Below are 115,343 nucleotides of genomic sequence, written 5' to 3' on the forward strand. Positions count from 1 at the left end.
CATTACCTGATGGCAACTGAAGAGAGGGGTTGCGCTCGTTATGGCACTTAAGCCGACACCTCACGGCACGAGCTGACGACAACCATGCAGCACCTTCACAGAGACCCCGAAGGGCGTCATTATCTCTAAATCCTTCCTCTGCAATTCAAGCCCGGGTAAGGTTCCTCGCGTATCATCGAATTAAACCACATGTTCCTCCGCTTGTGCGGGCCCCCGTCAATTCCTTTGAGTTTCACCGTTGCCGGCGTACTCCCCAGGTGGGATGCTTAATGCTTTCGCTTAGCCGCTGATACCAGGTACCAACAGCGGGCATCCATCGTTTACTGTGCGGACTACCAGGGTATCTAATCCTGTTTGATACCCGCACCTTCGAGCTTAAGCGTCAGTTGCGCTCCCGTCAGCTGCCTTCGCAATCGGAGTTCTTCGTCATATCTAAGCATTTCACCGCTACACGACGAATTCCGCCAACGTTGTGCGTACTCAAGGAAACCAGTATGCGCTGCAAGTCAGACGTTGAGCGTCTACATTTCACAACACACTTAATATCCAGCCTACGCTCCCTTTAAACCCAATAAATCCGGATAACGCCTGGACCTTCCGTATTACCGCGGCTGCTGGCACGGAATTAGCCGGTCCTTATTCGTATGGTACCTGCAAATAGGGACACGTCCCTAACTTTATCCCCATACAAAAGCAGTTTACAACCCATAGGGCCGTCATCCTGCACGCTACTTGGCTGGTTCAGACTTCCGTCCATTGACCAATATTCCTCACTGCTGCCTCCCGTAGGAGTTTGGACCGTGTCTCAGTTCCAATGTGGGGGACCTTCCTCTCAGAACCCCTACTGATCGTCGCCTTGGTGGGCCGTTACCCCGCCAACAAGCTAATCAGACGCATCCCCATCCATTACCGATAAATCTTTACTTCAAATCTGATGCCGTCATCGAAGACTATGCGGTATTAGTCTGCCTTTCGGCAGGTTATCCCACAGTAATGGGAAGGTTGGATACGCGTTACTCACCCGTGCGCCGGTCGACGTCCAAAGAGTGCAAGCACTCAATGCCGTTTCCCCTCGACTTGCATGTGTTAAGCCTGTAGCTAGCGTTCATCCTGAGCCAGGATCAAACTCTCCATTGTAAAATATGTGTTGGTGATAAGTGATAGGTGATAAGTGATAATGAATACCACGTTAACCCAAGCACTCCACCGAGTAATCTCTGTTTCAGAACGCTTATCCTAAAAGTATCAAGTAAAAAGCACCTTTTCTTTTGTTCCTTTAGTTTTGAGGCGGTGCCTCAAAAGTAAGGACAACGAATTGATCGGTTCGTTTCTTTTACCCATCCATTTGATATAAAACCAAACAGACGCTTCTTGTACTACTTCTCTGTTTATGTAAATCTTTTCAAAGAACTCTTTCTTAAATGCTTTAAGTAACTTGCCAGGCGGCTTGTTTTGTAAAGCGAGTGCAAAGGTATACAGAAATTCCGTTCCCACCAAATGTTTTGAAGAATATTTTTCAAAAAACTTAAAAATCACCCAAAGCCTTGACACAAATCAACCAAAACAACACCCAAAACACATCTACCGCACCCCAGGAAGCCATAAAAACAAAAATAGCGCTTAAAAAGCCACAAAACAAGAAATAGCCCTTTAAACGCAAAATCGAAAACAAAGGAAATTTCAATTTTAGCAAAAAAAAACAAACACCTATAATAGAACAAAACTATATATTAATGCCACCAAAGCAGGCGCGCCCTGCTTTAAAATAATAGCTGGACTACTTGTAAAACCGCCATAAATAGCCACCAATGCTACATACGTCAAAAGACAACGCGCCCAAAACAAATCATTCGTTACCCAAACAGCTATTAAAATCAGCACTGCCAATAAAAGGTTATAGACACCTTGATTTTTAAATAACGTAGATACAGATGGGCGACTTAATTCCTCCACATCCATATTAAAAGTACGCGCAGTTGTTCTCGATTTAGTAAATATCGTTTCAAGACACATTATATATATGTGCTCGACAGCTACCAATGTAGCTAAAATCATAAAAGTAATATCCATACACAAAACATATATACTATAATAAAGGACAAAATCTGCACCTTGTCAATACAGTATAGACAAGATACAGATTTATATTTATCAACGTTTTCTATTCTATCAATGCAGCAAATACCACAATGCTTCTCCGAGACCCTTTCCACAGAAATAAATCATATATACGGAAAACACAGCCAAAATCCAACTATACCTCCGTGGACATCGCTGGAGAATCAAGGACAGAACGTCATTATTCATAATCAGATTACTTTGTAGCCTTAGCCTCTGGAGCCTCACCAATGAGATCCATGAACTGATCAAGCTTTGGAGTAATGATAATCTGTGTACGACGGTTACGCTGCTTACCCAACTCAGTATCGTTAGTAGCAAGTGGATTATACTCACCACGACCACCAGCTGTCAAACGCTTAGGATTTACACCAAAGCGATCCTGCAGATACTGCGCAACAGATGCTGCACGGAGACAAGAGAGATCCCAGTTATTACGGATATTCTTCATCTTGTCTGCAGATGTATTGATAGGCACGTTATCAGTGTTACCCTCAATCAACACATCATAATCCTTGTAATCAGTGATAATCTTAGCAATCTTGCTCAATGTCTGCTCAGCGCGATCATTCACCTCATAAGAACCACTCTTATAAAGCATGTTATCAGCCAAAGAGATATAAACAACACCCTTCAGAACCTGTACGTCAACCTCCTTCAATTCCTCACGGCTCAAAGAACGAGTAAGATTGTTTGTCAACACCATGTTCAATGAGTCACTCTTAGACTTCACCTCAACCAAGTGACGAATATACTGATTACTCTCGTTAATCTGGTCAACAAGTTTAGAGATATTGATATTGTTTGAGTTGGCATTTCTCAAACTATTATCAAGACTACCCTGCAATGCAGCAGCACTCTCTCTTGCCTGAGCCAACTGATCCTCCAAGCTCTTGATACGTGCGTTATTAGCAGCAATCGTTTCCTTAGCATTCTGATAATCTGCCGTCAACTGATTATTCTCTGTACGACAATTCTCCAAATCCTTCTTGCTGGCACAACTGCTAAATGCAAGTGTACCCAACGCTAAAGCTACGATAAAAAGACTCTTTTTCATATTTACTATTTTATTTTGGTTATTATTCTACTTGTAATAGATTCTTCCTAACATAACGTAAAAAGAAGTCAGTTCTACTGTTTTGAAACCCGCTCACATTATTATATAAAAACGACGCAAACAGGTACACAAAACTAACCTCATTTCACAGAATGCGGTATATCTATTGCAAAGATATTATAAAGACGTGTAAAACAAATAGTAGTATAACGAGTTTAGACATTTTTAACCTGAAACTTACAATTAATGGAACTTTTTGATGAAAATATACAGAATAAACAATTGGAAGATACAATAACCGAGAGACAGGTTCTTCGAGCAAGAAAGAACATAGGAACATAGGAAAAATGTTTGTATATACGGTGGATGCTCTCGCCCACAATGCGGAAGAGGCAAAGAGAAAGGATCAACTCCGAAGCGCAGACCCCATCCTGTTTTTCCAATGACAGGCGAGATAACAGGTGACCGATACCAAACTTGCCAAAAAGAAGAAAGAAATAAATCATCACTCTTTCGAGTTTTAACACTCAAAAGTTTGGATAACTCACTTATTTTCTCTATTTTTGCTTCCATAACAGTTTTGCTGTTTTGTCTTTAAAATCAGTTGTTTGGCGATTACTAATTTACAAAGAAAATTCGACAAATTGTTATGTTTCTATCTATATTTATTGGGGTGGAAAACTTTAGTTTATAAGATTACGTTTATTAGAGATGAAACTATTTGTAATAAGACTATTATATTCTCTATATTGTGTAGAAAGATGGAGTTATCGTATTCCGATACGAATACTTGGACCTTTTATCAACCGTGTGTGCAAACGGCTATATTTTTGGAATCCATTTGGCTATATTCAGAAAAATAATCCAACGTTAGAGCACTATATAAAAAATGTGTATAAAACAATGGAAGTCGTTTTTTATGATATAAATATAGGAATAGGTATTACGCGTGCAGAAGGAACATTAGCTTTTATGTTTGTTCCTTATGAAATGCTTATTCTATCAGTTTTCAAGAAATTTAGAATACTTCCTATTCAGAATTCCCATTTCCATATATCTCTTATAATCACTTGTGTTCTCTCCTTACTGTTTACCTACTTCTTGACCGAAAAAAATGAGGAATATATAGACTATTTCCAGAAATTTGAAAGTCATAAGAATAATGCAGTTTGGCATGCCATTTCTTCTATATTTTTCATTGGCGCAGTTTGCGCTGGTATAATCTTTATTATGTGGTGGAATGAAAACTAAAGCAGAATCTGAAAATATGAAGAAATTATATTTTATCTCAACAGCGGCTTTTGTTAGGTTCTTCCGTTAAATGCGTGGATGCTTTTCATATTGCTTTAGTGGAAGAACCGAAGTTACTTATTAAACAGAAATATAGCTAAGACCGTCAACTTTCTATTCTTTTATCATCCTCTGAAACTGAAAACCTTTTCATTTTAAGACTTCGAAAATCTGTAGACAAGAATTTGAAAAATCATTACACAATTCCGAATAAAACATCTATAAATAACGGCAAAAACGTATACACGGAGCAGGTTTGTAACCATAAGGAAATCAATTGGTTATAAAGTAGAAAAGTGAAAGGTGCTTAATTGGACTTCAAAAGGGCGTTAGTTAGCCTTCAAAAGAGCATCTTTCGCAAGTCAATTAGCCGTCTTTTAGAGCATAAAAGAGCATATATTGATTTTGATCTGATTAAAAATAGTTTACAAACATCGGTCAATAAGAGCATAAACTGCTTGTAGGCGGCGGATAGATATAGTATCAATTTGCATTTTATCTTGTAGCTTATCCCCAGTGAATAACCATCTAATTTGGGATAGTCATACTAAGCAGGTGTATAAGTCTTATACTATTTTCAATTTATACATTTAACGGAAGAACCAATTATTTTCATGAAAAGAAATTCAAGACAACAAATACAACTTCCGTAGGATAAGACTGACAAAACCGAGTCTGATTATTTATAATACCTAAGAAGACTAAAAAACACTGGACAAAAAGGCAGTATATCCAAAGAATATCGTATCTTTGCAAACAGAAGTAACACCAAATTTTATATAAAGACTATGATTCTTTTCTTCAGAACTCAGTCCAAAAGCGTGATTGCCACGGAAGTCAATCATGCATTATCCGACGCGGAAATCAACGAACTTTGTTGGCTCTATGGCGATGCCACCTACTTGCAGAACGAAGAAACGCTGCAGGGTTACTACGTGGGACCACGCCGTGAGATGATTACTCCTTGGAGTACGAATGCCGTCGAGATTACTCAAAACATGAGTCTTGACGGCATTTTGCGTATAGAGGAGTACTTCCCTGTAAGCAGTAAAGAGGCTGAACACGACCCGATGTTGCAACGTATGTATGACGGTCTGGACCAGACCATCTTCACCGTCAACCACGAGCCTGAGCCTATCAAACGTGTGGAGGACTTGGAGAAGTTCAATGAAGAGGAAGGCTTAGCACTCTCACCAGAGGAGATGGAATATCTACATAAGATAGAGAAACAGAATGGCCGACCACTCACCGACTCTGAAATCTTCGGTTTCGCACAGATTAACTCTGAGCATTGCCGCCATAAGATTTTCGGTGGAGAGTTCGTCATTGATGGTAAGGTGATGGAGAGCAGTCTTTTCAGCCTCATCAAGAAGACTACAAAAGAGAATCCAGGTAAGATTCTTTCAGCTTATAAAGATAACGTAGCTTTCGCACAAGGTCCAGAGATAGAGCAGTTTGCACCAGCAAACCAAAGCACATCCGACTATTTCCGAGTAAAGCCTATTGAGAGTGTTATCTCTCTGAAAGCCGAGACCCACAACTTCCCTACTACCGTTGAGCCATTCAATGGAGCAGCAACAGGTACGGGTGGTGAGATACGTGACCGTATGGGCGGTGGCGTTGGTTCATGGCCAATTGCAGGAACAGCAGTATATATGACCGCTTACCCTCGTCTGACAGAAGACGACGGTACAACTCCAGCCCTTCGCGATTGGGAAGACATCCTTCCTGTCCGTCAGTGGCTCTATCAGACTCCAGAGCAGATTCTTATCAAGGCATCTAACGGTGCAAGTGATTTCGGTAATAAGTTTGGTCAACCGCTGATTACTGGCTCACTGCTCACATTTGAGCATCAAGAGAATGGTGAGAAGTATGCTTACGACAAGGTGATTATGCTTGCTGGTGGTGTAGGTTATGGTGCTAAGCGTGACTGTCTGAAGGGTGAGCCACAAGCTGGCAACAAGGTAGTTGTTGTTGGTGGCGATAACTACCGCATCGGACTTGGTGGTGGTTCTGTCTCATCAGTTGATACGGGTCGTTATTCAAATGGTATTGAGTTGAATGCCATACAGCGTGCTAACCCAGAGATGCAGAAACGTGCCTATAATCTCGTACGTGCATTGGTAGAAGAGGACAACAACCCAGTTGTTTCCATTCACGACCACGGTTCTGCTGGACACCTAAATTGTTTGAGTGAGCTTGTTGAAGAATGTGGTGGTAAGATTGATATGACACAGTTACCAATCGGTGATAAGACACTGAGTGCCAAGGAAATCATTGCCAACGAGTCACAAGAGCGCATGGGCTTGCTCATCGACGAAAAGCACCTCGACCACGTGAAAAAGATTGCCGAGCGTGAGCGTGCACCAATGTATGTTGTTGGTGAGACCACTGGTGATGCCCACTTTTCATTTGTACAAGGCGATGGCGTGAAACCATTCGACTTAGACGTAGCACAAATGTTCGGTCATTCTCCAAAGACAATCATGAAAGATGAGACCGTTGAGCGCAAATATGAGAATGTTTCTTATAGTATAAATAAGGTGGAGGAATACCTCCAGCGTGTGCTTCAGTTAGAAGCTGTGGCATGTAAAGACTGGTTGACCAATAAGGTTGACCGCTCTGTTACAGGTAAGGTTGCCCGTCAGCAATGTCAGGGTGAGATTCAGTTGCCACTCTCTGACTGTGGTGTTGTAGCCTTAGACTATCGTGGTCATAAAGGTATCGCAACCGCACTCGGTCACGCTCCACAAGCAGGACTCGCATCACCAGAGGCAGGCTCTGTTCTTTCAGTAGCCGAGTCATTAACCAACATCGTGTGGGCACCATTGGCAGACGGCATGGATAGCTTAAGTCTTTCAGCCAACTGGATGTGGCCTTGTCGCTCACAGAAGGGTGAAGACGCACGTCTTTATAGTGCGGTTAAGGCACTATCAGACTTCTGCTGCGCTATCGGTGTGAACGTTCCAACTGGTAAGGATTCACTTTCTCTGACCCAGCAATATCCTAATGGAGATAAGATTATCTCTCCGGGAACCGTCATTGTTACCAGTGGGGGTGAAGTGAGCGATGTTCGTCAGGTGGTTTCTCCAGTACTTGTGAATGATAAGAACACACGCCTCTATCATATCGACTTCAGTTTTGACGAGCAGCGTTTAGGTGGTTCAGCCTTTGCACAGAGCCTCGGGAAGATTGGCAGTGACGTTCCAACCGTGAAAGAACCACAGTATTTCTGCGACTGTTTCGATGCTGTACAGGAGATGATTCGCCGTGGATGGATACTCGCTGGACACGACATTTCAGCAGGTGGTTTGATTACAACATTGCTTGAGATGACCTTTGCCAACGCTAAAGGTGGTCTTAACATCAACCTCCACGACATCAAGGGCGACGATGTTATCAAGAAGCTTTTTGCAGAGAATCCGGGTGTAGTTATTCAGGTTGCTGATGAACATAAGGAAGAAGTCAAAGAGTTCTTGACAGAGAACTGCATCGGCTTTGCCCGTATCGGTACACCAAGTCCAGATAAACGCACGCTCAGTATCGCTGATGGTGATTGGAAGGTAGCGTTCGATATTGATGCAATGCGCGAAACATGGTATAAGACATCTTACCTTCTCGACCGCAAGCAGAGTATGAACGGCATGGCAAAGAAGCGTGTTCAGAACTATAAGAAGCAGCCAATCGAGATGAAGTTTAATTCTGACTTCACTGGTACTCTCCAGCAGTACGGTCTCGATGCAGACCGTTGGAAGACTTCAACACCTAACACTCAGCATCCAACACCAAAGGCAGCTATTATCCGTGAGAAGGGTACCAATGGTGAGCGTGAGATGGCTTACGCACTCTATTTGGCAGGCTTCGAGGTGAAGGACGTTATGATGACCGACCTTATCACAGGTCGTGAGAGCTTGGAAGAGGTAAACATGATTGTCTTCTGCGGTGGTTTCTCTAACTCTGACGTACTCGGTTCTGCAAAGGGATGGGCTGGTGCTTTCCTCTATAATCCAAAGGCTAAGCAGGCACTCGACCGCTTCTATACACGCGAAGATACACTATCATTGGGTATCTGTAACGGTTGTCAGTTGATGGTTGAGTTGAACCTTATCAACCCAGAGCACAAGCATCGTGCTCACCTCTGCCACAATACCAGCAAGAAGTTTGAGAGTTCATTCTTGAACTTGACCATTCCACAGAACGATAGTGTAATGTTCGGTTCTTTGAGCGGTAACAAACTCGGTATCTGGGTAGCACACGGCGAAGGTCGTTTCTATCTGCCAGAGGCTGAAGATAAGTATAATATCATCGCTAAATACAACTACGCTGAATATCCTGGTAACCCTAACGGCTCTGACTACAATGTAGCAGGTATCTGCTCTGCAGACGGTCGTCACCTTGCAATGATGCCACACTTAGAGCGTGCTATCTTCCCATGGCAGCAGGCTTACTATCCACGTGAGCGTCGTCAGGAAGAGGTTACACCATGGATTGAGGCATTTGTAAATGCTCGCAAGTGGGTTGAAAGCAAATTGTAAAGTTTACCTCTCCCCTATTGAAGGTGTAATAGATTAGCACACCTTTATATATAGACTACACTGAGAAACGCCCTCATCTGAGTAATATTACCTAATAGGTATATGTGAACAGATGGGGGCGTCCGTAGCTCTCAAACATTGATTTCACTATAAATAACAAGACACAGTGGACAAAGATAACATTTCATCAACACCAAACACTCAACACCCATCACCCAAAGGCTTCTACTGGGAAGCTTTCAAAACCTTCTTTAAGATTGGAGCCTTCACACTTGGCGGTGGCTATGCTATGATTTCAATTATCCAAAATGAAGTCGTAGTGAAGAGAAAGTGGATTCCAGAAGACCAGTTTGTTGACCTGATAGCTGTTGCACAAAGCTGTCCTGGTGTCCTTGCTGCAAACATCAGTGTCTTTGTAGGATATAAGATGCGAAAGACACCGGGTGCACTCGTCACTTGTTTAGGTGCTATCCTCCCCTCATTCCTCATCATTCTTTGTATAGCTCTCTTCTTCCATCAGTTTATGGACATCCCATGGGTAGCAGCAATGTTCCGCGGAATACGCCCTGCAGTGGTTGCCTTGATAGCTGTACCAACCTTCACATTGGCTAAAAGTGCTAAAATATCATTGGCAAACTGTTGGATTCCTATTGTCACCGCCATTGCCATTTGGCTGTTAGGTGTCAATCCTGTTTACGCCATTCTTGCTGCAGGATTAGGTGGATTCCTTTATGGGAAGTTTATTAAACCAACGGAGTAAAACCTCCCCCAACCCCTCCAAAGGAGGGGAGAGCCTAACGGGATATACTTCGCAAAAGAAATATCGAATGGAATATCAAACGGAGCATCCGAAGGAGGGGAGAGCCTAATGGGATTATACTTTGCAAAAGAAATATCGAACGGAACTTGCGAAGAATTAAATAGCCTAATGGGATAATTTTGAAAAGAACAGCACACTAAAAACAGACTAATAACAGAAATAACAATATGATATTCTTAGAACTTTTCTACACATTCTTTATCATCGGACTCTTTGGATTCGGTGGAGGATATGGAATGTTATCACTGATACAAACAGAAACGGTTGTGAACCATCATTGGCTTAGCTCTGCAGAGTTTACCAACATTGTTGCTGTATCACAGATGACGCCCGGACCTATTGGTATCAACTCTGCTACCTATTGCGGTTATACAGCTGTACATAATGCAGGCTTTGGCGCAGGAATGGCAGTATTGGGTAGTCTCACCGCGACCATAGCCCTTGTACTCCCCTCGTTGATAATAATGATTCTTATCAGTAAAATGTTCCTCAAGTATATGAACACACCTGTTGTGCAGTCAGTCTTTGCAGGTCTACGCCCAGTAGTAGTGGGTCTATTAGCAGCTGCCACCTTATTATTATGTAATACTGAGAACTTTTCTGCACCAAGTATTAACCCTTGGCAGTTTTGGATTAGCTTGTTCCTCTTTGCTGCAACCTTTATTGGTACGATGTGGTTGAAGATAAACCCTATCCGCATGATATGTTATGCTGCCTTTGCAGGACTGATACTGCTTTATTAAGAAAGACCTCATTCACTGGTCTTCTCCCACAGAAAGGGGAGTGTTTACCCATCTTTCGCCATTGTGTTGTTGCCCAACACACATTGTGTTGTTACTGAGCACCAATCGTGCGGAGCCCTAACGAGGGTGTGTCAAAATGCAAATTAATAACTTGACAACTTTCAAACTATAAGTGTTTTTTTCTTAAAGCAAAGAAAAGACCATTTCTTTACTCAAAATAGAGTACAGAAATGGTCTTTTTAAAGAATTGTTTCAAACTGTAAGATTATCAAAATGGAATTTACATTTTGACACACCCTCAGTAGTTAGAGAGATACCACCAGCTCAACGGGAACTTACTAACCAAAGGGAGGGATAGTGTTATTTTTTCTTTATTTTCCTTGCCTATTCCATTTTATCTTCTTACCTTTGCCGCCGTGAAACAGTTAGCAATGACATATCAAGTGAACGAAGTACTGCAAAGAATTATTCGATTCTTTGCATCTTTTTGCACTTTATCTTTGGTCAATCCAAATAATTTGCTAACACACACACACACACACACACACACACACATTCGCACCTAGCGTCTAATAACACATTTTTTCTTCTCGCATACGCGCGCGCGAAGCGTGCCGTAACCCCTGTAAACAAAGGACTTTCAAGAGTTTCCTTTGTTCGCTTTTTTATGCCCTTTTGTGAACTCTGTTTAGAGCAAAATAAGAACGAAATGACAACTATTTTAATCAATGAAGTAATGAGAAAAAGGCAAGCACAGAAGAGTTACTCTGCACCAACGTGCATGATAATTCAAGTAAGCGAAACTAGTTATTTGATGGACACATCTATGCCTGGTCAGCACAAGAAAGCAAATCATGGTACTGGACCGTCCAGTGCAAAAGAAGCCCAAGCATGGCTAGACAGCGATGAAGAAACATCAGATAACTCCGCTTGGGAAGACTAACAGAAAGTTATAAACAAAAATCACAAACAAACAAAGTAATAATGAAAACAAGACAATACTTTAAAAGCCACCTATTCTCTCTTGCAGCACTTTTCAGTATGTCACTGGTAGCTATCTCATGTGTCAGCGAAGACCTCGTGCAGAATAGTAAGGATGGAGAGAACGATAAAGGTTTTGCGACTTTCGTTGCAGACGTACCAACGCAAACTCGTACCTCAATCGATTACGCAACCGGTAATTTCTATTGGGAAGAGGGCGACAAGATATACGTAAAAGATGACGACGGCACGATACAAGTTAGTAACTCCGTAGATGCAGCCCACGCACATTCCTCCTCATTTCGATTTAGAGTGCCTGGAAAATTTAAGAATAGTCCAACTTATAAAGTTTATTATCTAGGTAAAGATGGAAGTAATAATCAGGTAACTATTCCAACAGCACAGACTCAAACAACGCCGAACTCAACCAAACATCTTGGCGATTCAGGTGACTATGGTACAGCTACTGCAACAGGTACTTTAGGAGGTAGCATTTTTAGCTTCGAGTTAGAGCATCAAGCAACTTACCTTGTCTTCCAGCCTTACACAAGCAACGCAGTATTGAAGAACTGCTACTTGACTAAAATCGAAGTAAATGCTGATGACGATATTGCAGAAACCTACACTATCGATCCTAGTACCGGAAACTTGAATAGTTCAGTAGGTGCTAAACAGATTACGATTGAGACGAAAGACCCAGTGATAGGCAGTGCCAATGAGAACGGCTTTCCATTGACAAATAATGCCCCTAGCGTAACCACTAATGGTGCCTACATGCTCATCAAGCCAGGTGTACATACCCTTAAGGTCCGTTATTGGGTAAAAGATTATGTAACTAACGTAGAAGGGACAATTACCAAAACTCTGTCTTCTTTCAACTATGCAAAGAACACTTACTATGATATGACAGCTAATCTTAATGCAAAAGATTACGATGCTTATCATTATTATATGTGGGACGCACAAAACAATTTTTGGTCGGGACATGAATGGGATACGGCTACACCTTGGCAACCAACGCTTGAAGATGATAACAATCCTAATTTCCCCAAAAAAGGTGATACTTTAGGACGTTATTATAATAATAGTTTTCCTGGTTATGGCGTAAGTAATCCTGCAACGACGACTCTTTTTAAAAGCCTACCTAATATAAATGAGATGTCTTGGTACTGTATGTACGGTGACCCACGTTGGGATGGAGATGGAGTATGGACAACTATGGGGCATTTATATAAAAGTGGTATGTGGATAAAGAAGAAGTCTGTATTAAAGGCAGGAGGTCATTATAATACAGAATACAGTGCCGATGGGATAACTGATTTACGTATAAATTTTAAGAATTATGAGAATACTAGTTTAACCCCAGGACTACCATCTGCATCAGAAATTGGAGACTACTTCTTTCTTCCATCTCTGGGATACTATCACAATGGCTCGACAACTTTCCTTGGAAGTGGTGGAGGTTATTGGTCATCAACAGGAGATCCACGAGACAAAGACAGTGCCTATTGCCTAATATTCGGCGATGTTAGTATGTCGACGAAGGGTGGGTATTTAAGAAGTCTTGGCTATAGAGTGCAGGTATTTGAATAGAACCAGTATTATTGACAAATACAAGATTATATCTGTTAAATTGAAAATTCAAAATCTTTAAGTTAAAGTACAAAAGGACTTTAACTTAAAGTAGGATGATACTTTAAGTTAAAGTAGGAAAGGAGTTTAAGTTAAAGTATAAAAGTAACAGAATGATAGGAGGAAAATAGATAGAATATTGTGATTGATAACGGGGCGTAGCCCATAGGTTGCGCCCCATATTTAAAAACCTAAAATCTTAGAATTATGATTAGTTTTAAAGTAAAAGAGAGCATTCTCCGAGTTGGTCCTAGAAAGGGACAAAAAGCCTATAGTGCTGTTCCTAAGGCTGCTAACAGATTTTCGTCTTCATGGCTTGTTGATCGGATCGTTCGTGAGACGTCGCTGAGTGAAGGTGATGTTAGAAATGTGCTTATCACGTTGAAGAACATTACGCGTGAGGTGGTTACGCTGGGTGGTTCGCTTGATTTGGGCGATATCTTTTCTTTCCGCACGGTGATTTCTTCTAAGATGGAGGCTAACGAAAAGGATGTCTGTGCCGACTCCCTGAAGCATCCACACATTGTGGTTACGTGGAAAGAACCTGTCCGTAAGGCGCTGAAAGATATTCAGGTGGATGTGGATAATCCTGCGAGGAAGAAACCGAAGGACCCCAAAAGCCCTGGTCCTTCTCCAAAAGAAAAGGAGGGTGGTGGACCAGTAGCTGGGTAACAGCCTCACCACCAACCCCTCTCCCGCGGGAGAGGGGAGTAAAGTAAGGAGGAAAGTGGATAGAGTGTAGAAGAGGATGTGCCGATGGCACATCCTCTTTTTGCGTTTGAATAGCATGTATATTAGCTAATGCTTGCAAGTCCCTATCAGTGGGGACTGCCCAGCCAGAGAGAAAAGGAGGTATTTATTTTATCTTCCATACATGATACCAGTATCATTATCAGAGTTGGAAATACGTTTATTGATACTTGATTTGCCTTTCCCATAATTCAAATTGAATGTGAAGTTAAGCAGAAGTATTCGTCTCAAACTCTTTGAGAAAGCCAGTTGTCGGTTAGGAGCGAGGCGTGATAAATTATCCGTTTCATTTGAGTATTGCTTAGAGAAAGGTGATGCCATGATGAGATTTAACGCCCATTTGTCTTTGTTATAACCTACTGATATGGCGTGATTCGCCTCTCCTTTGGTAAGAGTTTCACCCCATAATTCATTGTATCTGGTCTGTACTTCGGCTGTGAATACCCATTGTTTGTACATTACAAGTAGATTTCCATTCAGTCCCCAGTTCGAGAGTGTATGTGCGTAAGTATGCCCGTTACTGATGTACCGATTGAAGAATGGCGTAAGTTGTAACGATAACCAATCGCCAAAGGGATGCAACTTTATGTCCATTTGGGTATGTAGTCTGTGGAAGTTCTTTTGGTTATCTATTGTCCTAACAAACTTTCCGTTGTCAATATAAGTCTCTTCCATGATAGGGTGGGAATCGTAACTATACCTTCCGAATAACGATAGATCGCACCATTTTGTGCCCCAGTTTAAGGACAACTCATTCGATACGAAGGTTACAGACTTTAGGTTAGGATTACCCTTTCTAAGCTGATATACGTCAATATCCTGTGACACATTGCTCATGTCGGATAGTGAAGGAGCATAAGCCGAAACGTATCCTTGATATTTTAAAGTTACATTGTTACAAGGTTGATAAGCGAGAGAGAGCTTCGGACGAAGGATGAATTTCGATAACTTCTTATCGTGCTGATGGTTGTAAATACGCATCCCTCCCAACCCGAGGGTATAGGTCAGCTTGCCCAGTTTTGACATCCATTCAGTGTAAGCGAAGGTCTCCGCTGTATTCATATTTACCTGACTTTGGATGTTTCCATCATACGTGTTATTAGTGTACATCTGCGTATGCTTCAAGCCAAACGACAGTTTGCTATCCTTGAACATGCGCTCATAAATGCCCTCACCTATTATGGAGTACTTGTTACCATCAGTAATGGAAGCAATCGTCTGAGTAGGTTGTGTGGTTGATGATAAGGTGTATGTACGCTGGCTATGGCTATTGATGTAAGTGCCAATTAGGTCGAAGTACAAGTGCTGGTTATGGGCAAGCTCGGTTTGAAAATACAAATCTAACGAGGGTGTGTTATCGTGTCCATGCCTAAAGTCGGTGATGTGGTAAACGTCAGTACCACGATAAAGCGTACTGATTCTATCCTCCATAGAGTTAGATTCTTTATTGTAGTAATCACGGAAGATAGCACTAATACTGCTCTTCTTAAATGAATAGTTGTACCACAGAGAGAAACTCATATTATCGAACTTAACCTTTGTTGGCTCACCAATCTCTCTATTCTCTATGGTCTGATGAGGGTAGTGGTACTCCTCGTAGTTCTCTCTTTTCCACTTCAAATCACGCCTATTCCAATAGAAAGAAGACTTTATCTCGGATCTACCTTTGTGATAGTTGGCAGACAAAAGGTTTTCTCCATAGCCTAACATCGATAGCCCATTGGTGAGGTCACCATTGATGTTTCCACCTTTATTCTTATACTTCACAATGAAGTCGAGGACGGCTGCTGCACCATTAAAACGTAGTCCGGGCATATCGTGGTATTCAACCTTTACAATGTCTTGAGGGCGTAGGGCTTTAACTTCTTCTATCTTTGCTATGACACCATTAATGCGTAATTGAACTGCATCTCCAGTCGTCGTCGTGATGGTATTATCAATTGTATTGACCCGAATACCAGCTAATTGCATGTTCTGTATGAGCATAACTCCGTTAGTAGAAGCCTTTAGCTGGAGTTTTGAAGGGGTGATAATACGCCGGTCAATCTTCTGTATTTCACGCTTCCCAACCACTTCTACGCCTTTTAACTCTTGTGTGGAAGGAGTCAGTTGAATCTTTCCAAGGTCGGTATTCCTTTGTGTGTTCTCCAGAGATACACGATAATCAGTATATCCCATATAGGTTATGATGAGTTCTTTGTGCCCATCGCTCTCCTCCATTGTAAGGTTAAATAAACCCTCATTGTTGGTTACTGTCTGTGTAATTAACGTTGTTTGGGTGACCAACTTGACTACGGCACCAATGATAGGGGATGTTGTTTCGTCAGTAACTTGCCCTATTATGACAACTTTTGCATGCAAGTTAACGTAAAAACTCAGTGCTGCTATGCACAGAAGAAATCTTTTCATTATGGTTATATCTTATAGGTTATTAGATGGATAGAGGCTTTGGTTCTGCCCTGAGTGATTGTTGTTTCCTCTTTAACCACTATCAATTAAAAACTAAAACTCTGCGAAGTTAAAAAAAAACAACGGCATGACAAAAACTCTTCGCATGTTTTTTACATAATTGTAGATACTTTCTTGGATGCTTGTTGTTCGATAAGCTCTTCTATATAAAAAGGTTAACTTGATACTCCCTAACCCGTAATTACTCCGCTTCTTTCGTATAAAAACAACTAATTAAAGCATCCGTGAGACCTCCTCGGATAAGAACATGATCTTTCCATCTTATACCTACTTTATTTTTTCGCTAAGCTCAAGGGAACTCCACCAACCATTCCGAATAGCTATGGGACTTTGATTTGTTATGCAATCTTATCCATGGTCATATGCCTTGTATGAAATTTCTGTTCGTTAGGTCAGATGTTTGCCATCAGCTTCCTTCAGATTTCACCTCACGATGAACACCCTCGCTTTTGACTATGTAACTCCCGCTATTAGGGCTTACTCGAGACTTCCACCCGTTAGATAATGCTCATGCCGAGCATACAAAAAGATAGCCTCACCTAAGAGGAAAAGGTGAGGCTATCCCTCCTACAAAGGAAGTAGGTGAGGGCTACTCTGGTACAGGCCCTGAGCTTCCCTCGCTGCCTCCAGCTTTAGGCGCAGGCTTAGCACCGAGGCTTTCTTCTTTCACCGTCTCATACGAGTTCTCGCGCAGCGCAGCTTTCAGTTCTACACCTGGCGTAAACGTTACGCGTGGTTTGATCGTCTCCGTCTTGAAAGCCTTTTCCGTTGCAGCTCCCTCGCTTGAAAGTGTCAAGCGCATCGTGCCAAATTCTCCCAACTGCACGCTAAAGCCATCGCGGAGGTAATGAGGCAGACAATCCATAAAGTTTGCCAGCACGTTTTCGATATCACCACGGGTCAGCGAAGAACGCCCTGCAATGTCATGCGCAATATCTCGCAGGTTCTTCTTCCCAAGATTTACAGGATTAGCATAATACTTTTCTTCTGTCCGCTTCTGCGGATTCTTTTTCTTTTGGAGTTTAATCTTCATAATTGTTTTGTTTTTAAAAGTAAATATTTAAGTTTTTACGGTATTTCCATTCCTCGGAAATTCTCACTCCCCTCATCTATTTCCACAGCCAAAGGGAAGCTTTAAAATTACCTACGGTCAGAAGAAAATTTTCCTTTGTGAAAAATTTCTTTCCAACCGTAGGTACGTAATTTTCTCACCGTAGAGAAATTTTCTTCCGACCCGTTAGAAATTTCTTGCTAACACGTTCCCTGTAAATTTCTAACAGGTTAGAAATTTTCTTCCAATGGGTTAGATTTTCTCTTGTCTCTCACCCTCCTTTATCCAGTTAGGCTCCTTCCCCTTTCGGGGAGGGTCGGGGTGGGGCTTTTAGGACTACTCAAAAGTGTCTACCCTCATCCCGTCGCTGCGATCGTTGTCGTAAATCCTGACGAAACCTCTGCCGAAATAGATGAACCACCCATAATCAGTTCTCCAGGAGACAGCACTAGACGACCAATACCAGCCGCGTCTGCCAATGTCGTCCAGATCACCAGTAGAGTAGTAGCGACCCCTAGCGGGTAGGTAAAAGTATTTGCCTGCGTCAGCTGCAGAAGGAAGAATCTCAGATGGGGTCCAAACTCGGCTGCTCCCAGATGTACGCCAATCTGTGCCGTCAACAGCAGTGTTACTGTTGTAACCGCTTATGTATGCCCTCTTCTTAAACCACATGCCACCTTTATATAAATGACCCATAGTGGTCCATAACTCGTCATTGTCCCAACGGGGATCGCCCTTGGCGGCGTACCACGTCATCTCGTTTACGTTAGGAAGATCTTTACATGAGTGGATGGCTGGATTGCTTACACCCCAACCTGGGTAACTCTCGTTGTAGTAACGAGGGTCGGTGTTGTTCTGGGCGTAGTTTGATGAACTGTTACCGTTAAGTGTTGGCTGGCCTACCCCTGCTGGCAAGTTCTTTGTCCATTCGAATCCTTTCCAGTATTGTTCCTGAGCGTCCCACATATAGTAATGGTCGCCGTCGTAATCCTTTACGTTAAGGTTTGCAGTGATATTATAATACTTGTTCTGGTCGTAGGTTGCTGATGCTAATGTCTTGGTTATTGTTCCCTCTGTACCTGTTGCAATATCCTTTACCCAATAACGTATCTTGAGTGTATGGGTGCCTGGCTTTATAACAACGTAAGAACCGTTGGTAGCGGCACTTGTGGAGTTGTTAGTTAAAGGAAAACCGTTAGCGTATGTTCCGCTACCCTTTGTTGTGAGGACAATCTGCTTGCCTGTACCAGTACCTGTGAGTTCGCCTGTTGTTGGGTTAAGGGTATATGTACTAGTGATGTCGTTGTCAGAGTTTATCTCTACCTTAGTCAAGTAACAGTCATGCAAGATTGTATTGCTGGTACGAGGCAAGAAGAGAAGATAAGCAGCCTTATGGTCTAAGGTGAAAGCAAACTGCTGTTTACCTGACACTTTAGTTGCCGTTGCCATTCCACAATCGCCTGCTGCACCGAAGTGAGTGGTTGTGTTTGGCTCTGATTGACTTTGGTTTGCAGAGATTGTTACTTGGTCTTGATTACCATTCTTACCAGGGTAATAAACCTCGTATGATGTGTGGGCGGTGTAAGTGCCAGGCACTCTGAACTTAAAGTTATCTGTCTTACCTGTTGGCGAGTTGCTACTTGCGTTCCATGTGCCGTTATCGTCCTTTACCCAAATCTTATCGCCTGCTTCCCAAAAGAACTTGCCATCGCTCTCCATTGAGGTGCGTGTCGTTGGGTCACCTGCTGAAAAGGTCGTCAGGTTCTTGTCGTTATCTGTGTTGTTTGGGGTCTGCGCTACGTCTTCATTGGCACAGGATGCAAACGCTAATGTGAGCCCGCAGAAAGCTGCGAATGAAAGCAGGCGGGTCTTGAATAATTTCTTTTTCATTGTCTGTTTCTTCTTTTTGTGTGATTTTGTTTTCTTTACTTGGTTAATAACTCTCTCTGTTAGTCTTCCCATGAAGAATCCTCTGTTGCTTCTTCGCTTTCAGTCATCCAGCTTGGAGCCTGCTTCGCATCACCAGAGGTGCCGCCTGATTGGGCTGGGTTGTGCTGACCGGGGTAAGACGTGTCCATTAAATAAGTGGTTTCGCTTACTTGAACTATCATGCAACGTGGTGCAGAATAATCCTTCTTTTCTTGTTTCTTTCTCATTGCTTTTTTGATTTGATTAAAAATAGTTGTTATCTACTCTCTATTATGTAGCTTCGTTGCTCACCTTTTATTATATACATCCTGATAAACTCATTATCTATTCCTCTTAACCGCTTGCCCTCTCCCTCTCTACAGGCAGACAGTGCGTTACCACTGCCTGCCCGAGAAATCAACGAGAGAAAACAAAATATTATGAGAGAATTACAATTATCTTTTGTGATAAAATCAGTGCTTAAAACGTTCTTATTTTGCTTTCTTGACAGCTCGCAAACGGACACAAAAAAGCGAACAAAGGAAACTTCGTAAAGTCCTTTGTTTACAAGGGATACGCCACGCTTCGCGCGCGCGTAGGATGAAAGAAAAAGTGTATGATTAAACGCTAGTAGCGCCTGTGTGTGTGTGTGTGTGTGTGTGTGTGTGTGTGTGTGTTAGCAAAATATCTGAAACTACCAAATATAAAGCACTAAAAAAGGCAAAGAAATCAAAGTTTCTTTGCTGTGCTAGATTCATCTGATATGTCATTGCTAATTTGTTCACGGGCGCAAAGGTAAAAAGAAAAGTTGGAATAAAAGAATAAAAGAAAAGAAAAGTAGTCCTACCTCCCCCCTCGCTCTCCTATAAAGGAGAGGAGGTGTGAAGAGTAGCAATTATAAAAGTGGGAGAAGGACTACTAATATTTTATGTTCTCATTACATAATATGCAACCAACGAAGAATATCGTTAAGGTTGGCAAATATCATAAGGAGGATTAGGATGGTTATACCTACATACTCCGCACGTACCATGAATTTCTCTGACGGTTTACGACGAGTAATCATCTCATAGAGAAGGAATACCACATGACCACCATCCAAAGCAGGGATAGGAAGAATGTTCATGAAGGCAAGCATGATACTCAAGAAGGCTGTCATAGACCAGAACATATACCAGTCCCAGAATGGAGGGAAAAGACTACCGATAGCTCCGAAGCCTCCAATACTCTTAGCACCATCTGCTGAAGCAAGATAACGGAAGTTACCAACATAGCCACGCAGCACGTTCCAACCATGCTTTATACCTGCAGGGAAACTCTCAAAGAAAGAGTATTCCTCCTGTACAGGCTTATAATAACTTGCCAATGTTGACTGTAAAACACCCAACTTCAAATCAGGTGTCAACATAAGTTTTAATGTATCGAGTTTTGCTGCGCCCTTATGCTGAACTGTCAGCACAACAGAACGAACTGCAAGAGAATCCTTATGGGTATTCTTCACTGCCAAGACATCACTCAAGACACCTGTCTGATAATTCATATCTGTCCATGTCTCAACTGGCTTTCCATTGATAGACTTAATGAGGTCGCCTGCCTTAATACCTGCTTTCGCTGCTGGTGTATCACCCAACACGCTATCCACCTGTGCAGGAATGAAAGGCTCTGCAAACAAAGGACGCGTCTTAATCATTGAGAGCATATCCAAATCACCAGGCAGAGTAATACTATGTTTCTTACCATTACGAAGAACATCCACACGCTTAGCCTGTGCTATCTGACGGAAGAAATCGCCATTCACATTGGCATACTCACGGAATGCGCCTTGATCTGTTCCCAACATTACATCGTGGTCTTTGAAACCTAAAGCCTTAGCCTCTGCATTGAAACGCATACCCATACTCATGTCAGACACCTTGAAATAGCTGTCTCCCCATACGAACATCACCATTGAATAAATGAAGAGAGCGAGGAGAAAGTTGACCAACACACCACCTATCATAATCAAAAGACGCTGCCAAGCTGGCTTTGTACGGAACTCCCATGGTTGTGGTTCCTGCTTCATCTGGTCGGTATCGAAGCTTTCATCTATCATACCAGAAATCTTGCAGTAGCCACCCAATGGCAGCCAACCCATACCATATTCCGTATCGTCTTTCTTAGGTTTCCAACTGAAGAGTTTACCTTTCCACTTACCGATGCCCACATCGAAGAATACGAAGAACTTTTCAACGCGAACGCCGAAAAGCTTCGCAAAGAACATGTGTCCGCCTTCATGCAGCAGGACAAGCAGAGAGATTGCCAGAACAAACTGGAGCAATCTGATCAGAAATGTTTCCATTATTTATCTATTCATTATTTATTATTCATAATCTCAAGTGCTACACGGCGTGCCTCAGCATCCGCCTGCACATATACATCATAATCTGGATTGCTATCAAAAGCAACCGTTTGCATTGCCTTCTCAATGATGTCGCCCATTGCCAAGAAACTACAAGCACCCTTACGGAAGCCTTCATTGACTATTTCGTTGGCTGCATTGACAATACAAGGCATATTGCCACCCTTATTGATAGCTTCGTATGCCATGGCTAAACACTTAAACTTCTCAACATCAGGTTCAAAGAATTCCAATGGTTGACGGAAGAAGTCTAACCTATCACCAGCTAACGGTAGACGTTGTGGAAAAGAAAAAGCATATTGGATAGGTAATCTCATATCTGGAACACCTAACTGTGCCTTTACACCACCATCACAGAACTGTACCGCACTGTGAACAATAGACTGAGGATGAACCAACACTTGTATCTTATCAGCAGGCACACCAAAGAGCCACTTAGCTTCTATCACTTCAAAACCCTTGTTCATCAAAGACGCGGAATCGATAGTAATCTTTGCACCCATATCCCATGTAGGATGCTTGAGAGCATCAGCTGCAGTGACATGCTTCAACTGTTCATGGGTAAAGGTACGGAATGGTCCACCAGAACAGGTGAGAAGAATCTTCTCAATCTCATTCGCATCTTCACCAACTAAGCTCTGGAAGATAGCGCTATGCTCACTGTCTACAGGCAAGATAGGCACGTGATACTGTTGAGCCAACTGAAGAATCAACTCGCCAGCTACGACAAGTGTCTCCTTATTCGCCAAACATATCTTCTTCTTTGCTTTGATAGCGTGGATTGTTGGAGCAAGACCCGAATAGCCAACCATCGCAGTGAGTACCATATCTATTGATGGTGACTCAACGATGTCTTCTAAGGCTTTACTACCAGCATACACCTTTATATCAGGCATATCAGCCAGTTCTTGCTTCAAAGGTTCGTAGTAAGCCTCATCAGCAATGACAACCGCAGCAGGATTAAAGCGACGAGCCTGCTCAGCAAGTTCCTTCCAACGATGATTAGCAGTGAGTGCATAAGCCTCATAGAGGTCTGAATGCTGACTGATAACATCAAGGGCTTGCGTACCAATGCTTCCTGTTGAACCTAATATACAGATTTGTTCTTTCATTAATTCTTTTAGTTTATGTTGCGAATCAGAGGTCAAGTAGTCCTGCTGGAATCCGCATCGTAATCGTCTGTGACGCTATGTCTGTCGCAACGATAAGTTCGTCAGTGGCAGGAATGAGTATTTCCTCGCCTTCAGGTGTACTCACCTCAAAGAGCGTATTGACTGTTGTTTCATCTACAGCAACAATCTTGCCAATCACATTATTCGTTGCTTCATCTAACAAGGAATAACTGACAATCTGCGCCCATGACACATCATCTGTCCCCTCCTCTGCCAACTTACGTGGGAAATAGACAATACATCCGGTCAGTTCGCGTGCTTGTGCATCGCTATTGATGTCACAAAACTTCATCAGGGCTATCTCATCAGAACGGAACCGATATTCCTCTATAAAGAAAGGAACAAGGATTCCGTCAATGTCCAATATTAGGTAATCGGCATCTACCACATCAAAAACGTCATCGGAGAACTGCAACTGCAACTCTCCGTGTACGCCATGCGGCTTCCCGATGCGCCCAATCTTATAGACTTCTTCCTTCTTAATCATCTTTTCATCTTATATCTGTAGTACTGATAAAACTACAACTTATTTCAATACAGAATTGTTTTTTTCTATAAAACGGTCGACCCTTTTGCCCAAAACCGTCTACCTTTTTGAGGAAAAAGGTCAACCTTTTTGCAAGAAAACGTCAACCCTTTTGCAAGAATAGGTCAACCCTTTTGCAAGAATAGGTCAACCCTATTTATCTAAAATCCACAACACACTCTCTCAAAGTGCGGTTTTAGATACGATGGGACTAACAAACCTCTGCTCGCTGAATCTTTGCACCAAGGGCATTGAGGCGTCCTTCGATGTTCTCATATCCTCGGTCGATTTGTACTATATTATCAATACGACTTGTTCCCTGTGCTGTCAGTGCTGCGATAAGCAGTGCAATACCCGCACGAATATCAGGACTTGACATACGACCCGCACGAAGTTTCTTGGCATTATCGTGACCAACAACTACAGCACGGTGAGGATCACAGAGGATTATCTGTGCACCCATATCAATGAGTTTATCCACGAAGAACAAGCGACTCTCAAACATCTTCTGGTGGAAAAGTACGCTACCCTGTGCCTGTGTAGCAACTACGAGCAGCACAGAGATAAGATCTGGTGTCAATCCTGGCCATGGCGCATCGCTAATGGTCATGATAGTTCCATCAATGAAAGAGTCTATCACATAGTGGTCCTGACGTGGAATGATGAGGTCGTCATTATCTACTATTATCTGTACACCGAGACGGTGGAAGGTGTCGAGTATCAATCCCAAGTTAGGAACGGACACATCCTTAATGCGAACACCATCACCAATCATTGCAGCAATACCAATGAAAGAGCCTACCTCAATCATATCAGGCAGGATTCTATGGTCAGCAGAATGCAATTCCTTCACGCCCTCGATAGTAATCAAGTTACTGGCAATACCGCTAATCTTTGCACCCATTGCATTAAGCATCTTACAGAGTTGCTGGATATAAGGCTCACAAGCTGCGTTGTAAATTGTTGTTGTTCCTTCTGCCAACACTGCTGCCATAATGATATTAGCAGTACCCGTAATAGACGCCTCGTCTAATAGCATATAAGTACCAACAAGCTTATCAGCCTGTATCTCATATACATCACGGTCTTCAACACGCCCAAAGTGTGCACCAAGATTCTTGAATCCAAGGAAGTGGGTATCCAAACGACGACGACCAATCTTGTCACCACCTGGCTTAGCTATCGTAGCCTTACCAAAACGACCCAACAATGGACCAATCATCAAGACACTTCCACGCAGAGAAGAGCACTTCTTCACAAAGTCGCTACTCTCTAAATAATCGAGGTTTACCTCGTCTGCTTGGAAAGAGAACTCATTAGGAGCAAGCTTCTTAACCTTTACACCAATATCCTGTAAAAGCTTGATAAGATTGTTCACATCGAGGATATCAGGAACATTACGTATGATAACCTCTTCTGATGTCAATAATGTTGCGCAAATCACCTCCAAGGCTTCATTCTTTGCACCTTGTGGAGCAATCGTGCCACTCAGCCGATGTCCACCTTCTATGATAAAGGATTCCATGTGTCGTTATTTTACTTTTTCTTCTTATTACGAGGCTGAGCAAACTCTCTCGCATTAATTTTCTCAAACTTGAATGTATCAAGGTCCAACTGAATCTTACCGTCTGTAAAGCGGGCAAGGTCAGATGCTATCTTCTCATCATCACAAGTACCATGTCCCCACTGCATCAGACTACGTTTCATCTGATTAGCAACCGAACGCACGAATGCATCACGACGTGCTCCAGGCTCCATTGTTTTCAATTCCTCAAAAGCCTCAAAGAGTAATCGCCCATAATGCCTTACTGGAATATTTGACATGGGATAGCTCATTGGTTCTGGCTTAGTAGCTATCTTCAAAGCCTCTGACACATCGCAAGGATAGTCAATATCCAACTCAAAGTTAGCCATCAATGCCAAATGATCCCAGAGCTTTTCCATGTGATCAAAGTTACCACGATTCTGGGCATTCATCCTATCCATAATGGAAATGATGGTTTCCGCACATCGCTGACGCTCTTCCTTTGTAGGAAGCCCAATGGCATAATCCACCATGTTTTGTATCTCTCGCCCATACTGTGGCAGTATGAGTCGTTCTCGCTGTGTGTTATAATCTAATCCTTCTATATTCATTGAATAGTGAATGTTACATTTTAAGTGATGACGTCAAGCCTTATTCTAAAGCCTAATCTACAGCAATGGCTTTGCCTGCTTAGCGACAAAGTCTTTAAGATAGAATGGAACGAAGTAAGCAACATCCTCAAACTTCTCTTGTGCAATACGCTTCTCTGCCAATGGGAACATATTCTTAGCCAAAGCATCAATACCCTTGATTAGGTGTGCATTAGGATGATTGATAATCTCCATACACTTCTCTGCACCATTACCAAAGAAGTAAACAGAACCACGATCAAGATATTCCTTGTAGGTATTCTCATCGACTACATCTGCCTGGATGCCACGTACTTCTTTCAAAGCACGATTATACACAGCAGAATAAACTTCCATACGGCGCGCATCAATCATTGGAATGAGAAGAGCATTTTCCTCAATCTCTTCATGATGAAGCAATACTGGTACAGCTAACAGTTCCAAGGTTGGCACTGCCAACAACTTTACTCCACGACCATAGCAGATTCCCTTTGCCATGGAAACACCGACACGCAGACCAGTATATGAACCCGGACCACTACTAACTGCCACTGCATCCAATGGCAAGTTATTATTATCAATGAAGGCAAGTGCCTCATCTACAAATGTTCCTAACTTTTCTCTATGCTTAGGATCGAGCGTATCTTGCTTATCGAAAATACAAGTTCCATCCTGACTTACTGCAACAGAGCACACATTTGTACTCGTATCAATATTTAATATACAAGACATAAAAATCAATTATGTTCTAAATAACTTGCAAATATACTCTTTTTATTCCACATTTTTTGTACATTTGCAAAAAATTAACGCGAAAAGCTCATGATACTATCAATGACAGGCTATGGCAAAGCTGTTGTAGCCTACAAGGAAAAGAAAATCAATGTTGAGGTGAAATCACTTAATAGTAAGTCACTCGACCTCTCAGCACGCATCGCACCCCTCTACAGAGAAAAGGAAATGGAAATCCGTCGTCTCCTTGCACAGAAGTTAGAACGCGGTAAAGTTGACTTCTCCTTATGGGTTGAAAAGGAGTCTACTGTTGACGCCACTCCTATCAACACTGCTCTTGTAGAAAACTATTATAAACAAATCAAAGCCATCTCTGCATCTACTGGTATCCCAGAGCCAGAGGATTGGTTTACAACGCTTCTTCGCCTACCTGACGTAACAGCAAAAACTGAAGTTGAGGTTTTAGATAACGAGGAATGGGAAGTAGCACAGCAGGCTATCAACGAGGCTATTGAAAAGCTCACCGAATTCCGCAAACAGGAAGGTGCGGCATTGCAGAAGAAGTTTACCGAGAAGATTGACAATATCGCTAATCTTTTGAAGAGCATCGAACCTTTTGAAAAGAGTCGTGTACCAAAGATTAGAGAAAAGATTATTGATGGTCTCAAACAGATTCCAGAGGTTGACTACGATAAGAATCGTCTTGAGCAGGAACTGATTTACTACATCGAGAAACTCGACATCAACGAGGAGAAGCAGCGACTGACAAACCACCTCAAATACTTCCATGAAACAATGAAAGAGAGTGGTCATGGTGTTGGCAAAAAACTCGGTTTCATCGCACAAGAAATGGGACGCGAAATCAATACCACTGGCTCTAAGAGCAATCAAGCAGAGATGCAAAACATCGTCGTTAAGATGAAGGACGAGCTGGAGCAGATTAAGGAACAGGTTTTGAATGCATTGTAAAGACCTCCCCCAGCCCCTCCGAAGGAGGGGAGTGCCTAACGGGATAAAGTTGGATAAAGGTAGTCACTACAATTGGAGATAATGAGGATATTGAAATAAGTGAGTAAACATACCTTCTTCTAAAATAAGGAATAGTATCGCAAATAAGAAACATCTCCTATGTCAAAATATTCATAGATTATCAAACAAACTAAGTCGTAGCTATGGAAAAGAAAGATAAAGGACACTATTATTTTGGAAACCTTCACTACTATACCAATGATGCTTCTACTTATCAGCTACTTTGTCAAAATGCAAAATATAATAGGAAACATCCTACTGAGGCAGAGGCACTTTTATGGGAATACCTTAGGGGAAAACAATTAGGTGTACGCTTTCGCCGACAACATCCTATCTATGACTATATCCCTGACTTCGTATGTCTTTCATTAAATCTTATAATAGAAGTTGACGGAGATTATCACCTCGCAGAAGAACAGAAATTAAGCGATGAAAAACGAGATGCTTACCTTATGGCTTTCGGTTTTCATATCATTAGATTCACCAACGAGGAAGTCCTGCACAATCTCAATAAAGTATTAAACAAAATAAAAACAGCTATGAACAAACTTTTATCTGAAAACAAATCAGCTAATATAACACCAGCAGCTAAAATACAGGAAAACACTTCCAACATCACATCGTCTTCTAACACGTCCCACGACTGTCCGTTAGGCACTCCCCTCCCTCGGAGGGGTGGGGGGAGGTTACTCATCCTCTCAGCTCCTTCTGGTGCAGGTAAGAGTACCATCGTTCAGTGGTTAATGAAAGAACATCCGGAACTAAAGTTGGCTTTTTCTATTAGTTGTACTACCCGTGCACCACGTGGTACGGAGCAGGATGGTGTAGAATATATCTTCCTTTCACCTGAACAGTTCAAAGAGAAAATTGCTAATGGAGAGTTCCTTGAGTATGAAGAGGTATACGAGGACCGCTTTTATGGCACGTTAAAATCACAGGTAGAGAGCCAGTCTGCAGCAGGCCAGAATGTTATCTTCGATGTTGATGTGAAGGGTGGCTGTAACATAAAGAAATTCTATGGCGACCGTGCTTTAAGTCTTTTCATCCAACCTCCATCAGTAGAAGAACTGCGTCGTCGCCTTGTTGGTAGACAAACTGATAGTGCAGAGGCTATTGAAAACCGCCTTGCTAAGGCTTCAGAGGAGCTTACCTTCGCTGAAAAATTCGATAAGATAATCGTAAATGACGATCTTGAGAAAGCAAAGCAAGAGACTTATGAGGTTGTTAAGGCGTTTTTAACATCTCCCCCAAAAACTAAATCATATAACGTCGCTATTCAAAAGAAGATAGGAATAACAGTAGTTCGAGATAATATAAGTCATACAGGAAAATACGAATCTATAGAATAGATAAAAAAACTCACCATGAAACCATCATCTCACTTCACTCCTATTAGCACTCCCCTCCCTTCGGAGGGGTTGGGGGAGGCTTCCATCGGCTTCTTTGGTGGTTCCTTCAATCCCATTCACAACGGACATATAGCTCTTGCCAAAGCCTTTCTTGAAAAAGAAAACTTAGATGAGGTGTGGTTTATGGTATCACCGCAAAACCCTTTCAAGGTGAACCAGCAGCTTTTAGCTGACCATCTCCGTTTGGAATTAGTGCGAAAGGCAATAGCCGATAACCCTCATTTTAAGGCTTCGGACTATGAGTTCCGACTTCCGAAACCTTCTTATACTTGGAACACCCTACAGCATCTCAGCCATGACTTCCCCACTCATCGCTTCACACTTCTCGTTGGTGGCGACAATTGGGAAGCCTTCGACCGATGGTATCATGCAGAGGATATCCTCACTCACTACCCTATCGTAGTCTATCCACGACACAACCAAAGAATCTCAGAAACGTCACTACCCCATGGCGTCACTATCCTTCAAACACCTTTTATTGATATCAGCAGTACAGATATACGCCAACGAGTAAGCCAAGGAAAAGCTATCGATGGTCTGGTACCTACGGCTATCATCTCTGATGTTCAATACTTATACTAAACTGTCTCACCAGAACGATTCACAATAGTAGTTTACCTAGTTGAATATGAAATAAACCTATACCTCTGTCTATACGCTTATCAACATCTCAAAACATACAAGCTATGACAACCACAAAAAAGTTCGCGAACAAATTCAAAAAAGTTCGCGAACTTTTTTGAATTTGTTCGCGAACTTTACATTGGATGTCTTAGACAAAAGAATTATATCTTTATTAATCTGCAGGAACTGGACCTGGATTTTCGTTCTTTTTCTCTGTCTTCTTTTCCTTCTTTGCTTTCTTTTCCCCTGGTGTTACCTGCTCAAAGGTAACATCGTTTAGCGTGAAATACTTACGAGAAGCAAGGAGTTTCACTACAGGCTTCTCAATGTGCTGTTGTGCACGAAACTGTTCGCCTTTCAAGACAGCCTTACTCTTAAACGAAGGAGTCAAAGTTCCAAGGTCGCCAAACTCTACGATGTCGCCATTGGCTACAATATCACGAGCGGTTTCACTTGCAAGATTTAGCACAGCAGCTACTTCTTGTGCGTCAAAGGTCGTTGACTTAGCAATACGTTCACAAAAGTTACGGAAATCTACGCGCTGCCTACCTGTCGGGCGAGCTACGATTACAGTCTTTCCAGCCTGCTTACCAATGTTTAACTTCTGCTCTTTTAAGATAAATTGAATAGGTTTGTTTGCCATATCATCTTTAAGGTGGTCTCTCTTTATGATAACTCCGTGGGCACGAGACCTTTTAGCCCACGGAGCATTTGTGAATGATATTATATCAGCTTGAACAGCCTTATAGAATGGTCTTAATTCCTTTTAGAATCTTCCGACTCATAACCCGAGAAATCGGAGTCGTTGTCTTCATCTTCAAAGAAGCCTGGCTTTGCCAATCCTTCACCCTCACCAACAGAGTGGGAACTGATAACAAATTGGGCGATGTTATCATCGGTTATCATTTCAATAGCCTTAGTGTTAGGGGCAATATACTGCTTTTTCATTGTCGTCTATGTTTTATTTGATTACTTTCTTTCCGTTAATGATATAGATGCCATGCGTTGGGTTAGTCACACGGCGACCTTGCAAGTCGTAAACAACATCCTCTTGAGGCTGTTTCGCATTGCTGATATTCTCTATACCTGTTGTCTGGCTGTTCTCGCGCGCTGCATCGAAATCAAAGAAAAGGGCTTCCTTAGAACGGGCGATTGATTCGTCTAAGCTCAAACCAGCACGATGAGCCGGCAATTTGATGGAAGCTCCACCGCGTGTACCTTGCTTGTAGAAGCCTATGCTTTGGTCACCATTCGCAAGTACATAGAATTTCTTTCCTGTGGCGGAGAACTCTTGTTCGGTAGCTGTTCCAACGAGCAGGTTACCTGTTACGTTCTCTTCTGTTCCTGTCACATTTGCTTGGTAAACAACCGTACTGTTAGCTGGACCTTGCAGAACGAAGCCCGTTTGCTTTGGGATAATCTTGCCTGCTCCAAAGGCTTTCACATCGGCTTGATCAGGAGTACTGATACTTCCGCTTGGCGTGCTACCTGTGATGATATATGCTGTACAGCCCGTAGGAACTTGGAAGTTCTCGTTCTCTAGATAATAGGTTGTGTAACCGGTTGCACCTATCTTGAGTTCCTCAACAATCTTATCCGTATAGCTTGACCAGTCTGATGCCGCCTTGAAAGCGAAGCTACGGTCCACTGGTACATGTATTTTTAATGTTGATTGTGTGCCGAATGGAGTTGTGCCAAGCGTAAACGGATTATCTCCCTTGATGTAGACGTCATGTGCTATATTGTAGACATAATCTCCAAGGCGTTCCAGAGAAGCAGGGATAACAACTTCGTCAAGGGGTAGTCCATCTGTCCAATTTGCATGAAAAGCATTATCACCAATTTCTCTGATTGTAGGAGGTAATACCGCTAAAGAATTGATATGGGCAGGAGATGATGTCATATAGTAACTTCCAAAGGCGTTTCTGTCTATATATTCTACTTGAGATTGCGCTAAACCATGTACTAAAGTATTAGTAACAAAAGCAATCTCACCAATCTTCTTTAATCCAGTGCTAGGCAACCATATATCACCTATACCAGAACTCCAAGTAAAAGCTGTTTGTTCTATTGAAGTAACTGTAGATGGGATATATACGTTTTGTATACTAACAGCTTGAAAACTTGTTCCATCGGGGGAGCCCAAATTATGGACCGTTGGTGGGAAAGTAAGTGATTTCATTTTAGAATAGCTAAAATCACCTATGGCAGTAACAACATAGGTTGTTCCTCCATAAATAACACTTGAAGGAATTATAACATCTATTGTCGGAGCATTTATCGTCCCCATGGCCTCAACTTCATTCTGCGATGCATCTAGATGCTTCTCACTTCCAGACAAGATTTTATAAGAAAAAGGAATTCCTTGTGAACTAGTTACCGTAAAGTCTGGCGTCACTTGTGCTTGTAATTTCAGAACAACCACAAGTAATAATAAAGTGGATAAAAGTTTTCTCATAATTTTGTTCATTATTTGATTAATATTATTGTCTTAAATCTGGTTTATCAACTAATTAAGTTGGGACACAAAAAAAGAACAAAGGAAACTCCTAAAAGTCCTTTGTTTACAAGGGTTATACACGGCGAGCCTCGCGCGCGTACGCAAGAAGAAAAAAGTGGGGAGATTAGTCCTGGCCTAAGAGAGAGAGAGAGAGAGAGAGAGAGAGTACAAAATTATTTGGAACTACCAAATAATTAGCTATATTTTTTTCAACTTTCTTACTCTCGTCCATCAATGAATTAGATACAACAATAGCGTGGCTAACACCTTCGTTGAATGAGGCGCTACGCTTATTAAAATTATTATTTATTGCTTGTATCATCGTGATTAATCTCTAATTCGGACGCAAAAGTAACAAAAAATATTAAATTACCAAAGTAAATCAAGAAAAAATAAAAAATAGACAAGATATTAGTCCCCAGCCCTAAGAGCTTACAAATAAAAGAATAACTATCGACAACAAGGAGGATTGAGTAAGAACAAAGCTCTCTAAACAATCCATCACCTTATATTATATCTCATTCTTGAGCTTCTGGAAACGTTTCTGACACCGTTTCTTATAATTGTATTTGAAGATATGCTTTTCTATTTTCCGCATATTATAAGTAAACGAGAAGCAAACCTTATCAAACCACTTTGTCTGCTCGTCCGTATAGATAGAACGAGGAATCCTTACGAAGTAGAGGTCGGCTATTGTGTCAAATGCCGAGAACTGTCGATGACTCCGCTCAAAAAGCCAAACTTCAGAATAGAAACGATTGGTAGAGATAACCGCTTTATCAAAAGTTGGTAGTGTCCTTATATAAGCCGACTTTGCCCACCAGAAACTGCCAGAATACATGGTATAGTTGCGTGGTGGCCATCGATAACAGCTATAAGTATCGTATCCTTCATTCAGAACATTCACGGCAACCTTCCACTTATCAAAGATGAAATATTCCAACATCTCTCTCCAAGCCTCTATCTTCTGCTTAAAAGAGCAGAAGAGACGATCGTTAGAAGTTAGCGACTGGTAAGAGATACCCTTCGTATGGAAGTAATAGAAAAGACAATCCTCCTTTTCAGACAGTTGCTTAATAAACTCTAAGGCAGGATACTCATACCGCTTAGGATCGGTGACATTAGATATTATCACGAGCTTATCACTATTGATAATACGCTTCAAACATTCCACATCTGCTTGATTGCCTGCTATACAACTCACAAAGAAAGTCGTTGTCGCATCCAGCAGACCGCTCTTACGCAGGTTATCAATCTGCCTTCTCACCAATGGCTCCCATCCAGTGTCTAACATGACATGATAAACACCATAGATAGGCAGCTCATTCTTCGGGTCGCCCTCCCATCTTCGCAAGTCTTTTCGGTCGTAGACATGGAAAAGGCTCTCTCTTATCCGTTGCAGAAAACTACTCATACCAGTTCTTCCTCCATTGAAAGGATGAGTCGACGGAACATCTCCTTTAACCCATAATGAGGTTTCCATCCTAACTCCTGAATACGCTGTGTGGCAAGTCTGAGCTTGGTTGTTGGCGAATATCCTAACCCCTCTTGTGGCTGTATCACCACCTTTACTCTCTGAGGATTAAACGTCGAAGCAACCAACTCTGCCATCTCACGGATAGAGATATAAGTGTCTTCGTTTGCTACATTATATGCTTCTCCATCCTTACCACGTAAGAGAATATACAGCATTGCCGTAACAGCATCTATCGTATAGCAATAGCAACGACTGAGCTCGCCTGTCGTATGTAGAATGATATCCTCATTCTTCATAACACTGCGTGCAAATTGCGCAAAGACACGATTGTCATTACCATTCACACCAGCACCGAAAGTCTGTGCCAAACGTGCCACTTTCACGTGGACTCCATACTCGTCTGCATAATTATGGCACAATGCCTCAGCAGCTCTCTTTGCTAACGGATAACTGCTACGAGTTGCCATTGGGTCAAGATACCCCTGCATGTCTTCCGTAAGTGGGCGTCGGTCGTCAGTAACTGTACCATAGACTTCTAACGTTGAGGCTAACACCATCGAACTTACTCCATTCTGATGGGCGTAAGACAATAGGTTTTGCATACCCCCATAGACCGTATTCATCGTCTCTACAGGGTGTTCAACGAAATCTTTTGAAGCTGTCGGAGCAGCGAAATGAAAGAGGTAGTCTATCTTTTTCGTAGGTATGAATGGTTCAACACAAGAGAAGTCATAGGAATAATAGCTGATTTCATCGCTTGCCTGACCAAACATTCTCTCTGCTTTCTGCACGTTCCTTACAACAGCCACCACGTGTAAGTTGATACCTTTTTCTGTGTGTAGAGCCAACAGGCAACGTACCATACACGCGCCCAACAAGCCTGTTGCTCCCGTTACAGCTATCGTCTTCCCTTCCAATGCTGCTGAGAAAGGAAACGTATCAGCAAAATAGCTTATATCTTCTTTTAGTATTCTTTCCTTCATTCTCACCCTATAAAGTTATAAAAATTCCCCGTTCCATCGACACATAACAACAACTTTACAATCCGAATATCTGCTGATCCTCATGCACCTTCACCATCGCACGCAGCACGAAAAAGTCTGTTGGGGTTGTAATCTTAATATTCTCCATCGGTCCGATAATCGTCCCTAACTTATAACCATAGTGGCTCATCATCGTACAAGAATCGATGAAATCGGCTTTTCCTTCCGCCAAGGAGCGTCTATGAGCAGTTATTATATCAATCAAACGGAAACTCTGTGGTGCACGAGCAATGAACGAATCGGCACGTGAAGGAATCTCCAAAGCATCGTCAGCCTGCTTCACGATAAGTGTTTCTGTTGCTGGGATACAAGTGATACAACTCCCGACCTCTTCAACTTTCTTGATGTTATCTGTTATCGTCTCTTCTGTTATCAGCGGACGAACACCATCGTGAATAAGAACGGTTGTCTCTTCATTGCTTACACCCTTGCTCTGCACATATTCCTCTGCAGCACACAGTCCCTTGTAGATAGACTCCTGTCCAGACTTTCCACCGGGTATAATCTTCACTACCTTATTAATCTCAAACTTACGGAGCTGTTTCTCAAGGAAAGGAATCCAACCTTCAATACATGCGACTACAATAGCATCTATGTTCGGATGGTTATCGAACAACTCTAATGTATAGATGATTATCGGCTTTCCGTTTAGGTCAAGAAACTGCTTAGGGCGCGACTTCGTGTGCATACGTAGTCCTGAACCTCCTGCAAAGATTACTGCTATGTTCATAACTATATTTGGCTTATTGTTATTATAAGATGGGGATATCACTGTCTACTGACACGCACATTGCCGTACCGCCTTACTACTTAAAGACGACATCTATCTTGTGTCTATCACGCTTGTCCCTTGGTGGTAAGTCCATGTAGTTCCCATAGGCGATACGACATAACTCATCAGCATCGGCTGGACCTTCAAAGGTATGACCTTCAAAAACGATATCTTTATGTGGTATCATGCAACGACGCGGGTTCTGCTCATAAAACCATGCACCGTAAGAGTGCATATAGAGGTCGGGATTACCAAACAGTTTCCCAACCAAGCGGAACACAGGAAAGACGATGATATGTAGAAACTTATAACTCATTTGTGCCAAGAGAGGATAACGACCGGCTAACTTTAAATTCACATTGACGGATAGTTTGGCTGCCAAACGCTGTAACCAAGGAATCATATTACCCTCATAGGGGAAGATGTCTACATGAAGTCCTCTGAACTTCTGCGCCTCATGCATTCTTCGGTCAGCACTCTGCTGATTATCATGACTTCTGTTCTCGCTTTTTAAATCACGCAGACAAGCCCATTCCTTATAGAAACCTGGGTCCGTATCGTTGTCTTGTAAGACGTATTGAGGGTGTGGATGTGCCTTCAAATAGTCACAGAGACGTTTGAAATCCTTGTAGTCTACAACCATGTCAATGTCGTCATCCCAAGGAATAAAGCCTCCATGACGCATTGCCCCTAACACATTTCCGCCATCAAGACGGCAGGGTATGCCTATCTTTTTAGCAGTCTCCTGCAGATAGATAGCCATATCGAGAAGTCGCAACTGTGCTTTTCTTAGCACAGAACCGTCTGGGTTATATTCCTGTCGGAGGCTTTCTTGTGTCTCTCCTGTGTTGAAAGTTTCAATCATTTTCCGTTAATATACTTGTTGCAAAGATAATAAAAGATTATGACTTCGCCTTCTGTCTCTTTAAAAACTTATGTTTTGATTTCATGATTCGAACTAATATACTTATATTTGCGGAGGTAATTAGGTGTCAACTTTATTGCTGTTTGTGTTGGTGTTTGCCCTCCGCACGAGTGGTGTTTACGCTTAGCACCAATGGTGTTTGCCCTCCGCACCATATGTGCGGAGTAATTACACGCCAATTAAAAATGATAAATGAGGTTATTACTGATAGTATAAAACATAGAAAGAGATTACATTTATATAGGAAATGTTGACTGGAAAGCATAAGATTTATGGGATGATCAGAAAACTCTTAGGTTACCTATTGTTGCTTGAGGTAGTTTGGCTGGTAATCAATTGCATATCACCTTGGAGATTATGGAGTAATGCGGACATCATAGTTGTCTGCACTTTACCTTGGATATTGCTATTCTTCATTATTCGCTATATCAAGCGGAGGTGGAAGGAAGATGGTAATGCTGCTATCGGTTGTTTGCATACTCTGTTATGGTTGAGCATTCCTCTCATCATTATCGCACAACTACTCTTTGGATGGTTATGGAACTTAAGGAATGATTCAACCAAGATAACGTTTGAAGACGATAAGTATCAGGTAACAATTATTAAGGCACTATTCGCAACACAGATGGATAAAATACAGATTATGGAACACTGTGGTACCTTCTATCATGAAGTTTATTTCAGTGAACTCCATGATGTTGATACAACCAAATTAAAAAGTACAGCAGCGATTGAAGACTTCCTTAAAAAGCAAAAGAGATAAATATAGCCGTAGGAAAGCGCCTTTACCATTCCAAAGTATGTAGGATTTGGCTTTTCCAAAGAAAAGCGTTATATTTGCATGCTAAATGGATTCTGCCAATCAAGGTGGGAAAGAAGAAATAATATCTTCCCTTTCTACACCTATGAAAAAAAGTACTTTCACGAAGGAAACTTTATATAGCAGAAGACAGCTAAGCTCTTTTTTAGATAGAACATACTCTGAGGAGGAGATAAGAAATAGCGTATCATAGAGATACAAAAGCTAATGGAAAAAGAAACACTCAAGGAGAAAACAGCCAAAGGACTCTTTTGGGGTGCATTGAACAATGGTACGATGCAACTGCTGAATATTGTAATTGGAATCTTTTTGGCACGTCTGCTCACACCAACCGACTATGGATTGGTGGGAATGTTGGCTGTTTTTACAGCGATTGCAGGGGCATTGCAGGAAAGTGGATTTACTACTGCACTTGCCAATATGGAGCGTCCAACGGATAATGATTATAATTCAGTCTTTTGGTTTAGTGCTATAATGGGTTGGATTTCATATATAGTCCTCTTCTTTTCAGCCCCTCTGATTGCAGCTTTCTTTCATCATTCAGAGCTTATCAGTCTATCCCGTTTCATCTTTGCATCACTGCTTTTTTCGTCTTTAGGTACTGCCCCATCGGCTTATCTTTTTAAAAACATGATGGTCAAAGAGACAGCTTTGCTGCGTATCACCAGCCTTATTGTTTCGGGTGTGGTAGGAATCATCTTAGCATTAAAGGGTTATGCTTATTGGAGTTTGGCTTGGCAGCAGGTGCTTTATATTAGTCTTACAAGTCTGTGGCGTTTCTTTATTATTCCTTGGCGCCCCTCTTTTCACATCGACTTTACCCCTGTAAAGAAGATGTTTTCCTTTAGTTATAAGATTCTTGTGACGACGATTGTCAATACAATTAGTCAGAATATTCTAACCTTTATCTTCGGTCGTTTATACTCAGCAAAGGTGGTGGGAAACTTCTCTCAAGCCTTCAAGTGGGACACAATGGCAAGCACATTTGTATCAGGAACAGTGTCACAAGTAGCGCAACCAGTATTGGTAGAGGTGAATAATGACGTCAAAAGGCAAGTAAATGTGTTTAGAAAAATGATGCGTTTTACTGCCTTTTTGGTCTTTCCCGCTATGTTCGGATTAGCGATGATATCGCACGAATTTATCATTCTTCTTATATCAGATAAATGGATAGAGAGTATTCCTTTGTTGCGTATTCTTTGTATTAGCGGTGCCTTCCTACCCTTTTATACAATGTATCAAAACCTCATCCTTAGCCGTGGTAAGTCTGCTGTTTACATGTGGTGTACGGTCTTATTAATCGTAGCACAGGTAGGACTCATTGTCCTTTGTTACCAACAAGGAATCGTCTTCATGGTGAGTGTCTATACAGCTATTACTGTCCTTTGGTTGGGTGTGTGGCAGTTCTTTGCACATAAAGAGATTGGCATACGCTTCATAGATATCCTTAAGGATATTTACCCTTATCTATTAACATCTGTTGCGGTAATGATTTCAACCTATCTCATTACCTTATGGATACAGAATCTTCTACTTCTATTATTGACGAGAGTCGTCTTGGCAGCCCTACTCTATTATATCGTTATGAAGTGGGGAGGTTCGCAAACACTAAAGGAGTGTCTCAATTACTTTCATCGTAAGAAAGGGTAATAGCCTTAATCTTAGTGGTACATGTACAACTGCATGATAGGATAAAGCATAGCACGAAGTAGCTTAATAGGTCCACCACCTGATGTATGAAAGAGCTTCTTATAGTTCTTCGTTAGTAGATATTGTAAACGTAAGAAAGCAAAGACACCCTGCTTGGTCTCCATTCGCATTGCTTCGCGGGCATCGATGAAATCGGCTATATTTGAATGTAAGCCCTCCATCAATATGAGCTTACCTTGAAAGATGGGGACAACCTTCTTGCGTATCTCTTTATAATGGTTCAGACCCCACGTTAGTTCAGTGAGAGCGTTCCTCCATGAGGGCAGACTACTACTATAATCATTGTAAGTAGTAGCCTCTGCATGGCGTCGGAAGTTTACTAAAACCTTATTACAATACACGATACTATCGTAGGATGCGGCAATAATACTCAACACGGCATCGTAAAGAGTGACCTTAAAAATAGGACTCTCAATGGGTGGTAGGAGATTAATCAATGCTCGCTTACATAATAAGGTGTGGCCCGGTAGACCTAAAAACATCATTCGAAAGATATTCACATTGCGTGGTCTGTTGTCGAAATAAGCAAAGGAACCATCTGTCGAGAAGGGTCGTGAGTGTCCACTACATAGCAGCTTATCTCCTATACAACGTATCTGTGTCTCTATCTTATCCCTCTCCCAGATATCATCTTGGTCGGAGATGGCAATGTAATCACCTGTTGCACGATGCAATGCAGAAAGGAAATTCGCATTAACACCATGTTCACCTTCATTCTTAAAAGTACGAATAACAGTATGTTTTGACGCATACGCTTGTAGTATCTCCCATGTATGATCCGTCGAACCATCATCTTGAATGATAATCTCATGGATAGGATAAGACTGAGTGAGCAGTGAGTCTATCTGCTCCCTCACGTATTTCTCACCGTTGTAAGTACAGAGGACTATTGATACTGAGGCTTTGTTTTCCATAACTTTACTATAGTGTGAAGATAATTAGAGCACTGTTATAAACAATGAGATAGAGAGCTATCAAGGCTGTCAATAGGGTGATAGCATGCCTAATCCCACCTTTCATTGACTTTATCAGACAACCTATACACAACGGTATGACGTAAGCCCAATGCGCAGTCATTATATATACCTCGTTAATACCAAACCCTAAGCCTATATGAAGTATCATGTCAAGGGCGAAGAATGACAAACACATCCACATCAGCTTACTACGTTTACCAGCCCAGATTCCGCCTAAAAAGAGTAAGACGATAAGACCTTCAACAATATAGTTTACGACCCAGTTATAACTAACGAAGACTGGGCGATCGCGAATAACATCACATAGCGTATACTTCTGGTGCAACTGTATTGACTCACCAAAGAGGTTCTCAACGAGTGTCTCACAGCGAGAAGTAGTCACATCTGTCCAGTTCAAGAACGGTTGTTTACTCACTGGCGTACCAGAATGAGCATATTGTGGTGCGCTATACTTTGCCTTCAGCTGTGCCTTTCGGTGTTTTTTCCATAGTAACGCAAAACCTTCTTTCTGCTGTTTACTATCTTTAAGATGCGTAGTATCGCTGAACTCTTTCCACATCTTGGTCTTCTCATCCTTTACAGCTTTCTTTTCGTGTGCCTTTCGTGTATTGACACTATCAGCAACGAACGTTTTGTACTCCCAAAGACCAAAGCTCCAGATTGCTACGGAAGGTAAGATGACAACAAAAATGAGGTTCTTAGGATGAAAGAAACGCTTTCCCTTTGAGAAAAAATCAGCTAATAACACCTTTAACCCATTATTAAGTGATACGCCAGCAGTAAGGATAAAGAAGACAATCGACTGCCATTTTTTCAAGGGTTTATGCTCTGCCATCTGCTTACCTGTCACATAAATCACTAAGAGAATAAGAAATAACGACAAGATGAAATGGTCGGGTGAGATAGCTGCTAATAGTACGTAAGCGAAGGAGAAGAGTAAAAAAGCGAGCACAGAAGACTCTCGTTGCGAGAGATGAAGGAGCTCTCTTCCTATTCGCATCATTAAAAGGAACGCATAAAGGGAACTGATGAGAAGGACGATAGCAACCAAGAACTGTACACAGTTAATGCCCAATAAGCTCATTAATCCCTGATTAATAAGATAGATCGGATAGTAGAAAAAAGCCAACAAAGGGTGTCTATGCACATCGTAGGCTGTTGTCCAGTCGGTAACAACGCAATAAGTGAGTGGGTCGAAACCTGACACATGGAACCAATCGAGGAAGTTTTTCCGATAATCCCTTGATATTCTTGAGAACACCGAATAGTAAGGAATAATCACTGTGGCGTGCATGATGAGCTGCCACAGGAGGAATAAACAAACCGAAAGGCGCTCGTCTTTTCTTATTTTAATAAACTTCATCCACATAGCTTACGACATTAAGCTTACGACATTAAGTAATAGACTGTCTGTCCTGCATTGTAAATCCAAAGGTAGATGGTTAGCATAATTAACGCCACGCGCATCAATTTTAGCCATTTCATCGACAATCGTTTCAGTAAATAACCATAGGAGATGGGGATAATGAATGCCCATCCTGAAGTCATTATATACACTTCAGTGACGGCAAATCCGAGGATGAGATGCAAGGTGAGGTCACAAGCAAACCAAGCTAAAAGCATTTTAAAGAACCGTTGCTTATAGCTAAACACTATACCTACTATAAATAAGAGGACAATAAAAGCCTCGATGAAATAGTTCAAACTCCAGTTGTATTCCACGAAGATGGGACGTTCCCACGAAACATCCTTTAATAACGAACGCTGATGAAGCTGAATAGACTCGCCAAAAAAGTTCTCTACGATGGTCGGAACACGTGGTGTAGAGACATCCATCAACTTTGTTATCACCCCTTCTCCTACAGGCTGACCGAGGTGTGTTCGCTGCCATTCATCCCTTTGTTTCTTGTGTTCGAGCACCTTCTGCGGGTTCTTCTTCAGTGTTTCGCTTTCGATATGACGCACAACTGCTTGCTGTGGAACCTCCAAAAGATAATATTGAGACTGTTGAATACCGAGCAACAAGAGCAATGGCAGGACTACTCCGATAGAAATAAACTTACAGGTAAATACCTTCTTTCCATTGGTAAACAAACCTGCTAACAGGGTCTTCACCCCATTTGAAGTTGCCATTCCTGCCGTGAAGAAGGTTAGAACTAACGATTGCCAAGCTGTTAGTAATTGTCCTTTCTTCATCTTCTTTCCCGTGATGTAGAGTGTCAGAGAGAGGAGCATCAGGGAGATAACAAAATGATCGGGCACCATGGTTGGGATGAGTACGTGTCCAAAAGAGAATAACAACAAGGTAAGTAGTCTTGCATCTTTCCGCCTCAACTCCAATACTTCACGGAAAACACGGTACATAAAGAGAACTGCATAGAATGCCGAAAAGACAATGATAACAGCCATGAAATACACAGCAAAGTTGTATCCTACATTTTGTATGAGCCAATCATTGAGCAGATAGAGCGGATAAAGAAAAGTAAGATACAACGGATGACGCGAGGTAACAAAGTGAATACGACCTCCCGAAATCATTATCCACGACCAGCAATCATAGCCTGACATACGAAAATTCTTGGTAAAGATACTCCAAAATCCTCCATGTGCATCCATAGTGTAGACGTGATAGTGGCTTGCTATCACCATCGCATTGAACGTAACAAAGACTGCTAACATGGCAAAAGCCAGCCAGCGTTCTTCTTTCTTCACCTTGAAAATATCGAATATGTGCATTGAGTAGCTTTGGTTATTTGGTACAAAGGTACAAATTAAAGCACATTTAACAAAGGAAATAAGGAGAAGAACTCGTTTTGCACGTAGCTATCTGCCTACTATTTCAACTTCTTTTCATGATAATAAAAGTTCTTCCGTTAAACACGTAGATTGTTAACAGAATGAGTTTAATCCACATATATGGTATGATTACCTCCCAATTAGATGGTTTTAGAACGGGGGATAAACTACATGATAAACGTCATTAGGTACGAAGTCTATCTGTCTTCTACAAACAACTTATTCTCTTATTAATTGAAGTTTGTAAATTATTTTCGTGCAATTCAAAACCAATACATGCTCTTTTGGCTTCTAAAAGACGCCCAATTGACTTGCAGAAGATGCTCTTTTGAGGTCTAAGTAACGCCCTTTTGAAGTCCAATTAAGCACCTTTTATTTTGCTACTTTATAACTAATTGATTTCCTTATGGTTACAAACCTGCCTCGTATATGTGTTTTTGCCGTTATTTATTGGTGTTTTATTTAAAATTATGTAATGATTTTTCAAACACTTATCTGCAGCTTTTCGAAATCTTGAAATGAAAAGATTTTCAATGAAAGCGGATGAAAATAGGATAGATAATTGACTGTCTTAGCTATATGTCTGTTTAATGAGGAACTTCTTTTCGTGAACAAAACAATTCTTTTCATGAAAACAAGCTGCGTCTGGGGCTTAATAAGGAGTATAACACCTTACTTCCTATGTAAGAAAAAGCGCACTAAAAGGAAGTTGATCGGAACACAAATAGCGAACATAGGAATCAATGCTATCTGCTTGCTGAGACCTAAAAGAAGGAAGATTTTCAGGCAGAAACTTTGCAAAAGGAAGTTGATGATATGCGAAAAGATAAAGCCTACGCCTCGTTTGGTAGTCGACTTTACACGGAAGGTGTAACGTGTGGAAGCGATATAGTTGAATGTGAAGCTAACAAGGTAAGCAATGGTATTTGCGATGAGAGGCTGTAGCCAGCATATTAACAGCAAATATGTACCGTATTGTATGGCTGCAGCTGATGATCCAACGATGATAAAACGTACGATTTCACCGAGCTTTTTCTTGTTCTTTATTTCATTCTTCAGCATGCTATTTCTTATTTCTGAAAGGTTTGTAAAAGCCTTTGTCTGCAAAGTCAAGTAGTTCTTTGTCGCCTCTACTATCTCCAAAGGCGATTAAGTCGTAGGCTTCACGATGTGGATAAAGTGCCGTGAGGCGATTCACCTTTTCCTGTCCATAGCAGTTTTTAGTGGTAAATTGTCCTGTTAGACGACCTCCCTTTGTTTCTATCTGCGTCCCTAATACCTGTATATTTTTATCGATTTCATCGAAAAAAGGTCGTACCCAGTTGTCAATGCTTGCGCTGACGATAAGTACAGTGGCTTGTTCTTCTTCGATAGCCTGTCTTACTTTCTCTATTCCTGCAGGGCGAAGTAGGTGTTTATTTTGCTCTGCAAAGTGTGTACAAAGTGCGTTGAAATCGTCAATATTCATCCCTTTGAAGAAGTAAGAAAAAACCAGCTGCTTTGCCTTCCAGTTAGGATAAAGATGCAGTTTCATCAGTAGAAGGAGGGGTGAAAAGAGTAGAAAACCACGAAACATTTGTCCGCTTCCTTTTGCAAAGCGGATAAATTCAAGGAGAGTATCCTTAGTAGTCAGTGTGCCATCGAAGTCGAAAGCATATATCTTTCTCATGTCCTATTGGATATTCTTAAGTACGTAGATAATGAAAAGGAAAGCAAGTCCGAAGGCTAAGACGATGAGCTGCATAAAACGGTCGTGTATCATCACCTTCGTTGGGTCACCACTCTTCTTGTCGACAACTGATATTTGGATATAACGTAGTAGCCCCAAAAGTACAAAGACACTGGTCAGATAAAGGTGATCCGTGTGGAAATTTGCAATGGTTTCAGGACTTACTGTGTACATAATGTAGCACACGAGGGTGACACTCGCTGTAATCGTAATGGCTTGATTGATAAACGTAAGATTATAACGAATCGTGTTCTGGCGAGGTGCATGGCCAGTCTCGTTCATCCTCACAACATCGTCACGGCGTTTTGCAAAGGACAAGAAGAGCATTAACAAGAATGTCATCAAAACAATCCACTTACTCAGATGTATGTCTGTTGCATATCCTCCGGCAAGGATACGAAGTACAAATCCGAAGGCAATAACACACACGTCAATGATTGCATAACGCTTCAAGCGGAGACAATAACCTATATTTAACAGCCAATAGAAGATGATTACACTGGCTGTTTCTACCTGACGTGTATGCAACAAAAAGGTCGAATTCATCGACAGAACAAACATCAATCCCATCAATATATAGCCCTGTGTAATGCTAACAGCCCCCGATGCCATTGGACGATGACATTTCACTGGGTGCTGACGGTCATCATGAACATCGACTATGTCGTTCAGACAATAGATTGACGAGGCCGTCAGACTAAATGACAGGGCTGTGATTAACCCTGCATAAACCGCCTCCCATTGCAGTAAAGCACCTCCAAAGAAGACTGGAAGGAAGACGATAAGATTCTTAATCCATTGATGTGGACGTATTAACAGTATAAGGTTCTTCATTTTATTCTATTCTCTATGGGCGTTATAATCCCTTTAATTACAGTTTGTAAGAGCCATGCAAATATCAGACTGATGACAATCGTCACAGCAAACTTATGCCAATAAGACCAATCAGTCTGCTCAAGATAATCGAGTACGAAGTGGGAATGTATCAAATAAAGTTCCAAACTCAATGCACCAAAGACTTTTAGAATTTTGTTGATATACTTTGGTGTATGACGAAGGACTTGATTGAAGAGGATAATCGATGTAAACGTAAGGGGGATATAAAGCATACGTTCAAGGAATAAGGGGAACTGTCCGTGCTTCTCTTGTTCAAGAAACAGACAAGAGGAAAGGGCGATAACGAATGTTATCACTATCATCCAAATAGCCGAACCACCCACTGTTTCTTTCCGTTTCACCGCCTCTGCAATGTTAATACCTATAAAGAAGATGGGTGCACGGCTCCAAAATATCTCTAAATGACCTACTACTTCATGCAGTGGGGTAATATATTCGACCACAACACACCACATTATCATGATAACAGGAGTCCAACGATAAATAGGATTCTTGGCAATAAGCATCATATAAAAAGGACTCACAAGATAGAAAACCATGATAGCAGGGATATACCAGAACGTTAGTTCATTGTGCATCCAGAAGTCCCAGTTAATCGTTATATCCCCGATGAGATCGACGATATTCATACTGTGCCCGCTATGTCCTGTGAGATTGATGTTAAGGAAATCTGGTATATAGTAGAGACAGGCCATGAAGAGCCAAGTAGGATAGACACGTAAGAAACGTCGAAGATAAAACTTTCGCAGCGAAGGGTGCTTTGTCCAAGAGAACCACAAGCCCATACCGCTCAAGAAGAGGAAGAAGTCTACACCGATGTTGCCCATTCTCTTCAAGCCAAAGAAGGCATCTTCACGTGGCAGTCCCACATGAAAAAGAATAACGAAGATGATGGCAAAACCCATCAACTCTCCTCGGTAACGGCTTATATCAGCTAATTCAATGCTTCTTATCTTCATTTATTGCGATGAAATCGTATATTTATAAGATTCCTTTACTTTAACTTTGGACTCGGTATCTTCTTCATTAACTCTTTGAACAGCCATGCTAAACAAAGCGACGAGATAACGTAAAGGAGGAGTCCCGTCCAATACTCTCCCCCTCGAGAGATTGGAATAAATATCTTTCTTGTGATAGGATGACAAACGAAAAGGGCTGCTGAGATGCTGCCAACCCACGAGAGAACACTCATAACAGAGAAGTACTTATTGCCAACTACACCATCTATCCAACTGAGTAATCTCACGAAAGTAATAGCGGCAACACATATTACAAGTGGTACAAAATACCATGTTATATAGCTGAAACTCATCAGTAGTATGGCAAATAACGAAAGAACAAAGACGACAAGGTTTGTAGCAGTCGTCCAGGCGTGTGCGTATCTCGCATAAAGTACACCAAAACCAAATGGCAGCATACCACCGATAAAGTTATATCTCCAGCGGTTCAAAGCCTCACTCTCTGGTTCACAAGATAACTGTATAGCAAAGCAAAGCACTATCAACACAACATTCCACGCCCAATGTCGACGATAGAGAAAGAGTCGATACACGATATACAACTGTATCATAAGCCCAAAGAACCAGTAAGGACCAGGCCAAATAATATCGTCAGGATTGGGAAGAAGATTATTAAAAAGTCCCATTTGACCGATAATATCCATCACATGATAATCGTGGGGAGCGTCTGTAATAGCGTCAACCATTGTAAAAGCCACAAAGCCAACTATCATCATACGGAAAAGTTTTACCCAATGATACTTGATAAAACCAAAGACTGGAAGACTTGGTTGTGTCTGCAGCATACTTGTTGGCACTATTGGCTGTTGCTTCTCGTGCTTCATCGTCAAGCCGTATGCTGATAAAAAGAGGAATACAGGTACTCCATAATGCCCAAAGAACGATAGAATATGGAAGAAGAACAATTCGTTCCAGGATCCCTGTAACACTTGATAGAGTTTGTCTACATTACGTTGGAAATACTGGTATTCGTTCTCCTTTACCACTGGTCGCAACCAATGGCAGTAATTATGTAGGAAGATTCCGATAATAGCAAGCCCTCTCAACGCATCACACTCTACCCGTGTAAGCAACGCTTCTCGGCGTTCTTTCGTCTGTTTTGGTACGGAATGTTCTGTATATGTATTCTTTTCCTTATTCAACATCCTAACTTTAATGATTGATTTTGTCCTTTTTAAGCGTTTCTTTATACTGCTCTAATTCTTCTCTCTGCGTCCAGTAGCCACCTTGGAAGCTGTCTTCTATTTAGATATAGACTTCTGCTTCGGTAAGAGATGCTTCTCTGAAGGACGAGTAAGCTTATCGTAATCCGTTGTATTCTTTAGTATTCTCGGTCTCATTTCATTGTATTGCGGACTGAGGATATTATACTCTGCATGGTAGTCTTTCGTATGAATACCTGCCAAATAGAGTAGCATATGCGGTAGTGCATCCGTCATAAAACGACGGTTTTTAGCACCGATTATTTCCTTGTAAATGTCGGGATGCTTAGCAGCATACTTATAAGAGCAGAAGATCCAGAAAGGAATTTCAAACTCATAATGCGCTAAGTCGTAATCAATAGCAGCCGAGTGATTGCGGCAGATGAATCCACGATTACCCTCATAGCATTCCTCTCCATGATCAGGCATATAGATAATAATAGCCTCCTTGTCCTCAAAACGACTAATAATAGCATCTACAATGGAGTCATTATATAAGATAGCATTGTCGTAATCAGCCAATACATTTCGCTGTTTCCCATCAAGATCAGCACGTTTCTTCTCATAGTCTTCTGCCTTAAAGTGACGACGGTCGCTTGGGAAACGTTGGTTATATTTGACGTGCTGCCCGAGGAGATGGAAGATGATAAGGTTATGATCGGTGTTGTGTTGTTGCTGATTTTTATCGTAATCATCGAGCAAACCTCGATCAAATCGGTATAATTGTTGATTGCGTGAATCGAACATCGCCGCTGAAAGTTCTGGATGATTGAGGAAGAATCCACCACTAAAATCATACACAGCCTGCTTTGCCTTAGGCAAGAACTGATTGGTGATAAAGGTCACATGATAGCCTGCCTTGCGGAAGAGTGAAGGGAAGAGTGGATAGTCGCACCACTCCCCTTTCTCTCCAACAACGTGTAGAGAAAAGACGTTCTTAAACACGAAACTGGTCAGATTCCATGGTGCTACGACATCACTGAACGGTACAAGCAATCCCGACTTCTGGCGCTTAACCTGACGTGGAGTCGTCGGCATGAAATAGCCATACTGTTGCGAATGCAGCTTTCCATAGCTTTCACCGATGATAAGGACGATATTTGGTGATTTAAACGAACAACTATCCACACTCATCTTGTCTTTAGCTTCGATGAGACGGTCAACTTGTTGCGATGCTAACTCATTAGAGAAAATACTGAAAGCAAGGCGATAAACAGGCAGATAGAACTGTGCACAATCTGCAGTTGTTAGTTCATGTTCTACAGACCCAATGGTGTCTAAAGAGAACATTTGTACCATTTCTTTCTTGTTGTGAGCAGATGATTCAATCGCCCAACCAAGAAATACGAGACAAACGCCCCCAAGGATGTGGTGACTATGATTAATGATTTGTTTCGCCACTGTAACCTTATAGCTAATAGCTGGTGGCAGTTTTACCTTCTTCAGAAATGTTGTTAGAATATGAATAAGCATCACAAGCAGTAGTAATTCTACACTTGAGAAGATAAGGTCAGACGTAAAATAACTACTGAAAAACTCGCTTGCCTCACGCTCGTCAGTCTCACCAACAAGTAGGAGCATTGACGGATTCAACGTTGATTGGAACTTTACCCAACAGAAGAGGTCGGTAAGACTCGTGCAGTAAGCGATGATATACAAAAAAGCACGAATCCATCGACGAATCTTTAGAGGGAATAGTGTGAGAATGATGCAAATAACATATAGGTCGAGAAACAACTCTAACCATAGATTACTATATACAGCAGCATCGGGGTTGTTGGTTGGCAACTCCGCATATGATACTAATATACCGATAAGGTACATGAAGAAAAAGAATGAGGCGTTATCTTTAATAGGCTGATACGCCTTATTCAGTAAACTGACAGCATACTTAATAAATTTCATGCAAACGTATATATTTACTTGCAAAGTTAACACTATTTTAGTACAAGGCAAAGTTTAAGTACAAAATAATACGGTGTTAGCAATTAAGTCTTGTTTCGTATGAGTTTTATAGGTCCTTCCATTAAATCTATGGATGCTTCCCCGTATAGGTTTAAACCAACGCTCATTAGCCCACAATAGGTATAATTTTGCTTCTACTATTAAATGTATAAAATGAAAATAGAATAAAGAGTTACACGCTTGTAGGCTATTACTATCTCAAATTAGTTGGTCTTACAAGGGAGGATAAACTACAAGATAAAATGTAAATGGATACTATGTAATCCCGTTTCTACAAGCAACCTATTATCATGCCAATGCTACTTGTAAATTATTTTCATGCTCTCCGAAACCAATACATGCTCTTTTGGCTTCTAAAAGACGCTTAATTGACTTGCAAAAGACGCCCTTTAAGACCCTTACTAACGCCCTTTTGAAGTCTAATTAAGCACCTTTTCTGATACTACTTTATAACTAACTGAATTACTGATGGTTATAATATCACTTTTCACATGTATTTTTGTACTTATTTATAGATCGTTTACTCGAATTTATGTAATGATTTTTCAAGGCGTTATCTATTACTTTTCAAGTATTAAAAAGAAAAAAGTTCCCTGTGTCGGAGGATGAGAAAAGAGTAGATAGTAGCCAGCCCTAACTATGTTTTTGTTCCGTTAACGCTATACAAAAAAGTATCCACACATTCAACCGAAGAACTTAATTCTTACTATAGTATGCCTTCCGATTTGGGTTAAAAACAAAAGAAATAAGTATTATTCTTGGTTAATATTCGTCATTATCATACATTATGATTATCTTTACACTCAAAACTAAATACTTAGAACATGGAATATGACCTTCTATCCTTTTTTAGTATCATCTTATTTTCAATAGCATTATTGGGCTTCTTCTATCTTATCTCCAAGCTCAACCAAATAAGTAATACGCTAAACAACGTCAGTTTTGAGATTTCCACACTGAAACTTATCATTGAAAAGATGCAGCGTGAGAAACAGAAGCAAGCTGAAACAGAAACAGAAACAAAGCCAAAAGAAACTCTTGAACAACCTAAGGAGCAGGTCGTAGAAACTCCGAAGGAAGTTCAGAATGAGTCCGTTAGCCCTAATCCTAACTGGTGTCAACAACCTATAACGGACGAAACACCAACAACCGATAAGGCTGAAGAAACAGAAAATACGACTGAAGACGCACAGCCAGAGTTGCAGGAAACACCAGAAACTATAGAAGTTCCTATTGCACACAATGAGGATATCAGACCTTCTACTGTAGAAATTCCTATTCAAGAGACAGATGATAAGACTCCAGAAGTTGAGGAAGAAGCCCCTGAAACCATTGAAGAACCTGTAGAAGAAGAGCAGGAAGAATCTGCAATGGCTATGGAGGAAGAGGAGGAAATAGAAGAATATGCCACTTCTGAGACCAATTTTGAGAAATATATCGGTGAGAATCTCTTTGGAAAGATTGGTATTCTCATCTTTATCATTGGTATCGGTTTCTTCGTTAAATATGCTATCGACCAGAACTGGATCAATGAGACTGCACGCACATTGATGGGCTATGCAGTCGGCGCAGGTATGTTAGTACTGGCTGAACGATTACACAAACGCTACCATACTTTCAGTTCACTGTTAGCAGGTGGTGCCTTTGGTATCTACTATTTGATTACAGCCATCGCCTTCCATTACTATGGTTTGTTCTCTCATACAATGGCATTCGTGATTTTATGTGTCACAACTATCTTCATGTCGGCAGTCTCCATCCTATACGATAGGAAGGAATTGGCAGTCACAGCACTCGTTGGCGGCTTTATTGCACCGTTCATTATTAGTACGGACTCAAGTAGTATCATTAGCCTACAGATTTATATTACCATATTGAACATTGGTATGTTCTGCCTTGCTATGTATAAGAAATGGGCAATACTACCTATGGTTTCCTTCGGTTTCACCTATATAATATTATGGGGAACAACTGCATTAGGATCATTCTCTGATAGTGAAGCTGTCACAACTTATCCTACCCTATTTGCTTTTGCGACACTATTCTACGTCATCTTCCTATTGCCTGTTGTCTTTATTCTGCGCACACAGTATGGTGAAAATACCAGACTTGGACTATTGGGTATCATCACAGCTAATAGCTTCATGTATCTTATTTATGGCGATTTCCTCTTACAACACTTCGAGGCATCATCTGATACGACAGCTTACTTAGCTTTCTTCATAGCTGCTATCAACCTGGCAATACACCTTTATTTGCGATTCCGCGTCGAAGGACAAGACACACTGCGCAACCTTATGTTAGGACTTGCGGTCACATTCGCCTCTATGGGTATTCCAATTCTGTTCAGCGCAGCCAATGTTCTTATGGTATGGGCAGCTGAGTCAGTACTTCTTTTGTGGCTCTTCACAAAGGAGAAAAACAGAATCTACGAGTTGGCTTCAGCAGTATTATTACTCTTAACATTGGGAGCATTGGCATACTACAGAACAACTGACACCTTCATCCATGATACAGGAGATAGTTTATTCTTCAATGGTGCCTTCTTTGTGACTACATTTGTAAGTATAGCCTACTATGTTGTAGCTGTCATTATGCAATTTAATAAGGAACTATTCAGTGATACAAAGCGTCTAATCGCATACACTCCATGCAATGCTATAGCCTATGCGTTGGGCTTCAGCATCCTGTTCCTTGCTTTCAGAGACAACTTCCACTTCCATCTTGAGCAACCAATATCAGAGTATGCGTCTCTACTTACAGCAAACATAATGCTCTTAGGAGGAGCACTTATCCTGCGCAAACGCTTCGAAATAAGTGAAAACAAGTTAGCATACGAGATAAGCCTCTACCTTGCAGGAATCTTATTTGCTATGACTGTATGGAATTACACCGCCCCAGAAGGACTCTTACTAAGATGGTTAATGGCACTCGTAACAATCGCTTATATGGCATATTGTATGCGTGGTCAACTCCTTGTAACCTCTAATCAGCGAAACTTACATATAGAATACTCCATTATATCAACACTGATGTGGCTTACTTTGACGCGTTTATTGCTGATTACTTTCAATGAAGTAAACTTCAGTACCGCCTTCTCTTTGTCGTTAGGTATTGCAGCCTTCATCTTGATGTGTATCGGTATGCGTTACCACAGTAAGGAAATTCGTATTGTTAGCTTGGCAGAATTCGGTATTGTCATTGGCAAACTCATTCTCAATGACGTATGGGCAATGCCTGCTCTTGGTAAGATTATTGTCTTCATCAGCCTTGGAGCCATTCTCCTTATCCTCTCATTCCTCTATCAGAAGCTTAAAGATGCTCTCTTCAATGAGAAAGAACAAGAACAGGAGTAAGCCTCAACATCAGACATTAACATAACAACAATCGCCCTCATCTGTCCAAACTTCATTTCTATCTTGGACTGATGAGGGCGATTGCCATTATACGATATCAGCTTTATCCCTTATCAAAAGAGCAGCAATATCTGTAAGAAAAAGACTTTACTATTTAAATATTGAGCAACACAATGTTGTTCATAAGTAATTCTTATTGCACTGCGGATAGTGCAATTTATGCAGAATATTGCACTGTCCATAGTGCAATCTCGATTATACATACCATTAAGAAATGCTTATATACAAGACTATCTTGTGAAGTTTTTCCACATATTAGTTAACTATTAACCTCTTATTATCTTTATTATAATAGCCTTTAAACACCATTCTTCCCATCTTCAACCTATGTGCGAGTACTCCGCACATGCCGTGCTGATGGTTAGTACCAATGGTGTTTGGCGTCCGCACCATTGGTGCGGAGTACTAAACACATTGCAATAACTTGTCAAAATGGGGGCAACTTATTGATAGAAGCAAGCTATACTACCAAAACAAACTAACCAATATGCGGTTAAAAAAGTTTCACATACAAGAGAATAATATTACAGTAACAGATAGTCACAACAAATAAAGCTGTCCTTTTATAAGTTTAAAGACATCGAAAATTACCGACGGAGCATGTTAAAAGAATAAAAAAAACACACCATGAATGTAGTTCTTCAGTAAAAAAAACGACTAATAGAATAACATTGATCTTTTTTATTTACCTTTGTAATAAGATAATATCTAAGACAAGTAACTTCTTAATAACACCTTTAAGGTGAGAAGAAGTAACATTAAATGGCAGAAAAGTATATATTTAACAGATAAAATAATAAGCACATGAAAGCAAAAATCTTACTTTTTGCAGCCTCATTCATAGCTACATCAGCTATGGCACAGGGACTGAAGTCGGGCGTAGACCGCAACAACATGGACTTCAACGTGAAGCCCGGTGAGAACTTCTATGAGTATGCTGCAGGTAACTGGTTGAAGAGCCATCCGCTTGACAAGGAGCATCCAATGAACGGTGCCTTTGTTGATTTGGAAGAATTGAACAAGAAACGCATCCGTGAAATGGTTGAGGACTATGCTAAGAAACCACAAACGAAAGGCACTGTAGCACAGAAGATTGCTTCTATCTACAACCTTTACATGGATAGCGTACGCCGCAATCGTGAGGGATATACCCCTATTAAGCCTGTATTGGCTAAGATTCGTGCAGCAAAGAATCGTAAGGAACTCATCAAACTGATGTATGACCTCGACGTGAAAGGCTATGGCACCTTCCCTGTTGGCTTTGGTATGACAGTAGATGCGATGAACTCTGACCGTTATATCATTGGTATCTCACAAGGCGGTCTTGGTCTTGACCCTGAATATTACACAAAGCCTAACGACCAACAGAAGGCTGTTATAGCAGCATATAAGAGTCTGAACAACGATTTGTTCAAGATGACTGGCAACGATGCTGCAACTGCTAAGAAGAAGATGGAGGCTGCTTTCTCTATTGAGAACCAGATTGCAAAGGTTAGCTATGACCAAGTAAAGTCACGCGACCCACAAGCTAACTATCACCCAATGACTTGGGAGCAACTCTTGAAAAACTATCCTGGTGTCGATTGGAACTACCTTTTGAAGGCTTCCGGCTATCCAAATAACGGTGGAAAGGTAGATGTTGGACAGCCAGAGCCTGTACATGAAGTTGAGAAGATACTTGCTACAGCTCCGTTAGACGCATTGAAAGCCTACATGGAACTTGCTGTTATCTCAAGTTCTGCAGGTATGTTGTCTGATAACTTCTCTGATCGTAACTTTGAATATACCAAGGTGGCATATGGTGTTCAGCAGCAACAGCCACGTTGGAAGCGTGCTTTGTCTTTCGTACAGGGTATCATGGGTGAGGCTGTAGGTAAGCTCTACGTACAGAAATACTTCCCTGAGAGCAGCAAGCAACGTATGATTACATTGGTAAAGAACCTCCAAGATGCTTTTGCACAGCGCATTGAAGAGAACACATGGATGACTGCTGCAACAAAGCAGAAGGCTTTGGAGAAGCTACAGGCATTCGACATCAAGATTGGCTATCCTGATAAATGGCAGAATATGGATAGCGTTTTCGTGATTGATGACAATAAGTCATTGATTGAAAACGTGAAGGCTGTACAGGAAGCAGCTATGAAGTACCGTATTGCTAAACGCTGGGGTAAACCTGTTGACAAGAAGGAATGGCACATGACTCCACAGACGGTTAATGCTTACTATGACCCAACAACCAACAGTATTAACTTCCCTGCAGCTATTCTCCAGCCTCCTTTCTTCGATCCAACAGTGGATGATGCAGCTAATTATGGTGCTATCGGTGCTGTCATTGGTCATGAGATGAGCCACGGATTTGACGACCAAGGTTGTCAATTTGATAAGGATGGTAATATGAAGAACTGGTGGACAGAAGAGGATAAGAAGAACTATGACGCTCGTACAAAGGTTCTTGTAGACTGGTTCAACAAGCAGGAAGTAATCCCTGGCTTGTATGTTAACGGTGAGAAGACACTCGGTGAAAACATCGGTGATAACGGAGGTTTGAACATTGCCTTCCGTGCACTTGAAAACAGTATGAAAGTAAAACCATTGAGCGATATGGACGGATTCACACCTGCACAGCGTTTCTTCCTCGCTTGGGGACGTGTTTGGGCAAGTAACGTTGCTCCTCAGTTTGTTGCTTATATTGTCAATTCTGATGTTCACTCACCAAGTATCAGCCGTGTGAATGCAGCCCTTCCAATGATTGATAACTGGTATAAGGCTTTCGACATCAAAGAAGATGACAAACTCTTCGTTCCTCAGCAGAATCGTGCACACATCTGGTAAGAGAATATTTTGATAATGTACATATCATTTGATATGCCTTATAAGCTCTGTAGTGTCACTATCTATTAAGCAATGACCACAGAGTTTTATACCTAATATAAAGGGAGTGTGTCCTACAAAAAGGATCCACTCCCTTCTTACTTTTGGACGTTTCTTTTTTAAACTTCTACCTTCTCGTATCAAAGTAGTTTTTGTTAAACAAAAATCAAAAGTCTTCCTATCGACAAAACTAAAATCAAAATACAATGAATAAATAACCACAAGCAACCTTTTTGAGCACAGAGAAGGATGAAAAAAGAGAAAAATAAGAATGAGATTTCATAGTCATTCTTTTATCAGATTAAGCATAAAAAACACTGATTTCACCGTAAATTAGAACTAAATATTTTACGAATAGAATAATCTTTAAGCCCTAAAAATCAGACACATTATCCTCTATTATAGGTGTAGCAACAAAGTATTTTGTCATAATTTAACAAGTACAACGAGAAACATGATACTTTCCTTAATTCTCATATTATTGATAAGAAATAGTATTATTTATCTATTAATTCAATAAAATATTGTATATTTGCACCCAACAATAATTTTAATTGTAGATAAAATAGTAAAAAGTTTTTGCATAACAGCGCAAGTTATATGCATTACTGAGCATAAAGAGCATCACAGGAACATAATAAACAGATTAAGATTCAAGATTTCAAGCAGCAGTAGGTAAGCTTACAAAACAACATTCTTTCAGTAAAGACGGAATAAGAAACAAAGACATCGTTCTGCAAGAAACAAATAGATGTACAGACAAACATCATAAGTCTTGCCTAAATTCACCTGCTAAAATATAATAAAAAAGGAAACATACATACTGAATCTTTTCAGATTAGCATAAATAAAAATAACTACCAAAATCCTATTTTCAATGGGATATTTTTAGTTACCAGTGGGATTTCATCGTGAGATGAGATCCCACACCTTTTTTATAGAAGTACAAGATGATTCCTCTATTGTGCAAAATTCATCCTGTTCCCCACCCAACTAATATCTGAAAAGCAGTTTTATAGAATCTTTATCTCCTATAACTGTAATCATTTCATTTCTTTTCAGTATCTTTGCATTCGGATAAATCATCAATTAAAAACAGAAAGAATATGAACGTAGGAGATAAAGCACCAGAGATTCTGGGTACTGATCAGGATGGAAAAGAAATTAAGTTGAGCGATTATAAAGGACAAAAGATTGTTCTTTATTTCTACCCTAAGGATTCAACATCAGGCTGCACAGCACAGGCATGCAACCTTCGTGATAACTACAAGGAATTAAGAGACAAGGGATATGTGATTATTGGAGCAAGTATACAGGACGAGAAGTCACACAAGAAGTTTATTGAGAAGAACGAACTTCCTTTCCCACTCATTGCCGATACCGACTTAAAGCTCGTTGAGACATTCGGTGTTTATGGTGAAAAGAAGATGTATGGCCGCACCTACATGGGTACATTCCGCACTACTTTCATCATCAATGAAGATGGTATCATTGAGCGCATCCTCGGTCCAAAGCAAATTAAGACTAAGGATCACGCTGCTCAAATCCTTGCAGAAGACTAAGTCTTGCAATGGAAGACATAGTAAAAGAAAGTCGATAACACGCTCATAATAATAAGAGAACGCCGATAATAAAAAATTCAAAAAAACGCTCCCTACTAAAAGAGATGTGATAAAAAAGAAACGAGACAACTATGTCTAAAGCTCAAGACACAAGCAGTAAGAAAACGAAGACGATAAGCAAAGATAGCAAAAATCTAAGGGATCAAAAGCAACCTCACCATTCACTTCACTCTTCACTTGGAGAGGAAGGGATGGTGAGGTCTTTTTCTAAGGATATAGAAACGAAGTCATTACGAAAAAGACTCCTTACCCTTGCTAACAAATATGAAACTTCGTCCTTTCTCAATGGCGACCCATCATGGTTTATGCACCAGGTGATTGGCAAAAGAAATCAAGAAACCATCGCTTTTATTGCTGCTTGCCTAAGTTATGGTTCACGACAAGTTTTCCTGCCTCGCATACAATATCTGCTCGATTGCTCACGTAGCGAACCCTACGAATGGATTAAAACAGGAAGATACGCACTCGACATTCCTAATGACAATCAATGCTTCTATCGCTTGTATACCAATGCTATGATGTGCGACCTCTTCCACGCACTACGAAAGATGTATGAGGAGTATGGCGACATGGAGAATTACATTCGCAGCTATGCAAACCTCCAAAAGGGAAGTAAAAAGACTGATGCAATTACCGCTATTGAAGCTATTTGTGACCATTTTTTTAAACATGAAGCAGTCGGAATCGTACCCAAAAACACGAATTCAAGCTGTAAACGTGTATGTATGTTCCTACGCTGGATGGTTCGAACCGACTCTACAGTAGACCTTGGACTATGGTCAGATCTTATCGACCAACGTTCGCTCATCATCCCTCTTGATACTCATGTCATACAGCAGTCTCTGCAATTAGGTCTCATCACAAGCAAGACTGCTTCTATGTCGGTTGCACGAAAACTAACCGATAAACTGTTAGAAATCTTCCCTAATGACCCTCTAAAAGCTGATTTTGCCCTCTTTGGATATGGAGTAAACCAGAAATAGAACAATCATCCTAATTTGATGACAGGCTCAAAGGATGAGTAAGGTTCTTCCGAAATATGGAGTACTCAACAAAAAGTCTTATATAATAGGCACACGGAGTCACGGAGGGGACGGAGGTAAACGCTATATCACGGAGGTGCTGACAGCACAAAGAGCAACTGAGGTATAGCGTACAGATTCTTAATAACTTTTGGAATAAATGCTTTGGGCATAAAGTTACTAAAAAAGTGTGCAAACAAGCTCCATCGCTCTATGCACCGACGGTGCCTCCGTGACTTCCATTGCTTTGTTTTAATAATCCTCCGTCCTCTCCGTGCCTCCGTGTGACTTTTCGTCAGAAACCTAACCTTAAGTGGCAAACCTTATCATTCCAAAATCCTGAAACCCTAAAGTAAGAACTCGTATTCTTTATTAGCTTTGTAATAAAAATTCAAAGACTCAGAAATTAAAGAGGCTTAATTGGACGCTAACTAAGGCTTAATAGCCTTGCAAAAGGTGCCCTTTTGAGGTCTAACTAACGCCCTTTTGAACCCTTATTAAGCACCTTTTAAAACGCGATTCCATATAACACTGATTTTAAGATAGTTACAAAAGCTGAAGTAATGGGCATTTTTTCTTGAATATCAGACTTCCTTTACGTTCTTTTTGTAAAGTTATTTCACACCCTCTGAATACAAAAACCGGTTTTCGAAAAGGAAAGAAGGGAGTATAAACAAGCGAAAGACGGTACTTAAAAACAAAGAAAAACAAAAATCCCGACTACGTTATAAACGCAGACGGGACCTTGTTACTACTCTCAAATTTCTAAATTACTTTCTTAATTAGGCAGCGATGTGATTATTCAAGTTAACTGCCTTTGCTACTAATGCTGCAACTACTACAGCTGATAATACTACTGAAATCATAATCTTTTTACCTTTAATGGGGAACCTTTTTCCCCCTGTTCATTAATATGTTATCCTTTAATTACGAGTGCAAAGTTAGGCAAAAACAAAACATCCAACAAAAGATACAAACAATAAACTTAGGAATCTACCTTTTAATTAGCCTGTATCAAGTCAATTGACGTAAATCAAAGAAATATCACTTGCTTTTCTCAATTATTTAAACTAACTTTGCCAGCCGCAAGCAAAAAGGCACGAAAAGAATGGAGAAAAATCAAGAATTACGCAATGCGTGGGACTTTGTAGAACACACTGGAATAAGTATTTTTCTCACAGGAAAGGCTGGAACAGGTAAAACCACCTTCCTTCGGACACTCAAGGAACGCAGCAATAAAAGAAATATTATTGTTGCTCCTACTGGCGTGGCTGCTATCAATGCGGGCGGTATGACGATTCATTCTTTCTTCCAGTTGCCCCTCTCGCCTTTCGTACCCAATACTAACATCAAGAATCGATTTGATTATAGCAAAGAGAAACGCAAGATTATGCGTACTCTCGACTTGCTTATCATTGACGAGATTAGTATGGTACGAGCTGATGTTCTTGATGCAATTGACTCCGTTTTACGTCGTTTTCGTGAGCCAGATAAGCCCTTTGGTGGTGTACAACTCCTGATGATAGGCGACTTACAACAGCTTACTCCCGTTGTAACTCCTGAAGAAGAGGAACTATTACGACAGTATTATGACACTCCTTATTTCTTTGGTTCAAAGGCATTACGCAGCATTAGCTATGTAACTATTGAGCTAACCCACGTCTATCGACAGCAAGATGCGACCTTCATCACCTTACTTAATAATATAAGAGAGGGAAAAGTTTCTGCAGATGACCTCCAGCGCCTCAACGAAAGATATGATCCAACGTTCCAACCAAAGGAGGGTAGTGATTATATTCGATTGACAACACATAACAGACTGGCGGAAAGCTATAACGAAGACCAACTTCGTAAACATCCCGCAAAAGCTTATACCTTTAGCGCAGAAACCGATGGTAACTTCCCTGAATACAACTACCCAACGGACTTCAACCTTACGCTGAAGACGGGTGCGCAGGTGATGTTCATACGTAATGATAACAATGGACGTTACTATAATGGGCGTATTGGACACATCACCCATGTTGATAACGAGAAGATATACGTTCTTTGCCCTGGAGAGGATGAGGAATTTGAGGTTGAAGTTGAGACATGGGAGAACACTAAATACACCTTAAACGAGAAAACAAAACAAATAGAAGCAGAGGTGCAGGGGACTTTTAGGCAGTATCCACTGCGTCTGGCGTGGGCTATCACGATACATAAAAGCCAAGGACTTACCTTTGAACATGCTATTATAGATGCGCAAGCATCCTTTGCTTCGGGACAGGTTTATGTTGCATTAAGTCGTTGTAAGACCTTAGAAGGTTTGGTTTTGGCATCTCCGATTGGTAATACTGCGATTATAAATGATAACCGTGTAAGTGAGTATATCTCACATCAAACAGAAGAAGCTGAAAAGAGTATCTCCGCTTTACCTGCCTTGAAAGAAGAATACCATCGCCAATTACTTATCGAATTATTCAATTTCAACGAGATAAAAACCTACGAAACGGCTCTCTTTAGGGTATTAACAGAGTTCTTCTTCAAGTTTACAAAGATAAATGCACTGCATAAGATGGCGCTTACTGACTTAGAGTCACGCATCATTCAAGTATCGATGAAATGGGAGAATCTTATCAAAAAGATGACAACCGAGCAGCTTCACGAAGAGGATTTCAAGGAGAGAATAAAGAAAGGAGCGCTCTACTTCCATAGTGAGTTGACCGAAATCTTCAGTAGAATGATAGAGTTGACCAAGGAAGTACAGACAAATAATAAAATAGGTGCTAAACGTTTTGACAACGCTTACACTGAACTTAAACAGACTTATCTGGCAAAGCATGATCTGTTAGAAAGCATAATGGAAGATGGTTTCTCGATTACTACCTACCTCACAGCAAAGCAAGAGGCTATTCTCAATAGTATTTCCGATGGAAACGAGAGAAAAAGAAGAAAGAGAAAAGAAGATAAAGACAAACCTAAAGAGAAGAAAATAAGCACTTCTGAACAGACATATAACCTCTTCAAAACTGGAAAAAGCGTTGAAGAGATTGCCAAAGAGCGAGGGTTAACAGAAGGTACAATCCAAGGACATCTCGTATCTTACATCCTAAATGGAGACATAAAGCTTGAAGAAGTGATTGATGAAAAGAAAATAAATATCATCAAGCGGATAATTAAAGCTGTTGGAACAGAGAGCGGAATGAACCCTATTAAGGAGTTATGCCCTTCAGATATAACCTATAATGACATACGATTAATTATGAAAACAATGGTAACTTAAAGACTAAACAAAACCTTTACAATCTTATAAAAAGAGGGATTACCATGCTTCTCAAGGTAATCAAACTATCAAAAAACGTCAAAAAAGAAGACCTAACAAAATAAATCAACCTCTGAGACGTTGTCATACAACATAAAATCCCAGCAAAGACCGTACTAAAAAGGAAAGAGTGAGGTTTTCTGAGATTATTTTATTATCTTTGTATTAGACAACAACACAAATATATCATGATACTAAGTTATGCAACCTCATTGGCAGCTATAATTGCTTCGGCTATATGCTTTGCCATCATTGCATTGATGTATTGGAAGTCACCAAGTGGTCCACTCACTTTTAAGCGTAGAATAATTATATTGGACTATGCCCTTCTTCTTCTATATCTTTGCTGTCATTTTATTCGGAGTGAGAACGATGAGACCGAAATATTATGTGTTCCATCGATATTATCATTATACCTTCTCTGGGAGTCTTTCCTTATCACATGCACGACATTCAGCAATGGAAAGATTTACAAGAATACGTATGCTCTGTTATTCTATAACCTCCTACCGCTATCACTACTTGTCCCACAGATGATATATGCAGCGAACGGAGACATTCATCATTACCAGAATTACAGTCAACTACAGGCTGATCTCCAGCAAACGATGCCAATACAAGCATTAATGCGTATTATCTTTTCAGCAGGTATCCTCTTCTGCAAGCTATTGATGATTATAGAGATTGTAACACAACAGATTAAGTATAAGCATCAAATTATCGATGAAAATGGAGATCTTAGAGGTATAGCACGACGCAACAAACTCTATTTAGGGACGGGAATACTCCTCATAATGATAACGATAGGACAGCTTGTTCCGTCTACAATTTACCATGCCTTATTAAAGATTTGTATCATATTTACTGTCATAGCAATCACACGTTTTTACGTGAATCTACATAAACACATTATGATTTTGGAGTCAAACAACTATAACAAAGGCAACTCTATTAAAGAGAAAATAGACAAGTGGCTTCATCAGGACCCATTCCCATTGGCTGATACAGAGCTTACAATGGAGAAGACGGCAGCATCTATAGGAATACAGACCGTAGCCCTCTCCTACTATATCTATGAGTTTGCGGGTAAGACATTCCTATCTTGGCAAAGCGAATGTCGTATGATTCATTGCCGCGAGTTACTCAAAAACGATGACAAAAACATCTCAGAAATCGCATACGAATGTGGTTATAGCGACCTTGCGGCTATGAGTAAAGCCTTCAAAAAGAGGTTCGGAGTAGCTCCAACCATTTATAGGAAGAGGCTTAGCGACACTAAAAGACCTCAAAACACAGAATCGCTTGAAGATGAAGTTTAATCGATGAAATGGGCGAAAAATGACGTTTTAAAAGGGTATAAAAGGTAGTTATAATAAAAAATAAGTCTTATAACAAATATAATTTATTTGCACAGACATCTTTTTTCCCACAAAATAACTATCTTTGTAATATCAATTAAAGATATTTCTTGAGTAGCAATCAAATTACGTTTAAATAGTTATTAGTAAGTTAATAGTCAAATTAAACTAATTAGGATGGTCCTCGTGAGAAGATTGCCTAATGATTTTTTGAGTCAAATAATTTTTTGAGTTATTTAGTTAAGTGGCTGAGTGTATGTCTGCGTGAGCAGATATACACTTTTTTCTTTTCTATAGTTTGAGCCGATAAATCGCGTGGTTTCATAAGAACTTCACACATAAACAATTCTTTAGAAGCCTACCTTATAATTCACAATGAGGCAAACACACCTCTTCCCAACCATCTTTATCCATTGTATTATAGCTTGTTCCATGTCGTGTTCTTGGTAAACACCAACTGTGCGGAGCATGAGCACCAACCGTGCGAAGCACTAACACCATACGTGCGGAGGGTTAAATACCTTATAATATACGACTAAGATGAAAGCCGTTTGCTGTTATCAAAGAGTTGTATAGCCCAAAATGAAATGACATTATTGGATTAAGAGGCTTCCTTTATCAAAGACAATAGGAATGAAAAGAGCATAACTATCAGCTTTAAAGTACAATTTCGATTAAAAATTATTAGGCTGTAATAATAGAGAATAATATCCTTAAATACTTTGCCAGATAATCTGAAAATAACTAATTTTGCAGATAGAACTTTCATTATAAGACAAAAGATATGGCAAATTTAAGATTTGGAGCTGTTGAAGAAGCATTCAAAAAACGCCCCTTAGAAGTCAAGACACCTACAGAACGTCCAGAACAGTTCTATGGTAAGTACGTCTTTAATCGTGCAAGAATGTACAAGTATCTCCCTGTTGATGTGTACCAAAAGCTGATAGACGTCATTGACAATGGTTCACGATTAGACCGTTCCATCGCAGATGCAGTAGCGCAAGGCATGAAGAAATGGGCAGAGGAACATGGAGCAACTCACTACACCCACTGGTTCCAACCGCTAACAGAAGGTACAGCAGAGAAACACGATGCCTTTGTCGAGCATGATGGCAAAGGAGGAATGATTGAAGAATTCTCAGGAAAACTACTCGTTCAACAGGAACCTGACGCCAGTTCTTTCCCTAATGGAGGAATCCGCAATACCTTTGAAGCACGTGGCTATTCAGCCTGGGACCCAACCAGTCCTGTATTCATCATCGAAGACACACTTTGTATTCCTACAATATTTATATCTTATACAGGAGAAGCACTCGACTACAAAGCACCATTATTAAAATCACTCCATGCTGTTAATGTTGCAGCAACTAAGGTTTGCCAATACTTTTATCAAGACGTAAAGCAGGTTCACACTAACCTTGGATGGGAACAAGAATACTTCCTTGTAGATGAAGACTTGTACTTTGCTCGCCCTGACCTTATGCTTACAGGACGTACGCTGATGGGGCATGACTCTGCAAAGAACCAGCAAATGGACGACCATTACTTCGGTACAATCCCTGAGCGTGTACAAGCTTTCATGAAGGATCTTGAGATACAAGCACTCGAATTAGGTATTCCTTGTAAGACACGTCACAATGAGGTTGCCCCCGGTCAGTTTGAGTTGGCTCCTATCTTTGAGGAATGTAACCTTGCTGTAGACCATAATATGCTACTGATGTCACTCATGAAGAAGGTTGCACACAAGCATAGTTTCCGCGTTCTTCTACATGAGAAGCCTTTCGATGGAGTCAATGGTTCTGGTAAGCATAACAACTGGAGCTTAAACACTGACACTGGTATTCTCCTCCATGCAGCAGGTAAGACACTTAACGATAACCTTCGTTTCGTAGTCTTCATCGTAGAAACCTTGATGGCTGTCTATAAGCACAATGGTCTTCTGAAAGCATCAGTAATGAGTGCAACCAACGATCATCGTCTTGGAGCTAACGAAGCACCACCTGCTATTATTTCCTCATTCCTCGGAAAACAGATTAGTGATCTCCTTGAGCATATAGAAAAGGCTGACAAGGAGAACATCTTTAGCCTTACTGGAAAGACTGGTTTACAGATGGACATTCCAGAGATTCCAGAGTTACTTATCGATAACACCGACCGTAACCGTACATCTCCTTTTGCCTTTACAGGTAACCGCTTTGAGTTCCGTGCAGTAGGTTCTGAGGCTAACTGTGCATCTGCAATGATTGTACTGAACACTGCTGTAGCAGAAGCTTTAGAGCGTTTCAGCGAGCGTGTTGACACCTTGGTTGCGAAAGGAGAAGACCTAACATCAGCAATCATCGATATCATTCGTGAAGATATCAAGACCTGTAAGCCTATCCACTTCGATGGAAACGGATATTCTGATAGCTGGAAAGAAGAAGCCAAGAAGCGTGGACTTGATTGCGAATCAAGTTGTCCTAAGTGCTTCGACCGCTACCTTGACGAAGATTCTATCAAGATGTTCGAGTCGATGAACGTGATGAAACGTAACGAGTTGGAGGCACGTAACGAGGTAAAATGGGAGACATACACCAAAAAGATACAAATCGAAGCACGTGTAATGGGCGATTTGGCGATGAATCATATCATCCCTGTGGCAACACATTACCAGAGTCAGTTAGCGAAGAATGTGCAGAATATGGTCAATATCTTCGGAGATGTAGAGGGTAAACAGCTCAGCGAGCGTAACATAAAGATTATACGTGAGATTGCTGAACGCACTAATATCATCGAGACTGGTGTTGAAGAACTTGTCAATGCACGTAAACAAGCCAACAAAATAGAAAGTCAACGCGAAAAAGCTATCGCTTATCATGATACTATCGCACCAAAGATGGAAGCCATCCGATATCAGATTGATAAATTAGAGTTAGTGGTCAGCGATGAGCTTTGGACACTTCCGAAGTATCGCGAACTGCTCTTTATCAGATAAAAGATTGCGATTTCATCGACAATTAACACTTTCTTCGTATCTTTACTTAACACTGTAAGGGGCGAAGAAAGTACCAAAAGAAAGGCAGGTAATCCAAACATCAACGGATTACCTGCCTTTCTTTTATCGTTCTAAGAAACGTATTAGTGCTCTTCTTTCTCCTTATAGATAACATTATTAGCACCACTTGTGAACTTCAGTGCCTCTGGATGCTCATCTACAAAGCTCTCAATATGACGAACACGCTTCTCTTCGAAGATCTCATCAACTGCTATAAGGATGCCAGTTTCCTCTACATCACCAAACCCATAGTTAATAGCTGTACCGAAGAGTTTCATCGTTGGAGAAAGATTCATATAAGCATTCACTAAAGGAGGGATGTTATATCCCAACTCACGTATCTCTCTATTTAAAATTCTATAGTCCTCCTTAAAACCATTTCCTTGGAAAAGAGCATCCAATTCAGTGGTTGGAGTGTCAATTTTTAACGGTTTAATCGGTATAATAAGGTCATCCTTATCATCAAAATACTTCTTCAAAAAGTAAAGAATCATATCCCTACCACGACGGATATAAGAAGGATACATGGTCATCTTTCCGAAGAAATACTTACATTCAGGGTACAACACCGTCAACGCTCCAAGTCCATCCCAAAGGTTATCTAACGCAAAGATGCTCTTAGAATTCTTACGAACGTTCTGGTAATCCAATGAAACAAAAGAACGTCCAAGCTCAACTGTATAAGGAGCATACTCCTTCATGAACTTATCAGAGAAATGGAACATATGACTTGTTGCGACCTTTGGCTGTCCGTTTTTATCTATTTCCCACTCGCTACCAAAGATATAACGATATCCACCGATAATCTCTTCCGCTTCAGGGTTCCAAACAATCAACTGTCTACAACAATTCTCCATCGTGTCGAACTCATCGACATCCATCGATTTGCCCGTACCACCCCCAGCCGAACGAAAAGCTATTTCGCGCAGACGTCCAATCTCCTTCATCACGTTTGGCGCAATCTTAGCCGTCACAACATAAATTTCATTGTGACTTTTGTTCGTCGAACGAAGCATCCGTTCAGGAGTCAACTCGCTCTTGAGTAGTTCCTTGCTAATGGGTTGGATGATTTCTTCTTCCATATATTCTATCTATCTTTTTCTTTCTCTAAATCTAATCGCTTGATTGAACTCTTTATTCTATCATTTAATAAGGCTAAACTTTAGAGTTCATAAACCATGTCTTCAACATATTTCGCCCATTCCATCGGTGTGCGACTCTTATCAAACGTCTGCCAAGGGATTGGCTTTCCTATCGCAACACGGAACGTTTTACCCACATTTTTGTACATCTCATCAACAAGAAACAACATAGCTATGTTCACCTTCTTGACGTATTTATCACTGAAATGTGCAATACGATAGAATCGATCAGAATTACGTCCGCCAAAGAAGATGGGAACTACATCACGCTGATACTCCACACTCTTGGTGACAAATGTCTTCTTCCACTCTAAGTCATGAATCTTCCCATTAATCTTACGACTATTCAGTCCAGCAGGGAACATCAAAATATGATTATCACTTTTAAAGCCAGCCTCAACCATGCGAGGGAAATCTCGACTCTGTTTTCCAGTTTTATTGATGCCAATACTTACTGGTTTTAAGCCCGGAAGATTGAGTAATAAGTCATTAACCAGATAGCGAAATCTGCCATCATAGTGCTTACCGATAATCGATCCCAATGCTACACCATCCTGTCCACCAAGGGGATGATTTGACACAAAGGTATAAAGTTTACCATCATCCTTATCTGGAAGATTCTCTAAACCTTCGATTTGCAGCGTCATGTCAAGATATCGAACACACTCCGTGAGCCATTCTGTCCCTGACAAACCACGACTATCCCATAGAAACTGATTAACCTCATCTTCATGAAGGATTCTTTTTAGCCAATTGACAGCAAAAGAAGGAACGAATTTAGCCTTCGCCCCCATCTTATCTCTTAGAATCTTGTCTATGTCTATCGTCTTCTCTATTTCTGCACCCATGTACTCAATTCTCTCCTAACAAAATGCAAAAATAACGAAACCATTTGGAATAGCTTGCGTTTTTTGCAAAAAATATATGTTTAAACAGAAAAAATCATGTCAACAACAGCGTTGATTACTCTCATTTAAAACCAAATGCTCCATTTTACCCCACTATTTTTTGCATCCTCCACTTCACATAATGAGTCCTAAAACCTACTTTGATACGCCAAAAAGACAGAAAGAAAGGCAACTCAAAAAGAAGGAAATAAAAGCAAAAAAGGGAACAACAAAACTCGTACTTAAAAACGTATTTTGTAATAATATTTCACAACATCAATTTCAATATATGCTCTTTTAGCATCTTAAAGACGCCCAATAAGCTTGCAAAAGGTGCCCTTTAGGAGCCTTACTAACGCCCTTTTGAAGTCCAATTAAGCACCTTTTGGAAACCACTTTTACAACCCTTTGATTCTCTGATATTTACAAAAGCATCCGGAATAGTACTTTTTAGACCTAAATTAGCATTTTAACCCCTCACGATTGTAAATATATTTCAAACCATCACACAACTCACTCAACACTCTTAACACATAGCAAAAATCAAGTACACCACAAAGCGCAATTGACAAGAGGACAGAAACGTCGGCCAAAGTGTTAATATTCTAAAAATAGGGGTCGTTAACAAAATATTGTGGAGCATAGTGGGGATATGTGGGGAAAAATGTGTAACTTTGAAGCCAAATACAGCTTTATAAAAAATAAACATGAGATTCTTAGGCAATATCGAAGCAAAAACAGACGCAAAAGGAAGAGCCTTCCTGCCTGCAGTCTTCCGCAAGGTGCTCAACGCATCAGGCGAGGAATCGTTGGTATTGCGCAAAGATATCTTCGAGCCATGCTTAGTTCTCTACCCCGAGTCTGTTTGGAACGAACGAATGGACGCACTCCGCAAGCGTTTGAGTCGCTGGAGCCGTCGCGACCAGATGATTTATCGCCAGTATGTCACAGATGTTGAGATGATTACATTGGACGGGAACGGTCGTTTCCTCATCCCAAAACGATATCTAAAAATGGCGAATATCGACCAGCAGATTAGGTTTACAGGAATGGACGATTGCATTGAAATCTGGGCGAACGGTGAAAATAACGAGCCATTCATGTCGGCTGAAGAATTCAGCAAGGCCATGGAAGAAACCATGGGCATGGAAGGAGCCATCTCGCTTGATACCCCTTCACAAAACAACGATTAGTCAACCACAAAAGAATCAACAGCATGATTAAGACTGCAGAATGTTATCATATCCCAGTACTCCTCAACGAAAGCATTGAAGGATTGAACCTACATGCCAACGGAGTCTACGTGGATGTAACTTTCGGAGGCGGAGGTCATAGCCGAGAGATTCTTTCTCGCTTAACAGAGGACAGTCATCTTTACAGCTTCGACCAAGATGCTGACGCCGAGCAGAATACTGACAACATGGGCTTAAGTGCGGAACAGGTATACCGCTTCACCTTTGTTCGCTCCAACTTCAGATACCTAAAGAACTGGATGCGGTATTATGGCGTAGAATACATAGATGGACTACTTGCCGACCTTGGTGTTAGCAGCCATCACTTTGATGATGAGACACGTGGGTTCTCATTCCGCTTCGAAGCTCCACTCGACATGAGAATGAACAAACGAGCAGGAATAACAGCTGCCAATATTCTCAACGACTACGATGAAGAACGATTGGCAGACATACTCTACCTCTACGGAGAACTGAAGCAGTCGCGCCGCATCGCCTCAGCCATTGTTAAGGCAAGAGAACAGAAAACATATAAAACAACGAACGACTTACTGACAACCATCGAACCTTTCTTTCAGCGGGCACGCGAAAAGAAAGACATGGCAAAAATGTTTCAAGCCCTTCGCATCGAAGTAAACCACGAGATGGATGCCTTGAAGGAAATGCTTATGGCAGCAACTGAACTGCTTCGCCCTGGCGGTAGACTATCGGTTATTACCTACCACTCCTTAGAGGATAGAATGGTAAAGAACATTATGAAGTCAGGAAATATAGAGGGTAAAGTGAAACAAGACTTCTTCGGACGAATAGAAACGCCATTCCGATTAGTCAATAACAAAGTTATCACTGCAAGTAACGACGAACAAGAACGCAACCCACGAAGCCGAAGTGCAAAACTAAGAATAGCAGAAAAGAAAGCAAATGAATGACGAGAACGACAAGAAGAATCCAACGCTGACGGAGCATCCTCTCACAGAAGATCAGACTGCTTTCACTGAAGAGAGCATAAACGTCACAGAGCCACTCGTTAAGGCAGAGACTATAGAAGATCAACAAGAAGCTACTGCGAATAACGAGGTAGCAACACCACTAACGGAGGAGGAAGAAAAAAGAATAGAAGAAGAGGTTGAAGTAGAAAAGATTAAAGCAGCCATTGAGGAGCAAGCACGCGAAGATGAGCAACCACAATCATCAAACTTCACACTAAGAAAGATTCTTGGAGGTGACATCCTCTCTACGCGACTCCTACGTAATAACATCTGGTTGATTATCACCGCTGTGATTTTCACTATCGTCTACATATCAAATCGATACAGTGTACAGAAGTACCTCATTGAGATTGATAAGTTGCAAAAAGAGTTAGAGGACGCTAAGTATCGTGCGCTTTCAAGTAGTAGTCAACTCACAGAGAAGACACGTGAGAGCCATATACTTGAGATATTGAAAACAAGAAAGGACAGTGTACTGAAAATGTCTGACCGTCCACCTTATATTATAGATGTACCCGAGAAATAGGATATGAGTAAGTTTGATAATAGCAAAGTAATGCCCCGCTACAGCGTTATAGCGATCATCATGTCGCTTGTAGCTGTAGCTGTTATTGGTAAGACAATCTACACCATGACTGCAGGTAGAACCTACTGGCTGGAAGTTGCTGCTTCTCAAAAGAAAGACAGCGTCACAGTAAAGCCTACCAGAGGTAATATCCTAAGCTGTAATGGGCAACTTATGGCAAGTTCATTACCTGAATTTAAGGTTTACATGGACTTCAACGCACTCAAAGCAGCTGGAAACGATACAGCGTTCGTCGATAGCATCAACTATATCAGCAAGGGATTGAATAACATCTTCCCAGAGAAATCAGCAGCCTACTTCAAGAAGTACCTCATGGAAGGCTACCACAAGGAGAGTAAGCATTGGGCAATATGGAACGAGCGCATAGACTATAACACGTTTAAAGAGATACAGAGTCTCCCTATTTTCCACCTTTCTAAATATAAGAGTGGATTCCACTGGGATGAGTTCAATGCACGTCGTCGTCCGTTTGGCTCACTTGCTCAACGAACGATAGGTGATATGTTCGGTGCAAAAGATACAGCTCGCTGTGGATTAGAGCTTTCATACGACTCTATTCTGCGTGGTACAAATGGTATCATCCACCGTCGTAAGGTTCGTAACAAGTTCCTTGATATCACAGACACACCACCTATTGATGGTGCCGACATCATAACTACCATTGACGTCAGTATGCAAGACTTAGCAGAGCGTGCCTTATTAGACGAGCTGAAAGACCCTAACGTAAATGGTAACGTAGGTGTTGCTATTGTAATGGAAGTCGCAACTGGTGACGTGAAGGCTATTGTCAACTTAGATAAATGTAGTGATGGCGAATATAGAGAGGTTAAAAATCATGCCGTAAGTGACTTGCTTGAGCCTGGCTCTGTCTTTAAGACAGCCTCTATTATGACCATCCTTGACGATGGGCTCGTTGATACTATGTACACTGTTCAGACTGGACCAGGTGTATGGAATATGTACGGACGAGACATGAAGGACCACAACTGGACACGTGGAGGATATGGAACACTGACGTTGCCATGGACTTTGAAATACAGTTCAAACATCGGTGTCAGTCGTATCATCGACATGCACTACCACAACAACCCAGAGAAATTCGTTCAAGGTATCTACGACTTAGGTCTTGCAACCGATTTCCATGTCCCTATTGTAGGCTATTCACCAGCACGAATCCGCATGCCACATAAGAATAGTCGTGGTCAGTATGACAACTGGAGTGCCACTGCACTGCCATGGATGAGTATTGGTTACGAGACACAGATACCACCAATATCGACTCTTACCTTCTATAATGCGATTGCCAATGGTGGTAAGCTAATGCAGCCACGATTTGTAAAACAGATTGTAAAAAATGGCGAAGTCATCTATAACAATCCGCCAAAGGTATTAAAAGAGCGTATTGCAAAGGAAAGTACCATCAAGAATATTACACGCATTCTGACGGAAGTTGTCTCTGAAGGCTTGGGTAAGAAGGCTGGCTCTGACAAATTCCTCGTTGCAGGTAAGACTGGTACTGCCCAGATGTCAAAGGGAGCCTTGGGTTATAAGACTGGTGGAACAAACTATCTCCTCAGCTTTGCAGGCTTCTTCCCTGCCGACAAACCACGTTACAGTTGTATTGTCTGCATACAGAAGACAGGCCTTCCAGCATCCGGAGGTGGCATGAGTGGTGTTGTATTCCACCACATTGCGGAAGGCATTATGGCACAAAGTCTGAAGCTGAATGTTACTGATGCACACGATGCTTCATCTGTAACAATCCCTACAGCAAAGACAGGCAACCTGCTTGCAACAGACTATGTGCTGAATTCTCTCGGTTTCCAAATAACGAATGGTTGGAACGGTGCTTACCCATTTGGTAATCCTATATGGGGAACAACCACCATAAAAGGAAAGTCATTGACCTTCCAAAAGGAGCAAACACCTAAAGCCAACATAGTCCCTGACGTCCATGGCATGGGTGCTCGCGACGCTGTTTACTTGATGGAGAAACATGGTATTAAAGTAATACTTACTGGTAGAGGTCGTGTTATTAAACAAAGCGTTGCACCAGGCGAGAAGGTTAAGAAGGGCATGAAATGTGAATTAAGAATGGGATAAACATTCACTTCACAAAGACAGAACACTTCGATTACAATCATAAAGAATAAGAAAAGAACAAAGATATGAAGTTAAGCGAATTACTCAAAGACGTTAAGGTTATTGCTAATCAAGGCAATATTGACGTTGAGATTAAAGGAGTGAACATTGATAGTCGTAAGATAGAGAACGGCCACTTGTTCATCGCAATGAAAGGAACACAGGTAGACGGACATAAATTCATTAGCAAAGCTATTGAGTTAGGAGCCGTAGCAATCCTACTTGAAGATATGCCTGAGGAACTGAATGAAAAGGTAACATACGTTCAGGTAGCATCAACTGAAGAAGAAGCAGGAAAGGTTGCCACAATGTTCTATGGAGAACCATCACGCAAACTGAAGTTGGTTGGTGTAACTGGAACGAACGGTAAGACAACCATTGCCACCTTATTATATAGAATGTTCCGTGAATTCGGTCATAAGGTAGGCTTACTCTCTACCGTATGTAACTATATTAATGATGAGGAAGTTCCTGCAAGTCACACTACTCCAGACCCAATAGAACTTAACTGTCTACTTGCGAAGATGGTTGAGGCAGGCTGCGAATATGCGTTCATGGAGTGTTCCAGCCATGCTATCCATCAGCATCGTATAGGTGGTTTAGAGTTTGTAGGAGGCATCTTCACCAACCTTACACGTGACCACCTCGACTACCATAAGACTTTCGAGAACTATCGCAATGCCAAGAAGATGTTCTTCGACGGATTACCTAAGACCGCTTTTGCCATTACCAATGCCGATGACAAGAACGGAATGATTATGGTTCAGAACACAAAGGCAACAGTCAAGACCTATTCTATCAAACGAATGGCAGACTTCCGTGCAAAGATTCTTGAATGCCACTTTGAAGGTATGTACCTTGAAGTTGACGGCAAAGAGGTTGGCGTACAGTTCATTGGCAAGTTCAATGTGAGCAATCTGCTTGCAGTATATGGTGCTGCCATCATGTTAGGTAAGAAGCCAGAAGACGTCCTAATAGCAATGAGCACACTCAAGAGTGTTAACGGACGATTAGAGCCAATTCAATCACCAGAAGGCTACACTGCTGTTGTTGACTATGCCCATACACCAGACGCATTGGAGAATGTCCTCAGTGCTATTCACGATGTACTTGATGGTAAGGGCGGACATGTCATTACTGTCTGCGGTGCAGGCGGACATCGTGACAAGGGAAAGCGTCCATTAATGGCTCAAGAGGCTGTTAAACAAAGTGACACTGTCATCCTTACAAGTGACAATCCACGCGACGAAGAGCCACAGGCTATTATCGATGATATGCTTGCAGGACTTGACACTACACAGCGCAAGAAGGTTCTCACGATTACAGATCGTAAGGAAGCAATTCGCACTGCAGCCATGATGGCACAGAAAGGTGACGTTATTCTTGTTGCAGGTAAGGGACATGAGAACTACCAAGAGATAAATGGTGTGAAGCATCATTTCGATGACCACGAGGTTATCCGTGAAATCTTCGGTATCAAGTAATTCTAAAATAGAGACCCTATCGTCTATCGTAAGAACAACATAAAAGAGAAATAAAATGTTATACTATATCTTCCGTTGGCTTGACCAGTTCGGTATCAGTGGTTCTCACCTTTGGGGCTACATCAGTTTCCGTTCTATCTTGGCAATGATATTAGCACTGATTATCTCTGCATGGTTCGGAGAACGCTTCATTAAATACCTCAAGAAGAAGCAGATTACAGAGGTACAACGAGATGCACAGATTGACCCATTTGGTGTCAAAAAGATTGGTGTACCATCAATGGGTGGTATTATCATCATCGTTGCCCTCTTGATTCCTGTCGTCTTGTTAGGTAGATTACGTAATATCTATCTGCTCTTGATGATTGTCACAACCATTTGGTTGGGTTTCCTCGGTGGTATGGATGACTTCATTAAGATATTCAAGCACGACAAGGAAGGACTGAAGGGTAAATATAAAATTATCGGACAAGTAACCATCGGACTCATCGTTGGCTTAACACTTTGGGCTTCTCCTGACGTCAAAGCTAACATGAACCTTGAGGTAGCCAATCAAAATGGCAAGGAAATCGTCATCAAACATGAGGCTAAAGCCGAAAAGACACTGAAGACGACCATTCCATTTGTAAAATCACATAATCTTGATTATTCAGAAATTGTAGGTTTCTTAGGTAAGTACAAAACTGCTGGTGGCTGGATTCTGTTTGTCCTTATGACCATCTTCGTTGTCACGGCTGTATCTAATGGTGCAAACCTTAACGACGGAATGGATGGTATGTGTGCAGGAAACTCCGCCATCATAGGTGTCGTATTGGGTATATTAGCCTACGTAAGTAGCCATATACAATACGCAGCCTACCTCAACATTATGTACATTCCAGGCTCGGAAGAGTTAGTAGTGTTCTTCATGGCATTCATTGGAGCATTGATAGGCTTCCTTTGGTACAATGCTTATCCTGCACAAGTGTTCATGGGTGACACGGGAAGTCTTACCATCGGAGGTATCATAGCAGTAGGTGCAATCATCATTCACAAGGAGTTGATGCTCCCTATTCTCTGTGGCGTATTCTTTGTTGAGAGCTTAAGTGTTATCGTACAGGTTTGGTACTACAAGTTAGGAAAGCGTAAAGGTGTTAAACAGCGTATCTTTAAGCGCACACCAATACATGACAACTTCCGTACACAAGATAGCCAACTCGATCCAGAGTGTAAGTATCTCTTGAAAAAACCACATAGTGCAGTGCATGAGAGTAAGATTACACTACGCTTCATCATCGTGACTATCATCCTCGCTGCAATGACTATCATCACACTGAAGATAAGATAAGCACGAGGCGTGCGAGGCGTTAGCACGATATGTGCGGAGCATTCGCACAATTGGTGTTCATACGAAACACCACACAGCTGACCACTACCCAAGAGGCGAGTAACCATTTACTCGAAGAGAGGTAAGCAGCCAGCAAACAAAAACATTACATAAGCAAGAGTAAGGAAAGGAAAGATATATGAAAAGAATAGTAATACTTGGTGCCGGTGAAAGTGGTGCCGGCGCAGCCGTATTGGCAAAGAAAGAAGGCTTTGATGTCTTTGTTTCTGACATGTCAGCCATTAAGGACAAGTATAAGAAGATGCTTGATGACCGTGGTATAGAATGGGAAGAGGGACAACACACAGAAGAGAAGATTCTCAATGCTGATGAAATCATCAAGAGTCCTGGTATTCCTAAAGAAGCTCCTATTGTTCAGAAACTTATCGCACAGGGTACACATATCATTAGTGAAATAGAATTTGCTGGTCGATACACCAACTCTAAGATGATATGTATTACAGGAAGTAATGGAAAGACCACAACAACGAGCCTCATCTATCATATCTTCAAAGATGCTGGTTACGACGCTGGTTTGGCTGGTAACATTGGTAACAGTCTTGCACTGCAAGTAGCAGAAGACCCACATGAGTATTATATCATTGAGTTGAGCAGCTTCCAGTTGGACAATATGTATGACTTCCGTGCCAATATTGCCATCCTTCTCAATATCACCCCTGACCACTTGGACCGCTATGACTACAAGTTTGAGAACTACGCAGACGCTAAGATGCGTATCATTCAGAATCAAACCAAGGAGGATAGCTTCATTTACTGGAACGATGACCCTGTCATCAAGAAGGAACTCGAGAAGTTTGATGTACATGCCGTATGCTATCCATTCTCTGAATTAAAGGAGAAGGGCAGTATCGGTTACATTGAAGAAGGACAGTATACGATTGAACAGCCTGAGCCATTCAACATGGAGCAGGAAGACCTTTCGCTCACAGGACGTCACAACATTTACAACTCTTTAGCTGCAGGTATTGCTTCTGATATCAGCGGTATTAAGAAAGAAAACATCCGCAAGAGTCTGAGCGACTTCCCTGGCGTTGAACATAGATTGGAAAAGGTATGTAAGGTTGCTGGCGTACAATACATCAACGACTCTAAGGCTACCAATGTTGATGCTTGCTGGTATGCACTCGAAAGTATGCGCACACCAACAATCTTGATTATTGGTGGCAAGGATAAGGGAAATGACTATAACAGTATTAAGGACTTAGTTAAGCAGAAGTGTGCTGGCATTGTATACCTTGGCGCTGACAATAAGAAGCTACATGACAACTTCGACGACCTCGGTCTTCCTATCCGCGACACCCATTCCATGAAGGATTGTGTTGCAGCTTGTGCAGAGTTAGCAAAGCCTGGTGACACAGTTCTCCTAAGCCCATGCTGTGCAAGCTTCGATCTTTTTAAGAATATGGAAGACCGTGGCGAGCAGTTCAAGAGCTATGTAAGAGCATTGTAGGAAAAGACTTATCTGGCTAATTGGGCTAATAAGACTAAATTGGGCCTATAAGGCTAATTGGGCTAATAATCCCATAAGGAACAAAAAATAATGAAGAATAAATCTCTCAGTAACATATTCAAAGGAGACAAGGTTATTTGGATGGTCTTCTTCTTCCTATGTATCATCAGTATCATTGAGGTATATTCAGCCTCAAGTTCACTGTCGTACACAGGAGGTAACTACTGGAGCCCTATCATCTACCATTGCAGCATCCTTGTTGTTGGCATTGCTTTGATGGTGGTTGTATTAAATATTAAATGTCGTTACTTCAAACTTATCACACCGATTGTACTGGGCATGTCCATACTGATGCTTATATGGGTGCTCGTAGCAGGACAAAGTACGAATGGAGCAAGCCGATGGATTAGTTTTGCAGGTATACAATTCCAACCTTCCGAATTAGGCAAGGGTGCTTTGGTATTAGCCATTGCACAGATACTTAGTGCAATGCAAACCGAACATGGAGCAGATCGAAAAGCCTTTAAATATATCATGTGGCTATCTGGTGGTATTATTCTCCTGATTCTTGGTGAGAATCTTTCCACAGCTATGCTCATTGGTTTGACCGTAGTATTGATGATGTTTGTGGGAAGAGTTCCTTTTAATCAGTTAGGTCGTTTGATCGGTTTCATCGTCTTACTTGGAGTTTTCGTCCTATCTATGGTGATGCTTGTGGGTGATGACAAGAAAGCTGAGGACGAATTATCTGCCAAACAAAACCTTACAGAACAGACGGTAACTGCACAGCAAGAGGAATCACCCGGATTCATTGGTAAAATTCTCCACCGCGCTGACACATGGAAGGCACGTGTCAAGAAATTCTTTAGTAACGAATATGTTGCACCAAAAGATTACGACTTAGATAAAGATGCGCAGGTGGCACATGCTAACATAGCCATCGCTTCATCAGATGTCGTTGGTAAAGGACCAGGAAACTCTAATGAAAGAGACTTTCTTTCGCAAGCCTTCTCCGACTTTATCTATGCGATTATCATTGAAGAAGGAGGTATCGAAGGAGCCATCTTTGTGGCACTCCTATATATTATCCTTCTGTTCAGAACTGGAATTATAGCCAACCGGTGTGAAAATTCTTTCCCTGCTTTCCTCGCTATGGGTATCGCTTTCCTCTTGGTTACACAGGCGTTATTCAATATGTTAGTAGCAGTAGGATTGGCGCCAGTAACAGGACAACCACTTCCTCTTATCAGTAAGGGTGGTACTTCAACTATCATTAATTGCGTCTACATAGGCGTAATACTCAGTGTAAGCCGTTCGGCAAAGAAAAAGAAAGAAGAAAAGAAACCTTCAGAGAAAGTTTCACATGCAATAGTCTAATCTGTAGAGAAGACTAAAAAGAATGTGAAAGTTGAAAGAAGATAAAAAAAATGATTACCTTTGTAGGTTATAAAGAAGATGCAAATGGACGAAGAATTAAGAATTATCATCAGCGGTGGCGGCACGGGAGGACATATTTTCCCTGCAGTATCTATTGCTAATGCCATTAAGGCAAAACACCCAGAGGCGAAGATTCTCTTTGTGGGTGCTGATGGACGTATGGAGATGCAACGTGTTCCTGCTGCAGGTTATGAGATAAAAGGCCTACCTATCAAAGGTTTCGACCGTGCTAATAAGCTAAAGAACATTGAAGTACTTTGCAAACTTTGGAAGAGTCTTCGTATGGCTCGCCAGATAATAAAAGACTTTAAGCCACAGGTTGCTGTGGGTGTTGGTGGTTATGCCAGTGGTGCAACGCTCTATGAGTGTGCAAAGATGGGCATCCCATGTCTTATCCAAGAGCAGAATTCTTATGCTGGTGTTACCAACAAACTATTGTCTAAGCGTGTGAAGAAGATTTGCGTTGCTTACGAAGGTATGGACCGTTTCTTCCCTGCTGATAAGATTATCATGACGGGTAACCCTGTTCGTCAGAACGTCCTCTCTACCCCACTCTCTGTTGAAGAATCACGTGAGAGTTTCGGTCTTGACCCTAACAAGAAAACGATCCTCCTCGTTGGTGGTAGCCTTGGAGCAAGAACTATCAATCGCTCAGTCATTGAACACCTTGATCTCATCAAGCAATCAGACGTTCAATTCATATGGCAAACGGGTAAGTTCTATCATCAACAGATATTGGATTCGATGAAGGGTAAGGAACTTCCGAACCTAAAGATAATGGACTTTATCAGTGATATGGGTGCTGCATATAAGGCTGCTGACCTTGTTATCAGTCGTGCTGGTGCAAGTTCTATCAGTGAATTCCAGCTTATCGGAAAGCCTGTTATCTTGGTTCCAAGTCCAAACGTGGCAGAAGATCATCAGACAAAGAATGCAATGGCATTGGTCAATAAAGATGCTGCACTCTGCGTAAAGGACGTTGATGCACCTGACACTTTAATAAAACTTGCACTCGATACCATTACAAATGATGAGAAGTTGGCAAGTCTTAGTGAGAATGTTAAGAAGATGGGGCTGAAGAACTCCGCAGAGATTATTGCTGACGAGGTTATCAAACTCATTAAGGGATAAAGCTATCTTCCAATAGATAGGGTTTAAAGAAACTATCGTAGAACGCTGTTCTATTCCCAAACAAAAGAAAGAAAAAGAATACATAACACATGGAACTCAAAGATATTAAATCAGTTTACTTCGTAGGTGCAGGTGGCATCGGTATGAGTGCTATTGCTCGTTATTTCCTTCATAAAGGATTGAAAGTAGCGGGTTACGATAAAACTCCATCTGAACTTACCCACACTTTGGAGAAAGAAGGAATGGACATTCATTATGAGGAGAATGTTCAACTCATCCCTGCAGCGTGCAAAGAACCAGCATCAACGTTGGTAATCTACACACCTGCCATCCCTTCTAAGCATGCTGAACTGGTTTACTTCCGTGAGAATGGCTTTGAGATTCAGAAACGTGCACAGGTTCTCGGCACACTCACCCGAACACATAAGGGTCTTTGCTTTGCTGGAACACATGGAAAAACAACTACTTCCAGTATGTGTGCACACCTTATGCACCAAAGTCATTTGGACTGTAACGCCTTCCTTGGCGGCATTTCCAAGAACTATGGCACTAATTATATCCTCTCTGACCATAGCGACTTTGTTGTGATTGAGGCAGACGAGTTCGACCGTTCGTTCCATTGGTTGCGTCCTTGGATGAGCGTTATCACCTCTACTGACCCTGATCACTTGGACATCTACGGCACAAAAGAGGCTTACCTTGAGAGTTTCCGACACTATACAGAACTCATCAAAAAGGGAGGCGCACTCATTATCCACAAAGGATTAGAGATGAAGCCAAACGTACAAGAAGGTGTTAGAATCTATGAATACAGCCGTGATGAAGGCGACTTCCACGCTGAGAACATACGAATTGCAAACGGAACTATCACTTTCGACTTCATTTCTCCTATCGAAAACATTAAGGATGTAGAACTTGGACAACCCATTCCTATCAACATTGAAAATGGTATCTCAGCAATGGCAATGGCTCAACTCAATGGCTGTACGGCAGAAGAATTACGCAATGGAATGAAGACATATGGTGGTGTCGACCGTCGTTTCGACTTCAAGATAAAGGATAACCGCCACGTCTTCCTCTCAGACTATGCGCATCATCCAAAGGAGATTCTGCAGAGTGCAAAGAGTCTTAAGGAACTCTATGCTGACAAGAAGGTTACTGCAATCTTCCAACCACACCTCTACACACGAACACGTGACTTCTATAAGGAGTTTGCAGAGGCACTCAGTCATTTCGATGAAGTGGTATTGACAGAGATTTATCCTGCTCGTGAAGAACCTATTCCAGGTGTAACAAGCGAGCTCATCTACGACAACCTCGGTCCTAATGTTAAGAAACAGATGATTAAAAAGGACGATGTTCTCGACTTTGTAAAGTCAAGAGACTTTGACGTTTTGGTTGTTTTGGGTGCCGGTAATCTCGACAATTATGTCCCAGAGATTGCAAAGATACTCAACGAGAAATAAGAAGAAAGAAAGCAAAAACTCTTAAACAAAAGAGAGAAGATATGCACATTAAGTGGAAAAAGATAATTATCACTGCGCTGGATATTGTACTGGCTATTTATCTCATCATGGCAGTTACCTCATGGAACAAGCCTGATGAGAGCAAACAGCTATGCACCAAAGTGAATATCAACATATCTGACTCTAACAATGCTGGCTTTCTTACCGCTACAGAAATCAAACAAATATTAGAGAAAGCCCACCTCTATCCCCTCAATAAGAAGATAACTGACATCAATCCACGCAAGATTGAGGAGGCATTAAAAGTGGGACCATTCATCAATACAGCCCAATGCTACAAAACAAAAGATGGACACGTCAACATCTATATTACTCAACGTATGCCGATTATCCGCATTAAAAGTAGCAATGGAGCTGATTACTATCTTGATGATAATGGGGGAATACTCCCGAACTCTAAGTATACCAGCGACTTAATCATTGCAACTGGCAATATAGATAATAACTTTGCACGCCTTTATATTGCTCCTCTTGCCAAGGCTATCAGTGCTGAACCACTATGGCTGAACCAAATAGAGCAGATTAATGTCTTACCAGACAGAGGCATTGAGTTAGTACCACGTGTCGGTAATCATATCATCTTCATGGGTTACTTGCCTAAAAACAATGGTCCATGGAAGCGTAAGCACGATATAAATATCTTCGTTAAAAAGAAGTTGTCACGCTTAGAGAAGTTCTATCGATATGGTCTTTCACAGGCTGGTTGGAACAAATACTCTTACATCGACATAGAATTCGACAACCAAATCATCTGTAAGAAACGTGATGAGAAAGCCGAGAAAGAAGAAGAGGATACATTGCTTAAGAAGGCTCAGTCTGAACAAGTAGAAGACGTACAACGTACAGAAGAGGAGGAAAGAGATAAAGCCCGTAAGGAAGTGAAACGGCAAGAAGATGCCTCAGCAGGACTTACGGAATAAAAAATATCATTTTAGAGAATATAAAATAAGGAACATAATACTTAACGAATATGGCAGAGTTCATAGTAGCCATTGAATTAGGCTCATCAAAGATTACGGGAATCGCTGGCAAAAAGAATCTTGACGGCAGTATCTCCGTGCTTGCTGTTGTAAAGGAAGACGCTACACAGTGTATTCGCAAGGGTGTCGTTTACAACATCGACAAGACCGGACAGTGCCTCACTGGCATCATCAACAAACTAAGAAAACAACTGAAGTATGAGATTTCTCAGGTCTATGTAGGCGTGGGAGGACAGTCTATACGAAGCGTTCGCAACGTTATCGTAAAGGATCTGCCTACTGATACCATCATTACCTCAGATATGATTAATGAGTTAATGGATGCCAACCGCAATATGACTTATCCTGACCAGGAGATTCTCGATGCTGCCACACAGGAGTATAAGGTTGACAACCAGTTTGTTCTCGACCCAGTCGGTATCAAAGCCACTCGTCTTGAGGGTAACTTCCTTAATATCCTTTGGCGCAAGGCTTTCTATGATAACCTCAACAACTGCTTTGAGAAGTCTGGCATCTCTATTGCCGAGATGTACCTTGCACCTTTGGCCTTGGCTGATGCCGTGTTGAGCGAGGCTGAGAAACGTGGAGGTTGTGTATTGGTTGACTTCGGTGCTGATACAACAACAGTTTCCGTATATTACAAGAACATTCTCCGTCACTTGGCTGTTATTCCATTGGGTGGTAACAATATTACAAAGGACATTGCCAGCCTACAGATGGAAGAAAAGGATGCTGAGGCGATGAAGCTTAAGTATGGTTCTGCTTTCACTGAAAATAACGATATCGACAATACATTAAAATACTCTATAGACCCAGAACGTACCGTAGAGAGCCGTAAGTTCATTGAAATCGTTGAGGCACGTATTGGTGAAATCGTTGAGAATGTATGGTGTCAGGTACCATCTGACTATGCCGACAAACTTCTTGGCGGTATCATTCTCACTGGTGGTGGTATGAACTTAAAGAACATTGAACGCTGTATTCGTAATACCACACATATCGACAAGATTCGTAAAGCAAACTTCGTTACACATACCATCGCTTCAAGCAATGCAGATATCACAGCTAAGAATGGTGACATGAACACAATTCTCGGTTTGCTTATCAAGGGTGAGATGAACTGTGCTGGACAAGAATACAACCCTGCACAGAGCAATCTCTTCAACAACGAAGACATTGCAGTAGCAACTCCTATTGATCAACAGCAGCAACCTTACACACCATCCTCTACAACAAGACAGGGACAAGGTATTGTTCCAACACCTGAAGAGAAGAAGAAGGCTGAAGCTGAACGTCGTAAGCGTGAAGAGGAAGAACGCAAGTTGCGTGAGGAAGAGGAAGCAAGAGAGCGCGAACTCGAAGAGGAGAAGCGTCGCAATAGCTTCTGGAACAAATTCTCACGTAAGGTGAAAGATTTCGGAAAAATCATTATGAGTGAGGATGAAGAGTAATCAACAGCCCACGCAAAAAAGAACAATAGGAAATAAACATAGACAACATACTGTTATGGCAGACAACAATAATAAAATGGATATATTAGACTTCGGTGACGGCGATGTAGCTGATAGCATCATCAAGGTCATTGGTGTCGGTGGTGGTGGTGGTAACGCCGTAAACCACATGTACAGAGAAGGTATCCACGATGTGACCTTCGTACTCTGTAACACGGATGCGCAGGCACTCAACGACTCTCCTGTTCCTGTTCATCTGCAATTGGGTAAGGAAGGATTAGGTGCTGGAAACCGTCCTGAACGTGCACGTCAGGCTGCAGAAGAGACCAGCGAGGATATCAAGCGTATGCTCAACGATGGTACGAAGATGGCATTTATCACCGCTGGTATGGGTGGTGGTACGGGTACTGGTGCAGCACCTGTCATCGCACGTGTCAGCAAGGAATTGGGTATTCTCACCGTGGGTATCGTTACAATTCCATTCCGTTTCGAGGGAGCTAAGAAGATAGATCAGGCGTTGGATGGCGTTGAAGAGATGGCAAAGCACGTCGATGCGTTACTCGTTATCAACAATGAACGTCTCCGCGAGATTTACCCTGAACTGAGTTTGCTCAATGGTTTCCGTAAGGCTGACGACACCCTGAGCGTGGCTGCTAAGAGTATTGCAGAGATTATCACCGTTCATGGTATTATGAACCTCGACTTCAACGATGTTAAGACAGTCCTCAAAGATGGTGGTGTAGCTATCATGTCTACTGGTTATGGTGAGGGTGAAGGTCGTGTCAAGCAGGCGATTGAGGATGCACTCAACTCACCACTGCTCAACGATAACGATGTCTATAAGTCTAAGAAGATTCTGCTCTCAATCAACTTCAACACCGACGACAAGGACAATCCTGGTTTGACAATGGAGGAAATGGGCGATGTAACAGAGTTCATGAACCACTTCAGCGCAGACTTCGAATTGAAATGGGGACTTGCTATTGACCCTGAACTCGACAAGAAGGTTAAGGTTACTATCCTTGCAACGGGCTTCGGTATCGAGGATGTTGACGGTATGGGTAGCCATATCAAGAAGCAGACACAAGAGGATGCAGCACGTCAGGCAGAGGAAGAGGAGAAGGCTGCAGAGCGTCGTGACCGTCGTGATCGTTTCTATAAGGACAACAACAGCTCACAATATAAGCACCGTCCACACATCTATCGCTTTACTGCGGATGAACTCGACAACGAGGATGTTATCCTTGCTGTAGAGAACACACCAACCTATAAGCGTACTAAGCAGATGATTAAGGACATCAAACGCATCAGTAATCCTGAGCAAGATAATGAAGAAAACGAAAGCAACGAAGGCGCAGTTGAAGGCGTTATTAGCTTCGTATAATTGTTATATCAAGAATAAGAAAAGGCTGGACTCCGAAAGAAGTTCAGCCTTTTTTGATTCATCAACCTTCTTCATTATAAGAAGAATAACCCCTTCCCTTTGGGGAAAAGGCAGCCTTTCTATTAGTCTCTTTACCCTTATATGCATTCTTATTAAGCCTCCGCACCACATGTGTTAGGCGTCCGCACATAACGTGCTAAGGCTTCGCACACTCGTAGAAGAAGGCAAGACTTCTCCTATTTTGTAGTATTTTCTTTCTTACAAAGGCTAATTCCAGAAACATAATAGACCGTTGGAAGTGGCTCTTTTAGATACAGTTCCACATCATATTGCTTACAACTATCAGAAAGGGCATAGTCTGAAAGTGAGAAAGAACGCTTAAAAGATCTCCCCTTAAAGCTAAAATAAATATGATCTACTCTAAAAGTTGAAAAGCCATTTAATGGTACCTTATAAATCTTTTCTGGCAGATAATACGACCTTAATACCAGAGAAAGCCCAACTACTACCCAACAAATACATGCGTTATTGACTATAGCATCAAAGCCCTTCGATGCTATCAACTTATCATATAGGATTGCCACAACCGTAACAACAATAAAGAGTCCAATATCATAATATGCCACCACCAGAAATCTCTGATAGATAACATAACATCCCATTATCAATAGCAACGAAAGGAAATTACGTAACTTACCCAACTTCGCCTTACTAAATAAAGCCTTCATTCTACCTTATTTACAATGTTATATCCATGGATTGTATCGTAAACTCGCCACAAATACGCTCCTCACATAGTCCTAAATATTAATCAATCCAAAGCAAACACCCAAAGACAAACATGTTCCCTCAGATGCGCACTTCATCAACACCTAACAATAAACACCCAACACCCAAAGACAAACATGTTCCTTCGAATGCGCACTTTTTCAACACCTAACATTCAACACCCAATGCTCAAGCCAACATTTACACATCATCAACACCCAAAATTCAACACCTAACACCCAGCATTTAACACCCAACACCCAACATTGGGACAAGATACTTTGCCAGACAATAACCTCCACCTATCAGCCAACACCAAAGAATAGCGGCTAATAAGAAAGGTTTAAAACCAGCTTTTTTGAACTTCTCTATACTCGTTTCAGCACCAAGTGCAGACATAGCCATTGTAAGCAGGAAGGTATCGAGGGTATTGATAAAGTCGACAAGTTCTTTTGGAAGTAAGTTCAAAGAGTTAAAACCGATGACCACAAGGAAGAGAATAGCAAACCAAGGAATGTTTATCTTACTACTACCGCCTGCTTCCTCACCTCGCCCAGCAACATTCTTTGCAACAAAAAAGGCTATAACCAACAACACAGGTACCAACATCATCACACGAATCATCTTAACGATGATCGCTGAATTGCTCACGGCAGCTCCCATCGCATTACCTGCGCCAACAACGTGAGCCACCTCATGAATCGTAGAACCTGCAAAGATTCCCATTGCATCGGGTGATAAATCAAAGACACCTGCACGATAAAGAATAGGATAAAGGAACATTGAAAGTGTACCGAAGATGACCACCGTCGCTACCGCCACAGCTGTCTTATAAGGCTTCGGACGGATAGCTCCGTCGACACCTAACACCGCTGCGGCTCCACAGATACCACTTCCACAAGCTGCCAAAAGAGCTATACTGCGGTCCATCTTCAAAAGTCTACCGACCAAAACACCTAAGAGAATAGTTCCACATACAATAATTGCATCCACAATGATAGCAGGGAAACCCACAGCCACCACGTCTTGAAAGGTCAAACGGAAACCATAAAGGATAATTCCAAAGCGCAAAACACGTTTCCCGCAGAAGGCAATACCGGGCACCCAAGTGTCTGGAAGGTTATTGCGAAGACTGTTGGCATAAAGCATACCCAAGATAATACCAACGACCATCGGACTCAACGAAAGTGCTTTCACCCATCCCATATCACCGATATAGAACGCTGCACAAGCAAACAAAGTAATCAGCAGTACACCATGAAGCATACTACTACGCTGTTCTGTTAACTTCATAGACTTATTTTATATATAGACAAAGTTTGAATTTTCATGCTTCAAGTCCACAAAAGTAATAAAAAAAACAAGCAACAAAATACCAATCGTGAATTATTATCATGAAAGAAAGAAATTATTTTCATGAAGATAAATATTTCTTTTCATGAAGAAAAATATTTTTTTTCATGAAAATAATTCGATAAAGACTATCTATAAGTATAATATCCGCTTACTTTAAGGGCAGTATTAACGCCTAATAAACATCATAAAGCCCATTAACTAAACAACTCGCGCATTACCTGAAAACTTTTTAGCTCAGGCATATCAGGCACATGAATTCGATAGTAATGTAATACGATATCAGAAATACGATTGCGATCGTGACGAGAAAGACGGAAAAGATACATATTCTCGTAGTCCATACGAATCAACTGATTAATACCTGCTGCATCTGCAGGGAGTAGATAATCAGAATGAAGAGGTGCACTTGCTGTAAAGGTTGCATTACGAAGATCAAAACAAGCACCCGCCTGATAGGCATCAAGATTAGGGAAGAAACCGATAAAACGACTCAAACGCATCATAAAGACAAGATGGAAATTGGCATAATCACGCTCAGCCTCATCCAACCATTCCATACTCGCACATACATAATTGTATAGGTAAGCATTCTGTTGCTCACCACGTGTAACATAATAAAGGAATTCTGAAAGGAAGAGCAGGATAGCCGACTTCACTGGATCAAAGGGGATAGAGCCGTAAGGGCGAAGGATACGCACTTCCTTTATACGCTGCAAAGAGGTTCGCGGACGATAATCAAATTCAAGGTCAAGTAAGGTCAGTGGTTGAAAATACTGCTTCTTAATCTTCCCTTTCGCCGTCTTTGGAATGCGCGTTATAAAAGAAATACGCCCCTCTAACTCGGTAAACATATCAATTATTAGCGATGAATCACCGAACTTCAGAGAACGCAAAACAATTGCCTTTGACTTCAAAATCATACGAAAAACAATGCAAAAATACAAAAATACAGCCTCTTACGAAAATTTATTAGCGAAAAGTTTGGTTGATTAAAATAAATGGGCTACCTTTGCACCCGCAAAATCAGCTATGGTCCCTTCGTCTATCGGTTAGGACGAGAGATTTTCATTCTCTAAAGAGCAGTTCGACTCTGCTAGGGACTACAAGTAAAATAAAAGAAGAAAACAAAGATGGCAAATCACAAATCATCATTGAAGAGAATCCGTCAGGACAAGGTTAAGACTTTGCACAACAGATATTATGCTAAGACTATGCGTAACGCTGTACGCAAGTTGCGTAGCATGACGGATAAGGAAGAGGCTGTTAAGCTCTATCCTGTTGTACAGAAGATGTTGGACAAGTTGGCAAAGACTAACGTTATCCACCAGAACAAGGCAGCTAATTTGAAGTCTGCTCTCTGCAAGCACGTAGCTGCATTGGGATAAAAAAATACTTTCAGTCATAGCTGAAAAGAACAATAAAAGCCGTAATCCTATTGGGATTATGGCTTTTTGCATATTATATACTTGTGTGACTTTGTGTTTTTGCTTAGGCAATTGGGATAAATTCAATTTGCTGTCACTGCTGTCATCCATTGTAAGCGATTAACTTATTAGTTTACAGAGGAGTAATTGAAGTGTTAAAAGTGACAGCAAATTGAAACAAGAAATATTCGTGTAAGATAGCTTGTATTTACGATACAGACAAACTAATCTTCTCTGCCATATCCACAGCCTGCTTGATTCTATCGCCCATACCGATACCATCTTTCAAATTACCAATGATATGTAAACCAGGATGAGCAAGTTCTACGGCATCAATAGTACGAAGGCGAGCATCTGTTTCGGGCATATATTGTGGAATAGCATGGCTGTGTCTGTAAATACGAATGACGTCAGCACACGTGCCTTTAGGATAACCCAACATCGTATGAAGGGACGTATTAACCAATTCTGTCAGTTCTTCATCCGTCTTATTGATATATTCAGGATGACAAGCACCACCAATAAAGAATGCGTAATTGGCTCCTTCCTTAGGCGAACGCCCCTGAAAACAAGCGGAAGGCATAAGGATCCCCAACACTTTCTGCTTTTCTTTTGACGGTACTAATCCACCAAAGGCATTCCAATGTACATCCCCCGTATTCTTCATTCCCACTCCAATCTCAATCACTGGAGCATAAGAAAGATTGCTTAAGTCGTCAAGTTGAGCCTTAGGTAAGAAGTTCAATAACTTAGGCAAGGCATAGGCAGGACAAGTTGTAACAACCTGTTCAGCTATTATAGTATTCTTACCCCAAGACAGTTTCCACTTATCTCCTAACGGTTCTATACTTAGTTCTTTACAATTCGTTCGGATTCTCTTATCACCTATAACTCTGCCTAACGCAGAAACAAGACTACGGAAACCTCCACGAGTAGAGAAGACAGCCTTCGTTGCACGCTTTTCCCTGTCCGTCTTTGGTTGTTTTGCAAGTGCCATAGACCCTTTAATAAAGCTTCCATAACGCTGTTCTAAGTCGTAGAGTTTAGGCAAAGCAAGGCGAGTTGGTATTTGATAAGGATCACCAGCATACACACCAGAGAGGAAAGGGTCGACTGCATAATCAACAAATGACCGTCCCAAGCGTCGTTCAGCAAGGCTACCCACACTCTCGTTAGGGTCTATCCCCTTCTTACGCCATGGTTCACCAAGGATGCGGAACTTATCTTTCAGCGTGAAGAGAGGAGTGGTGATAGCAGACCAGAGTCCAGAAGGTAGAGCATGAAAGCGTCCATCTTTCCATATCAAACGGCATTTAGCAGAACTCTGTGCTACCTCCAACGTACAATTATCGCCTAACATATCGAAGAGTTCAGCCACTTCTGGGTATTTAATAGTACCCGTACTCGGTCCTTGTTCCATCACAAAGCCGTCAACCTCTTCCGTCTGCATAAGTCCACCGATACGATTGGCAGCCTCCAAAACTACTACATCTTGACCTTTACGACGTAGATAAGCTGCACAAGTAAGACCAGTAAGACCAGCACCAACGACAACTATCTTTCTTTCTTCCATAATATTTATGCTATATAGATTCGTCTCTCCAGTTTCTCTACCCAACGATAAGGAAGAGTAAAGCTTTTATATCGGCTTTGAAAACTTCTTATCCGTAGCCACCATCATCGGATCAAGCGCTGCAGCCACAGTACGAACAAAGGGATTCCCCTCCCCTGTCATCTCTAAAGTATTCTCTGTTAAACAAAGAATACCATCTCTTTCCATCTCTTGCAGGCGTTCAACATCATAATTGATAGCCTCCTTCACGTCAGCTACCGACACAGCAAGATCCTCCGCAAGGTGTGTCCAATCAAGATGATAGTTACACATCAAACGCTCAATTACTTCACGTACTATACGCTCTTTGGGCGTTAATTGGTAGCCTTTCCGAATAGACAATGTACCCGCAGAAACTTCTGATATATATTCATCTATCGACTTTGTATTCTGTGCATAAGCAGTTTCTAATTGGCTGATACCCGTCACTCCGAAGGCATACACCTGTCCCGTTGTGCGACGAGTACAATAACCTTGGAAGTTTCGATGTAGTCTATGTGATTGCAAAGCCTCAGATAGTTCATCATTAGGAAGAACAAAATGGTCCAAACCGATACTAAGATAACCCGCCTCATGCAACACATCCTTAGCTTTTTGGAACATCAAAGCCTTCTCCTCCGTATCAGGAAGACCAGCCTTTTCAAGTATCATCTGACGCTTAAAGATCCATGGACAGTGTCCATAACTAAATGTTGTAACACGATCGGGACGCATTGCTACAGCGCGCTCTATCGTCTTCTTAAAGCTATCCGATGTCTGAAGTGGTAAGCCAAAGAGGAAGTCCATATTAATATTAACGCCCACACTACGAAGAATTGACACTATTTCCTCTGTTGGCAATTCAGAAGGCGTACGATTAACAAGCCTCAACACCTCTTCATTGAAGTCCTGTACCCCTAAACTAAAACGATTAAATCGTGCATCCAATAGTCCTTGCCAGTCCCCAGCTGTTAGATAACCAGGATGACATTCTATGGCTATCTCAGGCTGTTCTATCGTAGAAAAGAGTGACAGCAGATGCTCATTCAGTTCTTTAAGAACGCTTACAGGCATAGCAGTAGGACTACCACCACCATAATGAATCTGCGATATACGTCTACTTTTATCCAGATGCTTTGCTACGATGTCTATCTCCTTATGCAGTGCTTGCACATAGGCTTCAACACCCTCCTCTTTAGCCATTGGATAAGAGTTGCAGCCACAATAATGACAAAGACGCCGACAGAAAGGCATGTGAAAATAAAAAGAAAGATTCTTCTCACGCACCTCATTGCTATAATCAATCTCCTTCAGAAACTCTTCCCCTGCAAAAGGTCGGAAGAAGTTAGCTGGTGGATAACTCGTATAACGAGGTACAGATACATTGTATTTATCAATCAGTTCTTGCTTCATTCGTCGAAATAAATTATATAACAAAGATACGAATAACCCATAACATAGACAATCCTTATTTATAAGGAGAGCAATAACACCTTGTTATGTATTACCAAAAGAAATCAATTTGTCATGTTCATTTACGTATATACGGGTTATTTTTCCTTCCTAAAGGCTGAGAGAACATAAATAAGGCTGATGATAGCCACCACTGTTTCAGCTATATAAAGACCACGATAGTCGAAGATATGCGCCACCGTTCCCGCCAATACCGCAATGAGCAGACCGCTTACATGACTAATAACAATTTGTATGGTGAAGTCGGTCCCTTCTCTACCGGGACGTACACATTGCATAGCTGTAGTATAAAGAACCACAGTAGCCAATCCGTAACAAGCTTGGATATAAATGATTCCGATAACAAATGCAGTCTTGTTAAAGTCTGCAAAAGTCATTGCAAGAAAATAGATTGGTGCCAGAATAATAAGTCCTGCAATGATAATACGAGCCTTATAAATTCCGATTCGGCGTATAAGCACTCCAGAAAACCACGCCATAACGAAGGAAGCAGCAGTTCCAACGATACCAGTAAGGAATCCTATCTCCTTCATATCGTATCCCTTATCAACGAGGTAAGGACGCAACATGGAAAGAATACCGATGATTCCCATATAATACAGCAGTAAGAAACCTATCTGCGGCCATATCTCCTTACGTCCAAAGAAGATAAAGATGTCTGTCCACTTGGCACGCTCTCTTGGTTTCTCATTCTCTATCTTGATATGAGGATTAAACATTAAAGGAATAATCATCATACAAACAAACAAGGCTAAGCAGGGTACTACAACGTTCCAACCATAGCTTTTTAGTAAGATGAGCAAGACTCCTCCTCCAATAACTGCACCTCCAAAGGCTCCCATAGACTGCATACTATTGAGCATGCTATGGTCGTGCTTCTTAAAAGAAAGGATGGCAAGTGCATCTGTAGCAATGTCTTGTGTAGCCGAGGCAAGCATAGAGATAAACGCAAGAATGACTACAAGCATGATTTCTGAACGTACATTAATAAGCCCTGTGGCTAAGAGTGCTACGGCATATATCAACTCTGTAGTGATAATCGTACGTTTGTAGTCACGCACTGTTACGCAGTGGCGGTCAACAAAAGGCGACCATAGAAACTTTATCGTCCATGGAACTCGGACAAGGTTTAGCAACCCAATGGTTGCAAGACTATATTGTCCTTCCCTCATGATAACCTGTAAGGCTGTCATAAGAAAGGATGACGGTACCATCTGTGCGATATATAGACAGAAGAACGTACCAAAACTTAATTTCTTTGATGAAAGGCTGTTGAACATGTAATGAATTAAATAAGTAGAGCAGCGTATTATGTACCATGGGAAAGGACTTCGGAAGGAGTAAACAGAAATAGTTGTGGCATCCTTTTTCTCCTACCCTTTATCCTCTCCTTAGAATGTCACGCTAAGGGAAGTACCAAAAGTAAGAGGCTTACCCTTCTGTGCATAGTTACCAGTTGACATCTTGAAACTATACGCTATATAGTCGGTTCCTGTCAGATTCTTACCCCATAAATCCCATGTGAATATACCTTTTGTGAGGCTAACCTTTGCATTAAGCGTTGCATAGAAGTTCTGGCGAACGATATTATCATCAGCCCAATAGATACGACCGAGCCCTGTTAAGCCTGCATTAACGACAATCTTATCAAACCAACCTGCCTGTAGAACGGTGTAAGTTCCATCTATTGAGAGCGTGTGATTAGGCACCATGGGAAGTCTATTACCCGAGAAATCTTCTGTAGCACTCTTCTTATATTCCAAGTAACGAGCGTGGGTGTAACCATAGTTCATACTCAACTGTAAGCTCTTTATTGGATGATAAGCAAATGAGAGTTCGAAACCTTTACTATCCGTATGGCCTGCATTAGCAATTAAGTTACCCACAGCAGGAATAGTATAGGTTGTCTGCATGTGTCGCCAATCAATGTAGAAGAGATCCGCTTCAGCAGTCAGTCGTCCATTCAAGAACTTTAATCGAGCCCCAATCTCATAATTCCAGCTGTATTCTGGGTCGTATGCACGCTCTGCATCGGTCTTAAAGATAGTGTTAAATCCGCCTGGCTTATAACCACGAGTGACACTCGCATAGTAGAGATTATCCCTGTTTGTAAGATATTGAAGCGTAAACTTAGGAGTGAACTGACGGAAGTTAGCACTACTAATAAAGTCCTTCACATGTGCATTAGCACCTGTTGTTAATGCTACCTTATCTTGATTATAGCTTATTTTAGCATGCTCATAATCGAAGCGTAAACCAACAGTTGCTGACAAACCTCTCCATATATTATAAGAGCTCTGGTGATAGATTGCATAGCCTGCAGTAGGGTTCTTATAGGAAGTAGGAGTTGAAAAATCCTTCGTATAATAACTCGTTTCTGCAAATTGGTTTGAATGTAACAACATTCCAAACACACCAATAATCCATTGATAATGTCCCTTGTCATTCGACTTCAAGGTTATGTCCTGGGATAACATATTCTGATGATAGCTATTATCAGTAAAGAATACGTCCTTCGGAGTGAAGTCTTGATCTAATCCTTGGTGTGATTTGATAAATTGATAAGACGTCTGACTATTGAAACTAATACGACTATTCTCATATCGAGCATTTAGACCAGTTGTTGAAATCAGACGCTTGTAAGTGCTATTGCGGTTATAACTAATAGGTGATAGTGCATCTTTCGTAAGGTCATATGGTGCATATGGATAACCATTCTGCTTACTATGAGTAAGCGTACTATTGAGATGAATAAGCCAATTTGTAGTTGGTCGCCAGTAAAGTCCGAGTCGTCCTTCAACCTCATTCACCTTATCAGCCTTATCATTCAAGAACTGATTGATGAACATACCATCATTATGATGATAAGAAATAGCACTTGACAGACCAAATTTGTCACTCAATTTAGAATAGTTAGAAGCCTGTGCTACAAAGTCATTATACCTTCCATGGCCAACTTTTATACGTGTTTTCTGATACTCAAGAGGGTTATGTGTGTAGACATTGATAACACCTGCTATAGTGTTACGGCCGTATAAGGTTCCTTGCGGACCTCGAAACACATCTACAGCAGCAATATCACTGAGGTCAATATTAAAGGCTGACGACTCAAAGTGAGGCACACCATCTACATAGAAACCCACAGCAGAACCCTTCATCTTTGCTCCGATACCACGAATAAAGATAGGTGTGTTAGCATATGAACCATAGTCGGGCATATAAAAGTTAGGCATAACAGCCGTCAACTCTTTCAAACTCACAATTTGTTGGTTCAATAATTGCTGATGGTTAATAGTTGAGACAGCAACAGAGGTAAGGTTTCTTTTGTTCTGTTTGAAGTCAGTTACAACTACTTCATTAAGTGATACATCTTTGTTCACTACTGAGTCTGGAGTCACTCCAGCTACCCCACTGATAGCAAGGGATGCAAATAATAAGGTATTTAACATAAAGATGGCTTTTTGTTAATGTTTTTGTGGTGCAAAGGTACAGATAATGACTTTTTCGAACAATCCTCATTTATAAGGAAATTAAATATTACCACTAAAAAGAATAAAAGCTAATTATCAGCACAAAACAGCAATTTGATATGCTTTCTTTTGTGTTTTTTGCAGGTTTTTATTTTCAAATATAAAGGAAAAAGTGTATCTTTGCATACTATAAGAACAATCGAAAGAAAATGGCAGAAAATCCAGAAAACGAGAATAATTACTCCGCCAGTAACATCCAGGTCTTAGAAGGCTTAGAGGCAGTACGCAAGCGTCCTGCTATGTACATTGGTGACATTAGTGAGAAGGGACTCCATCACTTGATTAACGAGACCGTCGACAACTCTATCGACGAAGCAATGGCTGGCTACTGTCAGAACATTGAGGTTACAATCAACGAGGACAACTCCATTACCGTTGAGGATGATGGTCGTGGTATCCCTGTTGACATACACGAGAAGCTTCACAAGAGCGCCCTTGAGGTTGTTATGACCGTGCTCCACGCAGGTGGTAAGTTCGACAAGGGTTCGTATAAAGTCAGCGGTGGTCTGCATGGTGTAGGTGTAAGCTGTGTAAATGCACTCTCTACACACATGAAGTCACAGGTGTTCCGTAATGGTAAAATCTACCAGCAGGAATATGAGAAGGGTAAGCCTCTCTACCCTGTAAAGGTTGTTGGTGAGACAGATAAAACTGGTACACGTCAGCAATTCTGGCCAGACCCAGAGATCTTTACTACAACAGTTTTCCAATGGTCTATCGTAGCACGCCGTATGCGCGAGTTGGCTTATCTGAATGCAGGTATTAAGATTACACTCACTGACCTTCGCCCAGACCCTGAGACAGGCAAGACACACACAGAGATCTTCCATGCTAAGGATGGTTTGAAGGAGTTCGTTCGTTACGTTGACCGCCATCGTCAGCACCTCTTCGATGATGTTATCTATCTCAAGACAGAGAAGCAAAACATTCCTATCGAGGTGGCTGTGATGTACAACACAGATTATACAGAGAACATCCACTCATACGTTAACAATATCAACACTATCGAGGGTGGTACTCACTTGCAAGGATTCCGTGCTGCATTGACTCGTACATTGAAAACATACGCTGACAATGACCCACAGATCTCTAAGCAGTTGGAGAAAGCTAAGATTGAGATTGCTGGTGAAGACTTCCGCGAAGGCTTGACAGCTGTTATCTCTATCAAGGTTGCTGAGCCACAGTTTGAGGGCCAGACAAAGACCAAATTAGGTAACAGCGAGGTCGCAGGTGCCGTTCAGCAGGCTGTTGGTGAGGCACTGACCGATTATCTCGAGGAGCATCCTAACGAGGCAAAGATGATTTGTAACAAGGTTATCCTTGCTGCTACTGCTCGTGTTGCAGCCCGTAAGGCACGCGAAAGCGTACAGCGTAAGAACGTGATGAGCGGTGGTGGTTTGCCTGGTAAGTTGGCAGACTGTTCTAACAAGGACCCAAAAGACTGCGAAATCTTCCTTGTCGAGGGTGATTCTGCGGGTGGTTCAGCTAAGCAGGGACGTGACCGTTATACACAGGCTATCCTCCCTCTCCGTGGTAAGATTCTAAACGTAGAGAAGGTTCAGCGTCATCGTGTATTCGAGGCTGAGTCTGTTATGAATATTATTCAGTCTATTGGCGTACGCTTTGGCGTTGAGGGAGAAGGCGACTTTGAGGCAAATACCGATAAACTTCGCTATGACAAGATTATCATCATGACCGATGCCGACGTCGATGGTTCTCACATCGACACACTGATTATGACACTCTTCTATCGTTATATGCCAAAGGTTATCGAGCAGGGACATCTGTATATCGCTACACCTCCACTCTACAAGTGTACTTATAAGAAGGTAAGCGAATACTGCTACACCGAGCAACAGCGTCAGGCTTTCATCGATAAATACGCAAATGGTGATGAAGAAGATAAAGCTATCCACACACAGCGATACAAAGGTCTTGGTGAGATGAACCCAGAACAGCTTTGGGAGACAACTATGGACCCAAAGACACGACTCTTGAAGCAGGTTACTATCGAGAATGCTGCTGATGCAGATGAGATTTTCTCTATGCTGATGGGCGACGATGTTGAGCCTCGCCGTGAGTTCATCGAGAAGAATGCAACCTATGCTAACATTGATGCTTAAAGCATTTCAAATAGCAAAAGATACACAATAAAAAAGTTTATCAAATATCCTGTTTAAAGAAAAGAAATAAGGGCATGTCCAAATGCAAATTGACAACTATCAAACAATAAGTAGGATTCTACTAAAAGCAAAGACCATTTCTTTACTCGAAAATGAGTATTGAAATGGTCTTTTCATATTGGATTATTTTAACCTGTAAGATTATCAAAAAGGTATTTGCATTTTAATCCACCCTCCCGCAGTAAGGCTACCTCCCCCACCTTTGAAAAAACAAGAGTTAATCCCCTCTCCCTATCCTTGGAGAATCTTTTAGGGGTTAATCTCCCCTCCCATAGGGGTATCTCGCATTTCACTCCCCTCTCCTCTTGGAGAGGGGCTGGGGGTGAGGCCTTTTATCCCGCCTCTGGTCCTCCACCCTCTTTCTTTTTCTTTTCTTCCTTTCCTTCTTTAGTCTTCCTCCTCGCTGGATTATCCACATCCACTTCAATCTTCTTCAACGCTTCCGTGACGGCAGACTTCCAGCGAACAAGGACACGGGGACGCTTCAAGGATTCTGCGGTGACATCTTTCTCGTTATCTACCATCTTTGACGGTATCGTAGTGCGGAACGAAAACAAGTCGCCAAGGTCTAGCGAACCACCAAGGCTAATCACCTCAATAGCAATATTACGCAGGGTGATGATCACGTTTCTCACATCTCCCTCACTCAACGAGGTTTCGCGAACAATACGGTTAACAAGCCAATCGGCTGAAAACTTCATCGGGGCTTTTGGCACGGCATTAAAGGCTTTCTGACCTTTCTTTGGACCAATCTTGTGTGTGGTCTCAACTACCTTAAATGAAATCATAAAATAATAAATTTAAGTTTTAATAAATATGGAGCCTCGCCTTTCAGCAAGGCTCCGTTAACTATATTTTCTTTCGTTTTCTCTTCCTTATATCAAGACCGTCCTCTTCATTATATGAAGACCGTCGCCTTGATATAAGGAAGACAACCGCCTTCATATAATGAATACAAATGCCTTAATATTTAGAACAGATGATACTCACTTAATAATGAATAAATGGTCTTACACTAGCAGATGAGTTCTTCGGCAATAGACGAAAATCGCAGGTTGATCCAATAAAGCCTATTGTTGCCTGGTTATAATCTGAATGATCTTTACATTCTGTCGAAGTCCAATAAGGCCCCATAGGGGCTGTTCCACCTACATCAGTAAATGCCTTATTAAATCTTGTCATATCCATTGATGGGAAAGGAACATTAGTTCCCGTAAAACCTGTTGCTGGAGCATTTGACGGGATAAGATAAGTATAATCTGCAGGATAATGCATACTACCTTCCCCACGAGCAGGAAGTTTTCCTAAACTAACCCCCATATACAAGAAATCTCGTACGTTAGGAACATAGACAGAACCAGGTATCCACAATGTCAGCCCTTGTGACGCAAGATAATTACGATAGTTATCTAATGCCTGCTGGACTGGAGAAGAACTCTCTGGTGCACAAGTACCACTGCTGTAATTTGTAAATAGATCGGTGTAATTCACAGCAGGATTAGAAGACTGTTGAGCAGTAGACGATGCCCAATTTATATTACCACTCCACCAAGAATTAGGCTTTACATCTTGAAGTGCAACTGCTGTATGATTATACGGATCAACAACTACACCTACCGGAGTCTTCCCAGGATTCTTATCACGTGGTCCGGCTGTTCCATCACTATATAGATACATATAGCCCATTATGAGCTTTACGACGATCGTGTATCTCTTATTTGCCTCTACTAGCTTATGAGTAGGTACAGTTATCGTCTTTCCTACTATACTCCTTCCATAAATCTCACCAAAAGTAAACGTGAGTTTTAAATCTGCACAATCTGTTCCAGGAAGCCAGTAATCTGAATATGGGGTATTACTATATATCGGAACATTTGTTCCTGGGCTTGCATAACCACCTTGACCGCAAGTAAGCGTATGAGATTTTGAGATCTGTTCCTTTGCTGGATATGTATAAGAATCTGCTGAAAAATCATACACCATCGTCTTTAGGATTTTGTTAGGATCTGTCTCAACATTACATTGAAGACGTTCTGCAGGATTAGCAGCTTCACCATAAGCGGAGGTAGCCCACCCCTGTTGAACATTATGAGTTATTACACCTTTAAGGCCACAATTAACGAGATCAAACTTTAAAGACACTAATGCCCCTGCATGCTTCATCTCAAAAGCTACATATTGCTTAGGGTCTTGATTAATGACAACGCTACGCTTTATGGTAAAGCGCGCAGTACCTGCATCGGTTCGATTGACAGTGAACTGTGTACCATTTGCCGTTACCTTATCATTGAAACAGACAAAATCGTATGTGCCATGAGGGAGAGAAATAGATTCTAGCTCTCCTGCATCAGGAGTAAAGGTTGAACCATTGAAAGTTCCCTTAGTCTGTCCTTTCAATACACCGCCTTGGTAAGCCTGGATAGTGTAATGAGTTGGAGTATAAATAGCACGTGTTTTAGCCTTAGCTTCTTCTTTGTGGGTTGTATCAGGAACTAAACTGACTTCTGCCTGCCAACCATCACCCAAGTCTTGCAATTCTGTCTGTGGTTGGGTAGCAGCACGTGTGCCAGATACTTCCTCTGCAGGCTCAAAGTCTTTCTCACTGATTTTGAACGAGACACGCTCCATACCATCCTGTGGTGTCACACCATTTGCTAAGTCCTCGCTATTACTACAACCTGAAAAGGCAAAGCCAGTAACAATGCCAAGCACAAGCGTAGAAAGCGATGCTTTAAAAATATTATTCTTCATTGTTTTGTCTTTTAATCGTTAATTACTCGTTAATTACTAAAATTCAATTGTTCCACCATCAAGTTCTCCACCGTCTTCCCAGTCTGTCTCGGTTGTGTGTGGAGCATCTGGGTATACCGATGTACAAATAAAGTTTTCGAGTTCAAGTTTATGCACTTTACACTCGGGACGTTCATAATCCCTTTTCTGTTTCGTTTTTCTCATTGCTTTAATTAATTAAAATAGTTTTTTTTTCTTATTTTGTGTAAATAGAGCTTGCAAAAGGACATAAAAAAGCGAACAAAGGAAACTCCTTGAAGTCCTTTGTTTACAGGGGTTACGGCACGCTTCGCGCGCGCGTATGAGAGAAGAAAAAATGTCTTAGTGACGCTAGGTGCGCATTGTGTGTGTGTGTGTTAGCAAATTATTTGGATTGACCAAAGATAAAGTGCAAAAAGATGCAAAGAACTTGATAATTCTTTGCAGTACGTCATTGCCTTGATATGTCATTGCTAATTTTTTCACGGCGGCAAAGGTAAGAAGATTAAATTAAAGGAGCAAAGAAAAACAAGAGAAAATAATTCAAGTGATATATTTTCTTCTATATTTCCATCCGCCTTTTCAAAGTAATACAACACAAATGAAGTATAACAGCGAGGCGGTGTAGAAAGATTGTATTTCTCCCTCCAAAAGAATCTGAATAGGAAATAAATATGTATATTTGCAACCGCAAACAAAAGAATAACATGAGAAAGAATATTAGGCTTACTGAAGTAAACGTAACACACGCCAAGCACGTTTATCCTGACGGCAAATACATAGATAACGACCTTATTCTCTTCGAGGACATCGCGCAAGTACCACTTCCTACCAATCCTTCTCGTATGAAGTCTCTCTTCCTTGCCCTCTGTACCAGCGGTCATGCACAATATACTGTTGATACAAAGATGCACGAGGTGGGTGCTGGAGACGTCATTATCATCAGTGAGGAACAGGTAGTTGCCGACTATATACTCTCACGTGATTGTAAGGGTATCGCCCTCATCATGTCTTATGACTTCTTTCAGAACATTGTAAGTGGAGTTCACGAACTATCTGCCCTCTTCCTCTTTGCCCGTACACATCCTGTTTTCCACCTTGATAACAATCAGGCGAAGGCATTAGAAAACGATATTCAGCATATCAAGGAGAAGATTATTGATACTGGTCACCGCTTCCGTCGTGAGTTAGTTATGACTATGCTAAAGGCACTTATCATCGATATGAGTGATATCATCTATCGCTTCCAACAAGTTGGAGAAGCCGGACAGACACGTGCTGAAGCTATCTTCCGCGACTTCATTCAGACTGTGGAAAAGAACTATCGCACGGAACGACGTGTCAGCTGGTACGCACAACAACTGTGTATCACATCTAAATATCTCTCTGAAACCGTGCGTACTGTCAGCAGACGAACACCAAGTGATTGGATTGACTCCTACGTTACACGTGAGTTACGTGTAATGCTTAGAAACAGTACGATGAGTATTAAGCAGATTGCTGATGAGCTAAACTTCGCCAATCAGAGCTTTATGGGTAAATACTTTAAGGAACATGTGGGCATGAGTCCTTCGCAGTTTAGAAAAAGTTAACGAGTTGACAAGTAGACGAGTAAACAAGTTAATACCGATATAGATCAAAGAGAATTATCCTTTAGACAAGCAACTGGTTAACTCCTCAACTTGTCTACTCGTCAACTTGTTCACTTGTTAACTGAAGAGCTACCTCACACAATTCATCATACCACTCCTTACCAAATCTACGCGTAAGGGGTTCCTTCAAAAACTTATAAAGGGGAAGATTCAGTTCTTCTCCTTTTTTTCTTGCATCGGCACAGATACGCCAGTGATGGTAATTGATACCACAGGTACCATTCCCAAAGTCTTTCACTCTAACTGGATACAACGAACAAGAAATAGGTTTTACGAAGCCTGTCTTGCCATTACGGTAGGAACGTTCCAAGGCGCAAAGACAACAACCATTCTCATAACAAGTGAAGACACAGTCCTTACCACCAACGATACTCGTCACCAAATCGCCTTCTTCATCGGTGTAAGCGACACCCTGTTTATCTATGACCGCCTGCCCAGAGGCTGACAAGTCACCCCAAACAGTATCAAGGACATTCTCTATCTCCATTGTCTCGTCCAAGGTTACAGGTGCACCAGCATCTCCCTCAATGCAACACTGACCATGACATTTATCAAGGTCGCAGCAAAACTTCACATTGATTATATCTGGTGAGACAAGCACATCACCCACCATAAATATATGATCATACGTATTACCCATCTTTCTTAACGCTAAATTATTTCATTTTCAACTATGTTTTGCTGTTCACCCAACAGCATCTTCTCACTAAAACGGAACTCCCTTCCAATTTATTTTCATGAAAAGAAATATTTTTCTTCATGAAAATAAATATTTCTTTACGCATAAATAATTCCCTCCTAACCTTATTTTAAGGCTTTAATTAGGTAAACAAACTATCTTAGTCCTATAAGACTTATAAGGCAAATACGCCCTACACACCTTTAAACAAGCAATTCGTTTACTTATCAACTTGTCCGCTTATCTACTTATGCATCCACTACCGTCCAAACAATAGGCAAAATTTTGTTCTTCTCTAAATACGCATTGCAGCACCCGAAATGGTCATTTCCATCCCAGCCTCCATAACGTCGAGCTGCCGGATGCACTGCCTTTAGTACCATATGCCTGCCATTATCCGTACGTATAAAACGCTCCTTTCGTTGCGCTATGCGTCCCCATAACATAAAGACAATATGCTCACGCTCTTCATTCAATGCACTTACAACAGCATCCGTAAAAAGCCGCCACTTGTATTTACGATGACTGTTAGCTTGCTTCTCACGCACAGTCAATACCGTATTCAACAACAACACACCTTGTTCAGCCCAGCGTGTAAGGTCTCCCGAAGGCTGATTAATCCCATTGAGATTAATCCCAAGTGCCCTATATAGAGTCTTCAATGAAGGCGGAAGCTGTACGCCTTCAGGCACGGAAAAACTCAGTCCCATAGCCTGACCAGGATTAAAATAAGGGTCCTGCCCCATAATGACAACCTTTACCTTATCAAAAGGGCAAAGATTTAAGGCATTGAAAATCTTATCTTCTGGCGGATAGCAAGTCTCATTCTTATACTCCTCTCGCACCTTTTCCACCAATTTCCTGTAGTAGGATTTATCCAGTTTATCCTTCAGCTTTTCACGCCACGATTCTTCTAAAATCCATTCCATAGCTGTTGATTATCACTACCACTCAATAGGTTGCGCCCCACAAGAAATCAGGTAGGCGTTACAACGTGAGAACTGATGCTGTCCAAACCAGCCTCCACGATTAGCAGAGAGTGGCGAAGGGTGCACACTCTCTATAACACAGTGTCGTTGCTGGTCAATCAGTGCCTTCTTACTACGCGCAAAACCGCCCCAAAGCATAAAGACTAAGTTCTCTCGTCCATCACTAAGTGCCTTGATAGCCGCATCGGTAAAGGTTCCCCACCCTAATGGCTGATGACTATTAGCTACATGTGCGCGGACGGTAAGTGTAGCATTCAGCAAGAGAACTCCCTGCTCTGCCCAACGTGTTAAGTTGCCTGACTGACGGATAGGTGTACCTAAATCTGCCGCAATCTCCTTATAGATATTCTGCAATGAAGGTGGAAGCTGTACCCCATCAGGCACGGAGAAGCTTAATCCCATCGCCTGACCAGGCTCGTGATAAGGGTCTTGCCCAATAATCACAACCCTCACCTTGTCAAAAGGACAAAGATTAAAGGCATTGAATATCAAGTTTCCTGGAGGATAACAAGGGAACTGTGCATACTCTTGTTTCACCTGCTCAACTAACTGCTGAAAGTAAGGTTTCTCAAACTCTCCACTCAGTTGCTGTGCCCACGATGGCTCTATCTTTACACCCATAGCTATGATTGTTATCTGCAAATGTAATAAGACTAAAACAAAGATATAACTTATCACATCTTACTACATGCAGTTTTGTTACTACAAAAGTACGATAAAGTTCTGATAACAACAAAAAAGTCGTGCCTTTCGACACGACTTTCCTATTTTTAAAGCTAAACTATTACTTCTTCTTTGGCTGAGCCTGCTTCTTGCAGCAGCTACCAGCCTGTGCCTTCTTGCAGTCCTTCTTTGCCTTGTCGCAAGCCTTAGCAGACTTATCGCAAGCCTTCTCCTGCTTCTTGCAGCAGCTACCAGCCTTCTTGTCACAAGCCTTCTCAGCCTTCTCATCACAAGCCTTACCTGCCTTATCGCACTGCTTGCCCTTCTCTACCTGCTCATTTGGAGCCTTATCACACTTCTTTGAACACTGACTCTGTGCCTGTGCACTAAGTGAACATACGCTAAATGCTACTACAAATGATAATGCTATTTTCTTAAAATCCATAATCTTTTACTGTTTAAAAATTACACATTAATATCTATAAAACTCGGAAAGGATATAATTCCTTATGGGCGCAAAGGTAATGAAAAAAGAAGTTTCAACTGCAAAAAAGATTCATTCTGTTTATAAATTTTAGATTTATTAAAATCTGATTATTTGTTTAGTGAATTTATGTAAACTACCATTTTAATCGTTCTTTTTCCTTACCAACAAACAAAAAGAGGTTCTTCCATTAAATGCGTAGACGCTTTTTGTATTGCTTTAAAGAAAAAACTGAAGTTACTCATTAAACAAAAACATAGCTAAGATAGTCAGGTATCTATCCTATTATCATCCTCTAACATTGTAAACCATTTCATTTAAGACTTCGAAATTCTGCAGACAAGTGTTTGAAAAATCATTACACAATTTCTAACGAAACATCCATAAATAACGGCAAAATCACATACAAAAAGCAGATTTGTAATTAGCAGGAAATCAATTAGTTATAAAGTAGTAAAGTAAAAGGTGCTTAATTGGACTTCAAAAGGGCGTTAGTAAGAGGCTTAAAGGGCATCTTTTGCAAGTCAATTGGGCGTCTTTTAGAAGCTAAAAGAGCATGTATTGGTTTTGAACTGCATAAAAATAAATTACAAAACTCAATTAATGTGGGAGTAAGTTGTTTGTAGAAAGCAGATAGACATCGCACCTAATTATATTTGTCATGTAGTTTATCTCCCGTTCTTAAACCATCCAATAGGGGGTAATCATACTGGTGTTGGGTGATGGTTGTTGGGTGTTGAGCCTTTATAAAACTATATTATTGGAGGTAATCATACCCTATATGTGGATTTATCTCATTCTATTAACAATCTACGCTTTTAACGGAAGAACACAAAAAGGGCCGTGAATGAACACGACTCTTTTATCTACAATTAAATAATTGTTTCTATTTAAGCAAATTATTTCTCCTTCTTAAAGAACGCTTTAACCTTCGCCTTGTCTTTGTTATAAGTGTTCTTGATTTTCTGTCCGTCCTTAGCAAGACCTTGCTTAACCTTTTTTACGCCAGCCTTAACCTTTGCCTTGTCCTTACGATATGCGTTTCTTACTTTCTGCTTATCCTTAGCAAAACCCTGCTTTACCTTTGCCTCATCCTTACGATAAGTATTCTTTACTTTCTGCTCATCTTTAGCAAGACCGTTCTCAACCTTCTTTACATCAGCATTGAACTTTGCCTTATCATCCTGATAAACCTTATTTACCTTCTTCTTGTCGTTAGCAAGGTCTGCCTTAACTCTCTGCTTGTCTGCGTTGAGTTTTGCTTTCTCAGTAGTTTCAGCCTTCTTAACGGCAGCACCTACCTTATGTGCCTCAGCGTTTAACTTAGCTTTCTCCACACCCTCTGCATGTTTAACATCAGAACCTAACTTCTTTGCCAACGTGTCAACACGCTGTATGATAGTCTCATGAGGCTTTTCTGTATTGTTGGTCTGTGCTTGTGCGCTGAGAGAAGTGAGTCCTGTAAGGGCTACTAATGATAATACTAACTTACGATTCTTCATTGTCTTTAATCTTAAAAATAAATACTAATACCTAATTATGGGTGAGTCAACAGTAAGACTCACAGTGGCAAAGGTAATAAAAAACAAATCCCAAAAGCCATAAAAGACCTTTGGGATTCGCCTAATTTTATATAATAAAACTTTGATTAATCTGTAATAAGATTTTCACCTGTCATATCTGCTGGCTGTTCTAATCCCATAATATGAAGGATTGAAGGAGCAACGTCAGCCAAACGACCATTCTTTACTGTTGCAGAATTGTTGTTTGTAACATAGATGAATGGTACTGGGTTGAGTGAGTGAGCAGTGTTTGGACTGCCATCCTCATTGATTGCATTGTCTGCGTTACCGTGGTCAGCGATGATGATTGTCTCATAATCGTTAGCCTTCGCAGCCTCAACAACCTCCTTAACACACTGGTCAACTGCCCATACAGCCTTTGCAATGGCATTATAAACACCTGTATGACCTACCATATCACCATTAGCAAAGTTCACTACGATGAAGTCATACTCCTGTGTATTGATAGCACCAACAAGTTTATCCTTCACCTCGAAGGCACTCATCTCAGGCTGCAAGTCGTATGTTGCCACCTTTGGAGAAGGCACCAAGATACGGTCTTCACCCTCATAAGGCTGCTCACGACCACCATTGAAGAAGAAGGTTACGTGTGCATACTTCTCTGTCTCGGCTGTATGAAGCTGCTTCTTACCGAGCTTGCTGAGGTATTCACCTAATGTATCCATTACGTTCTCCTTAGGGAAGAGAACATTCACGTTCTTAAAGTTTGCATCGTATGGAGTCATACAATAGAACTGCAGATCCTTAATTGTATGCATACCTTCCTCTGGGAGGTCCTGCTGTGTGAGCACAGATGTCAACTCCTTAGCACGGTCGTTACGGAAGTTAATGAAGATAACTACGTCACCCTCCTCAATCTTACCATTCACAGAAGAGTTTGTGATAGGCTTGATAAACTCGTCTGTCACACCTTCTGCATAGCTTGCCTCAACCGCTTTAACCATGTCAGTAGCCTGTACGCCCTTACCCTCAACGAGCAAATCGTATGCTTCTTTCACACGGTCCCAACGCTTGTCACGGTCCATTGCATAGAAACGACCAACGACTGAAGCGATATGTGCGTCATTTGCATCGCAAACCTTCTGAATCTCAGCAACGAAACCAGCACCACTCTTTGGGTCTGTATCACGTCCGTCCATAAAACAATGAACGTAAACGTCCTTAAGGTTGTACTCCTTACCAATCTCGATGAGCTTAAAGAGGTGATCAAGTGAAGAGTGAACACCACCCGTAGAGGTCAGACCCATCAAGTGGAGTTTCTTACCATTCTTCTGTGCATAGCTATATGCATTAATGATATCTTGGTTCTTCAAGATGTCACCGCTCTGGCAAGCCTTGTTAATCTTAACGAGGTCCTGATAAACAATACGACCTGCACCTATATTTAAGTGACCTACCTCAGAGTTACCCATCTGGCCGTCTGGCAGACCTACATCTTCTCCTGATGCTTGCAACTCAGAGTGTGCACTAACAGCATTCAAATAATCTAAGTAGGGTGTTGGGGTGTTATAGATAACATCACCCTTACCATGCTTACCGTTACCCCATCCATCAAGGATCATCAATAAAGCTTTCTTTGCCATAATTATTCCTTTATTTTTGTTATTATCTTCGTTTATTACCTATTATTATTTTTGTTACTGCAAAGGTACGATAAAAGAATAAGATGGGTGCAAAAAGCCATTGGAATTTTAAGGTAGAGACCGACAGAATCTTAAGTATTGTTTTATCCAAACCTACACTGTATTACTTAAAATCATAATCCCACTTAACAGTAGATTATAAATTATGCCGATTCTATCGATATTATCTCCTACAACATAGCTTTATCTCCTCACAAAATTATCTATATAAAAAAACAAGATTGCCTATTAAACTATTATTCATTCTTATCTCAACTGAAATTCTACAGCCTTTACCATCCACAAACATTTCTTCGTTCGATCCCTCCATTTCCATTTTGGCATTAACTTTAAAACACGTAGAACTTCCTTGTCAATCAGTGGGTCGACAGAACGCACAATAGAAAAATGATCACACTTTCCTTTGGGGTTAATACAGAACCTTACGACCACCCTTCCCTGTATACAATTTTCCTTTAGAGATGGTGGATAATGGAAGTTAGAAAAGATAAACTCATTAAAATCTCCCGGAAAGAATGGGAATTCTTTTAGGACAAAAACGGTGTCATGCCGAGCCTTTTTAGAATTTTCTGGTAAGGTAATAGCCTTCATATTAGACATATTCTCCTGTTGGAATTTCATCTGGCTACTATTCGTAGCATGAATACTACCTATCGTCATCAAGTTTAAAAAGAATATAATCAGAAACTTCTTCATCCTAATCATATACATTTAAAGATTCATTTTCTTCTATATAAGTAAATAGACACCGATGAATACGCTCTATTTTAGTGATTCATTAGTGCCTTTACTATCTTCTATAACAATAATTTTCATGCCTCATTGCTTGTTCTTAACCGATGTATTGATGCTCCGCACATGTAGTGCTAAGCGTCAACACAAAATGTGTTAAGGGTCAACACCAAATGTGCTAAGGGTTAATAGCGATATTGATAACGATAAAACGGCTTACAAAAGATGATGACAACATGAGCAATTTGGGCTTATAATAATCTGAAGGTGACAGGTACAAGTTGCCATACTCCTTGCTTCGGTCGTCTTTCCCACTTCCATGCAGGCATAAGTTTTAGTACGCGAAGTGCCTCTCGGTCGAGGTATGGATCTACAGAACGCATAACCCTAAACAGACAGCAACGACCAGAGGGAGTCACAAAAAACTTTATAATGACTCTTCCTGACACTGTGCTTTCTGCCAATTCAGGCGGATATTGAAGATTTGATGCGATGAATTCGAGGAGATTACCTCGGAACGAAGGCTTCAAACCCTCGGCGGTTTCAAACATCTTTGCCCCTAAGGTGTCCACATTCAATGTATCATAACAAAGAGCAAAGGCTGGTTCAGCACAATAAGGCTGCTCAGTTTGCTCCTTTTTCTTCGGTTTCATCGTTCTTTTATGCTTCTGTGCATCGATATTACCAACGACTACAAAACTTAAAAATAGAACTAAAAACAGTTTCTTTATCATAACCATGAACTTTTATTGTTGAACATTTTGTTTCTTAAAAGAAACTGGCAAGACATACCAAGTACCACCCTTAGCCGTTGAATCCACATTCCACTTCGGCATTAACTTCAATACCCTTAACGCCTCTGTATCAAAAGCAGGACTCAACGAACGAAGTATCTTGAACTGAGAACAAGTGCCGTCACGTTCTATATAAAACTTAACAATCACCTTTCCTTCAACCTTTTTGTTCTTACGACCAGCTGGCCATACAAGGTGAGCACGAAGGAATTGTTGGATATTACCTGGGAAAGATGGCATTGGAGGAAACCAACAATCAAATATTTTATGCCTTTCGTTTTTTACTTCTAAGGTATCGATTGTATCTTTCCGAACCTCATTTTCATAAGATTTCATCGACATCTTTTCCTGTTGAGCATTTACAGTTGCTGCCATACAGATACTAAGTGACATTGCTAACAAAATTCGCTTCATCATATAAACCTTTTGATTTATTCCCCTTTACAGCTATTTAACGCTGCCTTTCGAGAGATTATTATAAACAAACTCTTCACTTTGAAGAGTCTTTCGAACATTCTTAATTTAAAACCTGCGCCAACGCTTAAACGCAATCACGCCGCCGCAGGTTTATGAAATGCAGATGACATATATTGGAACTTATTGTCGATGCAAAGGTAAAGAAGAATATAATGCAATGCAATAGCCCCATTAGAGTTGACACATGTAAAACAAGTTAACATTTGACTATCAATAATTTACGACTAACAACTTCACTTCTTTGACACAATAAAGCTTATAAAAGTTCCCTCGTTTTCGCACTTTACCAACCTTTAAGATAGCTTTTCGTTCCCTTTCCTCCCACCCTAATTTGGCAATACGCAGTAGAATGTGTATCTTTGCAAATATGAACAAAAAACCGATTTTACTACTGATTACTCTTTTGACTTTGCTTTCATGCAGCCAAAGAAAACTGCCTAACTATCCTGCAACAGACGAAGGAATCACTCGGATGAGGCTCGATAGCGCTGCTTTCTTCATGGCTAAACATGACACAAGGAATGCGATGTATCAGCTAAAATCGGCAGAAAAGCACCTTTTCAACGTAACAGAAGACTCTTTGAAGTTTGCTACATACTATCGTATTGCTCTATTGAATGCCCAAAATGGTGCTTATAAATTGGCACTTGACTACTTCGACCATACTGCTCGTTATGCAAATGATAGTAAGAAGAGTCACAGACTGACGGATATTTACCTCGGTAAAGCCTCTGTTTTCAACCAAATCGGACAACGCGACTCTGCCCTGTTGTACGTAAAGAAGGCTGAATCCTTCAAGCCTCGTATTCGTAAAGACCAAGAGAAGAGTATTAATCAGCTGCGAACACGCATTGAAAAACATCAAATTTTATCGGTTTCACCGGAGAAAGATATTGAGATTATACAGATACAAGACCGTTATGAAGTGGCTATCGCACAACGTAAAGCCTTGCAACTTCAACTCTATATAGCTTATCTTGTTATCATCTTGATACTCCTTACATCTGGTATCATTGTATGGTTCCGCCGTCGTATGCGCCAACAACTACATACCTATCGCAGACAACAAGAGATGACAGAGCAGAATATTCAGCAGTTACTCCGCCGAAAAGATGCAACGATAGATGAGATGAAGGCTGAAGTTGACAGTAAAATCAATCAGTTAGAACAGTTGAAACAGAAAACTCCTACACATAATGGAGATACAAAAACTTCCGATTCCATCGAACAAACTAAGTTGGGAATAGACGCACTCTATACCATTCTAAAAGGTGGAAATATCTCACAGATGGGTAAACGCGAACAGCAGGCTCTCAACGCTATTATGCCTAACTTTGATTACGACCTTGCTTATATCCTCAATAATCCTCGCTATGCGTTCACTCCAAAGGAGACATTCTACTATATAATGGAACACAACGGGATGACCGACGAGCAGAAAGCCGATGCCTTCTGTTGTACGTCACAAGCCATCAGATCGATTAAAAGTAGAATGAAAAAGAAGATGGAAAAGTCACAAGAAGAACTTTCTGAAGTAGATATAGAACTCGAAGCAGAGGATAAATCAGCCTTATGCTTAACACACCTTGATCATTAAGTTATAACGATCCGATTCCGATACACAGGAGTCTATTTGATGAAGGTAGGTTTGATGGTCCTATCTGCTTATGAGGGTTCAAGTAGAGTACTCGAACTAACAGCAGAGTAAAGCTCCTTTATTTTCGCCAATATTCCCTTACTTTCTCCAACACTTATCAGCAAGGGAAGTCACTATCTATAGGAAGGGTTAGGAACAGCTTCCCACATCTTCTTTGCAGCATACTCACCCATCGCCTTATAACCTGCAGGGTTAGGATGTAACCAGTCACCAATCTGCCATTCTTTACGCAAGCGGTCGGGTGATGACGGATCACGCATGAGTTCATCAAAGTCGATGAAACCGTCGATTTCATGGTTTGTTCTTATCCATTCGTTCACCGTCTTACGTGCTGCATCACGTGCCTCTGTAAAGTAACCTTTGCAGCCATTAAAAGGAGTTATCGTACCCATATAGACCTTCAAGCCACGTTGGCGAGCCTTCTTAATCATCACTTGGTAAGCTTCAATCAACTGGCGAGCAGTTTCTTCTGGATTAGTTGACGCACCGATATCATTAATAGCCTCGAAGATGATTACTGCACGAAGTCCTCTTTGTCCCAAGATATCACGATCGAAACGCTCCTTTCCTGGCTGTCCTAAACCCACAGAGAGGATACGATTATCCCCAATACCAAGATTCAATACACCCGTTTTCGGACTCTTCGACTCATGTTCTCTATTCAGTACGGCAGACATAAAATCAGGCCAGCGGTCTTGTGCATTTGTAACACAACCCTTTCCATCGGTAATACTATTACCAAGGATAGCCACACTGGAAGCAGATGCATCAAGGACATCAATAGCAGAAATATTAAACCAATGGTCCTCTTTGAAGGCTGTTGAGAAATCAGTATTAGCATTTGTTACACCACGTAATATATAAGATGTAGTGCGCGAACCCATGTGAACAGTAGGTTCTTTTGGTGCTTTAAGATAGTTAATCGTAATTGACAAACGCTCCAATGGTTGTAAATCGAATTTCAACGCATCTGAAAAGGCAGCCTTACCAGCAGGTATCGTTACCCGACGTTTATTATTAAAACGGAGATACTTAGCTGAATTCTTCTGTATCTCTGACCCTTCTCCAGCCTTTGCAATATAAACACTGGTAATCTCAACAGGCTCAGAAGACAGTTCATTACTCAACTGCAAACGAATAACAGGGCCACCGATACTCACCTTCACGACCTGTCGTACGGAGCGATTCGTCATTTGGTTATTATAAGGCATAAAACCCTTATCAACTGTCTGTGGCGCACAAGCCCATGTACCTACCCAACGTTCTTGCTGTGCATAAGCGTTGAATGTGATAAAAAACAATAAAACGAATAAAATCTTACGTGTAAACATTTTCCTGAATTTTAAACCTCCCAAGCCTCTCGCACTATCTCTAACTAAAAGAGAACATATTTCTATTAATGGAAGGCTGATGATAAATAATGATAGTTTGCTATGAATAATAGAACAAAGAATGAACTTCCTACTTCTGCAATAGTTGGTTTGACGAATCAATAAGACTTTCTATTTCCGCTCTCAGATATGCCTTAAAACCATCACCCTCTATGATTTCTATATCTTTAAAGAGTCCGAGAACGAAACGACCTAAACCACGATAATCGCATACTTCTATATCTAAAAGCCACGAGCCATCCGCATTCGGAGTAATATAATGCGCACCTTGTGGATATTCTTCCTTAAAGAGATTGTGAGATAACTGCCCTAAACGTAACTTCACACGATATCGTTCCTCACTACTAAACATAAAGATATCCGTAAACACCTGCCTATGCTTGTCTTCATGTAACCACGATGTATCCAGTATCTCCACACTCGTCATGCGAGAAATCTTAAATGTCTTATTTTGTTTTGACACCAATTCATGACAGCGTACATCCTCATTATTATGCAATAAAAGGAAAGGTTCCACAAGACGATCCTTAACAGAGTGACTATGTGGACTTGAATAACCAATTAAACGAACCGTCTTCTTCTCTGCCATCGCCTTACGTAACAGTTTCAGGTTACTCTCCATTTGGCGACGAATGGGTGACTCTGCAGACACAGAGAAGTTATAAGAACTTTCCAACTTCTGCCTTAGCTGGTTCACCATCTCACTATCATTACCAGCCATTGTCAGTACACTATGTATCGTCTTCACATCCTTATCTGTAAACTGAATCGTCTGTAACAGCTGTGTGAAGAAAGGAGAGCGACGATCAATATGATAATAGCCCTGATTCTTAAATACGATAAAACCTGCATGCTTGATGAAGTCGAGTAGGTAATAGAAATTCCTACGCGACAAGTTCATCCGCTCACACAGCTCTTCAACCGTATAATTGCGTCCATCAGACAATAGAATCAAGAGTTCTAACTGCTTCTTTAATTTATCGAATCTCATTCTTACAATGAATAGACATATGATATATAACGCAGAAACAACACTTTTATTAATCTCTACAGCACTTTTTTATGCCGAATCATATCTAACCACTGACACTATCCTCTATAACAAAAGACTCTTCTCATAGCAAGATATAATGATTCCCTACCAAGAGTGATATATTTATGCAACGTACAAGAATAGTTTTATTTTGATTTGCTGTCACTTTTAACATTTCACATAACTCCATTGCAAAAAACGAGTTAGACAAGTAATTTAGATGACAGTAATGACAGGAAATTTAGTTTTAGAGAGGCAAACAGTCTTCTCGGTAATAAAACAAAATATGTTTAGGCGCTAATAAACGATTTGATTTAAAAACAAAGAAAGGCAGAAAGAAAACCTGTTCTCTCTGCCTTTACATTTATAATAACATAAGACCTATTCGTTCCTCACAAGATCATTATAATCAATCTCGTTCTGTGGAATTACCCAAGTCCACTTGTTTCCGTAATCTACAGCAATTGTTTTTGCAACAGCAGCGTGTGCATTACCACCTTCAGCAAATGAGTGGCGAACAACAGGAATGTTCCAACGCTTATAATCACTCCATGCAAAGCCTTCACCCCAAAGTTCAACCTCACGGTAATCCTTGATTTCATTAAAGAGATCAGTACCAGTCTTTGTACAGGTGTAGCTTGCGTTACGACCTGTAGTAGCATTCAGTTTAACCAATGCTGCCTGTGCATCAGCAGTGTTACCCAAGAAGTAATTAGCCTCAGCCTCGATAAGAACCATCTCACTTGAACGGATGAAAGGAACATAACTAACACCTGGCTGTGCAGTTACCCAGAACTTCATCTGCCCATCCAAATAGATATAACCAGAAGCGTAAGCTGCAGAGAGACCAGATATCTGATGCTTTTTAACGATAGAGTCGGCCTGTGCCAAAACACCTTCATCACCCAAACCTATGATGCCATAAGTCTGATTTACCTGTGCATCTTTAGTAATATCAATGCTGCGGAACTTATCTGCAGTAATAAAGAGCTGCTTACGAGCATCGTTATTAGGGATACGAGTAATTAACTCATGACCAATAGTACCAGCTCCAGTACTCTGCGTACTTGCAGAGTGACCATTACAAGCATCCTGTACACCAAATGCCCAATACCAGTTCTGTTCACTTGCATCACCATAACTACCGAGAATCCACTCATCGTTTGGCTTATAAAAACCAGCTGCGTATGCATCACCTGTCATCAAAGGACGGTTAATCTGTGCCAACTTAGCCTGTGCCAAAGCAGTAGCATAATCCTGACGAGTCAATGCTGCACGTGCATAAACAGCGTGGGCAGTATTAATATCAGGAATCCAACACTCGGCTGTTGAACGCATCACACCACTCTCAGTGAAGAGTTTGATAGCCTCCTGACAGTCCTTGTAAATCTGTGCGTAAGTCTCAGC

At 41.2% G+C, this 115,343-nt stretch carries 89 protein-coding genes, 1 rRNA gene and 1 pseudogene (2 of these 91 cut by a window edge); 36 read left to right on the forward strand and 55 right to left on the reverse strand.

All coding sequences use genetic code 11. The annotated features are described in order from the left end of the window. From J4861_RS10365 to J4861_RS10380, 4 genes and pseudogenes are all read right to left on the reverse strand, one after another. Positions 1–1,137 (reverse strand): 16S ribosomal RNA (locus J4861_RS10365); it reaches 394 nt to the left of the window's first position. A gap of 570 nt (positions 1,138–1,707) precedes the next feature. Continuing rightward, positions 1,708–2,070, reverse strand: a complete 363-nt coding sequence (locus J4861_RS10370; RefSeq protein ID WP_211816763.1) for a DUF1304 domain-containing protein — start codon at positions 2,068–2,070, stop codon at positions 1,708–1,710. 244 nt (positions 2,071–2,314) lie between these two features. Continuing rightward, positions 2,315–3,175 carry an OmpA family protein gene (locus tag J4861_RS10375; protein WP_211816764.1) on the reverse strand — a complete coding sequence of 287 codons (861 nt, stop codon included), beginning with the start codon at positions 3,173–3,175 and terminating at the stop codon, positions 2,315–2,317. 338 nt (positions 3,176–3,513) lie between these two features. Continuing rightward, a pseudogene (locus J4861_RS10380) lies at positions 3,514–3,748 on the reverse strand (IS4 family transposase); the annotation flags it as partial. Positions 3,749–4,078: 330 nt separating this feature from the next. Here J4861_RS10380 and J4861_RS10385 point away from each other — a divergent pair. The 7 genes from J4861_RS10385 to J4861_RS10415 all read left to right on the forward strand — a co-directional run bounded on the left by J4861_RS10385 (position 4,079) and on the right by J4861_RS10415 (position 13,848). Further along, positions 4,079–4,426 (forward strand): hypothetical protein, encoded by a 348-nt coding sequence (locus J4861_RS10385; RefSeq protein WP_211816765.1) that lies wholly within the window; start codon positions 4,079–4,081, stop codon positions 4,424–4,426. 827 nt (positions 4,427–5,253) lie between these two features. Next, complete coding sequence (gene purL, locus J4861_RS10390) at positions 5,254–9,000, forward strand: phosphoribosylformylglycinamidine synthase (RefSeq protein WP_211816766.1); 3,747 nt, start codon at positions 5,254–5,256, stop codon at positions 8,998–9,000. A 166-nt stretch (positions 9,001–9,166) separates the two neighbouring features. Continuing rightward, positions 9,167–9,760: a chromate transporter gene (locus tag J4861_RS10395; protein ID WP_211816767.1), complete on the forward strand. Its 594-nt coding sequence runs from the start codon at positions 9,167–9,169 to the stop codon at positions 9,758–9,760. Between the two features lie 227 nt (positions 9,761–9,987). Further along, on the forward strand, positions 9,988–10,563 hold the full coding sequence (locus J4861_RS10400) for a chromate transporter (protein ID WP_211816768.1): 576 nt from the start codon (positions 9,988–9,990) through the stop codon (positions 10,561–10,563). 736 nt (positions 10,564–11,299) lie between these two features. After that, positions 11,300–11,506, forward strand: coding sequence for a hypothetical protein (locus J4861_RS10405; protein ID WP_249110833.1), 207 nt, complete (start codon positions 11,300–11,302; stop codon positions 11,504–11,506). Between the two features lie 41 nt (positions 11,507–11,547). Then, positions 11,548–13,137, forward strand: coding sequence for a hypothetical protein (locus tag J4861_RS10410; protein ID WP_211816770.1), 1,590 nt, complete (start codon positions 11,548–11,550; stop codon positions 13,135–13,137). A gap of 246 nt (positions 13,138–13,383) precedes the next feature. Further along, on the forward strand, positions 13,384–13,848 hold the full coding sequence (locus tag J4861_RS10415) for an HU family DNA-binding protein (protein WP_211816771.1): 465 nt from the start codon (positions 13,384–13,386) through the stop codon (positions 13,846–13,848). Between the two features lie 189 nt (positions 13,849–14,037). On the opposite strand, the gene J4861_RS10420 is transcribed toward J4861_RS10415, so the two are convergent. The 10 genes from J4861_RS10420 to tsaB all read right to left on the reverse strand — a co-directional run bounded on the left by J4861_RS10420 (position 14,038) and on the right by tsaB (position 26,336). Next, on the reverse strand, positions 14,038–16,335 hold the full coding sequence (locus tag J4861_RS10420; protein WP_211816772.1) for a carboxypeptidase-like regulatory domain-containing protein: 2,298 nt from the start codon (positions 16,333–16,335) through the stop codon (positions 14,038–14,040). Positions 16,336–16,984: 649 nt separating this feature from the next. Continuing rightward, positions 16,985–17,428 (reverse strand): HU family DNA-binding protein, encoded by a 444-nt coding sequence (locus J4861_RS10425; protein ID WP_211816773.1) that lies wholly within the window; start codon positions 17,426–17,428, stop codon positions 16,985–16,987. Positions 17,429–17,782: 354 nt separating this feature from the next. After that, the gene (locus tag J4861_RS10430) at positions 17,783–19,336 is read right to left on the reverse strand and encodes a hypothetical protein (RefSeq protein WP_211816774.1); all 1,554 of its coding nucleotides are present in this window, start codon (positions 19,334–19,336) and stop codon (positions 17,783–17,785) included. A gap of 59 nt (positions 19,337–19,395) precedes the next feature. Then, a complete protein-coding gene (locus J4861_RS10435) occupies positions 19,396–19,602 on the reverse strand; it encodes a hypothetical protein (RefSeq protein WP_211816775.1) in 207 nt (68 codons plus the stop codon). A 689-nt stretch (positions 19,603–20,291) separates the two neighbouring features. Next, entirely contained in the window at positions 20,292–21,692 is a 1,401-nt protein-coding gene (rseP, locus tag J4861_RS10440) for an RIP metalloprotease RseP (protein WP_211816776.1), read from the reverse strand. A gap of 14 nt (positions 21,693–21,706) precedes the next feature. Further along, the gene (locus J4861_RS10445; protein WP_211816777.1) at positions 21,707–22,864 is read right to left on the reverse strand and encodes a 1-deoxy-D-xylulose-5-phosphate reductoisomerase; all 1,158 of its coding nucleotides are present in this window, start codon (positions 22,862–22,864) and stop codon (positions 21,707–21,709) included. Positions 22,865–22,889: 25 nt separating this feature from the next. After that, the gene (gene rimM / locus J4861_RS10450; protein ID WP_211816778.1) at positions 22,890–23,411 is read right to left on the reverse strand and encodes a ribosome maturation factor RimM; all 522 of its coding nucleotides are present in this window, start codon (positions 23,409–23,411) and stop codon (positions 22,890–22,892) included. Between the two features lie 250 nt (positions 23,412–23,661). Further along, the gene (gene murA, locus J4861_RS10455) at positions 23,662–24,975 is read right to left on the reverse strand and encodes a UDP-N-acetylglucosamine 1-carboxyvinyltransferase (RefSeq protein WP_025836873.1); all 1,314 of its coding nucleotides are present in this window, start codon (positions 24,973–24,975) and stop codon (positions 23,662–23,664) included. An 11-nt stretch (positions 24,976–24,986) separates the two neighbouring features. Next, the gene (locus J4861_RS10460; protein WP_211816779.1) at positions 24,987–25,586 is read right to left on the reverse strand and encodes a DUF4290 domain-containing protein; all 600 of its coding nucleotides are present in this window, start codon (positions 25,584–25,586) and stop codon (positions 24,987–24,989) included. Between the two features lie 57 nt (positions 25,587–25,643). Next, on the reverse strand, positions 25,644–26,336 hold the full coding sequence (gene tsaB, locus J4861_RS10465; RefSeq protein ID WP_211816780.1) for a tRNA (adenosine(37)-N6)-threonylcarbamoyltransferase complex dimerization subunit type 1 TsaB: 693 nt from the start codon (positions 26,334–26,336) through the stop codon (positions 25,644–25,646). A gap of 90 nt (positions 26,337–26,426) precedes the next feature. Between tsaB and J4861_RS10470 the strand changes: the two genes are divergently transcribed. From J4861_RS10470 to nadD, 3 genes are all read left to right on the forward strand, one after another. Beyond that, positions 26,427–27,305: a YicC/YloC family endoribonuclease gene (locus J4861_RS10470; RefSeq protein WP_211816781.1), complete on the forward strand. Its 879-nt coding sequence runs from the start codon at positions 26,427–26,429 to the stop codon at positions 27,303–27,305. Between the two features lie 203 nt (positions 27,306–27,508). Next, a complete protein-coding gene (gene gmk / locus J4861_RS10475; RefSeq protein ID WP_249110834.1) occupies positions 27,509–28,714 on the forward strand; it encodes a guanylate kinase in 1,206 nt (401 codons plus the stop codon). A 15-nt stretch (positions 28,715–28,729) separates the two neighbouring features. Then, positions 28,730–29,356: a nicotinate (nicotinamide) nucleotide adenylyltransferase gene (gene nadD / locus J4861_RS10480; RefSeq protein WP_211816782.1), complete on the forward strand. Its 627-nt coding sequence runs from the start codon at positions 28,730–28,732 to the stop codon at positions 29,354–29,356. A 214-nt stretch (positions 29,357–29,570) separates the two neighbouring features. Here the strand turns inward: nadD and J4861_RS10485 are convergent, their stop codons facing one another. From J4861_RS10485 to J4861_RS10520, 8 genes are all read right to left on the reverse strand, one after another. Further along, positions 29,571–30,041 (reverse strand): HU family DNA-binding protein, encoded by a 471-nt coding sequence (locus tag J4861_RS10485; protein ID WP_211816783.1) that lies wholly within the window; start codon positions 30,039–30,041, stop codon positions 29,571–29,573. A 113-nt stretch (positions 30,042–30,154) separates the two neighbouring features. Next, the gene (locus J4861_RS10490; protein ID WP_211816784.1) at positions 30,155–30,346 is read right to left on the reverse strand and encodes a hypothetical protein; all 192 of its coding nucleotides are present in this window, start codon (positions 30,344–30,346) and stop codon (positions 30,155–30,157) included. A 13-nt stretch (positions 30,347–30,359) separates the two neighbouring features. Further along, complete coding sequence (locus J4861_RS10495; protein ID WP_211816785.1) at positions 30,360–31,856, reverse strand: leucine-rich repeat domain-containing protein; 1,497 nt, start codon at positions 31,854–31,856, stop codon at positions 30,360–30,362. Between the two features lie 166 nt (positions 31,857–32,022). Further along, positions 32,023–32,220 (reverse strand): hypothetical protein, encoded by a 198-nt coding sequence (locus J4861_RS10500; protein WP_211816786.1) that lies wholly within the window; start codon positions 32,218–32,220, stop codon positions 32,023–32,025. Between the two features lie 189 nt (positions 32,221–32,409). Further along, positions 32,410–33,312 carry a hypothetical protein gene (locus tag J4861_RS10505; protein ID WP_211816787.1) on the reverse strand — a complete coding sequence of 301 codons (903 nt, stop codon included), beginning with the start codon at positions 33,310–33,312 and terminating at the stop codon, positions 32,410–32,412. Continuing rightward, positions 33,309–34,358, reverse strand: coding sequence for an NAD-dependent epimerase/dehydratase family protein (locus J4861_RS10510; protein WP_211816788.1), 1,050 nt, complete (start codon positions 34,356–34,358; stop codon positions 33,309–33,311). Before J4861_RS10510 ends, J4861_RS10505 begins: the two co-directional genes overlap by 4 nt. Positions 34,359–34,413: 55 nt before the next feature. Beyond that, entirely contained in the window at positions 34,414–35,148 is a 735-nt protein-coding gene (locus tag J4861_RS10515) for an IspD/TarI family cytidylyltransferase (protein ID WP_211816789.1), read from the reverse strand. A 76-nt stretch (positions 35,149–35,224) separates the two neighbouring features. Beyond that, on the reverse strand, positions 35,225–36,055 hold the full coding sequence (locus J4861_RS10520; protein WP_211816790.1) for a LicD family protein: 831 nt from the start codon (positions 36,053–36,055) through the stop codon (positions 35,225–35,227). A gap of 337 nt (positions 36,056–36,392) precedes the next feature. On the opposite strand from J4861_RS10520, the gene J4861_RS10525 reads away from it, so the two are divergent. Both J4861_RS10525 and J4861_RS10530 read left to right on the forward strand, forming a co-directional pair. Further along, positions 36,393–36,878, forward strand: a complete 486-nt coding sequence (locus J4861_RS10525) for a hypothetical protein (RefSeq protein ID WP_249110835.1) — start codon at positions 36,393–36,395, stop codon at positions 36,876–36,878. 264 nt (positions 36,879–37,142) lie between these two features. Beyond that, positions 37,143–38,585 carry a lipopolysaccharide biosynthesis protein gene (locus tag J4861_RS10530; protein ID WP_211816792.1) on the forward strand — a complete coding sequence of 481 codons (1,443 nt, stop codon included), beginning with the start codon at positions 37,143–37,145 and terminating at the stop codon, positions 38,583–38,585. 11 nt (positions 38,586–38,596) lie between these two features. Here the strand turns inward: J4861_RS10530 and J4861_RS10535 are convergent, their stop codons facing one another. From J4861_RS10535 to J4861_RS10575, 9 genes are all read right to left on the reverse strand, one after another. Continuing rightward, positions 38,597–39,559 (reverse strand): glycosyltransferase, encoded by a 963-nt coding sequence (locus J4861_RS10535; protein WP_211816793.1) that lies wholly within the window; start codon positions 39,557–39,559, stop codon positions 38,597–38,599. A gap of 7 nt (positions 39,560–39,566) precedes the next feature. Further along, the gene (locus J4861_RS10540; RefSeq protein ID WP_428842169.1) at positions 39,567–40,991 is read right to left on the reverse strand and encodes a DUF6080 domain-containing protein; all 1,425 of its coding nucleotides are present in this window, start codon (positions 40,989–40,991) and stop codon (positions 39,567–39,569) included. A gap of 17 nt (positions 40,992–41,008) precedes the next feature. Continuing rightward, positions 41,009–42,358: a DUF6080 domain-containing protein gene (locus J4861_RS10545; RefSeq protein ID WP_211816795.1), complete on the reverse strand. Its 1,350-nt coding sequence runs from the start codon at positions 42,356–42,358 to the stop codon at positions 41,009–41,011. Positions 42,359–43,090: 732 nt separating this feature from the next. Further along, entirely contained in the window at positions 43,091–43,480 is a 390-nt protein-coding gene (locus J4861_RS10550; protein ID WP_197060216.1) for a GtrA family protein, read from the reverse strand. Position 43,481: 1 nt separating this feature from the next. After that, the gene (locus tag J4861_RS10555; protein ID WP_211816796.1) at positions 43,482–44,087 is read right to left on the reverse strand and encodes an HAD family hydrolase; all 606 of its coding nucleotides are present in this window, start codon (positions 44,085–44,087) and stop codon (positions 43,482–43,484) included. Positions 44,088–44,090: 3 nt separating this feature from the next. Beyond that, positions 44,091–44,981, reverse strand: coding sequence for a decaprenyl-phosphate phosphoribosyltransferase (locus tag J4861_RS10560; protein WP_211816797.1), 891 nt, complete (start codon positions 44,979–44,981; stop codon positions 44,091–44,093). Then, complete coding sequence (locus tag J4861_RS10565; RefSeq protein WP_211816798.1) at positions 44,978–46,003, reverse strand: acyltransferase family protein; 1,026 nt, start codon at positions 46,001–46,003, stop codon at positions 44,978–44,980. The genes J4861_RS10560 and J4861_RS10565 overlap by 4 nt, the downstream gene beginning before the upstream one ends. A gap of 35 nt (positions 46,004–46,038) precedes the next feature. Continuing rightward, positions 46,039–47,208 (reverse strand): acyltransferase family protein, encoded by a 1,170-nt coding sequence (locus J4861_RS10570; RefSeq protein ID WP_211816799.1) that lies wholly within the window; start codon positions 47,206–47,208, stop codon positions 46,039–46,041. Positions 47,209–47,304: 96 nt separating this feature from the next. Then, positions 47,305–49,170, reverse strand: a complete 1,866-nt coding sequence (locus J4861_RS10575) for a phosphoethanolamine transferase family protein (RefSeq protein WP_211816800.1) — start codon at positions 49,168–49,170, stop codon at positions 47,305–47,307. 884 nt (positions 49,171–50,054) lie between these two features. Here J4861_RS10575 and J4861_RS10580 point away from each other — a divergent pair. The 7 genes from J4861_RS10580 (at position 50,055) to J4861_RS10610 (ending at position 65,797) form a co-directional block, all read left to right on the forward strand. Next, complete coding sequence (locus tag J4861_RS10580) at positions 50,055–52,586, forward strand: DUF2339 domain-containing protein (RefSeq protein WP_211816801.1); 2,532 nt, start codon at positions 50,055–50,057, stop codon at positions 52,584–52,586. Between the two features lie 864 nt (positions 52,587–53,450). Further along, positions 53,451–55,478, forward strand: coding sequence for a M13 family metallopeptidase (locus J4861_RS10585; RefSeq protein WP_211816802.1), 2,028 nt, complete (start codon positions 53,451–53,453; stop codon positions 55,476–55,478). Between the two features lie 1,145 nt (positions 55,479–56,623). Continuing rightward, a complete protein-coding gene (gene bcp / locus J4861_RS10590) occupies positions 56,624–57,079 on the forward strand; it encodes a thioredoxin-dependent thiol peroxidase (RefSeq protein WP_013264261.1) in 456 nt (151 codons plus the stop codon). 251 nt (positions 57,080–57,330) lie between these two features. After that, a complete protein-coding gene (locus J4861_RS10595) occupies positions 57,331–58,122 on the forward strand; it encodes a TIGR02757 family protein (protein ID WP_211817783.1) in 792 nt (263 codons plus the stop codon). 1,147 nt (positions 58,123–59,269) lie between these two features. Further along, a complete protein-coding gene (locus tag J4861_RS10600) occupies positions 59,270–61,426 on the forward strand; it encodes a helix-turn-helix domain-containing protein (protein WP_211816803.1) in 2,157 nt (718 codons plus the stop codon). A 227-nt stretch (positions 61,427–61,653) separates the two neighbouring features. Next, positions 61,654–62,784, forward strand: a complete 1,131-nt coding sequence (locus J4861_RS10605) for a helix-turn-helix domain-containing protein (RefSeq protein ID WP_211816804.1) — start codon at positions 61,654–61,656, stop codon at positions 62,782–62,784. An 823-nt stretch (positions 62,785–63,607) separates the two neighbouring features. Next, on the forward strand, positions 63,608–65,797 hold the full coding sequence (locus J4861_RS10610; protein ID WP_211816805.1) for a glutamine synthetase III family protein: 2,190 nt from the start codon (positions 63,608–63,610) through the stop codon (positions 65,795–65,797). A 143-nt stretch (positions 65,798–65,940) separates the two neighbouring features. Here the strand turns inward: J4861_RS10610 and glsB are convergent, their stop codons facing one another. Beyond that, positions 65,941–66,939 carry a glycine N(alpha)-acyltransferase GlsB gene (gene glsB, locus J4861_RS10615; protein ID WP_211816806.1) on the reverse strand — a complete coding sequence of 333 codons (999 nt, stop codon included), beginning with the start codon at positions 66,937–66,939 and terminating at the stop codon, positions 65,941–65,943. A gap of 80 nt (positions 66,940–67,019) precedes the next feature. After that, on the reverse strand, positions 67,020–67,847 hold the full coding sequence (gene glsA / locus J4861_RS10620; RefSeq protein WP_211816807.1) for a lyso-glycine lipid O-acyltransferase GlsA: 828 nt from the start codon (positions 67,845–67,847) through the stop codon (positions 67,020–67,022). Between the two features lie 746 nt (positions 67,848–68,593). Here glsA and mraZ point away from each other — a divergent pair. From mraZ to ftsZ, 13 genes are all read left to right on the forward strand, one after another. After that, positions 68,594–69,079 (forward strand): division/cell wall cluster transcriptional repressor MraZ, encoded by a 486-nt coding sequence (gene mraZ / locus J4861_RS10625; protein ID WP_036921513.1) that lies wholly within the window; start codon positions 68,594–68,596, stop codon positions 69,077–69,079. 23 nt (positions 69,080–69,102) lie between these two features. Then, positions 69,103–70,047, forward strand: a complete 945-nt coding sequence (gene rsmH / locus J4861_RS10630) for a 16S rRNA (cytosine(1402)-N(4))-methyltransferase RsmH (RefSeq protein ID WP_211816808.1) — start codon at positions 69,103–69,105, stop codon at positions 70,045–70,047. Then, positions 70,040–70,633: an FtsL-like putative cell division protein gene (locus J4861_RS10635; RefSeq protein WP_013264632.1), complete on the forward strand. Its 594-nt coding sequence runs from the start codon at positions 70,040–70,042 to the stop codon at positions 70,631–70,633. The genes rsmH and J4861_RS10635 overlap by 8 nt, the downstream gene beginning before the upstream one ends. A 3-nt stretch (positions 70,634–70,636) precedes the next feature. Beyond that, positions 70,637–72,796 carry a penicillin-binding protein gene (locus J4861_RS10640; RefSeq protein WP_211816809.1) on the forward strand — a complete coding sequence of 720 codons (2,160 nt, stop codon included), beginning with the start codon at positions 70,637–70,639 and terminating at the stop codon, positions 72,794–72,796. A 65-nt stretch (positions 72,797–72,861) separates the two neighbouring features. Then, the gene (locus J4861_RS10645; RefSeq protein ID WP_211816810.1) at positions 72,862–74,319 is read left to right on the forward strand and encodes a UDP-N-acetylmuramoyl-L-alanyl-D-glutamate--2,6-diaminopimelate ligase; all 1,458 of its coding nucleotides are present in this window, start codon (positions 72,862–72,864) and stop codon (positions 74,317–74,319) included. A gap of 55 nt (positions 74,320–74,374) precedes the next feature. Continuing rightward, complete coding sequence (locus J4861_RS10650) at positions 74,375–75,646, forward strand: phospho-N-acetylmuramoyl-pentapeptide-transferase (protein WP_211816811.1); 1,272 nt, start codon at positions 74,375–74,377, stop codon at positions 75,644–75,646. 178 nt (positions 75,647–75,824) lie between these two features. After that, positions 75,825–77,156: a UDP-N-acetylmuramoyl-L-alanine--D-glutamate ligase gene (gene murD / locus J4861_RS10655; protein WP_036921529.1), complete on the forward strand. Its 1,332-nt coding sequence runs from the start codon at positions 75,825–75,827 to the stop codon at positions 77,154–77,156. Between the two features lie 90 nt (positions 77,157–77,246). Further along, positions 77,247–78,533: an FtsW/RodA/SpoVE family cell cycle protein gene (locus J4861_RS10660; protein ID WP_211816812.1), complete on the forward strand. Its 1,287-nt coding sequence runs from the start codon at positions 77,247–77,249 to the stop codon at positions 78,531–78,533. 84 nt (positions 78,534–78,617) lie between these two features. After that, entirely contained in the window at positions 78,618–79,724 is a 1,107-nt protein-coding gene (gene murG, locus J4861_RS10665; RefSeq protein WP_036885704.1) for an undecaprenyldiphospho-muramoylpentapeptide beta-N-acetylglucosaminyltransferase, read from the forward strand. A gap of 89 nt (positions 79,725–79,813) precedes the next feature. Then, the gene (gene murC / locus J4861_RS10670; RefSeq protein WP_211816813.1) at positions 79,814–81,190 is read left to right on the forward strand and encodes a UDP-N-acetylmuramate--L-alanine ligase; all 1,377 of its coding nucleotides are present in this window, start codon (positions 79,814–79,816) and stop codon (positions 81,188–81,190) included. A 41-nt stretch (positions 81,191–81,231) separates the two neighbouring features. Then, entirely contained in the window at positions 81,232–82,170 is a 939-nt protein-coding gene (locus J4861_RS10675; RefSeq protein WP_211816814.1) for a cell division protein FtsQ, read from the forward strand. 50 nt (positions 82,171–82,220) lie between these two features. Further along, complete coding sequence (ftsA, locus tag J4861_RS10680; RefSeq protein ID WP_211816815.1) at positions 82,221–83,681, forward strand: cell division protein FtsA; 1,461 nt, start codon at positions 82,221–82,223, stop codon at positions 83,679–83,681. A 55-nt stretch (positions 83,682–83,736) separates the two neighbouring features. Further along, complete coding sequence (gene ftsZ, locus J4861_RS10685) at positions 83,737–85,065, forward strand: cell division protein FtsZ (protein ID WP_036863494.1); 1,329 nt, start codon at positions 83,737–83,739, stop codon at positions 85,063–85,065. 236 nt (positions 85,066–85,301) lie between these two features. Here the strand turns inward: ftsZ and J4861_RS10690 are convergent, their stop codons facing one another. The 3 genes from J4861_RS10690 to recO form a co-directional block, all read right to left on the reverse strand. Further along, positions 85,302–85,793: a hypothetical protein gene (locus J4861_RS10690; RefSeq protein WP_211816816.1), complete on the reverse strand. Its 492-nt coding sequence runs from the start codon at positions 85,791–85,793 to the stop codon at positions 85,302–85,304. A gap of 286 nt (positions 85,794–86,079) precedes the next feature. Continuing rightward, entirely contained in the window at positions 86,080–87,126 is a 1,047-nt protein-coding gene (locus tag J4861_RS10695) for a YeiH family protein (protein WP_211816817.1), read from the reverse strand. A gap of 257 nt (positions 87,127–87,383) precedes the next feature. Further along, positions 87,384–88,109, reverse strand: a complete 726-nt coding sequence (gene recO / locus J4861_RS10700; RefSeq protein ID WP_211816818.1) for a DNA repair protein RecO — start codon at positions 88,107–88,109, stop codon at positions 87,384–87,386. A gap of 210 nt (positions 88,110–88,319) precedes the next feature. On the opposite strand from recO, the gene rpsT reads away from it, so the two are divergent. Beyond that, positions 88,320–88,574, forward strand: a complete 255-nt coding sequence (rpsT, locus tag J4861_RS10705) for a 30S ribosomal protein S20 (RefSeq protein WP_004358670.1) — start codon at positions 88,320–88,322, stop codon at positions 88,572–88,574. A 247-nt stretch (positions 88,575–88,821) separates the two neighbouring features. Here the strand turns inward: rpsT and hemG are convergent, their stop codons facing one another. The 4 genes from hemG to J4861_RS10725 form a co-directional block, all read right to left on the reverse strand. Then, complete coding sequence (gene hemG, locus J4861_RS10710) at positions 88,822–90,186, reverse strand: protoporphyrinogen oxidase (RefSeq protein WP_249110836.1); 1,365 nt, start codon at positions 90,184–90,186, stop codon at positions 88,822–88,824. A 66-nt stretch (positions 90,187–90,252) separates the two neighbouring features. Next, positions 90,253–91,617, reverse strand: coding sequence for an oxygen-independent coproporphyrinogen III oxidase (gene hemN / locus J4861_RS10715; RefSeq protein ID WP_211816819.1), 1,365 nt, complete (start codon positions 91,615–91,617; stop codon positions 90,253–90,255). Positions 91,618–91,754: 137 nt separating this feature from the next. Then, complete coding sequence (locus J4861_RS10720) at positions 91,755–92,957, reverse strand: MFS transporter (RefSeq protein ID WP_211816820.1); 1,203 nt, start codon at positions 92,955–92,957, stop codon at positions 91,755–91,757. Between the two features lie 111 nt (positions 92,958–93,068). Continuing rightward, complete coding sequence (locus J4861_RS10725) at positions 93,069–95,126, reverse strand: TonB-dependent receptor (RefSeq protein ID WP_211816821.1); 2,058 nt, start codon at positions 95,124–95,126, stop codon at positions 93,069–93,071. Positions 95,127–95,356: 230 nt separating this feature from the next. Between J4861_RS10725 and gyrB the strand changes: the two genes are divergently transcribed. Then, the gene (gyrB, locus tag J4861_RS10730) at positions 95,357–97,330 is read left to right on the forward strand and encodes a DNA topoisomerase (ATP-hydrolyzing) subunit B (protein WP_211816822.1); all 1,974 of its coding nucleotides are present in this window, start codon (positions 95,357–95,359) and stop codon (positions 97,328–97,330) included. A gap of 392 nt (positions 97,331–97,722) precedes the next feature. Here gyrB and J4861_RS10735 read toward each other — a convergent pair whose 3' ends face one another. From J4861_RS10735 to J4861_RS10745, 3 genes are all read right to left on the reverse strand, one after another. Then, a complete protein-coding gene (locus tag J4861_RS10735) occupies positions 97,723–98,178 on the reverse strand; it encodes an HU family DNA-binding protein (protein WP_211816823.1) in 456 nt (151 codons plus the stop codon). A 202-nt stretch (positions 98,179–98,380) separates the two neighbouring features. Further along, positions 98,381–100,141, reverse strand: coding sequence for a hypothetical protein (locus tag J4861_RS10740; protein WP_211816824.1), 1,761 nt, complete (start codon positions 100,139–100,141; stop codon positions 98,381–98,383). A gap of 36 nt (positions 100,142–100,177) precedes the next feature. Beyond that, positions 100,178–100,345 (reverse strand): fatty-acid--CoA ligase, encoded by a 168-nt coding sequence (locus J4861_RS10745; protein ID WP_211816825.1) that lies wholly within the window; start codon positions 100,343–100,345, stop codon positions 100,178–100,180. 521 nt (positions 100,346–100,866) lie between these two features. On the opposite strand from J4861_RS10745, the gene J4861_RS10750 reads away from it, so the two are divergent. Then, a complete protein-coding gene (locus tag J4861_RS10750; RefSeq protein WP_211816826.1) occupies positions 100,867–101,751 on the forward strand; it encodes an AraC family transcriptional regulator in 885 nt (294 codons plus the stop codon). Positions 101,752–101,845: 94 nt separating this feature from the next. On the opposite strand, the gene J4861_RS10755 is transcribed toward J4861_RS10750, so the two are convergent. From J4861_RS10755 to J4861_RS10795, 9 genes are all read right to left on the reverse strand, one after another. After that, entirely contained in the window at positions 101,846–102,451 is a 606-nt protein-coding gene (locus J4861_RS10755) for a DUF3109 family protein (RefSeq protein ID WP_211816827.1), read from the reverse strand. Between the two features lie 287 nt (positions 102,452–102,738). Beyond that, entirely contained in the window at positions 102,739–103,419 is a 681-nt protein-coding gene (ung, locus tag J4861_RS10760; RefSeq protein ID WP_211816828.1) for a uracil-DNA glycosylase, read from the reverse strand. Positions 103,420–103,434: 15 nt separating this feature from the next. After that, positions 103,435–104,100 carry a uracil-DNA glycosylase gene (locus J4861_RS10765; protein WP_211816829.1) on the reverse strand — a complete coding sequence of 222 codons (666 nt, stop codon included), beginning with the start codon at positions 104,098–104,100 and terminating at the stop codon, positions 103,435–103,437. Positions 104,101–104,263: 163 nt separating this feature from the next. Beyond that, complete coding sequence (locus J4861_RS10770) at positions 104,264–104,587, reverse strand: hypothetical protein (RefSeq protein ID WP_211816830.1); 324 nt, start codon at positions 104,585–104,587, stop codon at positions 104,264–104,266. 938 nt (positions 104,588–105,525) lie between these two features. Beyond that, positions 105,526–106,128 carry a tail tape measure protein gene (locus J4861_RS10775; protein ID WP_211816831.1) on the reverse strand — a complete coding sequence of 201 codons (603 nt, stop codon included), beginning with the start codon at positions 106,126–106,128 and terminating at the stop codon, positions 105,526–105,528. 146 nt (positions 106,129–106,274) lie between these two features. Continuing rightward, entirely contained in the window at positions 106,275–107,792 is a 1,518-nt protein-coding gene (gpmI, locus tag J4861_RS10780) for a 2,3-bisphosphoglycerate-independent phosphoglycerate mutase (protein WP_211816832.1), read from the reverse strand. A gap of 306 nt (positions 107,793–108,098) precedes the next feature. Beyond that, the gene (locus J4861_RS10785; protein WP_211816833.1) at positions 108,099–108,548 is read right to left on the reverse strand and encodes an energy transducer TonB; all 450 of its coding nucleotides are present in this window, start codon (positions 108,546–108,548) and stop codon (positions 108,099–108,101) included. A 287-nt stretch (positions 108,549–108,835) separates the two neighbouring features. Then, entirely contained in the window at positions 108,836–109,318 is a 483-nt protein-coding gene (locus J4861_RS10790) for an energy transducer TonB (protein WP_211816834.1), read from the reverse strand. 12 nt (positions 109,319–109,330) lie between these two features. Next, the gene (locus J4861_RS10795; protein ID WP_004358684.1) at positions 109,331–109,795 is read right to left on the reverse strand and encodes an energy transducer TonB; all 465 of its coding nucleotides are present in this window, start codon (positions 109,793–109,795) and stop codon (positions 109,331–109,333) included. Between the two features lie 409 nt (positions 109,796–110,204). Here J4861_RS10795 and J4861_RS10800 point away from each other — a divergent pair, with 409 nt between their 5' ends. Beyond that, positions 110,205–111,452 carry a hypothetical protein gene (locus J4861_RS10800; protein WP_211816835.1) on the forward strand — a complete coding sequence of 416 codons (1,248 nt, stop codon included), beginning with the start codon at positions 110,205–110,207 and terminating at the stop codon, positions 111,450–111,452. Between the two features lie 173 nt (positions 111,453–111,625). Here the strand turns inward: J4861_RS10800 and J4861_RS10805 are convergent, their stop codons facing one another. From J4861_RS10805 to J4861_RS10815, 3 genes are all read right to left on the reverse strand, one after another. Continuing rightward, positions 111,626–112,843, reverse strand: coding sequence for an SGNH/GDSL hydrolase family protein (locus J4861_RS10805; RefSeq protein WP_211816836.1), 1,218 nt, complete (start codon positions 112,841–112,843; stop codon positions 111,626–111,628). Between the two features lie 130 nt (positions 112,844–112,973). After that, positions 112,974–113,894 carry a helix-turn-helix transcriptional regulator gene (locus J4861_RS10810; protein ID WP_036921604.1) on the reverse strand — a complete coding sequence of 307 codons (921 nt, stop codon included), beginning with the start codon at positions 113,892–113,894 and terminating at the stop codon, positions 112,974–112,976. Positions 113,895–114,317: 423 nt separating this feature from the next. Next, positions 114,318–115,343, reverse strand: partial view of a RagB/SusD family nutrient uptake outer membrane protein gene (locus J4861_RS10815; protein WP_211816837.1) — the 3' portion only. It continues 594 nt past the right edge of the window; only the last 1,026 of its 1,620 coding nucleotides appear in the window; its start codon lies beyond the right edge, outside the window — the gene reads right to left on this strand; its stop codon occupies positions 114,318–114,320.

Origin of the sequence: Prevotella melaninogenica (assembly GCF_018127925.1) — a bacterium.
Taxonomy (GTDB): domain Bacteria; phylum Bacteroidota; class Bacteroidia; order Bacteroidales; family Bacteroidaceae; genus Prevotella; species Prevotella melaninogenica_C.

Coding starts and splice junctions, on each gene's coding strand:
- J4861_RS10485 (WP_211816783.1), bottom strand. CDS start 30,041: ATGGCAAACAAACCTATTCAATTTATCTTAAAAGAGCAGAAGTTAAAC.
- J4861_RS10645 (WP_211816810.1), top strand. CDS start 72,862: ATGAAGTTAAGCGAATTACTCAAAGACGTTAAGGTTATTGCTAATCAA.
- J4861_RS10660 (WP_211816812.1), top strand. CDS start 77,247: ATGAAGAATAAATCTCTCAGTAACATATTCAAAGGAGACAAGGTTATT.
- J4861_RS10600 (WP_211816803.1), top strand. CDS start 59,270: ATGGAGAAAAATCAAGAATTACGCAATGCGTGGGACTTTGTAGAACAC.
- J4861_RS10370 (WP_211816763.1), bottom strand. CDS start 2,070: ATGGATATTACTTTTATGATTTTAGCTACATTGGTAGCTGTCGAGCAC.
- J4861_RS10605 (WP_211816804.1), top strand. CDS start 61,654: ATGATACTAAGTTATGCAACCTCATTGGCAGCTATAATTGCTTCGGCT.
- murD (WP_036921529.1), top strand. CDS start 75,825: ATGAAAAGAATAGTAATACTTGGTGCCGGTGAAAGTGGTGCCGGCGCA.
- J4861_RS10375 (WP_211816764.1), bottom strand. CDS start 3,175: ATGAAAAAGAGTCTTTTTATCGTAGCTTTAGCGTTGGGTACACTTGCA.
- J4861_RS10515 (WP_211816789.1), bottom strand. CDS start 35,148: ATGAACATAGCAGTAATCTTTGCAGGAGGTTCAGGACTACGTATGCAC.
- J4861_RS10755 (WP_211816827.1), bottom strand. CDS start 102,451: ATGGGTAATACGTATGATCATATATTTATGGTGGGTGATGTGCTTGTC.
- J4861_RS10550 (WP_197060216.1), bottom strand. CDS start 43,480: ATGCTGAAGAATGAAATAAAGAACAAGAAAAAGCTCGGTGAAATCGTA.
- J4861_RS10560 (WP_211816797.1), bottom strand. CDS start 44,981: ATGAAGAACCTTATACTGTTAATACGTCCACATCAATGGATTAAGAAT.
- J4861_RS10650 (WP_211816811.1), top strand. CDS start 74,375: ATGTTATACTATATCTTCCGTTGGCTTGACCAGTTCGGTATCAGTGGT.
- recO (WP_211816818.1), bottom strand. CDS start 88,109: ATGATTTTGAAGTCAAAGGCAATTGTTTTGCGTTCTCTGAAGTTCGGT.
- J4861_RS10470 (WP_211816781.1), top strand. CDS start 26,427: ATGATACTATCAATGACAGGCTATGGCAAAGCTGTTGTAGCCTACAAG.
- J4861_RS10445 (WP_211816777.1), bottom strand. CDS start 22,864: ATGAAAGAACAAATCTGTATATTAGGTTCAACAGGAAGCATTGGTACG.
- J4861_RS10775 (WP_211816831.1), bottom strand. CDS start 106,128: ATGAAGAATCGTAAGTTAGTATTATCATTAGTAGCCCTTACAGGACTC.
- rpsT (WP_004358670.1), top strand. CDS start 88,320: ATGGCAAATCACAAATCATCATTGAAGAGAATCCGTCAGGACAAGGTT.
- J4861_RS10535 (WP_211816793.1), bottom strand. CDS start 39,559: ATGGAAAACAAAGCCTCAGTATCAATAGTCCTCTGTACTTACAACGGT.
- J4861_RS10490 (WP_211816784.1), bottom strand. CDS start 30,346: ATGAAAAAGCAGTATATTGCCCCTAACACTAAGGCTATTGAAATGATA.
- J4861_RS10430 (WP_211816774.1), bottom strand. CDS start 19,336: ATGAAAAAGAAATTATTCAAGACCCGCCTGCTTTCATTCGCAGCTTTC.
- J4861_RS10495 (WP_211816785.1), bottom strand. CDS start 31,856: ATGAGAAAACTTTTATCCACTTTATTATTACTTGTGGTTGTTCTGAAA.
- J4861_RS10595 (WP_211817783.1), top strand. CDS start 57,331: ATGGTGAGGTCTTTTTCTAAGGATATAGAAACGAAGTCATTACGAAAA.
- J4861_RS10690 (WP_211816816.1), bottom strand. CDS start 85,793: ATGAAGGCTTTATTTAGTAAGGCGAAGTTGGGTAAGTTACGTAATTTC.
- J4861_RS10720 (WP_211816820.1), bottom strand. CDS start 92,957: ATGTTCAACAGCCTTTCATCAAAGAAATTAAGTTTTGGTACGTTCTTC.
- J4861_RS10675 (WP_211816814.1), top strand. CDS start 81,232: ATGCACATTAAGTGGAAAAAGATAATTATCACTGCGCTGGATATTGTA.
- J4861_RS10460 (WP_211816779.1), bottom strand. CDS start 25,586: ATGAATATAGAAGGATTAGATTATAACACACAGCGAGAACGACTCATA.
- gpmI (WP_211816832.1), bottom strand. CDS start 107,792: ATGGCAAAGAAAGCTTTATTGATGATCCTTGATGGATGGGGTAACGGT.
- glsB (WP_211816806.1), bottom strand. CDS start 66,939: ATGGAAGAAGAAATCATCCAACCCATTAGCAAGGAACTACTCAAGAGC.
- J4861_RS10750 (WP_211816826.1), top strand. CDS start 100,867: ATGAGAAAGAATATTAGGCTTACTGAAGTAAACGTAACACACGCCAAG.
- J4861_RS10435 (WP_211816775.1), bottom strand. CDS start 19,602: ATGAGAAAGAAACAAGAAAAGAAGGATTATTCTGCACCACGTTGCATG.
- J4861_RS10385 (WP_211816765.1), top strand. CDS start 4,079: ATGGAAGTCGTTTTTTATGATATAAATATAGGAATAGGTATTACGCGT.
- J4861_RS10610 (WP_211816805.1), top strand. CDS start 63,608: ATGGCAAATTTAAGATTTGGAGCTGTTGAAGAAGCATTCAAAAAACGC.
- J4861_RS10405 (WP_249110833.1), top strand. CDS start 11,300: ATGAGAAAAAGGCAAGCACAGAAGAGTTACTCTGCACCAACGTGCATG.
- J4861_RS10640 (WP_211816809.1), top strand. CDS start 70,637: ATGAGTAAGTTTGATAATAGCAAAGTAATGCCCCGCTACAGCGTTATA.
- murA (WP_025836873.1), bottom strand. CDS start 24,975: ATGGAATCCTTTATCATAGAAGGTGGACATCGGCTGAGTGGCACGATT.
- rseP (WP_211816776.1), bottom strand. CDS start 21,692: ATGGAAACATTTCTGATCAGATTGCTCCAGTTTGTTCTGGCAATCTCT.
- gyrB (WP_211816822.1), top strand. CDS start 95,357: ATGGCAGAAAATCCAGAAAACGAGAATAATTACTCCGCCAGTAACATC.
- tsaB (WP_211816780.1), bottom strand. CDS start 26,336: ATGTCTTGTATATTAAATATTGATACGAGTACAAATGTGTGCTCTGTT.
- gmk (WP_249110834.1), top strand. CDS start 27,509: ATGGAAAAGAAAGATAAAGGACACTATTATTTTGGAAACCTTCACTAC.
- J4861_RS10735 (WP_211816823.1), bottom strand. CDS start 98,178: ATGATTTCATTTAAGGTAGTTGAGACCACACACAAGATTGGTCCAAAG.
- ftsZ (WP_036863494.1), top strand. CDS start 83,737: ATGGCAGACAACAATAATAAAATGGATATATTAGACTTCGGTGACGGC.
- J4861_RS10800 (WP_211816835.1), top strand. CDS start 110,205: ATGTGTATCTTTGCAAATATGAACAAAAAACCGATTTTACTACTGATT.
- J4861_RS10580 (WP_211816801.1), top strand. CDS start 50,055: ATGGAATATGACCTTCTATCCTTTTTTAGTATCATCTTATTTTCAATA.
- J4861_RS10795 (WP_004358684.1), bottom strand. CDS start 109,795: ATGATGAAGCGAATTTTGTTAGCAATGTCACTTAGTATCTGTATGGCA.
- hemN (WP_211816819.1), bottom strand. CDS start 91,617: ATGAAGCAAGAACTGATTGATAAATACAATGTATCTGTACCTCGTTAT.
- glsA (WP_211816807.1), bottom strand. CDS start 67,847: ATGGGTGCAGAAATAGAGAAGACGATAGACATAGACAAGATTCTAAGA.
- J4861_RS10725 (WP_211816821.1), bottom strand. CDS start 95,126: ATGTTAAATACCTTATTATTTGCATCCCTTGCTATCAGTGGGGTAGCT.
- J4861_RS10585 (WP_211816802.1), top strand. CDS start 53,451: ATGAAAGCAAAAATCTTACTTTTTGCAGCCTCATTCATAGCTACATCA.
- J4861_RS10770 (WP_211816830.1), bottom strand. CDS start 104,587: ATGGATTTTAAGAAAATAGCATTATCATTTGTAGTAGCATTTAGCGTA.
- ftsA (WP_211816815.1), top strand. CDS start 82,221: ATGGCAGAGTTCATAGTAGCCATTGAATTAGGCTCATCAAAGATTACG.
- nadD (WP_211816782.1), top strand. CDS start 28,730: ATGAAACCATCATCTCACTTCACTCCTATTAGCACTCCCCTCCCTTCG.
- J4861_RS10765 (WP_211816829.1), bottom strand. CDS start 104,100: ATGGGTGTAAAGATAGAGCCATCGTGGGCACAGCAACTGAGTGGAGAG.
- J4861_RS10530 (WP_211816792.1), top strand. CDS start 37,143: ATGGAAAAAGAAACACTCAAGGAGAAAACAGCCAAAGGACTCTTTTGG.
- J4861_RS10525 (WP_249110835.1), top strand. CDS start 36,393: ATGATCAGAAAACTCTTAGGTTACCTATTGTTGCTTGAGGTAGTTTGG.
- J4861_RS10805 (WP_211816836.1), bottom strand. CDS start 112,843: ATGTTTACACGTAAGATTTTATTCGTTTTATTGTTTTTTATCACATTC.
- J4861_RS10545 (WP_211816795.1), bottom strand. CDS start 42,358: ATGCACATATTCGATATTTTCAAGGTGAAGAAAGAAGAACGCTGGCTG.
- purL (WP_211816766.1), top strand. CDS start 5,254: ATGATTCTTTTCTTCAGAACTCAGTCCAAAAGCGTGATTGCCACGGAA.
- J4861_RS10505 (WP_211816787.1), bottom strand. CDS start 33,312: ATGAGTAGTTTTCTGCAACGGATAAGAGAGAGCCTTTTCCATGTCTAC.
- ung (WP_211816828.1), bottom strand. CDS start 103,419: ATGGAATGGATTTTAGAAGAATCGTGGCGTGAAAAGCTGAAGGATAAA.
- J4861_RS10565 (WP_211816798.1), bottom strand. CDS start 46,003: ATGAAGATAAGAAGCATTGAATTAGCTGATATAAGCCGTTACCGAGGA.
- mraZ (WP_036921513.1), top strand. CDS start 68,594: ATGAGATTCTTAGGCAATATCGAAGCAAAAACAGACGCAAAAGGAAGA.
- J4861_RS10790 (WP_211816834.1), bottom strand. CDS start 109,318: ATGATAAAGAAACTGTTTTTAGTTCTATTTTTAAGTTTTGTAGTCGTT.
- J4861_RS10520 (WP_211816790.1), bottom strand. CDS start 36,055: ATGATTGAAACTTTCAACACAGGAGAGACACAAGAAAGCCTCCGACAG.
- J4861_RS10695 (WP_211816817.1), bottom strand. CDS start 87,126: ATGAAGTTAACAGAACAGCGTAGTAGTATGCTTCATGGTGTACTGCTG.
- J4861_RS10500 (WP_211816786.1), bottom strand. CDS start 32,220: ATGATACAAGCAATAAATAATAATTTTAATAAGCGTAGCGCCTCATTC.
- J4861_RS10555 (WP_211816796.1), bottom strand. CDS start 44,087: ATGAGAAAGATATATGCTTTCGACTTCGATGGCACACTGACTACTAAG.
- hemG (WP_249110836.1), bottom strand. CDS start 90,186: ATGGAAGAAAGAAAGATAGTTGTCGTTGGTGCTGGTCTTACTGGTCTT.
- murG (WP_036885704.1), top strand. CDS start 78,618: ATGGACGAAGAATTAAGAATTATCATCAGCGGTGGCGGCACGGGAGGA.
- rimM (WP_211816778.1), bottom strand. CDS start 23,411: ATGATTAAGAAGGAAGAAGTCTATAAGATTGGGCGCATCGGGAAGCCG.
- J4861_RS10540 (WP_428842169.1), bottom strand. CDS start 40,991: ATGTGGATGAAGTTTATTAAAATAAGAAAAGACGAGCGCCTTTCGGTT.
- J4861_RS10810 (WP_036921604.1), bottom strand. CDS start 113,894: ATGAGATTCGATAAATTAAAGAAGCAGTTAGAACTCTTGATTCTATTG.
- J4861_RS10575 (WP_211816800.1), bottom strand. CDS start 49,170: ATGAAATTTATTAAGTATGCTGTCAGTTTACTGAATAAGGCGTATCAG.
- rsmH (WP_211816808.1), top strand. CDS start 69,103: ATGATTAAGACTGCAGAATGTTATCATATCCCAGTACTCCTCAACGAA.
- J4861_RS10570 (WP_211816799.1), bottom strand. CDS start 47,208: ATGTTGAATAAGGAAAAGAATACATATACAGAACATTCCGTACCAAAA.
- J4861_RS10415 (WP_211816771.1), top strand. CDS start 13,384: ATGATTAGTTTTAAAGTAAAAGAGAGCATTCTCCGAGTTGGTCCTAGA.
- murC (WP_211816813.1), top strand. CDS start 79,814: ATGGAACTCAAAGATATTAAATCAGTTTACTTCGTAGGTGCAGGTGGC.
- J4861_RS10740 (WP_211816824.1), bottom strand. CDS start 100,141: ATGAAGAATAATATTTTTAAAGCATCGCTTTCTACGCTTGTGCTTGGC.
- J4861_RS10745 (WP_211816825.1), bottom strand. CDS start 100,345: ATGAGAAAAACGAAACAGAAAAGGGATTATGAACGTCCCGAGTGTAAA.
- J4861_RS10635 (WP_013264632.1), top strand. CDS start 70,040: ATGAATGACGAGAACGACAAGAAGAATCCAACGCTGACGGAGCATCCT.
- J4861_RS10410 (WP_211816770.1), top strand. CDS start 11,548: ATGAAAACAAGACAATACTTTAAAAGCCACCTATTCTCTCTTGCAGCA.
- J4861_RS10400 (WP_211816768.1), top strand. CDS start 9,988: ATGATATTCTTAGAACTTTTCTACACATTCTTTATCATCGGACTCTTT.
- J4861_RS10785 (WP_211816833.1), bottom strand. CDS start 108,548: ATGAAGAAGTTTCTGATTATATTCTTTTTAAACTTGATGACGATAGGT.
- bcp (WP_013264261.1), top strand. CDS start 56,624: ATGAACGTAGGAGATAAAGCACCAGAGATTCTGGGTACTGATCAGGAT.
- J4861_RS10420 (WP_211816772.1), bottom strand. CDS start 16,335: ATGAAAAGATTTCTTCTGTGCATAGCAGCACTGAGTTTTTACGTTAAC.
- J4861_RS10425 (WP_211816773.1), bottom strand. CDS start 17,428: ATGAAGATTAAACTCCAAAAGAAAAAGAATCCGCAGAAGCGGACAGAA.
- J4861_RS10510 (WP_211816788.1), bottom strand. CDS start 34,358: ATGAAGGAAAGAATACTAAAAGAAGATATAAGCTATTTTGCTGATACG.